This is a genomic window from Comamonas thiooxydans (assembly GCF_000964545.1).
In the GTDB taxonomy this organism is placed as follows: Bacteria; Pseudomonadota; Gammaproteobacteria; order Burkholderiales; family Burkholderiaceae_C; genus Comamonas; species Comamonas thiooxydans.
The window spans coordinates 1-88,462 of record NZ_BBVD01000016.1; the positions used below are offsets into that span (position 1 = coordinate 1).

Here is an 88,462-nt window from a genome sequence, read left to right on the forward strand (position 1 = left end):
GTCTGTGGCGCTCTGGCAGATTTGATGTGCTCCTGACTTTCTAGCAAGATACCCTTGCCATGCAAGTGCTATGGCGATACGCTATCGTTCACCCTTACAGATATTGACAAAAGTTTTCCATGCGGGAACTTTTGCTGCCAATCGGTACACCATCTTGTCACCATTGGGCCTGCTTCCCGGTGACTGTCTCATCCCTTCATTGTTGTTCGTTTAACCACAGCTCCTTCGATCCATGCGCCCGGCGTCTTCCTTTCTGCTGTCGCTGCTGATGTTCGCCTCCATCATAGGGGTGCAACTCATCGCCATGTGGCCGGCAGGTTCGCAAGATGTGGTGGCCATGGCTTATGTACTCGACGCAGAGCCGCACGAATACGGTGTCGATGTGCTGCAGGAGTTCGAGGACGATGTGGAAGAAGATACGGTGGAGTTCTCCATTCACCGTCCACATCGCACTGCCGAACTCAATCCGGCGCAAGATGATCGCAATGAATTGTTTGGCCCTCCTGAAGCGGTAGCTGTAGGTGTGGCCGATGTCCGGGTGCCTCCTCAGGGGCATGTGGTGCACCCGACTCATCCCTGGCCGGAAAGCATGTTGCGTCCGCCAAGTCTCGGCCTGCCGCAGGCAGGCTAGCTCCAGCTCAGCTGACGTCATCACGTCAGAACGTTTGCGCTGGGCTTTTTAGACCCCCGATACCTGCCGCCCGCTATTCCAGCGCCTGTTGGCCTGGAATGTGCTTGTCTGCAGAGCATGGCTCTGAGACAGGTCTGGGGCGGCTTCACCTGCTCAGGTGTAACTGATCCTGCATCGCATGCGGCGGCCGCCGCATGTGCATGACGGGTTTCCGACCCTTTCCTCACTTTATCTGCCCTCAAGAAGGCAGCTGTGTTCTATGTTCAATAGATCGATAGTGCCGGCTTCTTTACCGGCCAAGGCCAGTAAGAATTCTTCTGGCCATACACCATTGCGAAGCCCCAAACGCGTGGCCGTGTTCGGCCTGTGTCTCGCCGCAGCTCTGGCTGCGCATGCTCAGACCAATGCTCATGGCACACCACAAATCAGCAGCACCATTTCAGATCAGGTGCAGCCCAAGCTGACTTTGACGCAGCTGGTGCAGACCGTGCTGGACAACAATCCCGAACTGCGCTCAGTGCAGCAGTCGAGCTTCACGGCTCAGGCCGCCGTGGTCAGCGCTGGCGCGCTGCCCAACCCCAAGCTGGAGTGGAGTCGCGGCGACAACAAGGCGCGTCTGGCATCGGCCACGCCCGGCAATGTGCAGACCATGGGGATCTCGGTTCCCATAGAAATGCCTTCCGTGCGCGCTGCTCGTATCGAGGCGGCGCAAGCCGGGCAGCGAGCATCCGTGCACCAGATTGCTGCATCGCGCAATGCACTCGTGGCCCAGGTCAAGCTCAAGGCCTACGAGGTGGTCCTGCGACAGGCGCAGGCACAGGCCGCCTACGATGCCGTCAAGCTGCTGGAACAGGCCCATGAGCGTGTACGCGTACGTGTTTCCAGCGGTGAGGCGGCGCGTTACGAAATCATCAAGGCCGATGCCGAACTGATCAACGCTCGTCAGCAGGAGCAGTCTGCCCGTTTGCTGGCCGAGCAATCCCAGCTCACGCTCAATCGTCTGGCTGCAGGCCAGTTGCCCAATCGCTTTGATCTGGCCCTGTCTTTGCAGGATCCGGTGGAGAAGGCGCAATTGCAGAACATCAACTGGCAGTCCCATCCGGAGCTGCTGCAGCTGCAGTCCGAGGTGGACAAGGCCGAAGCGCAGAAGAACGGTGCCAAAGCCAGCCGTTGGCCGGGTCTTGAGCTGCGTTACGCGCAGACGCGCGAGCCTGACATCCGCAATAACACCATCGGCGTGAGCATGCAGATTCCGCTGTTCGACCAGCGTCGCGGCCCGATTGATGAGGCTGCTTCGGAGGCCGAGCGTGCTCGCCTGCGCATGGAAGGTCGCAAGGCCGAGCTGGAGCAGCAAATGTTGCAGGCCTGGAAGGTCATGGAGATGGCGCAGGTACGCACCAAGGCCCTGAGCGAGGGCGCGGTGCGCGAGGCCGAATCGGCCCTGCGCGTAGCCGAGGCTGCTTACCGCTTCGGCGAGCGCGGCATTCTGGATGTGCTGGACGCCCAGCGCGTGCTGCGCACGGTGCGCGCCGATTTGCTTGAAGCCCGTTATCAGCTGCAATCCGCCCGGATTGAACTGGATTTTCTGGCTGGTCGCTATGCCCAGCCTTCCTCGCTTTGAGCTTTCAAAGTCAAGACCACGTTTTCGTATTTTTTGAATTCGCTTTATGTCTTCTCATCATCACTCCAGGACTGCGCGTCCCGCCTCTCTGGTTCTGGCACTGGCGTTGGCCGGGCTGACAACATTGACCCTGACTGGCTGCGGCAAGGAGGAGCCGGCTGCTGCGGTTGCTGCCGCAGATACCAAGGCCGAGCTTGACCCCATGGAAGTGGTTGTCTCAGCCGAAATGGCAACCAACTTCAAGACCGCTGCGGTAACGCAGGCCGAGGTTGCATCGGTGCAGGAGGTTGCCGGTCGCATTGAAGCCAACGAACGCAAGGTCACCCGCATCGGTGCGGCCGTGACAGGGCGTGTGACCGAGGTGCTGGCCGAAACCGGTGATCGCGTCAAAGCTGGTCAGACCCTGGCGCGCGTCGCCAGCCCAGAGCTGACCACGGCTCAATTGGCCTATATGCGTGCCAGCGCCACGGCAACTCTGGCGGAGCGCTCCGTAGAGCGGGCGCGTCAGCTGATTGCTGCCGATGTGATCGGCTCTGCAGAACTGCTGCGTCGCGAATCGGAAGTGCAGATTGCGCGCGCAGAGTTGAGGGCGGCAGGCGATCAGCTCAAGCTGATGGGCTTGTCCGCCGATGCGCTGAGCAGTTTGCGCGCCAAGGGCAATGTGGCCCCGAATGCCGCCATCACGGCTTCTGCTGCAGGTATTGTGATCGAGCGCCAGGTCAGCCAGGGTCAGGTGGCGCAGCCGGGGGACCCTCTGTTCACTGTGGCAGATCTCTCCAATGTCTGGGTGGTGGGCGCCCTGCCCGAGCAAATTGCGCGCAGCGTGCAGACTGGCCAGAACGTGCAGATCGATGTGCCGGCGCTGGGGCTGACCGTCGAGGAGACACCCATCTCGGGCAAGATCATCTACGTGGGTGACACCGTGTCCCCCGAAACCCGCACCGTGACCATTCGCACTCAGGTGGACAACAAAGATCTGGCGCTCAAGCCCCAGATGCTGGCCACCATGAAGATCCAGGGGGCCATGGAGAAGACTCTGGCAATCCCGGCGCTGGCAGTGGTTCGCGAGAACGACAGGGATCATGTCTACGTCAAGAAAGCCGAAAACCACTATCGCCTGACTCCGGTGGAGTTGGGGGCGGCCAGCGGTGGTCTGCGACCTGTGCTCAAGGGGTTGAGCGAAGGCTCCCAGATCGTGGTTGAAGGTGCATTCCACCTGAACAACGAGCGCAAGCGCGCAGAACTGGAGTAAGCCCATGATTGCCTCCATGATTCGTGCCGCGCTATCGCAGCGGCTGGTGGTGGTCGTGCTGGCGCTGGTGATGTGTGGCTTTGGCCTGCGTGCCGCCATGAATCTGTCGGTGGATGCTTTCCCCGATGTGACCAATGTGCAGGTTCAGGTTGCCACCGAAGCCCCTGGTCGTTCGCCCGAGGAGATCGAGCGTTTTGTGACCGTGCCTCTCGAAATCGCCATGACGGGATTGCCCGGGTTGGCAGAGATGCGCTCGCTCAACAAGAGCGGTCTGTCCATCATCACGCTGGTGTTTACCGATGCGACCGATGTGTACTTTGCCCGGCAGTTGGTGACGGAGCGTCTGATCGAAGTCACGCCACGCATGCCTGAAGGCATTGTGCCGGTACTGGGGCCGGTATCCACTGGCCTGGGTGAGGTCTACCAGTACACGCTGGACCACCCCGATGATGGCAAGCGTGAGCTGACCCAGGCCGAGTTGACGGAGCGTCGCACCATTCAGGACTGGGTGGCGCGTCCGTTGCTGCGATCCATTCCTGGTGTGGCTGAAATCAACTCTCAGGGCGGATATGTCAAGCAGTACCAGGTGCTGGTCGATCCTGCCCGCCTGCGTCACTACAACCTGAGCGTGCGTCAGGTGGTGCAAGCCGTGGCGGACAACAATGCCAATGCCAGTGGCGGCATCCTGCCGCAGGTGACCGAGCAGTATCTGATTCGAGGCGTGGGCATGATCCGCACGCTGGACGATATCGGCAACATCGTGCTCAAGGAGCAGGGGGGAGTGCCGGTCTATGTGCGTGATGTGGCCAAGGTGCAGATTGACGCCGAGGTGCGACAGGGCGCCATCATCAAGGGCGGCTATACCGAGGGCGTTTCGGGCATCGTGCTGATGATGCGCGGCGGCAATGCCAAGGAAGTCGTGACCCGCGTGAAGGAGCGGGTGGAGGAGATCAACTCCAAGGGCATGCTGCCTGGCGGCCTGCAGATCGTTCCTTACTACGACCGTACCGATCTGGTGGATTCCGCTCTCTGGACCGTGGGCAAGGTGCTGATTGAAGGCATCTTCCTGGTGGTTGTGGTGCTGTTCATCTTCCTGGGCGATGTGCGTTCCAGCCTGATTGTGGTGGCGACGCTGATCATCACGCCGCTGACCACCTTCATCATGATGAACAAGTACGGCATTTCGGCTAACCTGATGTCCTTGGGTGGCTTGGCGATTGCCATTGGTCTGATGGTGGATGCCACCGTGGTGGTGGTTGAAAACGTCTTCCACAAACTGGGGCAGGCGGGCAATTCGCGCGGCGAGCGCATTCGCACCGTGCTGTCGGCCACTGTGGAAGTCGCTACACCCACCATCTTCGGTATTGCCATCATCATCTTGGTGTTCCTGCCGCTGATGACGCTGCAAGGTATTGAAGGCAAGATGTTCGGCCCGCTGGCGCTGACCATCGCCATGGCTCTGGCGATCTCGCTGGCCGTGTCGCTGTTCCTGTCGCCCGTGCTGTGCTCCTACTTCCTCAAGGGCGGCGCCGATCACGATACCAAGCTGATTGGCTTCCTCAAGCGCCACTATCTGCGTTTGCTTGACGGCGCGACTGCACGCAACCGCCTGACGCTGGCCGTGGCCGTGGCTTTGCTGATCGGATCGCTGGGCCTGTTCCCGTTCCTGGGCAAGTCTTTCATGCCGACCATGAAGGAAGGCGCGCTGACACCGCAGATCAACCGCGTGCCCAGCATTTCCCTGGATGAATCCATCCGCATGGAAATGGCTGCCATGAAGGAGGTGGCGCAGGTGCCCGGCGTGAAGTCCGTGGTGTCCAAGCTGGGACGTGGCGAATCGCCGGCCGATCCTGCTGGCCCCAATGAATCTGACCCCATCGTGCTGCTGGACCCCGAGTCCGAGCGTACCCAGGATGAGATCGATGAAGAGATTCGTCAGCGCCTGTCCAAGATTCCCGGCGTGCAGATTGTGCTGTCCCAGCCCATTTCCGAGCGTGTGGATGAAATGGTGACCGGCGTGCGCTCGCAACTGGCCGTGAAGGTGTTCGGTGATGAACTGGACGATCTCAAGGAAGTATCCGAGCAGGTGGCGCGCATTCTGAAGAGCGTCTCCGGCAGTACGGATATCCGTATCGAGCGACTCTCGGGTCAGCAGGCTCTGACGGTGGATATCGACCGCAAGGCGATTGCTCGTCACGGTCTGAACGTTGCCGATGTGCAAAGCCTGCTGGAGTCAGCCATTGGCGGCAAGGACGTGACGACCTTGTACGAGGGTGAGCGTCGTTACTCGGTCGTGGTGCGTTTCCCCGAGTCCTATCGTGGATCGCCCGAAGCCATTGGCGCAACTCTGTTGACCACGGCGGCTGGCGCGCAAGTGCCGCTGAGCAGTCTGGCCAGGATCGAACTGGTCGATGGCCCTGCGCAGATCAGCCGCGAAGGTGGCAAGCGCCGCGTGGTGGTGGGCGCGAACGTGGAAGGGCGTGACCTGGCTGGCTTTGTTGCCGAGGTCGAGCAGCGCCTGGACAAGGAAGTCAAGCTGCCCGACGGCTATTACTTCAAGTTCGGCGGTCAGTTCGAAAACATGGAGCGCGCCATGGGCACGCTGCAGGTGATCGTGCCGCTGACCATCGTGGCCATCTTCTTCCTGCTGTTCCTGCTGTTCAACTCCATCAAGCTGGCAAGCCTGATCATTCTGGTGCTGCCCTTTGCTTCGATTGGTGGCCTGATTGGTTTGTTTGTCACTGGCGAATATGTGAGCGTGCCGGCATCGGTGGGCTTTATTGCCCTGTGGGGTATTGCTGTGCTGAACGGCGTGGTGCTTGTATCCAGCATTCGCCAACTGCGCCAGGACGGCATGAACGTGGCCGAAGCCGTGCGCGAAGGCTGTACTCAGCGATTCCGTCCTGTGATGATGACCGCAACCGTGGCTTTGCTGGGCCTGGTGCCATTCCTGTTTGCGACGGGTCCTGGCTCCGAAGTTCAGCGTCCCTTGGCTATCGTGGTGATCGGTGGTTTGATTACCTCGACTTTGTTGACGCTGGTGGTGCTGCCCACGCTGTACCGCTGGTTTGACGAGAAGCCGACCGAGGCTTGATTTGAGAAAGGAGTGATCCGATGACGATGAAAGAAATCCGCGCCATCGTGCGTCCCAGCCGGTTGGAGCGCCTGCGTACCGAGTTGCGTGCGATTCCGAACTTTCCTGGCGTGACAATCTTCAAGGCCGAGGGCTTTACGGCCCCCGCTGCCGTGGACAAGCGCACAGTCAAGGATGAGCTGACCGATTTTTCGGACAAGCTCATGGTTTGCGTGATCGTGGATGAGTCCATGGTTGCAGTGATTCGCGAAGCCATCGTCGCTGCCTGCCGCACCGGGCAGATCGGCGACGGTCTGGTCTGGACTGTGGATATCGGCGAAATGCATCGCATCCGCGATGGCGGTGCCGTGAGCTGATCAGGCTTGGCACTGAAAGAAAAAGGGATGCGCTCTGCATCCCTTTTTCATGCTTTCGACAAAATGTTGGAAGTTTGGAAAAACTGGCGAAAACCCTGTGCTACAATTTTTGCATTGCAGCAGAGAAACACTGTTTCATTGCTTCAGGGGGTATAGCTCAGCTGGGAGAGCGCTTGCATGGCATGCAAGAGGTCATCGGTTCGATCCCGTTTACCTCCACCAAAATTAATGACGGCGAGTCGCAAGACTCGAATCGTTCTAGGAATTGACCCTATCGTCTAGAGGCCTAGGACATCACCCTTTCACGGTGAGTACCGGGGTTCGAATCCCCGTAGGGTCGCCAAGTTTGAAGCGCTTGTAGCTATATAATATGTAGCAAAGCTTCCTGCCAGGAGTGGTAGTTCAGTTGGTTAGAATACCGGCCTGTCACGCCGGGGGTCGCGGGTTCGAGTCCCGTCCACTCCGCCAGATTCAAAAAGCCGCAATCAAGCAATTGATTGCGGCTTTTTTCTTTGCCCAGGATCCCGAGAAAAGGCCTTGCGGCAAGGCCTTTGATTTACCCATTATTTCGGGGCCATGCGAATGGCGCCGTCCAGGCGGATGACTTCACCATTGAGCATGTCGTTTTCCAGGATCTGCTTGACCAGCTTGGCGTAGTCCTCGGGTTTGCCCAGGCGACTGGGGAAGGGCACGCTGGCGGCCAGTGCATCCTGAACTTCCTGCGGCATGGTGAACAGCATGGGGGTGCCGAAGATGCCGGGAGCAATCGTCATATTGCGAATACCGCTGCGAGCCAGGTCGCGAGCAATGGGTAGCGTCATGCCGACCACGCCGCCCTTGGATGCTGAGTAGGCGGCCTGACCGATCTGGCCGTCATAGGCTGCGACGCTGGCGGTAGAAATCAGCACACCGCGCTCGCCGGTAGGCTCTGGCTCGTTCTTGCTCATGGCATCCGCTGCCAGGCGAATCATGTTGAAGGTGCCGACCAGGTTGACCATGATGGTCTTGGTATAGACGGCCAGGCTGTGCGGGCCGCTTTTGCCTACGGTTTTCTCGGCCGGTGCAATACCGGCGCAGTTGATCAGGCCGGCGAGTTTGCCCAGGCTGATGGCTTTGGCAACAACGGCCTGACCATCGGCCTCATTGCTGACATCGCAGCGCAGATAGACGCCGCCGATCTCACTGGCTACGGCCTCGCCGCGCTCTGCATTCATGTCGGCAATCACGACCTTGCCGCCGTTGGCGGCCAGCATGCGCGCCGTACCTTCGCCCAAGCCTGAAGCGCCACCGGTCACGATGAATACGCGATCCTGAATCTGCATGAACTGTCTCCTTGTTCGATGTCTGTTGACGTTGACGTAAACGTCAATTATGCACAGAGTGAAAGAACTGGCGACCTGAGGAAAGCGCGCATAAAAAAAAGCCCAATCGGGAAGACTGGGCTTTGAAGGGATCCATGAAACGGGGGTTTCAGGAGGATCCAAGGAGACAACTTGCGCAAGGTCAGCATCTGATTCAATGTATGCTGACCTGACATGCTGGTGATTATAGGGTAAACCCTAGTTTTTGCCAAGCATGTCAATAACCATGTTCTTAACGCTTGGCAGCGGTCGTGGCCTTGACAGCTTCAGTTGCTGTCTTGGTGGCTGCGTTGAAATTGGCTTCGGCCATGTCGGAGGCTTGCTTCACCGCCTTTTGCACGGATTCGAAGGCGTTGTTGGCGGCGGAGACTGCGCTCTTGACCATGGCAACAGCGGATTCGGAACCGGCAGGAGCATTCTTGGTCGTGTTGTCCAGCAGGGCATTGAAGTTCTTGCGAGCTTCGGTGGACTGGGCTTCCAGCGTCTTGTTGAATTCGCCGGCAGTGTTGCTGGCGATGTCGTACAGGTGGCGGCTGTAGGAAGCGGTTTTCTCGGCCAGCGGCTGGAACAGGCCTGCTTGCAGAGTCAGCAGTTCCTGAGCGTCCTTGACGCTGAGCACGGCCTGGGTGTGCTGGGCAGCTTCGGCCAGTGCGGCGCGCGAGGCGGTGACGTTCAGTTCCACCAGCTTTTCCACGCCTTCGAAAGCTTTGCTGGTCAGGCCGAACAGTGTCTCGAAGTGGGCTTTTTGTGCGCTCAGGATTTGGTCAGGGGTCAGGCTCATGGCAATTCTCCAAAATTACGGATCTAACAAAGGGATCGGACCGGAGGAAACGTCTGCCCTGACATGACCGCTATCTTTGCCAGCCGTATGTTGCAGTGCAGCATGGGTGCATTGTGAAAGAGAATTTGTGGCAATGCAAGCTTTAATTTGTTGCGCTGCAGCAAAAAATTAATGACTCTTTGTTTTTGATAAGTATCTGATTTTTAAAAGACTTTGTTATGTCTGATAACTGACAAAAATTGAAGTGGCGTGTTTTCTTTGTGCGGTGCGTCATGCGTTGATGAGTGACAACCTGCAAGCCCTGTCGCGGTGGTGCTGGCGGCGCCGGGGCGGCTCTGCAAAATGACTGCATGACTGCATCGTTATCTCATGGCAAACCTTTGCGCGCCCAGCCGCAGGCGCGCGACTCCTATCCCGTGTTTCGTGAAATCAGCACCCGCTGGTCGGACAACGATGTTTACGGTCATGTGAACAACGTTATCTACTACAGCTGGTTTGATACCGCGGTCAATGCGTATCTGATAGAGCAGGGCGCGTTGGATATTCATGATGGGCAGACGATTGGCCTGGTGATAGAGACCCAGTGCAATTACTTTGCCTCGTTGGCTTTCCCGCAAGCCGTGGAAGCGGGTATTCGCGTGGCCCATCTGGGGAGCTCCAGCGTGCGCTATGAAGTGGGTCTGTTTGCCAGGGGGGCGAGCCAGTCGGCTGCTGCCGGGCATTTTGTGCATGTCTATGTCGACAGACAGACGCGCCGGCCCGTGCCTTTGCCCGAGCCCTTGCGGGCGGCACTACAGTCACTGCTGCGTGCAGAGCCCGCTGGTGAATAGCAAAAACGATAGCTTCTTGCGTATGTATATCAAAGGTTTGATTCTGATCCGATTGATATATCTGGCGGCAAATCCGAAGCCCGCATCTGCAAGAAGCGCTTAGGGGCCGTGAGTACGGTGCAGGGTGTGGAATCGCCTACACTCATCAGTCTCTGTTGAGGCTGGCGCAGCCTGTGTTTTGAGCCAGCCTTGTTCCATGACTGAACGGACCGTCAGGCCCACCGTCGTCCATGATCATCACCAGTCTGCTAGACACCGACCTGTACAAATTCACGATGATGCAGGTTGTGCTGCATCAGTTTCCGGGCGCGCAGGTGGAGTACCGCTTCAAATGCCGCAATCCTGGCGTGCAACTGGCTCCGTACGTCAATGAAATCCGCGAAGAAATCCGCTCTCTGTGCAAGCTGCGCTTTCAAGATGCCGAGCTGGCCTATCTGAGTTCGCTGCGTTTCATCAAGAGCGATTTTGTCGATTTCCTGAGCCTGTTCCAGCTCAACGACAAATACATCACGGTCACGCCCCTGGCCAGCGGCGAGATCGACATCACCATCCAGGGCCCTTGGTTGCACACCATCTTGTTCGAGATCCCGGTGCTGGCCATCGTCAACGAGGTGTATTTCCGCAATACCCAGCCCGTCCCCAACTTTCTGGAAGGACGCAAGCGCCTGGACGAGAAGATCGAACTGCTGCAGGCGCCTGGCCTTGAGTCGCTCAAGATTGCCGATTACGGCACCCGCAGGCGCTTTTCCAGGGCCTGGCATGAAGAGGTGCTGCGGGTGCTTTGCGCCAGGCTGGGTCATTCGGGGGCGGCGCGCGTCAACGGCCAGCGCAAGGGGCAACTGGCGGGCACCAGCAATGTGCTGTATGCGATGAAGCTGGGCCTGATCCCGCTGGGCACCTTGGCCCATGAATATCTGCAGGCCTGCCAGTCGCTGGGCCCGCGCCTGCGCGACAGCCAGATCTTCGGCTTCGAGTCCTGGGCGCGCGAGTACCGGGGCGATCTGGGGATTGCGCTGTCCGACGTCTATGGCATGTCGGCCTTTCTGCGTGATTTCGATCTGTACTTCTGCAAGCTTTTTGACGGTGCGCGTCATGACAGCGGCGACCCGTTTGACTGGGGCGAGCGCCTGATAGCGCATTACAAGGCCAACAAGATCGATCCGTTGAGCAAGGTGCTGATCTTCAGCGACGGGTTGACCATCCCCAAAACCATCGGGCTGTTCGAGCGCTTCAACGGTCGCTGCCAGCTGGCGTTCGGCATCGGCACCAATCTGACCAACGATTTGGGAAATCCCCCCGAGCATGTGCCATTGCAGATCGTGATCAAGATGACGCGCTGCAACGGCCAGCCCGTGGCAAAGCTATCGGACACACCGGGCAAGAGCATGTGTGACGATGAAAAATACCTGGCCTATCTGCGCCAGGTGTTCAGCATTGCGCCGCCGGAGCCGGTTTCGCCGGCATAGAAATCAAAGAATCATTGGCGGGAGTTATGCCTGTTGCAGGGCAAAGAGCAGAGAGGATGGGCGTTTGAACAGCAAATCTTTTATGAAAGCCGCAGCGGCCGCGCTGCTGACGCTGGCAGCGGCCACCGCGCAGGCCGCAGACATTGACGGCGCAGCCATGTCCGTGGCCTGGGGCCTGCCGTTTGTGGGCATGCTGCTGTCCATTGCGCTGCTGCCGCTGCTGCTTCCGCAATTCTGGCATCACCATTTCGGCAAGGTCACTGCCGGCTGGGCGCTGGCCTTCCTGCTGCCTTTTGCGCTGGTCTATGGTCTGGGCGCGGCGGGCGTGAATCTGGTGCATGCCTTGCTGGCCGAGTATCTGCCATTCGTGATCCTGCTGACCGCCTTGTACACGGTGGCCGGAGGCATCTATGTGCGCGGCAATCTGCGTGGTTCGCCGGGGTTGAATACCGCCATCCTGGCCATTGGAGCGGTGCTGGCCAGCTTCATGGGCACGACCGGGGCTTCGATGCTGCTGATACGTCCCTTGCTGCGCGCCAACGACAACCGCCGTCATCAGGCTCATGTGGTGGTGTTTTTCATCTTCATCGTCTCCAATGCCGGGGGGGCGTTGACGCCGCTCGGAGATCCGCCGCTGTTCCTGGGCTTTCTGAAGGGGGTGGACTTCTTCTGGACGGTGAGCCATATCTGGGGCCCGATGCTGTTCCTCACGCTGGCGCTGCTGGCCATCTTCTATGTGATAGATCACAAGCTGATGGGGCAAAAGGGCGAGACCGATCTGCCCGATCCCACGCCCAGCATGGATGTGACCGGGGCTCAAAGCCGCCTGGGCTTTGAAGGCCGTGTGAACTTTGTGCTGCTGATGGTGGTGGTGGCTCTAGTGCTGGTCAGCGGCATCTGGCGCACTCCTGCGGGTATCGAGATCGCCGGAACCCATGTGGGCCTGCCCGGTCTGGTGCGCGATCTGGGTTTGCTTGCCGTGGTTCTGCTTTCGCTCAAGCTCACACCCGCTCGTGTGCATCAGGCCAATGAGTTCGGCTGGGGTCCCATGCAGGAAGTGGCCAAGCTGTTTGCAGGTATTTTCCTGACCATCATTCCCGTCATCGCCATGCTTAAAGCCGGTGTCGATGGCCCGTTCGGAGCCGTGGTGCGCGCAGTCACCAATGCCGATGGCACGCCCAACCCGGCCATGTATTTCTGGGCCACGGGTCTGCTGTCCTCCTTCCTCGACAACGCTCCGACTTATCTGGTGTTCTTCAATACCGCCGGTGGCGACCCCGCGCACCTCATGACCGAGATGGCGCTGACGCTGACAGCCATTTCTGCCGGTGCCGTGTTCATGGGAGCGAACACATACATTGGCAATGCGCCCAATCTCATGGTCAAGGCGATTGCCGAAGATCGCGGCGTGAAGATGCCGGGCTTTTTCGGCTACATGCTCTGGTCGGTCTGCGTGCTGGTACCTCTGCTGGTTTTGATTACCTGGATTTGGTTTAGGTGATGGCTCTCCCCTTGAGGGGGGTGACATCATTGCTGCAGTACGGTCCTTGCTTGATAGCTCGGGCTGTGCCGGGCGAGCTGATATGTTCTAAAAAGATGAATGAGGAGACAACGCGATGAGTCAAAAGCCCCGTATCTTGATTGCCCGCGCCATTTCACCCGAGGTGGTGCAGAGGTTGCAGCAGCATTTTGAAGTGCAGTCCAATCAGGACGATGTGGTCTGGTCTCCGGCAGAGCTGGCACAGCAGTTGCAGGGCAAGGATGGCGTGCTGACCACGGGTTCGCAGCGCATCGATGCCGAGTTGCTGGCCGCCTGCCCGCAGCTCAAGATCGTGGCCAACATGGCTGTGGGCTACAACAATTTCGATGTGCCCGCGATGACGGCCGCAGGCGTGCAGGGCACGAATGCCCCCGATGTACTGACCGAGACCACGGCTGATTTCGGCTTTGCCCTGCTGATGGCCACGGCGCGCCGCATTGCCGAGAGCGAGCACTATCTGCGTGCCGGGCTCTGGAAGGACTGGCATTACGACCTGTTTGCGGGTGCCGAGGTGCATGGCAGCACGCTGGGCATCCTGGGCATGGGCCGCATCGGTCAGGCCATTGCACGCCGTGCGGCTTACGGCTTTGGCATGGAGGTGATCTATCACAACCGCTCGCGTCTGGATGCTGCGCTGGAAGCCGAGTGCAAGGCCAGCTATGTCGGCAAGCAGGAGCTGCTCGAACGTGCAGACCATCTGATGCTGGTGCTGCCATTCACCCCCGAAAACCGCCACACCATAGGCGCGGAAGAAATTGCGCAGATGAAGCCCACAGCCACGCTGATCAATATTGCGCGTGGCGGCATCGTCGACGATGCGGCTCTGGCCCAGGCACTCAAGGATAAGCGCATTGCCGCAGCGGGGCTGGACGTGTTCGAGGGTGAGCCTGTCGTGCATCCGGATCTGCTGGCCGTGCCCAATGTGGTGCTGACACCTCATATCGCCAGCGCCACCAAGGGTACGCGTACGGCCATGGCGGGGCTGGCGGCTGACAACCTGATCTCGTTCTTTGCTGGCAAGGGGCCGCTGACGCCCGTCAATCAGTTGGCCTGATGCCGAGATTAGGCCGTATCACGTCATATCAGTTTGAGGGCGAATACGTGCTCTGAGTGCGTTGTCGGCTTTGATAATTTCTGCCCGCTTGGCGTCTGTGCGCACAGCGGGCTTTTTTATATCAAGCGAGACAGCAATGCCTTTTATCCGCACCAGCGTCCACAAGGACACCACGCCTGCCCAGCGCCAGGCCATCGTCAACGGTATTCATCAGGCCCTGATCGACGGCATCGGCATGCCCGCCGATGAGCTGTTCAACATGGTTGAGGAATATGACGAGCAGAAGTTCTTCTTCAGCCGCACTTTCAACGGCTACAAGCGCTCGGACCGCGTGGTCGTGGTCGAGATCACCATGCGCCGTGGGCGCAGCGATGCCATGAAGCGCGCGCTGTATGCCAACATCGCCGCCAATCTGGAAAAAGATGCGGACGTCGCACCCAGCGATGTGTTCATCTTCACGCACGAAAACGACTATTCCGACTGGTCCGTGGGCGGCGGCAAGTTCGCCATGGCCATTGCCCAGCAAGTGGGCCCCGACGCCTGATTCTTGCGTCAACCGACTGCAGCCTTGCTGTCACCAAGGCTGCAGTCGGAAGCAGCACTTCTGATCGCATTGAATTTTTCTTGGCTCTGAGGACTGATAATTTGCCTGCGCGCTAGTGCTTGCAAACTTCAGTCTGCAATGCCTAGGGCGGAAATTCAATGAATAGGTCTGTAGCGCTTTTCTGATAAGCGCTTGCAGCTATGAAAAAAAGAGTGCGAAAGGCGTGGCAAGACAGTGACTACGTGGTGGCTTGGGTTGGCGGCGCTGGCCGTATTGATGGTGGGCCTGCTTCTGGTGCTGCTGTGGTGGCTGCAGGGGCTGCGCCGTCAGACGGAACTTGCTCTCGGCCCTGATGCGATGAGGCTGCAAGCCCAGCTGCTGCAGGGATTGCAGGCGCTGGATGTCAGGCTGCAGCAGTTGGAGCGCAGCAGCCAGAGTACCCAGATGACGGTGGCCAAGAGCGATGGAGCCCTGGACCGTGTCACCCAGCATGTGCAGACCCAGTTGGCCCAGGCCCAGCAAGATGCACTGGCCGCACGGCGCGAGCAGGCGGCGGCGCTGGCATCCTTTCGTGAAGACGTTGCCCAGCTAGCGCAGCGGCTGACGGGTGACAGCCAGCAAGCCCGCGCGGCACTGGCCCAAAGCAGTGCCGAGCAGGCAGTCCATGTCCAGCAGCGCTTCGAGGCCCTGGCCGAGACGACGCGCGGCACGCTGGACTCGCTCAAGGGCGATATCCAGCAGCAGCTCACGCATATGAGTACCAATATGGGGGCTGCGCTCAAGGATCAGCTGGGAAGCAATGGCGAGCAACTGCGCCATCAGTTTGCCGTGTTGCAGGATGCGGTGAGCCAGCAACTGGCTGCGCTGGCGCAGGGCCAGCAGACCACGGCCGAGCAACTGCGCACAACGCTCAACGAGCGACTGGCCACGATTCAGAGCGAAAACTCCCTCAAGCTCGACGAGATGCGCCGCACTGTCGATGAAAAACTGCATGCCACGCTGGAGCAGCGTCTGGGCGAGTCCTTCAAGCTGGTCAGCGATCGGCTGGAGCAGGTGCACAAGGGGCTGGGCGAGATGCAGACCCTGGCGGGCAGCGTAGGCGATCTGAAGCGCGTGATGACCAATGTGAAGTCGCGCGGCACCTGGGGCGAGCTGCAGCTGGGCAGCATTATCGACAATGTGCTCACACCCGAGCAGTACGCGAGAAACGTCAAGACCGTGCCTGGCAGTGATGAGCTGGTTGAGTTCGCCATCCGGCTGCCGGGCCGCAACGACGAGCAGCCCGTCTGGCTGCCCATCGATGCCAAATATCCAGTCGAGCATTATCAGCGCCTGCAGGATGCCCAGGACAGCGCAGATCGCGTGGCCATTGCCGCTGCAGGCAATGCCTTCGAGACATCGATTCGCGGCGAAGCCAAAAAGATTGCCAGCAAGTACATCGCACCGCCGCACACCACGGACTTTGCCGTCATGTATCTGCCCACCGAAGGCCTGTTTGCAGAGGTGCTGCGCCGCCCGGGACTGGTCGAGGCGCTGCAGAATGAGCATCGCATCGTGATTACCGGTCCCGCGAATCTGGCCGCTATGCTCAGCAGCCTGCAGATGGGCTTCAAGACGCTGGCGATCGAGAAACGCTCCTCCGAAGTCTGGGGTGTGCTCGGTCAGGTCAAGACCGAGTTCGGCAAGTTCGGCGAGGTGGTGGAGGCTACGCGCAAGTCCATCGATGCCGCCGCGCGCAAGTTTGATCAGGTGGGCGTGCGCACGCGCGCCATTCAGCGCCATTTGCGCAATGTGCAGGAGCTGCCGAGTGGAGACGGTCAGGGCCAGCCCTTGTTTCCGGCCGCGTCGGCTGAGGGTGATCAGCTTGCCGCCGAGGACCAGGAATGAACGCGGCCCTGCTGCGCCTGATTCTTGCGCAAGTCTGTATCCACGGCACCATGACGGGCATGCGCATGGCCACGCCGCTTTTGGCGCTCAAGGAGGGCTATAGCGCAGCCGCGGTCGGCATGCTGCTGGCGCTGTTCGCACTGACCCAGGTGTTTCTGTCCCTGCCTGCGGGGCGCTATGCGGACCGTCACGGGCTCAAGCGCCCGCTCATCATCAGTGTGGTGGCCGCCTGTTCCGGAGCGGGAGTGGCGGTGCTGTTCCCGATTTATCCGGTGCTGTGCCTGAGCGCTTTGCTGACGGGCGGCGCAGCCGGCATGGCACTGATCGCCCTGCAGCGCCATGTGGGGCGTATGGCGCACAACAAGGACGAGCTGCGCAAGGTCTTCAGCTGGCTGGCGATCGGGCCGGCGATCTCCAATTTTTTGGGGCCCTTCGCGGCCGGTCTGCTGATCGACTACGCCGGCGGCGAAGCGGCCAGCACCACAGGTTTCAGGGCGGCCTTCCTGCTGCTGACCCTGATGCCTCTGGCGGCCTGGTTCTGGGCAAGAACGGTGCAGGAGCTGCCCGCGTTGCAGACCGAGAGTGCGAACCAGAAGGCAACGGCCTGGGATCTGGTACAGAACCGGGGCTTCAGGCGCCTGTTGCTGCTGAACTGGGCGCTTTCCTCTTGCTGGGACGTGCACACTTTTGTCGTGCCAATTCTGGGCCATGAGCGCGGACTGCCTGCCTCGGTGATAGGCAGCATCCTGGGTGCTTTTGCGATTGCTGCGGCCGTGATCCGCATGCTGATGCCCATCATCACGCGCCGCCTGGCCGAATCGCAGGTGGTGCTGGGGGCCATGGTTGCGGCCTGCGCCTTGTTCATCGCCTATCCCTTCATGCCAGGAGCCTGGACCATGGGTGCCTGTTCAGTCTTGCTGGGCGTAGTGCTGGGATCGGTGCAGCCCATGGTGATGAGCATGATCCATCAGATCACGCCACCCGAGCGCCATGGCGAGGCGCTGGGATTGCGCATGATGGCCATCAACGGCTCCAGCGTGCTGATGCCGGTGCTGTTCGGCTCGCTGGGCACGGTGGTCGGTGTCTCGGCCCTGTTCTGGGCCGTGGGGGTTCTGGTCGGCGTGTCCTCGCGCCTGCCCTGGTTGATCGGCAAGCAGGATATGCCGGCCGATGAGTGGGGTGACCATTAAACGGGCCGCCTGCATGCATTGAAAAAGAGCGCCCAGGGGCGCTCTTTTGTCTTCTGGAAGTGCTTTACAGCTCTTCGACCCTGCGTGCGGGGTAACTGTCCCAGCTCTGACAGCCGGGGCAATGCCAGAAATGGGTGCGGGCTTCAAAGCCGCAGGCTGCGCAGCGGTAGCGGGTCAGGGGCTTGGTGGCGTGGTTCAGCGCCTTCTGCACGGTGGCATGGTACTGCTCTTCGGTCAGTGTCTCGCCTTCCAGCCATTGGGCGGCAGCCACGAGGGAAGATTCATGCTCCAGGTGTTGCACCAGGCGCTGGCGGCCGGGGGCTGCAGCGTCACCGCTTTTCTGATCGACTGCGACCAGTGCCTGCAGCAGATCCAGCGAGGGTGCCTGTTCATAGTGCTTGAGCAGCAGAGCGCGAGCCTCGGCGAGCGCGCCCGTTGCCTCGGCCACTTCCACAAGCAGGTTGGCCGCCAAGGGCAGGGCTGCTGGGCTGTTCTGCGCCAGCGCCTGAAGACTTGACAAAGCCTGTGCGGAACGGCCCTGTCGATGCTGGAGCTGGGCCAGCTCCAGTCGGGGACGCGGAGCTTGCGGCGCAGTCTCCAAGGCCTGTTGCAGCTGCGCAAACGCCTTGTCGAGCTGGCCATGGGCCACCTGGGATTGTGCGTCTTCGCAAAGATAGTGGGCCAACCGGGTGCTGAAGTCCCCCTGGCCGGCGGCCTGCATCTTGCGCACGATGGCCGCTGCCTGGGCCCAGTCGCGCGAGCGCTCGTAGATGGCCAGCAGCGCCAGGCGTGCTTCGCCTTCGTACTGCGTGCCTTCCAGCCGGTTCAGAGCCTCCTCGGCGCGGTCCAGCAGGCCGGCCTTGAGAAAGTCCTGTGCCAGTGCATGCTGGGCACGGTCCCGGTCGGGGCGGGTGAGGTCGGCGCGGCTGAGCAGATGCTCGTGGACGCGCACTGCACGGTTGTATTCGCCGCGGCGGCGAAACAGGTTGCCCAGTGCAAAGTGCAGTTCGGTGGTATCGGGGTCGTTCTGTACGGCCTCGATAAAGGCATCGATGGCCTTGTCCTGCTGCTCGTTGAGCAGAAAGTTCAGACCTTTGAAGTACGCCTTGGGAGCCTGGCGGTTGTCGGCTCGCACCTGGCGCAAATCCCAGCGGGAGGCCAGCCAGCCCAGCACAAAGGCTGCAGGCAGGCCCAGCAAGATCCAAGTCAGATTAAATTCCATGCACGTCGCCCGGCGCAATGATCGAAGAAGAGTTCTGTTCCTTCACCGCAGGTGCTGCACTGGTGGCGTTGGCTGCGGCGTTCGGTGCCTGTTGAGTGGCCTGTGCCTCGCGCGCTGCGCTGCGATGCTTGAGCCAGCGTGGCACCATGCCCAGCACTCCGACAAAAAGGCCCAGCGCGAAAGCAGCCAGAACCACCAGCACCAGAGGTGCCGTCCAGGCCGTGCCAAAGAAGAAATGCACGGTGGCGTCTTGCTGGTTGTTGAGTGCGAATGCGAACAGAGTGAAAAAAATGGCTGCCTTGAGCAGCCACAACAGGTATTTCATGCTTCCCTTTATGCGCCTTGTGTGACGGGAAGATTTTAGGCCAGCCTATGCGCGGACTGGCAAACGGACGGCGTGGTCAGCCCTGATGTGGCTGACGGTGTCCGCGGACTTCAGGCGATCTGCGGCTGCTGGGCAGCGGAGTCTTCGGCCTTGAGATTGTCCACGGCTTCGCGCAGGGCCTTGCCGGGCTTGAAATGAGGCACGCGCTTGGAAGGAACCTGAACGGACTCGCCGGAGCGGGGGTTACGGCCTATGCGGGGCTGGCGGTGATTGATGGCAAAGCTGCCAAAGCCGCGAATTTCAATACGGTGACCGCGCACCAGGGCATCGCTGACGGCATCCAGAATGGTTTTGACGGCCTGCTCGGCATCACGTTGGTTGAGTTGGCCAAATTGGGCGGCAAGTTCTTCGACGAGATCGGATCGGGTCATCGGGTGGCGGAGGCTCTAGGTTGAAAACAACAACGGGCGCACAGGGCGCCCGTTGTCTTTGACGCTTGGCGGTCAGCCAGGCGAGCTGGCTGACCGGCTGATGCAAGATTTACTTGTCAGCGTCCAGCTTGGCGCGCAGCAGAGCGCCCAGGCTGGTGGTACCAGCGTTTTCCTTGGAGGACTGAGCCGACAGGGAAGCCATGGCGACTTGCTGTTCAGCGTGATCCTTTTGCTTGATGGACAGCTGGATGTTGCGGCTCTTGCGATCCACGTTCACCACCACGGCAGTCACTTCGTCGCCTTCCTTCAGGACGGAGCGAGCATCTTCCACGCGGTCTTGCGAGATTTCGGAAGCGCGCAGGTAGCCGATGATGTCTTCGCCCAGGTCGATTTCAGCGCCCTTGGCGTCCACAGTCTTGACCTTGCCGGTCACAACCTGGCCCTTGTCGTTCACGGTCACGAAGGTCGTGAAGGGATCGCTGTCCAGCTGCTTGATGCCCAGGGAGATGCGCTCGCGCTCAACGTCCACGGCCAGCACGATGGCTTCGACTTCTTGACCCTTCTTGTAGTTACGAACGGCGGCTTCGCCGGCTTCGTTCCACGACAGGTCAGACAGGTGCACCAGGCCGTCGATACCGGCAGCCAGACCCACGAACACGCCGAAGTCGGTGATGGACTTGATGGGGCCCTTCACGCGGTCGCCGCGCTTGGTGTTCTGGGCGAATTCTTGCCAGGGGTTAGCCTTGCACTGCTTCATGCCCAGGGAGATGCGACGCTTGTCTTCGTCGATTTCCAGAACCATGACTTCCACTTCGTCGCCCAGGGACACGAGCTTGGTGGGAGCAATGTTCTTGTTGGTCCAGTCCATTTCGGAAACGTGCACCAGGCCTTCGATGCCGGGTTCCAGTTCCACGAATGCGCCGTAGTCAGCAATGTTGGTGACCTTGCCGAACAGACGGGTGGCGGAGGGGTAGCGGCGAGCCACGCCCATCCAGGGATCGTCGCCCATTTGCTTCAGACCCAGGGACACGCGGTTCTTTTCGGTGTCGAACTTCAGGATCTTGGCAGTGATTTCCTGGCCGGCAGTCACCACTTCGGAGGGGTGACGCACACGGCGCCATGCCATGTCGGTGATGTGCAGCAGGCCGTCGATACCGCCCAGGTCCACGAACGCACCGTATTCGGTGATGTTCTTGACCACGCCCTGAACGATAGCGCCTTCCTTCAGGGTTTCCATCAGCTTGGCGCGCTCTTCGCCCATGGAGGCTTCCACCACAGCGCGGCGCGACAGCACCACGTTGTTGCGCTTGCGATCCAGCTTGATGACCTTGAATTCCAGGGTCTTGTTTTCGTAGGGAGTCAGGTCCTTGATGGGACGTGTGTCGATCAGCGAACCGGGCAGGAAAGCGCGGATGCCGTTGACCAGAACGGTCAGGCCGCCCTTGACCTTGCCGGAAGTGGTGCCGGTCACGAATTCGCCGGATTCCAGAGCCTTTTCCAGCGACAGCCAGGAAGCCAGACGCTTGGCGGTGTCACGGGACAGGATGGTGTCGCCGTAGCCGTTTTCGATGGAGCCGATGGCCACGGACACGAAGTCACCCACTTGGACTTCGACTTCGCCCTGGTCGTTCTTGAACTCGTCGAGGGGCACGTAGGCTTCCGACTTCAGGCCGGCGTTCACCACCACGAAGTTGTGCTCAACGCGCACGACTTCAGCGGTGATAACTTCGCCAGGACGCATTTCGGTGCGTGTCAACGACTCTTCAAAAAGGGCGGCAAAAGATTCAGACATGTAGTTCCTTGCCCGCAACCAGGTTTCCGTCGGCACCATTGCCAAGCGTTTTTAAGACTGATTGCGGAGGTTGTGGGTTTGAGGCCCACGGGGGTTAAAGGTTAACAACCTTGCTGCCGGTCCGCGGTCTGCGAGAACCTGGCATCAAGGGCCAACAAGCCAGATGCAGGGCTGGCCTTGAAACTTCAAGCTTGAAATTTCAAGGACGACCGAACGGCTGGCGTTCCTGCCACCACGACAGCACCTGGGCAACCACTTCTTCAACGGTCATCTCGGAGCTGTCGAGCTGCAAAGAATCCTCGGCGGGCTTGAGCGGAGCGGTGCTGCGATTCATATCGCGGGCGTCGCGCGCCTCAAGGTCTGCCAAAAGGGTGGACATATTAGCTGAAATTCCTTTGGAAATCAACTGTTTATATCGGCGCTCGGCGCGGCACTGGGCAGACGCCCACAAATAGACCTTCAGCGGGGCGTGGGGGAAGATGACCGTGCCCATGTCGCGGCCATCGGCAACCAGCCCAGGCAGGGCCTGGAAGGACAGCTGCAGATCCACCAGCGCGGTGCGCACGGCAGGCAGGGCCGATACGCGCGAGGCATTCATGCCGGCTTCTTCGCTGCGAATGGCCAGGCTGATGTCCTCGTCGCCGAGCCAGACACGCTGCTGTGCATCGAAGCGCACGGGCATGTCCAGTGCCATCTCGGCAATGGTTTCCTCGTTCGACTCGTCAAGCGTCATGCCGGCACGCGATGCGGCCAGGCCGGTGATGCGGTACAGAGCGCCGGAGTCCAGCAACTGGTAGCCCAGTGCCCTGGCGACTTCTGCGGCAATCGTGCCCTTGCCGGAGGCCGTGGGCCCGTCGATGCAGATCACGGGAATATGCTCGCGCTCGGCTTCGCTGACGGAGAACAGCGCCTCGAAATAGTCGGGGAAGGTCTTGGCCACGCATTTTGGGTCTTCTATGCGCACCGGCAGCTTGGCCGGGTTGAAGGCCGCCAGGGAGAAGCACATGGCGACGCGGTGGTCGTCATAGGTGTGGATGCTGGCCGCTTTCCAGGCGGTCTTGCCGGCCGGGGGGGTGATGCGGATGTAGTCCGCACCTTCTTCCACCGAGGCGCCGAGCTTGCGCAGCTCGATCGCCATGGCGGCAATGCGGTCGGTTTCCTTGACGCGCCAGCTGGCGATGTTGCGCAGCGTGGTCACGCCGTCGGCATACAGCGCCATGGTGCCCAGCGTCATGGCCGCGTCGGGAATATGGTTGCAATCGAGGTCGATGGCTTTCAGAGGCCAGCTGCCACGGCTGACCTGCAGCCAGTTGGGGCCGCTTTCGATCTGTGCGCCCATGGCCTGGGCGGCCTCGATGAAGCGGATGTCGCCCTGGATCGAGTCCTGGCCCACACCCAGAATGCGTATGCTCTTGTGCTGTGGCGCGTTGTCGGCATCGGCGTCATCGGTGGTGCCGGTGGCAATCGCGCCCAGCGCGATGAAATAGCTGGCCGACGAGGCATCGGCCTCCACATGGATGGCGCCCGGCGACTGGTAGCGGCTGCCTGCGGGGATCACAAAGCGCTGCCAGCTGTCGTTTTTCACGGCAATGCCGAAGCGTGCCAGCAGCTCCAGCGTGATGTGGATATAGGGCCTGGAGATCAGCTCGCCCACCACTTCGATGGTGATGTCGCGCTGTGCCCCGGGGACATTGGCCAGCAGGGGCAGGGCCATCAGCAGCGAGGTCAGGAACTGGCTGGAGACATCGCCGCGCACCTTGATGGATTCGCTGCCCAGCTGGCTGAAATCGGGCTGGCCGATCTTCAGGGGCGGAAAGCCTTCATCCTTCAGATAGTCGATCTTGCAGCCCAGCTGGCGCAGCGCATCGACCAGGTCGCCGATGGGGCGTTCGTACATGCGGGGAACGCCCGTCATCTCGAAGTTGCCGCCCAGCACCGACAGCGCCGCAGTCAGCGGGCGCATGGCCGTGCCGGCATTGCCCAGGAACAGCGTCGCCGCGGTGCCGGCAGGCAACTGACCGCCGATGCCGGTGACGTCAATCGCCTGGCCGGGTGTGACGGCATCCGGGGTGATGCTGCAGCCCAGCTGCTTGAGTCCGGCCAGCATTACGCGGGTGTCATCCGAATCCAGCAGGTCGTGAATGGTGGTGGTGCCCTGGCTCAGCGCCGCCAGCAGCAGCACGCGATTGGAGATGCTCTTGGAGCCGGGCAGGCTGACGCTGCCGTTGGCGGAATCCAGTGCGGGCAGGTCCAGAAATTCAGTGGTGAACATAAAACTCTCGTAACCCCCTGTGCAGCCTGGCTGCTTCGACACCGGGCTGCGCGGCGGGCGTTGCCCGGTGTCTGTGGCGGTTGGGTGAATAGATCGACGCTGCTAGTTTAAGAGCCTCGCTTGCCGCCCATGGTCCATTCGGCGCGTGCGGCACTGGCCAGGGTCAGGCGGTCCTGCAGTCCCTGGCCGTCGTTGGCCTGCATCAGCCCTTCGAGCTGCTCCAGCGCCTGGCGGAACTGACGCGACTGGGCCAGCACCTGATCGCGGTTGGCCAGCAGCACGTCGCGCCAGAGCTTGGGGTCGCCTGCGCCTATGCGCGTGAAATCGCGAAAGCCGGGCCCGGCCAGCGCCAGCATATCGTCGGCGCCGGGTTGGCTCAGCACGCTTTGCATCATGGCAAATGCCAGCAGATGGGGCAGGTGGCTGACGGTGGCGAGTGCGCTGTCATGGGCCTCGGGCGACATGGCCGTGACCTTGCATCCCAGGGCCTGCCACAGCGCCTGGGCCTTGGCCAGATGCGCGGTCAGCGTGCGCTCCGTCGGTGTCAGCACGACCTGGGCGCCCTGGTAGAGCTTGACATCGGCGTGCTCCACGCCGGCCACTTCCTTGCCGGTGATGGGGTGGGCGGGCACAAAGCTGCCGATCTGGTCGCGCAGTGCCGAACGTGCGGCCTGCACCACATCGACCTTGGTGGAGCCCACGTCCATGATCATCATCTGGGGCGTGACCAGATGCTTGATGGACTTGAGCGTGGCCTCGGTGGCCGCCACGGGCACGGCCAGCAGCACCAGATCGGCGCCGGCCGCCGCCAGCAGGGCGGAAGGTGCCTCCACGTCGATCACGCCCATCTGGCGCGCACGTTCGGTGGTCGAAGGCGATTTGCTGTAGCCCACCACGCGCTTGACCAGGCCGGCCTTCTTGAGTGCCAGGGCGAAGGAGCCGCCCATCAATCCGCAGCCGATCAAGCCGAGCTGCTCGAACGGCTGCAATTCCTGAGTCGCCATCACTTGCTCACCGGGTAGGTGCCCAGCACCTTGTAGAACGCGCACAGGCCTTGCAGCTCCTGCAGGGCGGCGGCCACATTGGCCTGGGCTGGGTGGCCTTCGATGTCGATGTAGAAGTAATACTCCCATTGGCCGGTGCGGGCCGGGCGCGACTCGAAGCGCGTCATCGAGACGCCGTGCTTTTTCAGCGGCACCAGCAGGTCATGCACGGCACCGGCGGTGTTGGGCACCGAGACCACCAGGCTGGTGCAGTCGCTGCCGCTGGGCGCGGCCGTGGCCAGCGTGTGCGGCAGGCAGATGACGGCAAAACGCGTGCGGTTGTAGGCATCGTCCTGGATCGCGTGGCTGACGATGTGCAGGCCGAACTGCTGGGCGGCGCGCTCACCGGCAATGCCGGCCCAGTTGGGGTGAAGGGCCGCCAGGCGCGCGCCTTCGGCATTGCTCTCCACGGGGCGACGTTCGGCATGCGGCAGGTGCTTGGACAACCAGCCCTGGCACTGGGCCAGAGCCTGGGGGTGCGCTGCCACGACCTCGATGCCGTCCAGCGTGTTGCTGGTGCGCATCAGATTGTGGCGGATCAGCATGCTGACCTCGCCCACCACATGGCAGGGCGTGTGCAGGAACATGTCCAGCGAGCGCGTGACCACGCCTTCGTTGGAATTCTCCACGCCCACCACGCCGTACTGGGCGCTGCCGGCGGCTGTGGCATGAAAGACTTCCTCGAAGCTGTTGCAGTACATCAGGTCGGCCGCGCCGCCGAAGTACTGGATCGCCGCTTCTTCGCAGAAAGTGCCGGCCGGGCCGAGCACGGCCACGCGCTGGGGGGATTCCAGCGCCAGGCAGGCCGACATGATTTCGCGCCAGATGGCGGCCACATGCGCGCCCTTGAGCGGGCCGGGGTTGTTGGACTTGATCTTCTCGATCACCTGGGCCACGCGGTCCGGGCGGAAGAAGGCCGAGCCTTCCTTCTTCTTGAGCTCGCCCACCTGCTCGGCCACATGGGCGCGCTGGTTGACCAGCTCCAGCAACTGGCGGTCCAGGGAATCGATCTGGTTGCGCAGCGACAACAGCTCGGGGCTGGCTTGGGGTTCTTGGCTCATGAATCTCTCAAATTTCGTAGCTGCTGGCGCTTGCTGCACAATGAATTCAAACCAATACCTTGGTGAAGTACTTGCAGATCAAGCGGTGGCAGCTCATCTTTTTACAAGGCTAAGGGTGGGGCTCAGGCCTGACGTTGCTCGAAGTCACGCATGTAGTCGACCAGCGCCTGCACGCCTGCTATGGGCATGGCGTTGTAGATGCTGGCGCGCATGCCGCCCACGGACTTGTGGCCCTTGAGCTGCAGCAGGCCGGCTTGCTTGGCACCGGCCAGGAAGGCGTCGTTGCGCGACTCATCATGAAGGAAGAACGGAATGTTCATGCGCGAGCGGCAGTTCGCGGCCACCTTGTTCACGTAGAACGAGGATTGGTCCACATAGTCATAGAACAGCTTGGCCTTGGCGATGTTGCGCGCTTCCATGGCGGCCACGCCGCTGAGGCCGCCTTCGGTCTGGCGCTTGAGCCACTGGAAGGTCAGGCCGGCCATGTAGATGCCCCAGGTGGGAGGCGTGTTGTACATGCTGCCGTTGTCGGCCACGGTTTTGTAATCAAACGCCGAGGGGCAGACGGGCAGGGCATGGCCCAGCAGGTCTTCGCGCACGATGACGATGGTCAGGCCCGCGGGGCCGATGTTCTTTTGCGCGCCACCAAAGGCCAGGCCCACGCGGCTCCAGTCGATGGAGCGCGAGGCTACATGCGAGGAAAAGTCGATGACCAGCGGTGCATCCGAGCCCAGGGCCTGGAGGTCGGGCAGCTCGTGGAATTCCACGCCGTGAATGGTCTCGTTGCTGCAGATATGCACATAGCTGGCGCCACGGCTCAGATTCCAGCTGCTGGCGGCGGGAATCGTGGTGTAGTCGCTGTCCTTGGCGCTGGCGGCCACATTGGCATCGCTGGCGTACTTGGCGGCCTCCTTGGCCGACTTCTGGCTCCAGCTGCCGGTCACCACAAAGTCCACCACGCCGGCGCGCGACAGATTCATGGGCACGATGGCGTTTTCGGCAATGCCGCCGCCCTGCATGAACAGGATCTTGAAGTGGGCGGGCACGGCCAGCAGCTCGCGCAGATCGGCTTCGGCGGCTTCGTAAATGCTGATGAATTCCTTGCCGCGGTGGCTCATTTCCATCACCCCCATGCCGGAGCCGTGCCAGTCCAGCATTTCGGCGGCTGCGGTTTGCAGCACTTCTTCAGGGATGGCGGCGGGGCCTGCGGAGAAGTTAAAAGGGCGGTTCATCAGATTTACGCTCAAAACATGTGAAAGCGCTTGTCTGGCTTGCGCTTTCAGCTATCAAAACATTGGGCCACGGGCATGGGGCCATGCCCGTGGCGTCCGGTCCGTATCGGGGCAGCCGGGGCTGGCCGATCAGGAGGCGTCGCCGGACTCGGCTGCGCCTTCGGCGCTGGCACTGCCGGATTCATCGGCTTCGCCGTCCTCGCCGGCATTGTCGTTCGCATCATTTTCGACGATGCGCTGCAGGCCGATGAGCTTGGCACCTTCGTCCAGATTGATCAGCGTCACGCCTTGCGTGGCGCGGCCCAGTTCGCGGATTTCCGCCACCCGGGTGCGCACCAGCACGCCGGTGTCGGTGATCAGCATGATCTCGTCCTCGGGCGCCACCAGGGTGGCAGCCACGACCTTGCCGTTGCGCTCGGACTGCTGGATTGCAATCATGCCCTTGGTGCCGCGGCCGTGGCGCGTGTATTCGCTGATGGCCGTGCGCTTGCCGTAGCCGTTTTCGGTGGCGGTCAGCACGCTTTGCGAACCCGCCACCACGTTGCCCGTGCCGTCGTCGGCCTCGGCGACCAGCATGGCGATCACGTTCTGATGCTCCTCGATGTTCATGCCGCGCACGCCGCGCGCATTGCGGCCCATGGGGCGCACATCGTTCTCGTCAAAGCGTACCGCCTTGCCGCCGTCGCTGAACAGCATCACATCATGCTTGCCGTCGGTCAGCGCAGCGCCGATCAGGTAGTCGCCCTCGTCCAGGCCGACAGCAATGATGCCGGCCTTGCGCGGGTTGCTGAACTCGGTCAGCGCCGTCTTCTTGACGGTGCCCATGCTGGTGGCCATGAAGACGAAGTGATCTTCGGGGAAGCTGCGGTTTTCGCCGGTCAGCGGCAGCACCACGTTGATCTTCTCGCCTTCCTGCAGCGGGAACATGTTGACGATAGGGCGACCACGCGAGCCGCGCGAACCCGAGGGCACTTCCCAGACCTTGAGCCAGTACATGCGGCCACGGTTGGAGAAGCACAGCAGATAGTCGTGCGTGTTGGCAATGAAGAGCTGGTCGATCCAGTCGTCTTCCTTGGTAGCCGTGGCCTGCTTGCCGCGGCCGCCGCGCTTTTGCGAGCGGTACTCGGACAGGGGCTGGCTCTTGATGTAGCCGGTGTGCGAGAGCGTCACCACCATGTCGGTGGGCGTGATCAGGTCTTCGGTGGACAGGTCTTGCGCGCTGTATTCCACGGTGGAGCGACGCTCGCCCTTCTTGGACTGACCGAATTCGGCCTTCACAGCGTTGAGTTCTTCACCAATGATGATGGAGACGCGCTCGGGCTTGGCCAGGATGTCCAGCAGGTCTTCGATGACCGACATGACGTCCTTGTACTCGGCCACGATCTTGTCTTGCTCAAGGCCCGTCAGGCGTTGCAGACGCATCTGCAGAATTTCCTGGGCCTGGGTCTCGGAGAGGCGGTACAGGCCGTTTTGCTGCATGCCGAATTCGACTTCCAGGCCCTCGGGGCGATAGTCGTCGGCATTGACCACGCCGCCGTCGGTGCGCGTGCGGGTGAGCATCTCGCGCACCAGCTTGCTGTCCCAGGATTTTTCCATCAGCGCGGCCTTGGCCACGGGAGGTGTGGGAGCGTTGCGGATGATGGCGATGAAGTCGTCGATATTGGCCAGTGCGACGGCCAGACCTTCCAGCACATGGCCGCGGTCGCGCGCCTTGCGCAGCTCGAACACGGTGCGGCGGGTCACCACTTCGCGGCGGTGCTCCAGGAAGACCTGGATCAGATCCTTCAGGTTGCAGAGCTTGGGCTGGCCGTTGACCAGGGCCACCATGTTCATGCCGAAGGTGTCTTGCAGCTGGGTCAGCTTGTAGAGGTTGTTGAGCACCACCTCGGGCACTTCGCCGCGCTTCAATTCGATCACCAGGCGCATGCCGGACTTGTCCGACTCGTCCTGGATATGGCTGATGCCCTCGATCTTCTTTTCGTGCACCAGCTCGGCCATGCGCTCCTGCAGCGTCTTCTTGTTGACCTGGTAGGGCAGCTCGTCAACGATGATGGACTGACGCTGACCCTTGTCGATGTCCTCGAAGTGGCACTTGGCACGCATCACCACGCGGCCACGGCCGGTGCGATAGCCTTCCTTGACGCCGTTGATGCCGTAGATGATGCCGGCCGTGGGGAAGTCCGGTGCGGGAATGATCTCCATCAGCTCGTCGATGGAAGCTTCGGGGTTCTGCAGCAAATGCAGGCAGCCGTCCACTACCTCATTGAGGTTGTGCGGCGGGATATTCGTGGCCATACCCACGGCAATACCCGAGGAGCCATTGACCAGCAGGTTAGGCAGGCGGCTTGGCAGCACCAGCGGCTCCTGCTCGGAGCCGTCGTAGTTAGGGCCGAAGTCCACCGTCTCCTTGTCGATGTCGCCCAGCATTTCATGAGCGATCTTGGAGAGGCGGATTTCCGTGTAACGCATGGCAGCGGCGCTGTCGCCGTCCACCGAGCCGAAGTTGCCCTGGCCATCGACCAGCATGTGGCGCAGCGAGAAATCCTGTGCCATGCGCACGATGGTGTCGTAGACCGCGCTGTCGCCGTGAGGGTGGTACTTACCGATGACGTCACCGACGATACGCGCCGACTTCTTGTAGGGGCGGTTCCAGTCGTTATTGAGTTCGTGCATGGCGTACAGAACGCGGCGGTGCACGGGCTTTAGGCCATCACGCGCATCAGGAAGCGCCCGGCCCACGATCACGCTCATGGCGTAATCGAGATAACTGCGACGCATCTCCTCTTCAAGGCTGATGGGCAGAGTTTCTTTAGCAAACTGGGTCATGTCTAGTGATACTTTGACGGCTGGAAAACAGCCATTTTAGGTCGAATGGCGTGTGGCAGCAGAGCAACATAACTGAGGAATTACATAGCTGTACTACTTGTTGGTGCCTAGTTGACAACACTCTTGCATGTTACGTATGGCACAATCATTTCAACGTTTTTGGTGATGGTCACTGATGACGTCCACAGATTCGCAGCCCTGCTGCGGCTTTTTCCCCAAGAGGAGAACCATGAAGAAACTGAACAAAGTGGCGATGTTGTTTGCCTCTGCTGCCCTCGTGACAGCCGCTGGCGCACAAGTGAAGGCTGCTGACGGTGGCAAGACTATCGACAACTGGCAAAACGGCACCAGCGAACTGGTGTGGAAGAACGGCACGAACGAACTGTGCTGGCGCGATGCCAACTGGACTCCTGCTACTGCCGCTGTTGATTGCGACGGTGCTCTGAAGGCCCAGGTTGCTGCTCCCGCTCCCGCCGTTGTGCCTCCCGCTCCTGTGGCTCCCCAGCCTGCAGTGGCATCTAAGGTTACCTACTCTGCTGACGCTTTCTTCGACTTCGACAAGTCCGTGCTGAAGCCCGCAGGCAAGGCTAAGCTGGATGACCTGACCGGCAAGATCAAGGACATCAACCTGGAAGTCATCATCGCCGTGGGTCACACTGACTCCGTGGGCTCCGATGCTTACAACCAGAAGCTGTCGGTGCGTCGCGCTGAAGCTGTGAAGGCTTATCTGGTGTCCAAGGGCATCGAAAAGAGCCGCGTGTACACCGAAGGCAAGGGCGAAAAGCAACCCGTGGCAGACAACAAGACTGCTGCTGGCCGCGCTCAGAACCGTCGCGTGGAAATCGAAGTTGTGGGCACCAAGGCTGCTCAGTAATCTTTCGATTGCTACACAAAAAGCCCCGGCAACGGGGCTTTTTTTATGCCTGATTCATTGCTGTAATCGCGGACAATTGCCTCATGAGCAACACTATCAATGCCGACCCGGCAGAACTGGAAAAATTCTCCAGCCTGGCCCATCGCTGGTGGGATCCCGAGAGTGAATTCAAGCCACTGCATCAGATCAACCCCCTGAGACTGGACTGGATCAACGCCCAGGCCCCATTGGCGAACCAGAGGGTGCTGGATGTGGGCTGTGGCGGTGGCATTCTTGCAGACTCCATGGCGCGCAAAGGAGCCAAGGTGGTGGGTATCGATCTCGCAACCAAGGCTTTGCGCGTTGCGCAGCTGCATGCTCTGGAGGCGGGAACGCCCAATATTCAATACCATGAGGTCAGCGTCGAGCAACTGGCGCAGGAGCAGCCGGCAAGCTTTGATGTGGTGACCTGCATGGAAATGCTGGAGCATGTGCCCGATCCTGCGTCCATCGTGCGGGCATGTGCCCAGCTGGTCAAGCCTGGTGGCTGGGTGTTTTTTTCCACCATCAATCGCAATGCTAAGGCTTTTGCGTTGGCGATCGTGGCTGCCGAATACATGCTCAAGATGATTCCCAAAGGGACTCATGAGTACGCCAAGTTGCTGCGCCCAAGCGAGTTGGCACGCTTTGCGCGCGAAGCCGGCCTGGATGTGCAAGGCAGCAAGGGCATGGAGCACAACCCGATCTCGGGCCGCTATTGGCTCAGCAATGACACCTCGGTCAATTACATGCTGGCAACACGCCGCCCTCAGGAGTGACAGCCATGTGGAAGCACGTTAGAGCCGTTCTTTTCGATCTGGATGGCACTTTGATAGACAGCGCTCCTGATCTGGGAGCTGCAGCAGACAAGATGCGTGTGGATCGCGGCATGCCGTCGTTGCCACTCCATGCCTACCGCCATATGGCTGGGGCTGGAGCGCGTGGAATGCTGGGTATTGCGTTCGGCATGACGCCTGACTCTGCAGGCTTTGCGGAAATGCGCGAGGAGTTCTTTCGCAATTACGAGCAATGCATGACCGAGCGCACCTATGCTTTTGATGGCGTGCCTGAGTTGATCCGGGCGTTGGAAGCCGGCCCGCTTCTATGGGGTGTGGTGACCAACAAGTCCATGCGCTTCACCGAGCCGCTGACACGTCAGATGCCCTTGTTTGCTCAGGCTGCGGCCGTGGTGAGCGGGGACACTACGCCGCATTCCAAGCCTCACCCCGAGCCTCTGTTTGAAGCCGCACGACGCATGCAGATTGCTCCCGAGCATTGCATCTATGTCGGAGATGACGAGCGCGATATCCAGGCGGGTGCAGCAGCGGGTATGAAAACCGTAGCTGCACGCTATGGCTACCTGGGTGCGACAGCAGATACGGTTCATTGGGGTGCCGATGCACATATCAATTCACCGCTTGAGCTGTTGAAGTTGCTGGGATGAGGCTAGAATAGGCACTAAGGGGCTGTCCTGGTTTCGACGTGGGTTCGGGACCGGTGCGGTGCATGTCGAGCTTGAGTGACGCTCGTAAATCTCCATTCAAAAAACTAACTGCAAACGACGAACGTTTCGCACTCGCCGCTTAATCCGGTGAGCCTTGCAACAGCACGCTAGTGGGCTGGGCAAGGGGGTAGCAATACCTCCCGGCTGCAAGGGAATTTACATTAGCTGGCTGGATACCGGGCTTCTTGGTATTTGGCGAGATTTTAGGAAGCTGGCTACCCAAGCAGCGTGTGCCTGCGGGGTTTGGGTGGCGAGATTTAAAACAGAGCACTAAACATGTAGATCTGTCCGGCGAAGGCTTACGGACGCGGGTTCAATTCCCGCCAGCTCCACCATCCACCCATCTAAAAGGGTTCAATGAAGTTCATTGAACCCTTTTTTCTTTTGGTAAATCAATGACTTATCGTCTTTTTATGTCTTAAGTGATTTCACTGCTGCCAAAGCATGCATGGGGAACAGTTGGGGGAACAAGTGGGGGTAATGGTAAATTTACCCACTATTGTTCCCCCTTTCCCCTCTGGGGGAGGCCTTTGTGAGAGGATTTGTTCCCCCTATGTTGACTGATGCACAGTGCCGAAACGCAGTCTGTTCCCCCGGTGCCAAGCGAGAGCGTTTTTCTGACGCAGGTGGCCTTTACCTTGAGGTCAGCCCTGCAGGCTCTCGACGCTGGTTCTGGAAGTATCGAAAAGATGGTAAAGAGGGGCGCCTGGCGCTAGGCCGCTATCCGGAAGTTAGTTTGACTGCTGCTCGGAAAGCTAGGGATGCTGCTCGGTTGCAGAAGTCAGAAGGCATTGACCCCGCTAAGGCACGCAAGCTGGAAAAATTGGTCAACCCAACTGGGGTAGCTGACACATTCAAAGCGGTGGCGCTGGAGTGGTACGAAAAGCAGGTGCCACGCTGGAGCCCTGGTCATGCTGAGAGAATGCATCGTCAACTGGAGCGCGACTTGTTCCCGTGGATTGGTGACCGGGAAATGGCGCAGATCCAGCCCATGGAGTTACTGGCTGTGCTGCAGAAAGTGGAAGCGCGCGGGGCTGTGGAGACCGCTGACCGTGCACTGATGTTGGCGCGACAGGTCTGGCGCTACTGGCTACCAACAGCCAGCAATACTCAACGTGACATCACCGAAGGCCTGAAAGCTCGATTGACTCCATATCGAGGCACGAACTTTCCTGCGATTGTGGAGCCCCAGCGCTTTGGGGAGCTTCTGCGAGCCATGTACGCCTATAAAGGTGGACCCTTTGTACGCACAGCTCTTTTGTTAGCTCCCTTGCTGTATCAACGCCCAGGCAATCTTCGGATGATGGAGTGGGCAGAGTTGGATCTGGATGCAGCGCTTTGGAAGATTCCTAGCGCCAAGATGAAGCGTAGCGTGCAGGAAAAAGAAAATGGAGAACCGCATGTGGTGCCACTGCCAAAGCAAGCTGTGGCGATGCTGCGTGAATTGCTGCCGCTTAGTGGCCGTGGACGATATGTATTCCCTGGTCAACGTGACCACGACCGCCCGATGTCCGATAACTCTGTGCGTACAGCTCTGTACAGCCTGGGAGTTGGCGAAGAGCAAAGCTGGCATGGTTTTCGAGCGAGTGCCAGAACCATGTTGGTCGATCAGCTTGACCTTGATCCGTTGGCGATAGAGGCCAATCTGGCGCATGCCGTTAAGGATGCCAACGGACGTAGCTACAACCGGACAAAGTACTTGGCAAAGCGTTTCGATCAGGTTCAGCAGTGGGCTGATTACTTGGATCGCTTGCGCGAGGGTGCTGCCGCGATCGAGTTTCCACAAAAAAACAAGGTCATATGACAATAAGCCAGCGCTTAGGGCGCTGGCTTATGTGTTGCGGGTAGCTGCGTTAACTTGCGCTGAGCGCCCGCCAACCGTTCTCAGTTTTGGAGTTGATCCGATTCCGTGGACACATCATTCTTTGTGTTCAAGGAGTCGCAAATGTCCAAAGTACGACCGCCATACCCGGCGGAATTCCGCCAGCAGATGGTCGAGCTCGTTCGAGCGGGACGTTCACCCGCGCAACTCTCGCGAGAGTTCGGTGTCACCGCCCAGTCCATCACCAACTGGGTTGGCCAAGCCGCCATCGACGACGGCAAGCCTTTGCCGGGCAAGGAAGGTCTAACCACAGCCGAGCGAGAAGAGCTGGTGCGCTTACGCCGACAGCTTCGCCAAGTTCAAATGGAGCGTGACATCTTGGCAAAGGCTACGGCCTAGTTTGCCGGTCGCAGCGATGCGACAGCCGCGAGGTCTTCGGACTCGTGATGGCGAATCAGGCCGACCTTCCGGTGCGCACCATGTGCCGCGTCCTCGGTGTCTCTGCAAGCGGGTTCTATGCCTGGCGAGAGCGCACTCCGTCCCAGCGCAGCATCGCCAACGCGGTCATGACCGAGCGTATCCGCCAGATTCACCGGGATTCCTACGAGTCCTACGGCATGCCTCGGGTGCGGGCCGAGCTCATTGAGCAAGGCGTGAGCATCAGCCGACAGCGTGTGGCGCGCCTCATGCGGCAAGCCGGTATCCATGGCATCAGCAAGCGCCGTGGCTTCACGGTGACCACTCGCCACGATAAGCATCAGCGCCCGGCAAGTGACCTAGTCAACTGGCGTTTCCACGCTACCGGTCCCAACCATCTGTGGGTGGCTGACATGACCTATGTGCCGACCTGGATGGGCTTCCTTTATCTAGCCGTGGTCATCGATGTCTGGAGTCGGCGTGTGGTGGGCTGGTCCATGGGTGAACGCATGACCTCAGACCTCGTGCTCGCGGCGCTGAACATGGCACTGGAGCAGCGAAAACCCAAGGGCGTCATCCACCACAGCGACCAGGGCAGCCAGTACACCAGCCTGGCCTTTGGCGAGCGCTGCCGGCAGATGCAGGTGCGCCCGTCGATGGGGACGGTGGGTGATGCCTACGACAACGCCATGGCCGAAAGCTTCTTTGCCAGGTTGGAAGGCGAACTCATTGAGCGCAACTCTTTCCAGAGCAAGGCCCAGGCCAGCATGGCGGTCTTCACCTGGATTGAGGGCTGGTACAACCCACGGCTTCGTCACAGTGGCCTGGGCTACCTCTCACCCCTGAACTTTGAAAGTAGCAATGAAGCCATGTTCGATGTCGTCGAAGGTGGCAACGTGCATGTCGAGACAACACCCGAAACGGTTTGACAATCAAACCAGCTACCGTCCACGAAAGTGGGTCAACTCCAGTTTTGCGCATCGTCACCGAGCCCTTCATCAGGATCTTGCTTGCTTCAAACCAGCGGCTGGGATCATTGCTCTGATTTGCAGCTTGCGCTTGGTCTTGCAATATGCCTTCTGTGAATTTGTACGAAGTACTAGGGCAGCCTTGGCGATAGAACTTGTAGACTGCTGCACAAGAAAGCAGCAGGCTAGGGTTAATGCGTGGGTCAGATTGAGATGGAAAAACCGGGGGGCTAGTGGGTCACTTCTGGGTGGAAATCAACAGGCATGGTCCAAAGGTGGGAAAGTTTGCTGACCAGCCTGATGGTGAGAGCTGGCTATCGTTGAACACGCATCTGCGATGCGTTGGCCGGTGGTGCTTGAGTTGATCCCCTGGTCGCAACTGACTTTGAGTTCAAGTTGTCAATGCAATACATGGGCTGAGCATCTCGGCGGGCGCTTGGAGGCGCACGAAAGCGTCGATGCTCGGGAATTTTGGTGGTCGTCGGGCGTGTCGCCGCGATGGCGGATATCGACTGTGGTGCGGTAGTTATAGTGGGTTGCATATACCACTAGGCTCAGTCATGAACTTCCTTTCATATGCTTTTCATGTGCAATGTCGTATGGGAAGCGAGAACTCTTAGTTTGTGGTTTTCTGGCTGCAAGTCGATGCCACATAGAACTGCCCGTCTAAGCCCGGATGCAGTTGCGCCTTGGATGACCTACTGCCTGTTAGGATGTGTGCACTTTACGTATTAGAAGGTCGCAACTCAGATGGCAAAAAGGCAGAAGGCGAGTTCTACAAACACCAATGAAACCCGAGAGAACCTTCTTCGGCTTGCAGCTCGTACGTTTAGCATGCAAGGTTATTCTGCTACCACTATGCGCATCATCGCGGAGCAAGCGGGGATAGAGGCTGCCAGTATCTACTACCACTTTCCCTCGAAGGAGGACTTGGTGGAAGAAGTGATGGAGCAGGGGGCAGGTCGGATTGTTCAGGAACTGATAGCGCATGTGGAGGCTATGGGGCCTGATGCAACCGCCGAGCAGCGTTTCCGTGCAGCAGTTTTCGGCCAAATGTCTGGCTTGGTCAAGCACGGTGATTTTGCGTTGGCACACGGCAGACTACTGGGGCAACTTCCTGAAGCAGTTCGCGAGCGGCAGGTGAAGCGGCGCGAACGTCACCAAAAGCTATGGAATGACCTGTTGGAAGAGCTACGCACCGAGGGGCGGTTGCGCGACGACGTTGACATTCATTTGGCGCGCATCTCCATACTTGGCAGCATTAACTCCGTTCAGTCATGGTTCGATCCCCGGAAGGGCAGGCTGGAAAAAGTAGCAGAGCAGCTCTGCGATATTTTTTTTGCAGGAGTGAGTCCGCCGGGCGCTTGATCCTATCTTTGTACTAAGTGCCTCTTCTGATGGCGCATTTGCTTCACGATGTAAGCAGATGCGCCATTAGTTTTTTCAGGCCTGTTGAGTGTAAACCCTTATGGTGCCGACAATTGTTGTCCGTCAGACTAACTATCAGTTGTTAGGTAAATGCCTGACTCTTGATTGACCCAACTCCACAGACCGAGATGCTCATGACGACGCAGTTGAAACCCATCCGCTCCTTTCTTTTCGTCCCCGGCAACAAGGAATCCATGCTCGACAAGGCGGCCAACGCCAAGGCCGATGCGCTGATCCTCGACCTGGAAGACAGCGTGCCGCCGGCGGAGAAGGTCGCCGCGCGTGCCCTGGTGGCCCGCAAGATTCCCGAGCTGATCGCCCAGGGCCAGCGCATCTGGGTGCGCGTCAACCGCACGGCGCACATCTACGATCTGGACGACATCCTCGCCGTGGTGCAGCCCGGCGTGGAGGGCATCTACATCTCCAAGCCCTGGGGCCCCGAGGACGTGCACATGGCTTCGTGCATGATTGCCGAGGCCGAGACGCGCGCCAACCTGCCGCTGGGCTCCATCGGCCTGATCCCGCTGCTGGAGACTGCCCGCTCCATGCAGCTGTGCTACGAGATCGCGCAGATCCCGCGCGTCACCGGCATCGTCGGCGCCACGGCTAAGAACGCCGACGTGGGCCGTGCGCTGAAGTACGTGTGGACGGCCGAGGGCCGCGAATCCGAGTACATGAAGTCTCGCGTGGTCATGGCCGCGCGCGCCGCCGGCAAGCAGCCCATTGGCGGCATCTGGCAGCAGATCAAGGACTTGGAAGGCCTGGCTAAGGCCTCGGCCTTCGACCGCCAGCTGGGCTTCTCCGGCGAGCTGGCCCTGCACCCCATGCAGGTGGAAACCATCAATCGCACCTACACGCCGACGGCCGAGGAGGTCGCGTTCTACCAGGGAATGATCGATGCACTCGAGGCCGCCCAGGCCCAGGGCCGTGCCTCGGTGATGTACGACGGCGAGCACATCGACATCGCCCACGTCAAGACCGCGCACGACGTGATCGCGCTCGCCAATTCGCTCAATAGCTGACCCCCATAACCCCCCCCAGTACCCCTCAGGAGATATCCAAATGGCAGGCCTTTACTTCGAAGAATTCAAGCCCGGCATGGTGATCGAGCACGCCATCCGCCGTACCGTGACCGAAACCGACAACATCCTGTTCTCGGCCATGACCTACAACTGTGCGCCGCTGCACATCGACGCCGAGTACAGTAAGAACACCATGTACGGCCAGCGTCTGGTCAACAGCATGTTCCTGCTGGCGCTGGTGGCGGGCATCACGGTGTACGAGACCACGCTGGGCACCACCCTGGGAAATCTGGGGTTCGGCGAGATCGCCTTCCCCAAGCCCACCTTCCACGGCGACACCATCCGCGTGGAAACCGAGATCCTGGAAACCCGCCAGTCCAAGAGCCGTCCTGAAACCGGCATCGTCACCTTCAAGCATGTGGCCAAGAACCAGCGCGACGAGATCGTCTGCACGGCCGTGCGCACCGGCCTGATGATGCTCAAGCCCGCCGACAAGGCATAAGGAGCGCGCAATGGACTACCAGCTCAGCGAAGACCAGCAGGCCATCGTCGATGCCGCAGAGAAGATCTGCGCCGACTTTCCGCTCGAATACTGGCGCAACAAGGACAAGAACCACGAGTTCCCGCACGAATTCTTCGAGGCCGTGGCCAGCGGTGGCTGGCTGGGTATCTGCATGCCCGAGGACGTGGGTGGCGCCAACCTGGGCGTGACCGAGGCGGCCCTATTCATGCGCACCGTGGCCGAGTGCGGTGGCCAGGCGGCGGCGTCGACCATTCACATGAACATCTTCGGCCTGCAGCCGGTGGTCCACTTCGGCACCGACGAGCAGAAGAAGCGCTGGCTGCCGCCCTTTGCCCGCGGTGAGAACAAGGCCTGTTTCGCGGTGACCGAGCCCGACACGGGCCTGGACACCACTAAGCTCAAGGTCACGGCCAAGAAGCAGGCCGACGGCAGTTACCTCCTGTCGGGCAAGAAGGTCTTCATCTCCACCGCGCAGGTGGCCGACCACATGCTGATCCTGGCGCGCACCACGCCGATCGAAGAGGTCAAGAAGCACAGCGAAGGCTTGAGCCTGTTCTACACCAAGCTCGACCGCAAGTACGTCGACATCCGCGAGATCGACAAGCTGGGCCGTGCGGCGGTGGACACCAACGAGATGTTCATCGACAACCTGCCGGTGCCGGCCGACGCGCTGATCGGAGAGGAGGGCAAGGGCCTGTCGTACATCTTCCACGGCATGAACGCCGAGCGTGTGCTGGTGGCGGTGGAGCAGGTGGGCATCGGCCGCGCCGTGCTTAAGCTCGCCACCCAGTATGCCAAGGAGCGCATCGTGTTCGGCCGCCCGATCGGCAAGAACCAGGGCGTGCAGCACCCGCTGGCGCGTTCCTGGGCCGAGCTGGAAGCGGCCAACCACATGATCTTTGCGGCGGCCAGCCTGTACGACAAAGGGCTGCCGTGCGGGTCGGAGGCCAATGCGGCCAAGCTGCTGGCGTCAGAAGCGTGCATGAACGCCTGCCAGACCTCCATCCTCACGCACGGCGGCTTCGGCTACGCGAAGGAATACCACGTGGAGCGCTTCATGCGCGAAGCCTGGATCGGCTACATCGCGCCGGTCACGCCGCAGCTCATCCTGTCGAACATCGCCGAGCGCAAGCTGGGGTTGCCCAAGTCGTATTGATTGGTTTCAAAAATAGAGCAGCCAGCGCTTGCTCATCAATGGTTCTGTATGGCTTTCAGCAGAAAACTGATGTGAAGAAAGCGCTGGCAGCTCATGAATAAGTAGTTAAGAGCAGGAGACAAGCATGTCCGCGACCAAGCCCCTGGAAGGCATCCGCGTTCTCGACCTGACCGTTGCGCTGGCGGGGCCGTATGGCTCGCTGCTGCTGGGCGGCCTGGGCGCCGAGGTGATCCGCATCGAATCGCCCGGCGGCGGCGACATTGCGCGCAACAACCCGCCCTATGTCAACCATGAAGGCATCCACTTCGGTGTACGCCAGTCTGATGATGTGTCGCTGTCCATCCTCAACCGCGCACGCAACAAGAAAAGCATCACGCTGGATCTGAAGTCCGAGCAAGGCAGGGCGCTGTTCATGCGCCTGGCGCAGGAATGCGATGTCGTGATCGAAAATGCCAGCGAGGGCGCGACAAAGCGCCTGGGCGTGGACTACGAAAGCGTGCGGCAGGCCAACCCAAAGATTGTCTACGCCTCGGTCAAGGCTTTCGGAGAGCCCAGCCCGTACCCCAACCTCAAGGGTATGGACATCATCGTGCAGGCTCTGTCGGGCATCATGGACGTGACCGGCTTCGCCGACGGCCCGCCTACACGCCTGGGCCTGCCGCTGGCCGACCTGATCGCGCCCATGTTCGCCGTCAACGGCATTCTTGCGGCGCTCATCCACCGGGGCCGCACCGGCGTGGGCCAGCATGTGCAGGTCTCCATGCTCGACTGCCTGGCCTCGCTGGTGGCCGAGGAGCATTTCGACGTCTATCTGAAGGAGGGCTATCCCAAGCGTTCGGGCAACTTTCTGGAGCGGCTCACCCCCTTTGGTGTGTACGAGACGCAGGACAGTTACGTGGCATTGGTTGCCTTTCAGCCCGAGTGGTTCAGGAATCTTGCCGAGGCCATGGGACGTCCCGAGCTGGCGCAGGACCCGCGCTTTGCCGTGCTGGGGCCGCGTACCAAGAACTCCGCTGAGATCAATGCCATCATCCGCGAATGGATGCACGCGCGCACCAGCGCTGAGATCATTCGTGAACTGCAGGAAAAACGCGGCGTGCCCTGCGCCGAAGTGCGCAGTCCCCAACAGATGCTCGCCGATCCTTATCTGCAGGCGCGCGGTGCGGTGGTGCCACTGGTCCATCCGGGGCTGGAAGCCAGCGGTACGGTAGCCATGGGCATGGGGGTGCCGATACAGTTTTCCGAAACGCCCGCCAGCTTCGATCAGCCAGCGCAGGCACTGGGCGAAGCGAACGAGGCGATCTACTGTGACCTTCTCAAGCTGTCGGGCGCCGAACTCCAGCAATTGCGCGCGCAGAAGGTGATCTGACCATGTCTGTCGTGTCAACCCCTGCAACTGCACGTTCAGGCCCCCTCGCGGGCATCAAGGTGGTGGAGATCGCGGGCATAGGCCCCGGGCCGCTGGCCGCCATGTTCCTGGCCGACCTGGGGGCCACGGTGATCCGCGTGGACCGCAAGGAACCCTCGGGCCTGGGCGCGCCGCGTCCGGTGCAGTTCGACCTGGGCCTGCGCAACCGCAAGTCCATCCGCGTGGACTTGAAGGACCCCGCCGCCGTGGAGATGGTGATGGAGCTGATCGGCCAGGCCGACGCGCTGATCGAGGGCTTTCGCCCCGGCGTGATGGAGCGCCTGGGCCTCGGGCCGGAGGTCTGCCTGGCGCGCAATCCGCGCCTGGTCTATGGCCGTGTGACCGGCTGGGGGCAGGACGGGCCGCTGGCGCAGGTGGCGGGGCACGACCTCAACTACATCTCCATCACCGGCGCGCTGCACGTCATGGGCCGGGCGGGGCAGGCGCCTACGCCGCCGCTCAACGTGCTGGGCGACTATGCAGGCGGCTCGCTGTACCTGGCGTTCGGCCTGCTCGCGGGCATCCTGGAATCTTGCACTTCGGGCAAGGGCCAGGTGGTGGATGCCGCCATGGTGGACGGCGTGGCCTCCATCATGACCGTGACCCTGGGGTTGCATGCGGCAGGCATACTCAATAAGGAGCGCGGCACCAATCTGCTCGATACGGGCGCTCACTTCTACGAAGTCTATGAATGCGCGGACGGAAGATACGTCTCGGTGGCCCCGATTGAAGGCAAGTTCTACAAGCTGCTGCTCGAAAAGCTGGAGCTGCAGGATCATCCGCTGCTGCAGAGGCAGATGGACCGCACCGTCTGGCCTTCGGCCAAAGCCGTGCTGGCGGCCAAGCTCAAGGAACGCACGCGCGAAGAGTGGACCACCTTGCTGAGCCACCTGGACGTGTGCTTCGCTCCCGTGCTTGATTTCGAGGAGGCACCTCAGCACCCCCACGTCAAGGCACGGGGCACGTTGATCGATCTGGAAGGAGTTACGCACCCCGCGCCGGGGCCGCGCTTTTCCCGTACGCCTGCCGATCGCCCCGAGCCGCCCGCGCAACTCACCACAGACAACGCTGTCGCCGCGCTCGGGGGGTGGCTGGATGATGCGCGTATAGAGGCGCTACGAGCCCAAGGCACCTTCATCTAAGGAGACAACCATGATGTACAGACGTACCTTCGCCATCGTTTTTGCGATATGGGCAATCGAGGCATTCGCGCCTGCATTTGCGGCGGACTTTCCCAACGGCAAGCCTATCCGCATCGTGGTCTCAACGGGCGTGGGCTCGGGGTCGGACCTCACCGCGCGGCAGATTGCCGTGGGCCTGGGCAAGGATTTGAATACAGCGGTCATTATCGAGAACAAGACGGGCGCCGGCGGCGTGATCGGTACCGACTACGTAGCCAAGGCCGCCCCCGATGGCTACACGCTGCTAGGCACTTACGCGCAGCACTACACCAACCAGCTGGTGCAGAAAACGCCCTACGATGCGGTGAAAGACTTCGAGCCTATCGCTCGCATCGCCAACTCGGCGCTGGTGATCTCTGTGGCGTCAAATGCGCCGTATAAAACGCTCAAGGACGTGATCGAGGCCGCCAAGAAGCAGCCCGGCATCATTACCTACGGCTCGTCGGGCAACGGCACAACCTCGCATATGGCGGCCGCGCTGTTCGAGCATATGGCGGGCGTCAAGCTCAACCACGTGCCCTACAAGGCACCGGGCCAAGTGGCAATGGACGCGGCCGCGGGACAACTCGACTTGAGCTTCAACGGCATGTCCTCGGTGCTGCCGCTCATCAAAAGCGGGCGCCTGCGAGCGCTGGCCGTCACCACGGCGCAGCGCTCGCAAAGCCTGCCCGACGTGCCCTCCGTGGCGGAATTGGGTTACCCAGGTTACGAGGCCGCATCGCCCATCTGGATTTTCGCGCCGCGCGGCACTCCCCAGGCGATCGTGAACAAGCTGTCGGAATCCGTGGTGCGTCAGGCGAAATCGCAGGGCTTCAAGGATCTGTGCATGAACCAAGGCCTGGAAGTGGACATCCAGACCGCTGCCGTCGCCAAGGCCGCCGGCCCCGGTGAGCTGGAGAAATGGCGCAAGCTGATGAGCGTGGCCGGCGCGAAAGCAGAGTGAACACCCCCTGAGCCGCCTAGCGCCTTCCCCTCGCTCTCGCAACGCAGCGCGTTGCAGGCGCTGGAGACGCCGCCAGTGCGGCGGCCCTCGCCTGGGTAGCGGGCGGCGCAATGCATCGATGAAAGGCAGATGTGATGATCGATATTCACGGCGCACAGGCCGCGCTCGACCAAGTGGTGGCCGATTGGAACCACGCGGGCAGCACCTGGAACGCGGCGGCCCTGGCCGCCACCTATACCGGGGATGGCCTGCTGTTCGGCGGCCGCCCCGGCCACTTCGTGGGGCGCGCGGCCATCGAGGGCTACTTCGCCTCGTACGACGGCGTGATTCTCGCGGGCGCCATGCGCATGTCCGGCACCGAACTGCGCGTGCTCGCTGAGGGCTGCGTGCTGGCCCAGGGCACCGTGGATTTCGCCTTCACGCTCGCGGGCGCCGAACAGACGCGCTCCACCCTGCGCGCCACGCTGGTGCTGCGGCGCGAGGCCGGGCGCTGGCTGATCGCCGACCACCATTTCTCCCCCACACCCGCCGCGCCTCCGCTGGGAAAGGACTGAACCGTGACCGCACAGAACCCCGATGCCGAGGCGTTGCGCCGTCTGCTCTCCGGGCGCGCCACCTGCCGTGCCTACCAGCCCCGGCAGGTACCCGAGGACGTGATCCGCAGCATCGTCGACGTGGCGCGCGGCACCGCCTCGTGGTGCAACACCCAGCCCTGGGGCCTGACCATCACCTCGGGCGAGAGCACCGAGAAATTCCGCACGGCGCTCATGGAGCAGGTGCGCCAGCATCCCGGTCTGGAATCCGACTTTCCCTTCCCCGACGAATACAAGGGCGTTTATCTGGACCGCCGCCGCAAGGCCGGCTTCCAGCTCTACGAGGTGCTGGGTATAGCCCGCGGCGACAAGGAGCGGCGCGAGGCCCAGTCGTTCGAGAACTTTCGCCTGTTCGGCGCGCCGCACGTGGCCATTGTCACCGTACCGCAAGAGCTGGGTACCTATGGCGCCGTGGATGCGGGCGGCTTCGTCTGCTCCTTTCTGCTCTCGGCCCAGGCCCATGGCGTGGCCACCACGCCGCAGGCCGCTCTGGCCATGCAATCCAGGTTCATCCGCCGCTACTTCGGCATGCTCGAAGACCGTCGCGTGATTTGCGGCATCTCCTTCGGCTACGCCGACACGGCGCATCCGGTCAACGGCTACCGCACCGAGCGCGCCGGGGTCGATGACATCCTGAAGCTGGTTTGACATGACGCGCCCCGCCACACCCGCGCAGCAACTGCTGGGCGACATAGCCCCCGGCCTGGCCGACCTGACCGACGATGTCCTCTTCGGCCAGATCTGGGAGCGCCCCGGCCTGTCCAAGCGCGACCGCAGCCTCATCACCTGCGCCGCCCTGGTCGCCACCGGCAAGACCGAGCAGATGGGTGGCCACTTCCCGCGCGCCCTCGCCAACGGCGTGACGCGCGAGGAACTCACCGAACTCATCACCCACCTGGCCTTCTACGGCGGCTGGCCCAACGCCGTCTCGGCGGCGGTGCGCGCCCGCGAAGTGCTGGGCGCCAACGGCAGGCAGGATACGCGCCATGACGATCCTCGTTGACGGCCCCGCGCCCCACGTGCGCCGCCTCACGCTCGACCGCCCCGAGCGCATGAACGCGCTCGACGGCCCCACGCTGCAGGCGCTGAACGATGCGGTGCGCGATGCCGTGGCGGCGGGCGGCGAGGTCAAGGTGCTCGTCATCCGCGGAACGGGCCGCGCCTTCTGCGCGGGCAATGACCTGAAATGGCTGGCCAGCGGCGTATTGGCCGACCGCGCTGCCCATCAGCGCCACCAGGACCTGATGCAGGACACCTATGAACGCATCGAAGCCGCGCCGCAGATCGTCATCGCCAGCGTCAACGGCTTCGCCGTGGCGGGCGGCTTCGAGCTGGCGCTGGCCTGCGACCTGATCGTGGCCGACGAGGCCGCGCAGCTCGGCGACGAGCACATCCGCCGCAACCTGCTGCCCAGCGGCGGCAGCTCCCAGCGGCTGCCACGCAAGCTGGGCCTGCAGCGTGCCATGTACTACCTGGTCACCGGCCGCCGCATGACGGGCCGCGAGGCGGCGGCACTGGGCCTGGCCGCGCAGGCAGTGCCCGCTGACCAGTTGGACGCCGCCACGCTGCAACTGGCCCGGGACATCGCCCAGGCCGACGCGCTGGCCCTGGCCTCCATGAAGGAGATGGCGCGCAAATCGCTGGAGCTGCCGCTGGCGGATGGCCTGCGCCACGAGCGCTGGATGCAGCACCGCTACCGCACGCAATCGCCCGCGCTGGAGGCGGGGGTGCAGGGGTTTGCCCACAAGGCCTGAGCCGTTGGATTGCTATTGAAAAAAGAGCTTATCGCGCTTGATGGATAAGCGCGGGCGGCTCTTTTTTCTTGAAATAGTGTGCCCGCATCCGGCTGCAATCTTCTTTTTCCGGTGTACGGAACGTTGGCCATGGCCGCGTTGACCCGCCACCCGCCGGACCCGTCCAATGCATGCAACTACGCGGGCGGCTCGCCACCGCACCGGCATATCCATTCACGTTGTAAAGGAAACACCATGCGAGCCACGTTCCATCTGCCGGCAGTGTTGAAGATCGCCGCTGCCGCCTCGGTCCTGACTGCCGCGAACCTGGGCGCGGCGCAGACCATCAAGCTGGGACTGTCCGTGCCGCTGTCGGGCGCGGGCGCCAACTGGGGCAAGGGCTCCGAGTGGATGTGCGCCCAGGCCGCTAAGGAGGTGAACGCGGCCGGCGGCGTCAAGGTCAACGGCAAGGCCTACCAGTTCGAATGCGTGACCTACGACAACAAGTACAACGCCGCCGAGGGCGCCAAGGTGGCGCAGGCGCTGGTGGCGCGCGATGGCGTGAAGTTCGTGGCCGGCAGCATCGGCGTGGCGCCGGCGCGCGCGCTGCAGTCGCTCACGGAGCGCCGGGGCGTGCTGATGTTCACGGCGGCCTGGGGCAACAGCATGAAGGGGCCGAAGTTCCCGCTGACCTTCTCGCAGATGAACTCGCCCAACGAGATCGCCGAGCCGCTCATCACCCATGTGAAAAAGCTGCACCCCAACGTGAAGACGGTCGCCATCCTCAACCCCAACGACGCGACGGGGCAGGAGACCGAAAAGGTCGCCAAGGCCGCGTGGGAGAAGAATGGCGCCAAGGTGCTGGTGAGCGACTGGTACGAGCGCGGCACCAGCGAATTCCAGCCCATCGCCGCCAAGCTGAACGCGGCCAGGCCGGACCTGATCGACCTGGCCTCCACCCCGCCCGCCGATGCGGGCCTGATCTTCAAGGAGCTGAAGTCGCTGGGCTGGAACGGCGTGAAGGTGGTGGAAGTGGGCACGGGCGCGGACGGGCTGCTCGCCACCGGCAAGGACGCGGTGGAGGGTGCCTACCTGGGCGCCGCCGTGGCGCTGGACAGCATGACCGCGCACCAGAAGGAACTGAACGAGGGTGTTAAGAAAGCCACGGGCGAGAGCACCAACGCCATCCAGATCGGCTTCTACGACGCCGTGTGGGCCATCAAGGCCGCGATGGAGAAGGCGCAGAGCATCGAGCCCGCCGACGTGGCCAAGGCCATGCCCGCGGTCACGTTCAAGTCCTTCTACGGCGAGACGGGCTTTGGCGGCAAGGATGTGTATGGCAGCGACCAGCAGATGCGCCTGCCGGTGATCATTACCAAGCTGGTGGGCACCAACCTCCAGGAAGTGGGCCGCGTTCAGAAGTAGGGCGCCCACCGTGCAAGACGTTTTCCAACTGCTGTTCACGGCGCTGCAGATCAGCTCCGTGTACATCCTCTTTTCGCTGGGGCTGACCATCATCTTCGGCGTGCTGAAGGTGGTGAACTTCGCCCACGGGCAGTTCTTCACCTTCGGTGCGCTGGTGCTGTCGCTGGCGTTGAACGCGCTGGCGCCCCGCCTGGGCCACGGCTGGGCGGCGTATGCGCTGGCTGGCGCGGCGGGGCTGGCAGCGTGCCTGGCGGCGGGGCTGCTGGTCTACCAGTTCGGCTTCAAGCGGCTGGAGCGCGACATGATCGGCTCGTTCATCCTCTCGGCCGGGCTGGTGCTGCTGTTCGAGGGGATCATGCTCGAAGTGTTCGGCGGCGCGGTGCGGCCCGTGCCCGCGCTGCTGGAAGGCAATGTGGAGCTGCTCGGGCTGAACGTCTCCAGCCAGCGGCTGGTGCTGCTGGGCTTTGCCGTGGCGCTGACAGCGGCCATCATCGTGCTGCTGAACCGCACGCGCTTTGGCAAGGCGCTGCGCGCCGTCTCCATCGACCACGAGGCCGCCATGCTGCAGGGCATCGCCTACCGGCAGATCGCGCTGTACGGCTTCCTGATGGCCACCGGCGTGGCCGCCGTCGCGGGCATGCTGATCGCGCCCGTGGCGGCCGTCACGCCCACGCTGGGCGACTCGTACCTCGTCAAGGGCTTCATCGCCGTGGTGGTGGGCGGCATGGGCAGCATTGGCGGCGCCATCGTGGGCAGCGTGCTGATCGCGCTGCTGGAGTCGTTCGTCGGCTTCTACTTCGACCCGTCGATGGCCAACCTGGCGATCTTCGTGATCGTGATGGTGGTGCTGCTGGTCAAGCCGAAAGGGTTCTTTGGCAATGATTAAAAAGAATCTCGACCTGCCGGGCATCGTGGCCATCGGCGCCATCCTGCTGGGCTGCATCGCCTTCGGCGGCGGCTACACCGGCAACCTCGTGGTGTGGATGGCGATTGCGGCGGTGATGGCGTCCAGCCTGCGCTTTGTGCTATTGATCGGGGAGCTGAACTTCGCTTCCGCCGCGTTCTTCGGCATTGGCGCGTACTGCACGGGCGCCATCGTCAACATGGTGGAGCTGCCCTTTTTCGCCACGCTGGCGTTGAGCACCGTGCTGGCGCTGGCGGTCAGCATCGTGTTCGGCGGCATCACGCTGAAGGTGAAGGGGCCGTACTTCCTGCTGATCGGCTTCGCCTTCACCGAGGCCATGCGCATCTTCTACACACGCACCGAGCTGCTCGGCGGCAACTCGGGCTTGGTGGGCATCTTCCCTCCCGGGTGGCTCGATGCCTACTACCACTACTTCGTCACCGTGCTGTGCTTCGCGCTCATCCAGGGGCTGCTGGCCATCGAGCGCTCGCACCTGGGCAAGATCTTCATCGCCATCCGCGACAACGAGAACGTGGTGCGCAGCGTGGGCAACCGCGTTTTTCTCACCAAGGTGGTGTGCTTCGCCATCGCCTCGGGCGTGGCGGGGCTGGCGGGATCGCTGCATGCCTTTGCCAACAACGTCATCAGCCCGCTGGATTTCGGCTTCATGCTCTCGACCTTCGCGCTGGCCTATCTCAAGGTGGGCGGAGAGGACAGCCCGCTCGGCCCCGTCGTCGGCGCGGTGCTGCTGGTGGGCATCGCCAGCTGGGCGCAGAGCCTGGGTGGCAGCGAGCACATCCTGTACGGCGCGGCCATCGTGCTGTCGGTGCTGTTCATGCCCAAGGGCTTGATGGGGCTGCTCCAGCACGGGGGAGGGCGGTGAGCATGGCAGAGAAAAACACCCTTCTGTCGGGCCGCAACCTGTCCAAGCAGTTCAAGGGGCTGCTGGCGGTGTCGGGCGTGGACATCGACATCCACCAGGGCGAGATCGTGGGCCTGATCGGCCCCAACGGCGCGGGAAAGAGCACCACTTTCAACCTGCTCAGCGGCTTTCTGCCGCCGACCACGGGCCAGCTCACCATCGGCGGCGCCGACATGACCGGCGCCATGCCGGAGCGCATCAGCGCCCAGGGGCTGGTGCGCACTTTCCAGCACAGCAGCTACCTGCCCACCATGACGGTGGAGGACAACGTGCTCATCGGCGCCCTGGGCGGCACGCGCAGCGGCCGCGTGGCGCGCGCCGGGCAGGCCGAGGTGATCCGGCAGGCCATCGACCTGTTCGGCTTGGCCGAACAGCGCAACAGCATCGCCAAGAACTTGCCGCACGGGCTGCAGCGCCTCTTGAGCATGGCGATCGCCTTCGCCGCGCGGCCCTCGCTGATCTGCTACGACGAGCCGCTCACCGGCCTGAACCAGACCGAGGTGGCCGAGACGCTCAAGGTCTACCGCCGGCTCAAGAGCGAGTTCGGCATGTCCATCCTGCTGGTCGAGCACAACATGCGCGCGGTGATGAGCATCTGCGACCGCATCTACGTGCTGCACCATGGCGAGATCATCTTCACCGGCACGCCCGACGAGGTGAAGTCCAGCGAGGCAGTGCTCAAGGCCTACCTGGGGGAGGCGCATGACATCTGACAAGAATTTGGCGGTGCGCGACCTCACCGTGCACTACGGCGCCGTGCCCGCTGTCACCGGCGTGAGCCTGGAGGTGACGGCCGGCAGCATCGCCGCGCTGATCGGCGCCAACGGCGCGGGCAAGTCCACGCTGATCAAGGCCATCACCGGGCTGGTGAAGGTGCGGTCGGGCGAGGTCAGCTATGGCGGCCAGCCCCTCACCAACCGCGCGCCCAATGTCATCCTCGACCACGGCATCGCCCTGGTCCCCGAAGGCCGGCGCCTGTTCGGCAGCATGACGGTGCAGGAAAACCTGGAGATGGGTGCCTACCGCATCCAGGATGCGGCCAAGCGCGCCGAGCTGTTCGATACCTGCCTGCGCTACTTTCCCGACCTCAAGCCCAAGCTGCCCAGCGCCGCCAATTCGCTTTCCGGCGGACAGCAGCAGATGGTGGCCGTGGCGCGCGCGCTGATGAGCGCGCCCAGCGTGCTGCTGCTGGACGAGCCGACCATCGGACTCGCGCCTGCGTTCGTCAACGTCATCAGCGCCGTGGTGCGCGACATCAACAAACAGGGCGTGACCGTGCTGTTGGTGGAGCAGAACGCCGAGGTGGCTTTGCGCCTGAGCGATTACGCCTACGTGCTGGAGGCGGGCGCGGTGGTCAAGCATGGGCCGTCGCGGGAGTTCCTGAACGACCCGGACATCAAAAAGGCGTATCTGGGGCTGTGATCGCGCTGATCAAGCCACCGAGCGCCTGGAGGTAATGCCTCCATCCACCGTGACGATGGTGCCGCTGGTATAGGCTGAGCGCGGCGATGCCAGGAACACGAACAGGTCGGCCACCTCCGCGACCGTGGCGGCGCGCCCGAGCGGGTAGCCCGCCATCAGTTCACCGGAACGCCGCTCGTCGCCCAGCAGGCGGGCCGCGTGGTTGCGCAGCACCTTGGCGATGCGCTCGGTGGCCACCGGGCCGGGGTTGACGCCCACCACCCGGATGCCGTCCTCCAGGCTGCGCCCGCCCAGGGCGCAGGTGAAGGCCATGAGGGCGGCGTTGCCGGTGCTGCCCGCGATGTAGTTGAAGTCGGGGTTCTGGCCGCCATTGCCGATGTTGTTCAGGATCACGCCGCGGCGTCCCTCTTTGGCTCGTGCCTTCATGCCTGGGTACACGGCGCGCGTGAGGTCGATGTAGCCAAAGACCTTCAGCTCCCAGCCCTGGCGCCACTGCTCGGGGCCCACGTCCCACAGGTTGCCGCCCGGAATGGCGCCCGCGTTGTTCACCAGCACGTCGACGTCACCCGCGAAGCTGGCGATCTGCGCGATCGCGCCGGGCTGCGCCATGTCCAGCGCCAGCACGTCCACCCGCACGCCATGCGTTGTGCGCAGGGCAGCAGCCAGTGCTTCGAGCTTGTCGGCCGAGCGTGCCACCAGCGCCAGTTCACAGCCTTCGGCGGCGAAGGCCTTGGCCAGTCCTTCGCCGATGCCTTGGGACGCGCCGGTGATCAGCACGCGGTGGCCTGTCAGTTGCATGTCCATGTCTGTCTCCTGTTCTTGTGCGTGCGTCAGCGCAGCTTCTTCTGCACCGCGACGACCACCGCCGCCAGCATCGAGATCCCGCAGATCCACTGGTACAGCTGCTGGCCCGCCAGGAAGGTGGCCTGGGCTTCCATCGCGGCTCCGCCCGCCTCGCCCAGCTCGGCCGCCAGCGTGCCGAACTCGGCGGTGCGCGCATTCTGCAGCGACACCGCGGCTACGGCGGAGGCCAGCGAGACCATCATCTGCCGCATCACGTTCTTGGCCTGGTAGCCTTTGGCGAAGTGGGTGTCACCCAGCGCCTTCCAAGTGAGCGACGCGACCGGCAGCACCATCAGCACGCCGAACAGCCCCCGCACGGCCAGCGGCGGCAGCAGTGCCGCAAGCGGGGCATCCGCCCCCAGCCGCGACATCCACCAGGCGGAGGCGGCCATGCACAGGCAGCCCGTCATCATCATGGCGCGCTTGTTCGCGATCCGGGCGCTGTAGCGCAGGTACAGCAGCACTGCCGCGAGCGTGACCACGCCCGAGAAGCTGTTGAGCCATCCGGTAGTGAGCATCGGCAGGCGCATTCCTTGCTCGGCGAACTGGGGGAACAGGTAGTTACTGAAGTTGACGATGAAGTAGTACAGCGCGTACAAGCCCAGGCCTGCGAGGTAGCCTGGATGCGCGAGGTCGCGAAGATGCAGCAGCGGCTCGTCATGGCGCCACTGGTGTATCCCGAATAGGCCTAGCAGCGTGATGCCTACTAGCACTGTGAGCGCAAACTTCTCCGGGTGCGCAAGCAGCTGGAAGTCTGCCTCGCTGAGGCTCCACTGCAGAAGGCCAGCGGCCAGCAGGAACAGCAGTACCGGTGCGAGCGACCAGCGCACCGGCTCCAGGCTCTTGCCCAGGTGACGGGGCATCAGCCTGCGCACGCCAACGGCGAGCAGAACCACTGCCGGAAGCTGGATCCAGAACACCCAGCGCCAGCCTGCGGCATGCACCAGGTTGGCCGCTAGTGCCGGTGCCAGTGCGCCCGCGGCGAACACGGCCACCATGAAGGCGCGCGCCGCCAGTGGCCGTCGCTCGACCGAAAACAGTACGGGGATCAGCACCCGGGTGCTCAGAAAGAAGGCGCCGCCGCCCATGCCCTGCAGCATGCGTGCCGCGACCAGCGACGGCAGATTGTTGGCAATCGCGCAACCAATGTCGCCCAGGCCGAACAGCAGCAGCGCCAGCAGCAGGTAGCGGCGGTAGCCGAAATGGCGCGTCATCCACTGCTGCAGCACCACCATGAGCATATTGCCTACCGCATAGGCCATCTGCAACAGGGCGAAGTCCTGTGGCGCGGCATGGAGAGCGGCGAGGATGGGCGCCGCCGCGAACACGAACATCCCGTTTTCGAGGAACTCGATGCCGACCAGGCCGCCGATCAGCGCAATGGTCAGGTGCTGCCTGTGCCGGTGCAGCAGGCGTTGGTGGGAAGAGGTGTACATGGATGTCTTGTGGGCGGTCGGGAAGCATTGGCGCACGGAGGCGATGATCTGCGCAAGCACCGGCCGTTGCTTGTTCCGTGCGATGGAAATCGCCGGGTGGCGCGGATGGTTGCATGTGTGCCTGCGCGTGGCGCTGGGTGTGTCGATGGCAGGCGGGCAGCGTTTCTGCCAAGGTACGGAACAAAGGGCGTGGCGGCGTTGACCCGCGTGAGGCGTGGCCCGTCCAATGCGTGCAACGCGCAGACTGGCTCGGCGAAAAAGCCCGCATGCGCAACCCTTTCCTCAGGAGACACACGCGATGATCCAACGCCGCCGATTCACCCTGGCCGCCGCCTGCGCGGGCCTGCCCTTCATGGCTCGCGCTGCCGCCTATCCCAGCCAGCCCGTGCGGGCCATCGTCAGCAATGCGCCGGGCACGGGTACGGATATCACGGCCCGCTTTCTGGCCAACCAGATGGGCAAGAAATGGGGCCAGGCAGTGGTTGTTGACAACAAGGCGGGCGCGGGTGGTGTGCTGGGCACCGATTTGGTCGCCAAGGCGCCTGCCGACGGCTACACGGTGCTGTTCTCCACGGGGGCGCACTTCAGCCTGCCGGCGCTCTACAGCAAGCTCAATTTCGACGCCAGGGCCGATTTCATTCCCGTGGCCGCGTTTGCTCAGGCGCCCATCGTGGTCTTTGTGCCGGCAGATTCACCATTCAAGACCGTCCAGGACTTGATCGCCGCAGCAAAAAAAGCGCCGGACAGCCTCAGCTACTCCTCGCCGGGGCCGGGTACCTCGTCGCATCTGGCGGCGGTAATGATGACCAGCCAGGCCGGCATCCGCATGCTGCACGTGCCGTACAAGTCGGCCTCGCAGGCAGCGCTGGAAGTGGCCTCGGGCCAGGCCCAGGTGGGCTTCAATGGCACAGGGCCGACCCTGCCGCTGCTGCAGGCGGGCAAGATCCGCATCCTGGCCGTGAGCAGCCTCAAGCGCTCAGCCGCTTTGCCCCAGGTGCCAACGCTTGACGAATCGGGCTTGAAAGGCTACGACTTCGTCACTCCTATTCTTGCGCTGGTGCGCGCCGGTACACCCGCACCCATTGTGGCGGCCCTGGGTGAGGCATTGACGGTGGCGGCAGGCCTGCCCGAGTTCAAGGAGCTATGCCTGGCCCAGGGGCTGGACGTGTCCATCCAAGGGCCGGCCGATCTCAAGCTGGCAGCACCCAAGGAGTTTAACAAGGCCAAACATCTGATCGAGCTGGCTGGCGTCAAGGCGCAATGAATGGAGCAGTAATGGAACAAAGTGCCTGGGTTGGCCGTTTGCGAAACCTGCTGCGCGCTGGCGATACCCTGTGGTGGGGCCAGGCCACGGCCGAGCCGCTGACGCTCACGCGCGCCATCGTGGCGCACCGCCATGCGCTCGCGCAGGGCGGGCGGCTACGGGCATTCGTAGGCATCGGTGCGTCTGATACGTTGCAGGCCGAGCAGGCCGACGTGATCGACTTCTTCGGCTACGCCGCCAGCGGCCCGCACCGCGCGCTGGCCCAGGCGGGTGTGCTCGATATCTTGCCCAGCCACTACTCGCACATTCCGGGCCAGATCCGCGACGGCGTGCTGCCCGCTGAGGTGGTGCTGCTGCAGGTCTCGCCGCCCGATGAACAGGGCCGCTATAGCCTGGGCCTGGTGCACGAATACCTCACCGCCGCGCTGGAAAAGGCGCGCGTGGTGATCGGCGAGGTCAATCCCGCCGTGCCCTGGACGCACGGCAGCGTGCACTTGCAGGCCAGCGATTTCGCGCTGCTGGTCGATGCCGAGCACGCGCCCATCGACGCCGAAAGCGCCGCTCCGGGCCCCATCGAGCAGGCCATCGCCAGCCACATCGCCGCCCATGTGCAAGACGGCGCCACGCTGCAGGTCGGCATCGGCAAGATCCCCGAGGCCGTGCTGACGGCCTTGCGCAACCGGCGCGACCTGGGCCTGCACAGCGGCGCGGTCGGCGACGGCATCGCCTTGCTGGCCGAGGAGGGCGCGCTGACCAACGCCCGCAAGGGCCGCGACGCGGGCGTGGGCATCGCCGGCATCCTCATGGGCAGTGAGCGCCTGCGCCGCTGGGCACACCGCAACCCGGCACTGGCCCTGCGCGGCACCGATTACACGCACCACCCCGAGGTGCTCGCCAGCCTGAACCAGCTCACGGCCATCAACTCCGCCATCGAGGTGGACCTGACCGGCCAGGTCAACGCCGAGGTTGCGGGCGGCGTCTACGTGGGCGCCGTGGGCGGCGCGGTCGATTTCCTGCGCGGCGCCGCGCGCAGCCGGGGCGGCCTGCCCATCGTCGCGCTGCCCGCCACGGCCAAGGGCGCCACGCGCATCGTGGCGCAGCTGAGCGGTCCCGTGAGCACGCCGCGCTGCGACGCGGGCCTGATCGTTACCGAACACGGCGTGGCCGACCTGCGCGGCCAGACGCTGGCGCGCCGCGTGCGGCGCATGCTGGACATCGCCGCGCCCGAACACCGCGCCGGCCTGGAGCGCCAGGCCCATGACCTGCTGCGCCGTTGCGGCGCGGCCTTTGGATAGCAAAAACGATAGCTGCCTGCGCTGGATACATGAGCGCTGGAGGCATTTTTTACCTCAAACCCAGGAGATATCTTCCATGCCCCATGCCACCCGCCGTTGCCTGCTTGCCGCCGCCCTGCTGGCGGCGCTGGGCGCTCCCGGCCTTGCGCAGGCGCAAGGCGATGCCACGCCCATCCGCCTCGTCGTTGGCTACGCGGCGGGCGGACCGGTGGACCAGACGGCGCGACTGCTGGTCCCGCACCTGGCCAAGGAACTTGGCACGGCCGTCGTGGTGGACAACAAGGGCGGCGCGGGCGGCACGCTGGCCGGCGGCGAAGTGGCGCGCGCCAAGCCCGACGGCGCCACGCTGTGGCTGGCGGCCAGCCCCACCATCACCATCAGCCCCAACGTGATGCGCAAGATGGGCTTCGACCCGGCCAAGGACCTGATGCCCGTCGCGCCCGTGCTGAGCTACTACAACGTGCTCATCGCCCACCCGGCCCAGCCCTACAAGACCGCGCAGGAACTGGTGGCCTACGCCAAGGTGCATCCGGGCGCCTTGAACTATGGATCCTCCGGCGTGGGTTCGTCCAACCACCTGGGCGTGCTGCTGTTCTCCCACCGCGCCGGCATCGCGCTGAACCACATCCCCTACAAGGGCAACGCGCCCGCCGTGGCCGACCTGCTGGGCGGGCAGATCAGCATGATGATGGACATCGTGAGCACCGCCGCGCCCCACATCCAGTCCGGCAAGCTGCGCGCCATCGCCCTCATGGCGCCGCAGCGCAACCCCGCGCTGCCGGGCGTTCCCACCTTCGCCGAGGCGGGCCTGAAGGGGCTGGACATCGGCGGCTGGTATGGCGTGTACGCTCCCAAGGGCCTGCCCGCCGCGCAGGCCGCCAGGCTCAACAAGGCCTTCAACGCCGTGCTGGCGCGGCCCGAGGTGCAGGCCCGCCTGAAGGAACTGGGCTACGAATCGTGGACCGGCGCGCCCGCCGCGCTGGCTGAGCGCGCCGCCCAGGAGCGCGCCACCTGGGCCACCGTCACCAACGGCATCGAGGTGGACTGAAACCATGCCCGAACGCATCCACGAACTGCTGGACCGCTGGCTGGCCGAGGCTCCCCGGCGCCCCTTCATCCACCTTCCCGATCGCACGCTGAGCTACGCCGACCTGGGTGCGCTGGCCGATGCGCTGGAGCATGAACTGCGCGCCGATGGCGTGCGCCCCGGCGACCGCGTGCTGGTGGTGGCCGAGAACTGTCCCGAGCATGCGGCGCTGCTCATCGCCTGCAGCCGGGTGGGCGCGTGGTCCTGCGGCGTGAACGCGCGCATGGCGCCGGGCGAGGTGGCCGCCTTCGCCGCCAAGGCCGATGCGCGGGTGCTGTACTTCACGGCAGGCGTTTCATCCGCCGCCGCCGGGCACGCCGCCCGGCACGGGGCCACGCCCTCGTGCGTGGAGGGCATGCTGCGCAGCGCCGTGCGCGCCGATGCCGTGGCGGAACCGGAGCCGCTGGCCAGCGAGGTTGCCGCCATCATCTTCACCTCGGGAACCACCGGCGCGCCCAAGGGCGTGATGATGACCCACCGCGGCGTGCTGCACTTCGCGCGCGTCTCGGCCGAGTCGCGTGCGCTGGGGCAGTGCGACAAGGTCTATGCCTATGCGCCCATGACGCACATCTTCGGTCTGGGCACGGTGCTGCTGGCTTCGCTGCACGCGGGCGCGGCGCTGGAGATGCGCCCGCAATTCGAGCCCGCCGAGCTGTTCGATGCGCTGGCGCACTGCGGCGTATCGCAGGTGCAGGGGCCGCCCGCGCTGTTCGCGCGCCTGCTGCAATATTGCGCGGAGCAGAGCATCGCCCACCCCGTTGCGCCGCAACTGCGCTACCTCTACGCGGGCGCGGGTCCGCTGGACTTGGCGCTGAAAGCACGGGTCGAGGCCACTTTCGGCCAGACGCTGCACCACGGCTACGGCCTCTCGGAATACGCGGGCTCGCTGCACGCCACCCGCCTCTCGGAGCGGCGCGCGGACACCAGTTCCGGCTATGCTTTTCTCGGCGCCGAACTGCGCATCGTCGATCCCGCCACGGGAGAGGACCGGCCCACGGGCGAGTGCGGCGAGATCTGGCTGCGCGGCGTGGGCCTGATGCCAGGCTACTTCCGCGACCCGCAGGCCACGGCCGAGGTGATGCGGCCCGGCGGCTGGTACGCCAGCGGCGACCTGGGCGAGCTGCACGCCGACGGCGCGCTGTTCGTGGTGGGGCGCATCAAGGAAATGATCATCCGCTCGGGCTTCAACGTGTACCCCGGCGAGGTGGAGCAGGCGCTCAATGCATTTCCGGGCGTCGCGGCCTCGGCAGTGGTCGGCCAGAAGGAGGCGGACGGCAACGAGGCGGTGATCGCCTTCGTGGTGCCCGACCCCGCTCAGCCGCTCGACGAGGCCGAGCTGAAGGCCCATTTGCGCGAGCAGCTCGCCCCCTACAAGCGACCAACGCGCATCGTCGCCATCGATGCGCTGCCTTTCAGCGCCAATGGCAAGCTGATGCGGCGGCAGTTGCTCGAGCGCTTGTAGCTGCCTGTCCGGGGCAGGTTCAAGCCGCCGAAGGTCTGGCGGCAGGCGCCCCTGCGGCGGCTGCCAGCAGGAACTCGGGCACCGGAGCCGAGCGGCGGGTGTTCATGTCCACGGACAGCAGGCACGCCTCGACCATGGCGATCGGGTTGCCCTGCGGGGTGCCGAGGTAGTGCGCGCTGGCGAAGGACTTGCCCTGCGCCTGCAGCAGCCATGAATGCGAGTGGATGCCCATGCCTGCCGGGGCCTGGCCCAGCAGCGTGGTGCGCACCTCCACCGCCATCCGGCCCAAGCCGGTTTCGGTGGTGAACCGGGGCGAATAGCCCAGGAAGGCGTGGTAGTCGTAGATGGCGTAGCTGGCATAGCGCAGCAGTTCGTCGAACATCAGCGCGCCGGTGTGGTCGTAGGCCTCGGGCCGCAGGATGCCCAGGTGGGCGCTGCGGGCTTCCACAGGAGCGTCCTGGGCCACCGATGCCTCATGCGTCAGTCCGCGCGGCAGTGCCAGGGCCACGGCCATTTCGGGTACCTGGGGCAGGTGCCGGCTGGCGCGGCCGGGCAGATCCAGTGCCGTGGCTGACAGCCTGCCGTCGCTCTCCAGCAGGTGCACGATGGCGCCGTCCCAGCGACCGCCCTGGATGGCGACCGAGCGCACGAGTACCGCGGCGCCACAGAGCAGTTCACGGTGGAAACGTGCATGCCGCGACCGGATGACGGAGCCGCCAGGATTGCTGTCGCCACCGAGCATGGCAATGGTTTCGGCGGCGTTCTGGAACGCGCGCATGTAGAACCGGGTGTTCCAGTGCCCGTTGTGGTCGCACTCCCAGGCGTCCACGCGCGTGATGTGGCTGGTGTAGCCGATGTCGTTGGGAGTCATGGTGCATCCTGCATTATTGAACCGATGTCTTTTTTAGCAGCGCGCGCAGGCGCTCGTCGTCCTGGCCGATGCAGGGCGCCGAATCGAGCGGTGGCGGGCGCTGGCGGTCGAACGACAGCGGCACGCCCACCAGGGCGATCTCGTCATCGCTGGCCTTGCCCAGGATGCCCAGCGCCTGGGTCTGCGCGTGCGCCACCAGCTCGGCCGTGGTCTGAACGGAGGCGCAGGGCAGGCCATAGCCGTCCAGGTGCTTTTGCCAGTAGGCGCGCGTGTGCTGCTTCATGCGCGCGCCGATTAGGCCGTCGATCTCCTTGCGGTGGGCTAGGCGCGCGTTGTTGGTGGCGAACCGGGGATCGGTGGCCCATTCGGGGTGGCCCAGCGCCTCGGCCAGCCGCGCGAAGAGCCGGTCGTTGGCGGCGCTGAGGATGGCATGGCCGTCGGCCGCCTCGTAGGCGCGGTGCGGCACGATGAAGGCCACGCCCGAGCCATGGCGCCCGCCCGGCTCGCCGTCGGCCGCATAGTTGGCGATGCCGACCGTCATCCAGGCGATGGCGGTCTCCAGCAGCGAGCTGTTGACGGTGGCGCCTACCTCTTTGACGGGACTGCGCTCGCGACGCAGCAGCGCCGAGACGATGCCGATCACGGCCCACATGCCGGTGCCGAAGTCGACGATGGACACGCCCGCGCGCACCGGCGCCTGGCCGTCCTCGCCGGTCAGCGTCATGATGCCCGCGAAGGCCTGCATCAGCGGGTCGTAGCCGGGCAGCTGGTTCAGCGGGCCGACGTGGCCGTAGGCGCCGACTTCGCAGACCACCAGCTCGGGCTTGCGCGCGCGCAGGCTGTCGGGGTCGAGCTGGTACTGGCCGGCGCTGCCGGGGCGCAGGTTGTGCAGGAAGACATCGGCATGGCCGGCGATGAGGTCGTGCAGCGTGGCCAGCTGCACCGGGTCCTTGATGTCCAGGCAGATCGAGCGCTTGCCGCGGTTGAGCGCGTGGAAGGCGGCGCCGCTGCCCCTCCACTGGCTGGGCCCCCAGCCGCGCGAGGAGTCGCCCGAGGGGCGCTCCACCTTCCAGACCTCGGCGCCCAGGCCGGCGAGCACATGGCCGGCGAAGGGGGCGGAGGCGCTGTCGCCGAGCTCGACCACGGTGATGCCTGCCAAAGGCAGGTCGGATCGCTGGTCGTCTTGCATGTCTGTCTCCTTGATTTTTAATCCAAATGCCATCGAGCACTTATGCAGCAAGCGCGAATAGCTATTATTTTTGCATCTTCTGCGCCTGGATGGCTCCCCCCGCCTGCACTAGGTGTCGCGCCTGTTCCTGCGCCATGCCGTATTCGGTCAGCAGCTGCACGGTGTGCTCGCCCAGGCGCGGCGCGGGGTAGCGTTGCTCGGGCGCGCTTTCGCTCCAGCGCTGTGGTATGCCCAGCATGCGCAGCAGGCCCTCGCTGGGGTGCTGCTGCATCTGGAAGAAATCAACCGCCTGCATGTGCGGGTCTTGCAGCAGTGTGCCGGGGGTGTTCATCTCGATGACCGGGATGTCGGCCTCGGTCAGCAGGCGCAGCCATTCGGCGGTGCTGCGGGTCTTGAACGTGTCGGCCAGGAACTGGTACAGGTAGGCGATGTTCTCGGTGCGCCCGTAGATGGTGCCGTAGCGCGGGTCTTCGGCCATGTCGGGGCGGCCGACGGCCAGGAAGAAGCGCTGCCAGTGGCGGTCGTTGTAGATGTTGACGCCGATGTAGCCGTCCAGTGTTTCGTAGGGCCGGCGCTCGGCGCTCATCATGCGCGCATAGCCCCAGTCGCCGATCGGCGGCTCGAAGCTGTGGCCGTACAGATGGTCGCCCAGCACGAAGTGGGCGAAGGTCTCGAACATGGGCACCTCCACCGACTGGCCGTGGCCGGTCTTCTCGCGGTAGTACAGCGCCATGGCCACGGCATTGCAGCTGGCCATGCCCACCAGGCGGTCGGCGATGGCCGTGGCCACGTAGGTCGGCGGCCCCACCTTACGGGCCTGCAGCACTGGCATGCCCACGGCGGCCTGGATCAGGTCGTCATACGCGGGCCGGTCGGCATACGGGCCGTTCTGGCCGAAGCCGAAGGCGCCGCAGTAGATGATGCGCGGATTGATCTTCTGGACGTCTTCATAGGCCAGGCCCAGCTTGGCCATGGCCTTGGGTCGCAGGCTGTGCAGCACCACGTCGGCCGATTCGATCATGCGCCGCAGCGCCTGCGCGGCCTCGGGGTGCTTGAGGTCGAGCACCGCGCTGCGCTTGTTGCGGTTCAGGTGCAGGAAGATGGCGCTCATGCCCGGGTTGCGGCAGGGGCCGACGCCGCGTGTCGGGTCGCCCGCGGGCGCCTCGATCTTGCAGATGTCGGCCCCCATGTCGGCCAGCAGCAGAGAGGCATACGGACCCATGAAATTCGAGGTCAGGTCCAGCACCCGCACCCCGGTGAGTGGTCCAGCCATGGCGATGCCTCCCTTATTCCGGTTGGATGTTCAGGGACTTGAACAGGCGTTGCCAGACCGCGACCTCCTCGCGGATGTCCTTGGCAAAGGCCCCGGGGGACGAGGCTGCCACGGAGGCGGTGAGCTTGTCCTCCATCTGCTTGCGGAATTCCGCGTCCTCGAAGACGGCCGCCACGTCGCGGTTGATGCGCTCGACCACCGGCGCGGGGGTGCCCTTGGGTACGAAAAAGCCTGTCCACAACTGGGGCAGGTAGCCGCTGTAGCCCACGGCCTCCTGCAAGGTGGGCACCTCGGGCAGGTCGGGGTAGCGCTGCGTGCTTATGGCCGCCAGCGGCACCATGCCGCCATTGGCGAAGTAGGGCCGGATTGAGGCCGGGTTGTTGACGATGAACTGCGCATCGCCGCGCATCACGGCCATGTTGGCCTCGTTGACGTTGTTGAAGTTCACTCCCGTGTACCGGGCCCCCAGCTGCTGGTTCAGGATGGCGTAGGTCAGATTGAACACCGACGTGGGGCCTAGGCCCGCGAAGAAGAGCCCCTGCTCGCCCTTCTTGCTCAGTGCCACCAGGTCCTTGAGCGTCCTGGCCTGCTTCGCGGTCTCGCCGTTGACGGCGATGACGAACTGGTAGTTCAGCACCTTGCGTACCGGCACCAGGTCGGTCAGCGGGTCGAAGCGCACGCCCTTTTGCGTGTACTTGGGAAGGAAGGAGCTTTGCGTGCCCAGCAGCAGCGTGTGGCCATCAGTGGCGCGCACCACATGCTCGGTGCCCACCACGCCGCCCGCACCGGGCTTGTTCTCGATGACCACCGGCTGCTTCCAGCGCTGCTCCAGCCGGGGCGCCATCAGGCGCGCCAGCGTGTCGCCGGACGAGCCCGGGCCGATGGCCAGCACGATGCGCACCGGCTTGGTCGGCCAGTCCTGCGCGGCGGCAGGCAGCGCAGCGGTGGCTGTCCATGCGGCCAGCGCGGCCAGGCCCAGGCGCATGCACAGCCGCCGCTGCCGATGGAGGGGGGGGTTCTTCATGTCTTGTCTCCTGTGTTGTCGGATGCTTACCCGGCCGCATCGAATACGGGCAATACCTGTTCGCCGCGCTGCAGGTAGCGCACCTGCACGCTCTGGCCGATGCGCATGTCCCCGGGCCGGCCATTGATCTGGCTGAACAGGTAGTAGCCCTCGGCCATCTCGATGAAGCCCACGGTGTAGGGCGCGATGGAGGCCCATGCCTTGGTGGGGCCGCGCATCACGGTGCTGAAGGAATAGACCGTGCCGCGCCCGGCGGATTCGCGCCACTCCAGCTGCGCCTTGTCCGCTCCGCAGTGCGGGCAGTACGAGTGCGCGGGCCACACGGCCAGCTGGCAGCCGTTGCAGTGCTGGTAGGTCAGGCGCTCTTTCTTCAGGGCCGCCCAATAGGGCTCGGCGTCGAGCTGCGCATAGGGCTGGGGCCAGCCGTCGACGTAGTGGATTTCGCTCATCGCAGGGCTCCTTCAGGCTGGGTTGGCAAGAATGGTCACGGCGCCCGCGGCGAGCATGCCGCCCGCCCCCTGCACCAATACCGTCTTGGGCCGCTTGCGCGGTACGCCACCCAGGGCCTGGCCGCGTAGCTGGCGTATGGCTTCCACGTAGCTGTCCATGTTGCAGGAGATGCCTGGCTGGCCGAACGACAGCCAGCCGCCGTTGGTATCGGTGGGCAGGTCGCCGTCGATGCCGGTGCGGCCCTCGCGGTAGACATCGATGCCGCGCCCCTTGGGGGCAAAGCCGAGGTCTTCCATCACGATGGGGCCCATGTGGGCAAAGTTGACGGAGATCTGCAGCATGTCGATGTCCGCCGGTGTCAGGTCCGATGCCGCATAGGCCTGGCGCGCCGCCTCGGCCGTGGCCGTGGTGGTGAGGTTGGGGAACTGGCCCAGGCTGGCGTAGCGGCAGGAGCGCATGTTCATGCGGTCGGTCAGATATTCGTGCGTGGAGGCCGAGCCATAGCCCATCACATGGATGGCGCCCGGCACGCCGCGCGCCTTCTCCACCGAGGTGACGACCAGCGCGCCGCCCGTGCCGCCGCCCCAGGTGGAGCACATCCAGCGCCGCAGTGGCGTGGCGACGTAGGGCGATGCCAGCACCGTCTCGCGGTCCACCTCGCCAAAGCGCGCCTTGGCCGCGTGCGGATGGCGCACGCCCCAGCGCTGGTTGGCGATGGCCACTTCGGCCAGGTCCGCCTCGGTGATGCCGAACTCGTGGAAGTAGCGCTGCGCCGCGATGCCGTAGAGCGCCGGGATGATGGGCCCATAGGGAATCTCGAACTGCGGATCGGCATCGGCCTCGGCGCCCATGGCCACGGCATCGACGAACAGTTCCGTGGCATCGCTTTGCAGGCACAGCACATAGTCGGCGCGGCCAGCGGCGATCATCTGCGTGGCCATGGCGACCGAGGCCGTCAGACCCGAGCCGTGCATGGTCAGCTCGGTGTCGAGCGTCACCGGCATGTGCATGTGCGAGATGAAGATGTTGCTCCACTGCGAACGCTTGTCGGCCCAGGGCGATCGGCCGGTGAACACGGCGTCGATCTGCTCCTTGCGGATGCCCGCGTCGCGCAGCGCGTGGTTGGTGGCCTCCACGGCCAGTTGCATGGGGTCCTTGCGGTCGGCGCGCGACGCATAGGCATCGCCCATGCCGACGATGGCCGCCACGGGTTGGCGTGACATGGCTGCTTCCTTTTTGCTTTGAAAAAAATAGCTGCCAGCGCTTGATGGGAAAGCGATGGAAGCCGATTCTGTTTGTATTCCTTACGCCGCCTTGGGCGCGGGCAGCGTCGAGGCGATCAGCGCATCCAGGTCTTCGCGCTTGCGCAGCATCAGCAGGCTCCACTCGCCTTGCTGCACGATGTCGCCGTCCTGGTTCAGCACCTGGATCAGGAACTTGATCACGCCGTACTTCTCGTCCTTGACCTTCTTGCCGATCACAGTGGCGCGGGCGAACACGGTGTCGTCGATCAGCACGGGCTTGAGGAAGCGCATGTTGTCGATGCCGTAGTTGGCCTGGATGCCCAGGCCGAACTGGATCAGCCCGGTGGCGATGGAGTAGGTGAGGGCGCCTTGCACCAGGCGCTTGCCGAAGCGCGTCTTGGAGGCGTAGAGCGTGTTGGAGTGGATGGCGATCCAGTTGCCGGTGAGCGCGCAGTAGTTCACCACGTCGGTCTCGGTGATGGTGCGCCCGCCGGAGTTGAAGACCTGGCCGTCTTGCAGCTCGTCGAAGGTCTGGCTGATCTGGTTGTTGATGAGGCTCATGCGTATCTCCTGTTGTATTCGTGGATGCGGTAGGGGCGCGCTCCCGGAGCGGACGTTCCGGAAGCGGGGTGCGGATGCGCCGGTTTACAGGCGCAGCGACTTGGCGATGATGGTCCGCTGGATCTGCGAGGTGCCGCCGCCGATGGTGCACTGGATGGATTCGCGCAGGTAGCGCTCCATGTCGGCCTCGGGCAGGTTGGCGAAGCCACCGAGGATCTGCATGCCGTCGAGCGCGCACTGCTTCAGGGTTTCGGAGGCGAACAGCTTGGCCATCGACGTTTCGGTCGGCGCGGGCTTGCCCTCGGCCTTCATGACGCCGGCGCGATAGACCAGCAGGCGGGCCGCATCGACGCGGGTCTGGTCTTCTGCCAGCATGTGCTTGAGCACCTGGAAGTTGAAGATCGGCTGGCCGAACTGCGTGCGCTGGTGCGCATAGCGGTTGGCGTTGTTCACGGCTTCCTGCGCGTTGCCCGTGTAGGCGGCGGCGACGGCGCAGCGCTCGAGCTCGAGGTGGTTGAGGATGATCTCGTGGCCTTGGCCTTCCTCGCCGAGGATCATGTCGCCGGGCACGATGACGTTGTCGAGGAAGATTTCGGTCGTGCCGGTCGCGTGGCGCGACAGCGTGGGCAGCTTGTTAATGACCAGGCCCGGCGTGGTGTTCGGGATCAGCAGCATGGATAGGCCGCCATGCTTGTTGTTCATGTCGGTGCGCACCAGCATCGCGATGACGGTGTCCTTGGCCTGGGCGCCCGAGCAGAACATCTTCGCGCCGTTGACGACCCAATCGCCGTTCGCGTTCTTCTTGGCATGGGTCTTGGTGGCGAACACGTCCGAGCCTGCATCGGGCTCCGTCATCGACACCGAGAAACGGATTTTTCCTTCGATGAAGGGCTTGACGTACATCTCCTTTTGCTTGGCCGAGCCGTACTTGGCGATGTTCATCGCGGTGAAGGTGGGCACCAGGATGGCAGCGGCGAAGTCGAAGCCATACTTGCCCAGGCCCTCGGCCATCAGCACGTAGTCGAAGATGTTGCCGCCCACGCCGCCTTCTTCTTCGGAGAACAGCAGGCCCAGCCAGCCCTGCTGGGCGATCTTTTCATAGGCTTCGTAGGGGTAGTCGCGGTTCTGGTCGCACTTGCGGATGTATTCGCAGGTGATCTCGTTGTCCATGAACTTGTTCACGGTGTCGAGCCACAACTGCTGCGATTCGTCGAGGAAATTGGCCATCTCGTTGCTCCTTCGGGCGGGTGTTTGACAGCCCGAAGGTTAGGCAGGAGGGGCGTGCAAACCAAGTTGCAAATTTCGAAATGCCATTTCGACGGCGGCGAAGTAGGTGCGAGGTTGAGGCCGGCGCGGCTCAGGACAGCGCCGCGGACGCAGCCAGCTCGCGGAATTGCGCGATGCCTTCGCGGTGCACGCGCTCGGCCTCGGCCAGGCCGATGGGGGTGGCAGGCTTCTGGCTGAGCGCGCGCAGCGCGGTCTGGACCGCCGGGTCCTGGAGCGATTCGCCCAGGGCGCGGTTGAGCACTTCGAGGATGGCCTGCGGCGTGCCCCTCTTGACGTAGAAACCGCCGGCGATCGAGATGGCCATGTCCTTCACGCGCGGGGTCTCCGCGATCGCGGGATAGGCCGGCCGCTCGGGAATGCGCTCCTGGCTCAGCACGGCCAGGATCTTGATCATGCCCTTCTTCTGGAACTCCTCGTGCTGCGCGAGGTAGGGAATGATGTAGAAATCCACCTCCCCGGCCAGCAGCGCCTGGTCGGCGGGGCCTCCGCCTTTGTACGGAACGTGCAGCATCTCGATGCCGGTCATCCGGGAGAGCCGGCTGGCGAGGAGGTGGTAGATGGACCCCGGTCCGGTGCTGGCGTAGGTCAGCGGCTTGCCTTGCCGGGCCATTTTGTCGGCGTAGGCAAGGAATTCTTCCACCGAGCGGACCGGCAGCCCCTTGCGCGTGATCAGCACAAGCTCGGGCCGGCTGATCAACTGGACCAGCTGGAAGTCGTCGCCGCGGAATTTCACGGACGCAATGCTGCTGGCTGCCAGTTCCAGCTCGGCCAGCGAACCCCGGTACAGATGGTAGCCATCGGCGCGTTCGTTCATGATCTTCTGCGCGGCAATGGTGCCGCTGGCCCCCGCGATGTTCTGCACCACCACTGGCTGCCCCAGCTTGGCCGACAGTGTCGGGCTGACGGCGCGGGCCGTGCTGTCGCCGCTGCCGCCCGGGGGATAGGGGATGACCAGGGTCACCGGCCGGCTTGGATAGGTGTCGGCCCGCGTGGGGCCGGGCAGCCAGGCCGGCAGGGCGCCGGCGCTCAGCAGTTGAAGGAATTGGCGCTTCGTGGGATGCATGGTGTTTGTCTCCTTGGGGCAGGCTCTTATCGGTTGGCCGCCTTGCGCAGCGGCGGCGGCAGTACGTCGGCGGGAATCGGGCACTGGTAGGCCACGCCGCGGCGGCGCTCGATCCAGTGCCGGCGCGCCGCCTCGATGTGCGCTGGCTCCTGGAACAGGTCGATGGCCGTGGCGGCCAGGGTCTTGGCGGCCAGCAGCATGCCCTTGTGCGCGATGCCGGTCTTGCCCTGCGTGACCCATTGCCACGAATGCGGGCTGGTGCCGAAGGCGAAGCAGGCCGTCATGCACTGCGCCGTGGGCGTCACCCAGCTCACATCGCCCACGTCGGTAGAGCCGTGCATGGGCGTGACGATGCGCTGGTCGTACTCGTCCACCGTGTCGAACAGCGGCTTGGGGTCGCGCCAGGCGGCCGTCAGCCAGCGGCCCAGGGCCTCGTGCTCCTCGGGCTTGGTGGTCTTCACCAGTTCACTGGCGTAGGCTTGGTCCCGGGAGTCGTAGCGCGGCGCCCCGAGGCGCTTGAGGTTCTCGTACATGAGCTGGTTGAGCGGGTCGTTGAGCACCATGTTCGAGCAGCCCGAATGGAAGCGCACCTGCACCTGGCAGCCGCTCATCAGCGCCGCGCCATTGGCGATGTCCAGCACCCGCTGGTACAGCGCATCGACCTCGTGGTTGTGCGGCGCGCGGATCATGTACAGCGCCTCGGCGCTGGCCTGCACCACGTTGGGGGCCAGGCCGCCCGCATCGGTGATGGCGTAGTGCACCCGTGCATCCGTGGGCATGTGCTCGCGCAGGAAGTTGACGCCGATGTTCATCAGCTCCAGCGCATCCAGCGCGCTGCGGCCCAGGTGCGGCGACGAGCCGGCGTGCGCCGCCACGCCGGTGAAGCGGAAATACGCCTGCTTCACCGCCAGGAAGCTCATGTTCTTGACCGTGGTGATGGGTCCCGGGTGCCAGGTGAGGGCGGCGCTCAGGTCGTCGAACAGGCCGTCGCGCGCCATGAAGGTCTTGCCGTAGCCGCCTTCCTCGGCCGGGCAGCCGTAGAAGCGCACCGTGCCGGGCGTGCCGGTGCGCTCCAGGAACTCCTTGACGCCCACGGCCGCCAGGTGCGCGGCCGTGCCCAGCAGGTGATGGCCGCAGCCATGGCCGTTGCCGGACATGATTTCGCTCGATGGGCGGCATTCCAGCGCCTGGCTTTCCTGGCTGAGCTGCGCCAGCGCATCGAACTCGCCCAGGATGCCGATGACCGGGCCGCCGCTGCCGGCCTCGGCCAAGAAGGCCGTCGGAATGCCGGCGACGCCTTCGGTGATCCGGAACCCCGCCTGGCGCAGGTATTGGATGTGGGCGGCGGCGGAGTTTTGTTCCTGGTAGCCCAGTTCGGCAAAGCTCCAGATCCTGTCGGAAAGCGCGGTGTAGGCGGGGGCTTGCGCGTCGATGAAGTCTTCGGTGGCAGCGTGCATGGGGGCTCTCGTTGTGGGTGACGCACAGGAGTCTGGATAAAGTCGACTGTTGCATCAATGACAGAAGTGGTGGATATTTGTTGCGTAATCAGGCAACACATGAATCCCATGCCCAATGCTTTGGATGGCCGGCTCGATGCACGCTTGGCGCATTACTTCCTGCAAGTGCTCGACAGCGGATCGGTACGCGGCGGCGCCGAGGTGCTGGGTGTGGATCCATCCGTGGTGAGCCGCGCCGTCAGCACGCTGGAGCAGGAATGCGGCGCCTGCCTGCTGGAGCGCAAGGGGCGTGGCGTGCAGCCGACCGATGCCGGTGCGCTGGTGGCGGACTACCTGCGGCGCCAGCTGAGCCAGAAGCGCCAATTGCTGGAGCAGCTCGACAGCATCCAGAAGGTGCAGCGCGGCCATGTGGATCTGATGGCGGGCGAAGGTTTCGTGGACTGGCTGATGCAGCGCGTGCTGCATGGCTTCATGGCGCGGCATCCGGGGATCACCGTGGATCTGTCCATCGGCCGCACGGACGAGATCGCCCGCCGGGTCGTGGAAGACCGCGCCCATATCGGCATCGCATTCCAGCCGCCCAAGGACGGGCGGCTTCGCTCACACCATTCGCATTCCTATCCCATCCAGGCCCATGTGCTGGATTCGCATCCGCTGGCGCAGCGCACGCCGCCGCTGGACCTGGCCGACCTGCTGCCCTATCCGGGCGTGGCCATGCACCATGGCTTCGGCCTGCAGCAGCATATCGAGGCGGCCCAGACCGTGGAGGGGGTGCGGCTGAACACGGTATTCACCACCAGCTCCTTCAATGCCATGAGCCATTTCGTTCTACTGGGCCTGGGCTACGTGCTGTCGTCGCGCCTGCTGGCGGTGCCGCAGGCGGCACAGGCCCGGTTGGTCAGGCTGCCGATGAAGAATCCCATCCTGTCGCAGGGGCGGGTCCACGTGATCTCGCGCCATGGCCGGGTCCTGCCGCCCGCGGCAGGCATTTTGCTGCGGGACATCGTTGGCGGCATCGACTCGTATGCATCGGCCGGCACCGGCGCGCCTTGATCAGGGGGCAGCGCCTGTCGCCGCATCGGCCGGCCGGCTCATCAACTGCGCGAGCAGCGCCTGGGCGGCAGGCCCCAGGCTGCGTTCGCGCGGCGTGGCGATCTGCACGATGCGCCGCGCCCAGGTGTCCGAAAGCGGTATGGCCAGCACGCCGTCCAGCCGCGTCTGCATCACCGAGCATTCGGGCTGCACCGTCACCCCCAGGCGCGCCTGCGCCAGGCTCATGGCCACGCCGGTGCTGCGCACGCAGTACTTGGGCTTGTAGGCGACGCCGAGCTTGCGCGCCGCGTTGGAGAACGCCTGCTGCATGACCGAGACGACGATGAGGTCGTGCGCCACCAGGTCCTTGAACGACACGCTGGCGCGCCCGGCCAGCGGATGTGCCTCGGGCACGACGGCCACCATGCGGTCGGTACGGTAAGGCGCGACCTGCACGCCTTCCAGCTGCAGCCCCGGGGCGAGGGCGAACACGCCGATGTCCGCATCGCCCTGCTGCACGGCCTGCACGATCTCGGTGTTCTCCAGTTCGCGCACCACCAGGTCCACCATGGGATAGTCACGCGCGAAGTCGCCCAGTTCGCGCGAGAGGAAGGGCACGAAGATGGAGCGCGCCGAGGCCACGAAAACCTCGCCGCGCACGCCTTCGCTGAAGGCCGTGACCTCGTCGCGCATCGCGTCGAGTTCGGTAAAGAGCTTGCGGATGTAGCGCACCACCACCTGGCCTGCGGCAGTGGGCGCCACGCCCTTGGGCGTGCGTTCGAGCAACTGGATGCCCGCGATCTCCTCGAAGTCCTGGATGCGCTTGGTGGCGGTGGAGGCCGCAATGTTCTCTCGGATCGCCGCGCGCCCGATCTGCTGCTCTTCCACGGCCGAGAGGAACAGCCGTAGCGTGAAAAGGTCGGTCTGGCGGATGAAATGAAGGCGGTTGAAGGTCATTATGTGCCAAGCATACCGGCCGGGCGTGCAGTCGGTCGATCCAGGACTGCCTCCCTCGAAAAAGACTGCATGGGCCTGGGGCTTCGAGCTTCTCGAATCGCCGCTTCGAAATTCCCCACTTGGACACGCTGCGCGCTTCACTGAAGATTTGACGGTAATACGGACATGAGAGGAGACACGCACCGTGAAGAAATTAGCAAGCATCGTGGGCGCGGCGCTGTCTGCTGCTTGTGGACTGTGGCCCCTGGCCGGCGCCGCCCAGGCTTTCAAGGCTCCCATCAAAGTCGTTGTGCCCTATGCGGCGGGCGGCGGCACCGACGTGCTCGCGCGCCTGCTGGGGCAGGGCCTGTCCAGGGAGCTGGGGCAGAGCGTCGTCGTCGAGAACAAGCCGGGCGCCAGCGGCCAGATCGGCACCCAGTCCGTGGCAGCGGCGGCGCCCAATGGGGCCACGCTGCTGTTCACCGTCGATCACTCGCTGATCACCGTGCCGCTGACCATGCCCAGCGCCAAGTACGACGCCGAGGCGGGCTTTACCGCGCTGGGCCAGGCCGCGCGCTCGGTATGGACGCTGAGCATTCCCGCAAGCACCCCCTACAGGGATTTCGCCGGCTTCGCCGCCGCCGTGAAGGCCGAGGCGCCGCTGCGCTCCTTCGGCGTACCGTTCACGGGCGGCGCCCCGACGCTGATCGGCCAGGCCCTGGGCCGCCATTGGGGCGTGGCCATGGAGGCCGTCGCGTTCAGCGGTTCAGGCCCGGTGATCCAGAACGTCATGGCCGCGCAGGTGCCGGCCGGCATCACGGGCATGCCCGAGGCCATGGCAGTGCACCGCTCGGGCAAGGCGCGGGTGGTGGCTGTCTCGGGCGCCGAGCGCACGCCGCTGCTGCCCGATGTGCCGACCTTCAAGGAACTGGGCATCGCCGGGCTGGAATTCCACACCTTCCTAGGCTTCTTCGCACCCAAGGGCCTGCCCAAGGACACGGCGCAGGAATTCAACGCGGCACTGCGCAAGGTGCTGGCTGACCCGGTCGTGCTCGACAAGCTGGGCGGCATGTCGCTGCAGCCCGCGCCGACCACGCTGGCCGAGGCCCGTGACGAGGTCGCAGCGATGGAGCGTTTCTGGGAAAAGGCGCTGGGCGCCCCCCAGCGCTGAGAATTTTCCAGGAGCCAGCCATGACCTCGCGCCGATCCTTCCTCGCCAGCCTGCCCGCCGCCGGCGCCTTGCTGGCCTCGCGTGCATTCGCCCAGACGCCGTGGCCTGACCGCCCGATCCGATTCATCGTCCCGGTCGCGGCGGGCGCGGGCACGGATCTGGTGGCGCGCCATGTGTCCGTGGCGCTGACCAAGCTGTGGAATGCTCCCTGCATCGTCGACAACAAGCCCGGCGCGGGCGGCGCGGTGGGCACGGACTACGTGGCCAAGGCCGCGCCGGATGGCGCCACGCTGCTGTTCACTTTCTCGGCCCACTACACCACGCCGCTGGTCGATAAGACGCCCTACGACCCGGTGGCCGACTTCGAGCCCGTCGCCCGCCTCGCCAGTTCGCCGCTGTTCATGGTGGCGGCGCAGGACTCGCCCTTCAGGAGCGTGGCCGAAGTGGTCGCCGCGTCCCGGCGCGCGCCGGGCTCCGTTACCTACGCCTCGGCAGGGCAGGGCACGCCCTCGCACATGGGCGGCGCGCTGCTGGAATCCATCGCCGGCATCCGTATGGTGCACACCCCGTACCGCAACGGCTCGCAGGCCATGATCGAAACCGGCAACGGCCAGGTCAACGTGGCCTTCTCGGGCGCGGCGGCGCTGCCGCTGGTCAAGAGCGGCCGGCTGCGCCTGCTGGCCATCACATCGGCCAAACGCTCGGCGCACCTGCCCGACGTGGCCACGGTGAACGAATCGGCCGCCATCCAGGGCTACGACCTCGTCTCCCCCATATGGGCCCTGGCGCCGCGCGGCACGCCCGAGGCCATCCGGGGCAAGCTGTCCGACGCTTTTGGCGCCATCGCCGCCACGCCCGGGTTCAAGGACTTCTGCGCCGCCCAGTACCTGGAGCAGGACTTCCAGAATACGGAGCAGGCTAAGGCCGCGGTAGCTGGCGAAGCCGTCCATTGGCGCCGCCTGGTGCAGCTCACCCAGGGGTAATTTGTCAAAAATAGTAGCTGCTTGTGCTTGCTGTATAAGCGCTGGAGGCCAATTTGGTTTGAAAAATAAGGAGCCCCACCATGACGCAAGCATCCGACGCGAACACCGCCAGTGAAGTGACGCGCGAGGAATTGCACCTTCGGCGCATCGACTTCCGTGGCTTTCGCCGCAGCGATGGCCTGCTGGAGGTCGAGGCCCGGCTCACCGATCGCAAGACGCACGATTTTCAGCCGTTCAGCGGCGGGCGCCACGTGGCGGCAGGCGACACCATCCACGACCACGGCCTGCGCGTGGCGTTCGGCGAGGACATGGTGATCCGCGAAGTCGCTACCGCCATCCGCGCCTATCCCTACCGCGAGTGCCCCGGCGGCGGCGGCACCTTGCAGGCGATGGTGGGCGTGCGCATCGGCCCCGGCTGGAGCGGCGAAGTGCGCAAGCGCCTGCCCGCGGGCGACACCTGCACGCACCTCAAGGAAATGCTGATCCCCCTGGCGAGCGCCGCCTTCCAGACCGTGTACTCGGTGCGCATGGGCCACAGCGACGACAGCGACGCGAGCGGCCGCCCGCGCAAGATCGACAGCTGCTACGCCTATGGCGCCGGGCGCGAGCTGGTGGCGCTGCTATGGCCCGCGTACCACCGACCGGATGGCACAAAGAACGAACAAGGAAACAACACATGACCGACAAGAAGCAAGGCCCCCTGGCGGGCATCCGCATCGTGGAGCTGGGCGGCATCGGCCCCGGCCCCTTCTGCTGCATGCTGCTGGCCGACCTGGGCGCGGACGTGATCCGCATCGACCGCCCGCCGGGGCACGACGGCGGCGCGCCCATCGATGCGCGCTTCGACCTGCTCAACCGCAGCCGCCGCAGCGCGATGATGGACCTGAAGAAACCCGAGGCCACCGCCGCCGTGCTGCGCCTGGTGGCGCAGGCCGATGCCTTCATCGAGGGCTTCCGCCCCGGCGTGGCCGAGCGTCTGGGCCTGGGGCCGGACGCCTGCCTGGCCGCCAACCCCCGCCTGGTCTACGGCCGCATGACAGGCTGGGGCCAGACCGGGCCACTGGCCCAGGCGCCGGGGCACGACATCAACTACATCTCGCTCACCGGCGTGCTGAACGCCGTGGGCCGTGCGGGCGAGGCGCCAGCCATCCCGCTGAACCTGGTGGGCGATTTCGGTGGCGGCTCGATGTACCTTGCGCTGGGCGTGGTCAGTGCCATCCTGGAGGCGCGTGGCAGCGGGCGCGGACAGGTGGTGGATGCGGCCATGGTCGATGGCTCGGCCTCGCTGATGACGCTGCTCTACGGCTTTCGCGCCGCAGGCTACTGGAGTGACGAGCGCGGCACCAACCGCCTGGACTCGGGCGCGCCTTGGTACAACGTGTACGAAACCCGCGATGGCAAGTACGTGAGCATGGCCGCCAACGAGGGGCGCTTCTACCGCGCCGCCCTCGCCGTGCTGGGGCTGCAGGACGAGCCGCTGACCGGACAGCACGACCGGGACGGCTGGCCCGCCATGCAGGCGCGCTTTGCTGCTGTCTTCCGTACCCGCACGCAGGCCGAATGGGTGGCGCTGGCGGCGGGCACCGAGTCCTGCATCACGCCCGTGCTCTCGATGGCCGAGGCGCCCGCGCACCCGCATCTGAAAGAGCGCGGCACCTTCGTCGAACTCGATGGCGTGCCGCAGCCCGCGCCCGCGCCGCGCTTCAGCCGCACGCCCGGCGCGATCCAGAGCCCGCCTGCGCGGCCAGGGCAGCACACGCGCGAGGTGCTGCGCGATTGGGGCTTGTCGGCCACCGACGTGGATGCACTGCACGCCGCAGGCGCGGCACTGTCGCCCGGGGAGGCCCGGTGACCGCGCCGGAAAAGCTCGCCCGGGCATGCGTGGACGACCCGGCCAGCGTCGAACTGACGGCTTCGATAGCCGGCCACGTGGCCCGCGTGGCGAACGCGCCGCTCGCCGAGGCCGACACCGAGGCCGCGCGCCAACTGTTGCTGGACAACTTCATCGTCTCCCTGTGGGGTGCCACGCGGCCATGGACGCGCGAGATCGCGCAGTGGACGCGGCGCTTCGCCGGCACGGGGGCAAGCCCCGTGCTGGGCACCGGCTGGTCCGCCGACCCCTCGGTCGCGGCACTGGTGCACGGCACTGCCGCGCACAGCTGCGAGCTGGACGACACGCATGACGAAACCCTGAGCCACCCCGGCGCCGCCATCATCCCCGCCGCGCTGGCCGTGGCCGCGGCCACCGATGCACCGCAGGCCGACCTGCTGCGCGCGCTGGCGGCGGGTTATGAAACCATGGCGCTGCTGGGCGCCTCGGCCGGCGGGATGGAGACGGTGCACCGGGGTTTTCACCCCACGTCGGTGTTCGGCTCCTTCGGCGCGGCCACGGCCTGCACCTGTCTGCATGCCTATGCGGGCGCGGAGGCCGTCACGCAGGACGGCCTCATTGCCGCCTGGGGCCATGCGCTGTCGCAAGCCTGCGGCGCCATGCAGTTCTCCGCCGAGGCCGGCGGCGGCGAGGTCAAGCGTGTGCACGCGGGCTTCGGTGCGCGCAACGGCGTGCTGGCAGCCGAGTTCGCGCGCATGCCCGCCGTCACGGCGCCGCGCCGAGTGGCCGAGGGACTGTACGGCCTGGCGGCGTTGTTCGGTGGCCCGCTGCGCCATGTGGAGCCGGCGGGCAGTCTGCAGATCCGCAACATCAGCTTCAAGCCTTATGCGTGCTGCCGGCTGTTCCACTCCACCATCGACGCGCTGCGCGAAGTCACCCGCGATTTCAGCACGCCCCTGGATGCCATCGGCGAAATCACGATCAGCGGCCCGCAGCTCATTGCCGACCAGCACATGCTGCAGCGCCCTGGCGGCAGCATGGCCGCGCAGTACAGCGCCCCCTTCATCGTGGGTGCCACGCTGGCCTACGGCCCTCAGCGCTACGACGCCTACGGCGACGAGCACATGGGGGACGCAGCCATCCTCGCCATCGCGGACAAGGTGCGCTTCGAACTCAGCGAGGAGCTGGCGCGCACCTACTACCCCCAGCATTTCGCCACCGGCGTGCGCATGCGCTTCACGGACGGCAGCGAGCGCTACGCCATGGTGGTGGACAGTCTGGGCACGCCGCGCAAGTCGCTGACCCGGCAGCAGATCCTGGCCAAGGGCGACGGCCTGGCCGGGGGCGAGGGCGGGCGCATCGGCGCGCGGCTGCAGGCCTGCATCTGGGATGGCGGGCAGGGCGGCAGGGCACTGGCGCACAGTCTGGCGCAGGCTCTGGATTTCTGAACATGATGCTTCAGAAACGATAGCTGCCATGGAATGTTCGGCAAGCGCTGAAGCCAAAAAAGCACCCTTGCCGCCTCTTGCCGGCCATTCACAGATAATCCTCGAAATCGCGTAGTAGCGCCTCGAGCCGTGCGGCCGTTTCTTTGAGAGCGGGAGCTATCCGCTCGCGCTCGGATTGCAGATTCAACTTCACGTCGGCCTTGCCGCAGCTGAGGCCCATCAGCGTACGCTCGCGGCCTAGCCATACTGGCATTGCCACGCCATAGGTATTGCGCTGGAATCCGCCGAGCACCGCACAAGTGCCGTGGGCTTCCAATTCGTTGAAGGAGGTGTTCAGCGATTGCTCCAGTGCATTGGCTTGCGCACCCGCACGCCGCAGGTACTCTTCGACGAGGGGGCGCCGTTCTTCGGGAGGCAGCCCCCACAGGTAAGCTCTGCCAATGGAGGTCGTTTGCATTGGCAACACCGAGCCCACGCCCAGGCGCAGCGTGGCGACCTTGCGGCTCACGCGGTAGCCCACGTAGAGCAGGTCAAGGCCGTCGCGGATGCCCAGCGCCACGGAGACATCGAGCCGGTCCGCCAGTTCCTGCATCAGGGGTTGTGCCGCCTGCAGCAGGTCGTTGGAGGACAGGTAGGCATGGCCAATGCCCAACGCGCCAGCGGACAGCTCAAACTCGCGCTTGCCCGGCACCAGGCGCAAAAAGCCGACTTGCAGCAGTGTGGAGGTCAACCGGGAGACCGTGGCCTTGGGAAGTCCTGTGCGTCGCACTAGCTCCGCATTGGTCAGCGGGGTACGGTTGGAGCGGAAGGCGCGCAGCACTTCCAGCCCGCGCTCCACAGTCATGAGCGCGGAGTTGTCGGTCGATGTGCTTTTGGCGCAGCTCACATCAGTTTCTCCCGAACTGGATTTCCTGAGCCAAGCGGACCAGGGCAGGGCCGAGTTCGCGTGTGCTTCTGGTACGGCTCACACGCGTGGAAGGAGCCATGCAGCTCACTGCCAGAGGCGCCGCGCCGGTCAATTGGATGGGAGCGGCGACCATGGTCATGGGCTGCCCGGATTCGCCCGGCGCCACGCAAAAACCGTCTTGACGCACCCGTCCGATGGCTTCTCGCGAGCGCAGGCGCCTTTGCTCCTCGCACTTGGCGCTGGAGGGTCGTTGGCCTGCGCTTTGCAGCAGATAGTTCTGCTCGGCTTCAGGAAGGCTCGCCAGCAGAGCCCAGCCAGCGGCAGTCGATGCCAATTCCATCCTGGTGCCGATGCCCGGTTGTAGCTCGGTGGGCATGGCGTTAGTGCGACAGCTGTCGATGACCACGAGGTCCAGGCGGTCGCGCCCACTCAGGTGAACGTGCACCTCGTGGCGCTCGGCGAATGCGCTCATGCGCTGATGTACCGTCCGGTGGATTTCGGAATCTGCTGCAGCTCGGTAGCCCAGGGCGAGCGCGGAAGGGCTGAGGCAGAACCGCCTTCCGTCTGAGGCGCAGCGCAGATAACCCAGGGTCAGCAGCGTTCGGACCATGCGTGTCACGGTGGAGGCCGGCAGGCCTGTGCGGCTTGCAAGATCGCCATGCAGCAACCAGCGGTCGCTGGGGGTGAATGCCGAAAGAACGGAAAGAGCCCGGGCGAAGGGAGTAACGATCGGGTTGTGCTTGGCCTGCGCGGTGGGCGGATTGGTAATGCAGGTAGGAATGTCGCGGGTCATGGGGCACTCTCAACAACCAAATAACTAACTAACAGTCATTAGAATTTGCGGATCGGTTCCCGTCATCAGGGTTGTCCCTTTATTGCGTGAGTTTGCCTGACGACTATGGGTAAACGCTGGCCTGGTACCTACCGCTCCATGCACACCAGGGAGAGTGCATTTGGAAACATTTTGTGCAGTGACCGCTGAGGTTATTCCCCAGCGCAGGCTGTGCCGCTTCTGCATGGCGGCGAGCGGCACACGCCTTGGCCGATGTGGCTTGCTACGCCCAGGCCCATGACGCTCGAGGCCATGGAGATTCTGGCCGGATGCCGGATGCCGGATGCCGGATGGCGGCCACAGCGGCGGCGCCGTGGTCGCGGACCTGGCGAGCGTGTTGCATGCAATAAAAGCCCAGTTGTCCGTTCCAATTGGTGCCTCATTGGGGCGGCAATCCGCCTTTGCTCCAGGGATGGCGCTGGAGCATGGTTTACCCGGGAATCACAGCTCCTTGAGCATGTTTTTTGCAATCAGCGTCTGCTGGATCTGCGTGGTGCCCTCGTAGATACGGAACAGGCGCACGTCGCGGTAGAAGCGCTCGATGGCATATTCGCTCATGTAGCCCGCGCCGCCGAAGATCTGTACCGCGCGGTCGGCCACGCGGCCGCACATCTCGGTGGCGAACATCTTGGCGCAGGAGGCTTCGGTGGCGTTGGGCAGCTTGTCGTCGCGGCGGCGGGCGGCGTCTAGCACCATGCAGCGGGCGGCGTAGATCTCGGCTTTGCTGTCGGCCAGCATGCCCTGAACCAGTTGGAAGTTGCCGATAGCCTGGCCGAACTGCTTGCGCTCGGCGGCGTAGCGCAGCGCCATGTCCAGCATGCGCTCGGCCACGGCCACGGCCACGGCGGCGATGTGGATGCGGCCTTTTTCCAGCACCTTCATCGCGGTCTTGAAGCCCTGGCCTTCCTTGCCGCCGATCAGGTTGGCGGCGGGCACGCGCACGTTCTCGAAGATCACGTCGCAGGTGTGTGCGCCCTTCTGGCCCATTTTCTTGTCACGCTTGCCGAAGCTGATGCCGGGCGTGCCCGCCTCGACGATGAAGGCCGACACGCCGCCCGCGCCCTTCACGGCGGGGTCGGTACGTGCCATCAGCGTGAACATGCCGGCCTGGGGGGCGTTGGTAATGAAGCGCTTGGTGCCGTTGACCACATAGACGTCGCCATCCTTGATGGCCGTGGTGCGCAGCGAGCCTGCGTCCGAGCCTGCCTCGGGCTCGGTCAGCGCGAAGGAGGCCATCATCTCCCCCGTGGCCAGGCGCGGCAGGTACTTTTGCTGTTGCTCGGGCGTGCCGTCGAACAAAATTCCCTGCGAGCCGATGCCCACCGTGGTGCCGATGAGCGAGCGGAACACGGGCGAGGCGCGGCACAGCTCGAACACGGCCAGCACTTCCTCTTCCATCGTCAATTCCAGTCCACCAAAGCGCTCGGGGATGGTCAGGCCGAACAGGCCCAGGTCGCGCATGTCCTGCACGATGTCGGCAGGGATCTCGTCGGTTTCGGCCACCAGCTCCTCGTTGGGGATGAGGCGCTCGGTCACAAAGCGGTTGATGGAGTCGAGCAGGACGTTGAGCGTTTCTTGGTCGCGGATCATGGCGATGAATTCAGTGTGGTGATGTGGATGACGCCATCGTTGGTCCGGATGGATGCCGGCGCAATGGGTTTGGAGGCGATGTTCCGAAAGATGGAAGAGACTCTCGCTATGACGCACCGGCAAAGCACCCAATGGCTTTGCCAAGGTACGGAACGCTTGCCGCATGTTTGTTGACCGGATGTTGGCGCCTCTTCATCCTAAGGCCCGTTGTTTACCTGTAGCCAAACACCATGCCCATTGATCCCCGTAGCCTGCTGGCGCGCGCATTTCCTCCCATCGAGCATGCCTACACGCGGCGTGACACCCAGATATACGCTTTAGGTCTGGGCCTGGGGTCAGACCCATTGGATGTAGGGCAACTGCGGTACCTCTACGAAGGGCAGGACGGCAACGCTTTGCAGGCAATGCCGACCATGGCGAACGTTCTGGCCTATCCGGGTTTCTGGGCGCGAGAGCCTGACACTGGCATCACTTGGCAAAAGCTGCTGCATGCCGAGCAGGAAATCCGGATTCACTCCCCGCTGCCAGCCAGCGGCTGCGTACGTGGCCAGACGCGCATCACCGGCCTATGGGACAAGGGTGAAGGCAAGGGCGCTTTCTTGCAGCAGACACGAGATATCACCGACGTGGCGACGGGGCAAGTGCTTGCTACCGTCAAGCAGCTGAGCCTGTTGCGCGGTGACGGCGGCTTCGGCGCAGGTGGCAGCGACGGTGTACCGCCCGCGCCCCACGCCATGCCAGAGGGCGCTCCCGACCATGTCTGCGATCTGGCGACACCTGCGCAACTCGCGCTGATCTACCGCCTGAGCGGCGACCTGAATCCGCTGCATGCCGACCCGGCCGTGGCTGCCGCCGCGGGCTTCTCACGCCCCATTCTGCATGGAATGGCGCTGATGGGCGTGGCTGCGCACGCTGTACTTCGTACGTTGCTGGGCTACGACAGCAGCCGCTTTGCAGGGATGCGCGTGCGCTTCACTGCACCCGCCTGGCCGGGGGACACGCTGCGTACCGAGATGTGGGTACGCGGCGATACGGTATCTCTGCGAACCACTGCGGTAGAGCGCGACGTGGTGGTCTTGAACAACGCACGGGTGGACCTGTGCTGACCGCAGCGGAAAGGAGCCGGGCGTGATGGAACGACAAGACGGACAAGGCCTGGGAGCCGCGCCATGCCAACGGCGTGCCGGGGCCGGATGTGTCGACGTACCCAGGAGCGCGCAAAGCGTTGCCGGGCGGCAGCCAGTGGCGCAGAGGTATGTCTGGGTAGATAGCTCGGACAGCGGCGGTACCGCCCTGGACGCAGATACGCGGCGGCGGATCAACGAAACCGTCGAGCAGTTCTGTACTGCGTGGATTTGAACTGGGTGCGGCCAGACAGCGCCGCAGCCCCCTTTTTCTCAGGAGAAACCAATGGATTTAGGTCTGACAGGAAAAGTTGCCATCGTCACCGGCTCGGCCCGGGGACTTGGAGCCGCCACGGCACGGCGCCTAGCGCAAGAAGGCGCGAAGGTCGTCATTACGGACATCAACGCCGAACTGGCACAGGCCACGGCCAAGGCGCTGCAGGATGAGGGCTTTGCCGCGCACTGCGTGGTGGGCGACATCACCAAGGGCGCCGACGTGCAGCGCCTGGTCGACGAAACCGTGGCCCACTTCGGCGGCGTGCACATCCTGGTGAACAACGCCGGATCGCCGCGCGACAAGTACCTGGTGAAGATGAGCGAGGATGACTGGGACTTCGTCATGGCCGTCATGCTCAAGGGCGCCTTCCTGGCGGCCAAGGCGGTGATGCCGCACTTCATCAACCAGGGCTGGGGCCGCGTCATCAACATCAGCTCCCGCGCGCACCTGGGCAACCCCACGCAGGCCAATTACTCCGCGGCCAAGGCCGGGCTGATCGGCATGGCGAAAGCCTTGTCGAAGGAAGAGGGGCGCTACGGCGTCACCTGCAACTGTGTGGCCCCCGGCTTCATGGAAACGGAAATGGTGCAGGCCCTGCCCACCTACGAAACCATCAAGGAAGCCGCCGTGGCCGCCCAGCCCATCAAGCGCGTAGGCAAGCCCGAGGACATCGCCGACGCCGTGGCCTTCCTGGCCAGCGAGCGCGCGGGCTTCATCAGCGGCGAAGTGCTGCACGTGACCGGCGGGCGCTACGGCTGATAAATCAAAAATAATAGCTTCCAGTGCTTGATGGACGGTTGCTGGAGGCTGATTTCATTCAAAACCCTATTGAAACAAGGCATCGAACATGAAACGAGCAGCCATCGTCTCTCCTCTGCGCACACCTGTGGGCGCCTACGGAGGAGCATTGAGAGGCATTCCCGTCGAGGAGCTGGGCGCCACCGTGGCGCGGGCCATCGTGCAGCGCACGGGGCTGGATCCAGCGCGCATCGACGACGTGGTGTTCGCACAAAGCTACGCCAGCGGCGAGACGCCCTGCACAGGACGCTGGGTGGCGCTGCAGGCGGGTTTCCCCATCGAGGTGGCGGGCATGCAGCTGGATCGCCGCTGCGGTGGCGGTGTGCAGGCCCTGGCTACGGCGGCCATGATGGTGCAGACGGGCGCCGCCGACGTGGTGATGGCCGGTGGCGTGGAGAGCATGAGCAACGTCGAGTACTACACCACCGACATGCGCTGGGGCAAGCGCGCGGGCAACGTCAAGTTCTACGACCGCCTGGACCGGGGCCGGGAGCGCTCGCAGCCCGAGGAGCGCTTTGGCCGCATCAGCGGCATGATCGAAACGGCGGAGACGCTGGCACGTGAATACGGGATCAGCCGCGAGGCCGCCGACCGCTTCGCCGCGCGCAGTCACCAGCGTGCGGCTGCCGCGCAGGCCGCTGGCTTGTTCGATGCAGAGATCGTTCCCATCTCTGTACCGCAACGCAAGGGCGACCCGCTTCTCGTGAGCAAGGACGAGGGTGTGCGCGGCGATACCACTGCCGAGAGCCTGTCCAAGATGCGCACCATCATGAAAGAGGGCGTGGTGACGGCGGGCAACGCCTGCCAGCAGAACGATGCCGCAGCAGCCTGCCTGATCGTGGCGGAGGACAAGCTCGAAGAACTGGGCCTGGAACCCATCGGCTGGCTGACCGGCTGGGCGGCGGCAGGGTGCGATCCCGCGCGCATGGGCATCGGCCCCGTGCCCGCGGTGCAGAAAGTACTGGCGCGCACAGGCCTGACATTCGACCAGATGGACCTGATCGAGCTCAACGAGGCATTTGCCTGCCAGGCCCTGGCCTGCGTGAAGGGTTGGGGCAGCACGATGGATGCGCTCGAGGACAAGCTCAACGTCAACGGTTCTGGTATTTCGCTGGGCCACCCCGTGGGTGCCACGGGCGTTCGCATCATGACCACCCTGTTGAACGAAATGCAGCGCCGCAAGGCCCGCTACGGGCTGGAGACCATGTGCATCGGCGGCGGGCAGGGCATCGCCATGATCGTCGAGCGCGCTTGAGGAGAGCCACCATGACCACTACCGATATGTGGCAGCCGGGCCAGCGCGAGCTGCAGAAATCCGGCATCGTGCAACTGATGCGTGCACTGGGCGTGTCCTCGTATGAGGAACTGATGCGCGTCTCCACGGCAGAGCCCGAGCGCTACTGGAGCACCGTGATGCGCGAATGCGCCATCCAGTGGGACGTGCAGCCCACAGGCTACATCGACCTGGCGCGCGGCCCGCAGTTTCCGAGCTGGTTCCCCGGCGGCAAGCTCAACTGGGTCAACACCATCTACGCCTGGGCGAAGAACCCGGCCACGGCGCAGCAGAAGGCCGTCGTGGCCGAACGCGAAGACGGCAGTGTGAGTTCGCTCACCTATGTGGAGCTGGAGCAGCGCGTGTGCGACTTCGCCGCCGGGCTGGCGAAGCAGGGTGTGCAGCAGGGTGACCGCGTCGGCCTGCTGATGGAAAACGGCATCGAGGCCACCATCTCGCTGATGGCCCTGGTGCACCTGGGGGCACTGGTGGTGCCGCTGTTCAGCGGCTTCGGCGTCGATGCCATCGTGGCGCGCCTCTCGGCAGCCGAGGCGCGGCTGGTGATTGCCTCCACGGGCTTCTCGCGCCGCACCAAGCGCGTGGACGTGCAGGGCGCGCTGCGCGATGCGTGGCGCCAGTTGCCGCTGCTGGAAAACGTGATCTGGAAGCGCGCCGAAGGCGAAGCCGCCCAGGACGCACGCGACCTGGACTGGCAGGCCATCGCCACCGCCGCGCCAGGCCAGGGCCAGCCGCCCGTGTCCGTCACGCCCGACACGCCCTTCATGGTGATCTACACCTCGGGCACCACCGGCAAGCCCAAGGGCGTGGTGCACACGCACGGCAGCTTCCCCATCAAGATCGCGCACGACTCGCTCATCCACTTCGACGTGCATCCCGGCGACGTGTACTGCTGGCCGGCAGACATGGGCTGGATCGCCGGCACCCTGGTGCTGGGCTGCGCGCTGCTGCGCGGCGCCACGCTGGTGTGCTACGACGGCGCGCCCGATTACCCCGACTGGTCGCGCATGTCGCGCATCGTCGAGCGGCACAAGGTCACGCAGTTTGGCTCCGCGCCCACGCTGATCCGCGGCATGATCTCCAACGAGGCGCTGGCGCTGCAGGGCGACTGCTCCAGCGTGCGCCTGCTCATCACGGCGGGCGAGGGCATCGCGCCCGAGCATTTCAACTGGTTCCAGAACCGTTTCGGCGACGGCACGGCGCCCGTCATCAACTACACGGGCGGCACCGAGGCCTCGGGCGCGCTGCTGGCCAGCGTGCCGATCCGGCCCATCCCGCCCAGCGGCTTCAACACCATCTCGCCCGGCGTGGCGGCCGACGTGGTCAATCCCGACGGCCAGAGCGTGACCGGCGAGGTGGGCGAGCTGGCGATGCGCGCGCCCTTCGTGGGCATGACGCAATCGTTCTGGCGCGACGACGAGCGCTACCTGGAAACCTACTGGCAGACCATCCCCGGCCTGTGGGTGCATGGCGACCTGGCCCTGCGCACGCCCGAGGGCAACTTCTTCATGATGGGCCGCTCGGACGACACCCTGAAGGTGGCTGGCAAGCGCCTCGGACCCGCCGAGGTGGAAGAGGTCGTACTGGAGTTACCCGGCGTGGCCGAGGCCGCCGCCATCGGCGTGGCCGACGCGGACAAGGGCCAGAAGCTCGTCGTCTTCGTGGTGCCCAAGCCGGGCACGGATCCGGTTCGGGACGACCTGCCCAAGCTCGTCACCGGCCACGTGGAAAAGCGCCTGGGCAAGCCCTTCAAGCCCGGCAAGGTGCACGTGGTGGGGCAACTGCCCAAGACGCGCAGCTCCAAGATCATGCGCCGCGTGATCCGCAGCGTGTACTGCGGCCAGCCTGCAGGCGACCTTTCGTCGCTGGACAATCCGGCAGCGCTCGAGGAAGTGCGTGCAGCAGCAGCCTGACGCCCATGTCCGCACGTGCCGCACTCAGCCCTCATGCCTTGGCCGCGCAGCCCATGCTGGCCAGTATGTCTGCCTGGCTGCAGCCTGAGCCGGGTGTCACCGTGGTCACGCCATTGGTTCGTGCGCTTGTGCTTGTCTCGGCTTTCGCACCAAACGAGCGATGGCTGGGTAACGGCCAGTTGGCGCTGCGCACCGGACTCCCACCCTCCACTGTCACGCGCATCGCCCAGTCGCTGGTGCGGCTGGGTTATCTTTTGTACGACAGCAAGGAGCGCAAATACCGCTTGTCGCCCGCTGTCCTTGGCTTGGGCTATGCGGCCATTGCGCATTCGGCAGTTCAGGGCCTGGCGGGCGAACGCATGGCCGCTTACGCGCGCGAACACAGCGCGCATGTATGCCTTGTGGTACGTGACCGGCTCGACTTGGTGGTGCTGGAGTGCCGGAGCAGTCTGGACTCTTCCATCACATTGCCACTGCACGTGGGTATGCGCGTGGGGATGGTGCTGTCGCCCATGGGCTGGGCGCTACTGGCGGCATTGCCGGAACTGGAGCGAAGCTATTTGCTGGAGAACGTGGAGCGCCGCATCTCCAGGGACTGGCCGCGGCTGCGCCGTCGCGTTTGGGAGGGCGTGGCGCAGGCTGGAGAAAAAGGCTATTGCACGGCGATCGGCGAGTGGGAGCCCGAACTGGGTGTATTGGCTGCACCCGTTCTGTTGGAGGGGACGTCGCCCTTCGTGCTCGCTTGTATCGGGGCGAGTCGGGGCATGACCCGAGCGCGCATAGAGCGTGAGATGGGGCCCGGCCTTGTGGCTATGGGGCGGTCCTTGCAAGCCGAATTCACAACCATCAGCCAGTGAAATTATTGCGGAAGAAAAGATGAAAGTTCTCGAAGGTATCAAGGTTCTCGATTTCGGCCGCTTCATCGCTGGGCCCTACTGTGCAGCGCTGCTGGCCGACTATGGGGCCGAAGTCATCCGCATCGATCGCGTGGAGGGCGGGGAAGACCGTTACATCGTGCCCGTCACCGAGGGTGGCGAGGGGGCGATGTTCCTGCAGCTCAACCGCAACAAGCGCTCGCTCACACTCGACCTCGCCAGCCCCGAGGGTCGCGAGATCGTACGCAAGCTGGTGGCGGATGCCGATGTGGTGGTGGCCAACATGCCGCCGCGCACGCTCAAGAGCCTGGGGCTGGACTATGAGAGCTTGTGCGCCATCAAGCCCGACATCATTCTTGTCGCGCCCAATGGCTTCGGCACTGCCGACGCCGTGCGCGACCGCGTGGGCTTCGATGGCGTGGGCCAGGCCCTGAGCGGCGCCGTGCACATTGCCGGCACGCCCGAGCAGCCGCAAAAAGCCATGGTGCCCGTGGTGGACTTCGCCACATCCTTTGCCTGCGCGCTGGGCGCCGTGCTCGCGCTGTACGAACGCAACCGCAGCGGCAAAGGGCAGGAGGTGAATGCCTCGTTGCTATGCACGGGCCTGAACATGGCCAGCGGCGCGCTGATCGAGGAGGCGCTACTGGGCCTGGACCGTCCCGCCACGCGCAACCGTGCGGGCAGCTATGCGCCATCCGACATCTTCAAAGCCCGGGACGGCTGGTTCATCATCCAGGTGATCGGCCGCTCCATGTTCAAGGCCTGGGCGCATCTGGTGGGCCACCCTGAATTTGTGGACGACCCGCGCTTTGCCGACGACCAGTTGCGCGGCGAGCATGGCGAGTTCCTTAGCGGCGTGATGAGCGCGTGGAGCCGAGACAAGACCCTGGCCGAGGCATTGGCGCTGCTGGAGAAGGCGCGAATCCCGGCAGGCCCGATCAACTCCCCGCGCCAGGCGCTGCAAGACCCCGTCATCCAGGCTGCCGAGGTCATCCAGTGGATGGACTATCCCGGTGCACCGAAGCAGGTGCCCATCTTTGCCACGCCCGTGTCATTGTCGCGCACCCCACCAGAGATCCGCCAGCGGGCCCCCCTCAATGGGGAGCACACCGATGAAATCCTGGCCGGCATCGGCCTGGATGCGCAGGCCGTCGCCGATCTGCGCCAGCGCAGGATCGTCTAGCCCAGCCAGCGCGCATCCGGCCAATGCCCTTCCTCGAACGTGGCCTGGACGCAATCCAGCAGCGTGGCAACCACGCAGCGCACGGGTGCCGTGGCCTGCCGGCTGCTCGGCGCGGCAAGCACGATGGTGCGCTGCAGTCCCTTGGAAGCCAGCGGGGCCGCGCACAGCAGCCCTCGCTCCAGCTCCTGCGTCACGCACACGGCGGGCAGAATGGACCAGCCGTGGCCCTGCGCCACCAGTTCCTTCTGCACGCTCAGTGCATTGGTCTCGGCAAAGACCTGTAGGACGACGCCCGCCTCGGCGGCGGCATGCTCGATCACCGCGCGCAGGCCCTGCGGAGCCGCGGGCAGCACGAAGGGCTCGCGCGCCACGTGCTCCAGCGTCAGCGGTTTCCTGCGCGACAGCTTGGCGGATGGCGCTGCCACCACCCACAGGCTTTCCTCGATAAGCGCTTTTACATGCAATGTGGGGGTTTCCTTTTGCCCATAGAGCAGGGCCGCATCTACGTCGCCGGCCTCCAACCAGTCCTGCAGGTGGCCCGCATAGCCTATGGTCAGCCGCAGGCGGATATGGGGATAGCGCCTTGCCACCTCCGCGGCCAGCCGCGTTGCCAGCAGATCCGACGTGCTGGCCAGCAGCCCGATGCTGACGATGCCAGCCACAGGGCCCTCGGTGGGCTGGATTTCGGCCTTGGCGCGCGCCACCTCGTTGAGGATGCGGCGCGCGTACTCCAGCATGGTCTTGCCGGGCGGAGTCAGCTGCATGCCATGGCGGCTGCGGTCGAAGAGCTCGGTTCCGAGGTCTTCTTCCAGCAGACGCAGCTGGCGCGAGACGGCGGGCTGCACAAGATTGAGCAGGCTGGACGCGCGCGTGACGTTGCCGGTCTCCGCCACGGTGACAAAAGCGCGCAGTTGTTTGAGGTCCATGAGGCGTCCGATACCGAAAACTGATTATTCAATCAAAAAATTCTATTTTTTTTAGAAACAATCAAATATTACTATTGATTCACACACCCCATCATCCACTGGAGACATTTACCCATGAGTGCACTTTCTGCTCCCGACCAATACCAGGAAATCCGCGATGCCGTGCGTGCGCTGTGCAACCAGTTTCCCGCCGAATACCACCGGCAGGTGGATGAGAAGCGCGGCTATCCCGAGGAGTTCGTGAACGCGTTGACGAAGGCCGGCTGGCTCGCAGCGCTCATCCCGCAGGACTTCGGCGGCCCCGGCCTGTCCATGGCCGAGGCCTCCGTCATCATGGAAGAGATCAACCGCAGCGGCGGCAATTCCGGAGCCTGCCACGGCCAGATGTACGTGATGAACACCATCGTCTTCAGCGGCACCGAGGCGCAGAAGCAGAAATACCTGCCTCGCATCGCCTCGGGCGAGCTGCGCGTGCAGTCCATGGGCGTGACAGAACCCACCACCGGCAGCGACACCACCAAGCTCAAGACCACGGCCGTGAAGAAGGATGGCCGGTGGGTCATCAACGGCCAGAAGGTGTGGATCAGCCGCGTGCAGCACAGCGACCTGCTGATCCTGCTGGCGCGTACCACGCCGCTGGACCAGGTGCAGAAAAAGAGCGACGGCCTGTCGTGCTTCATCGTCGAGCTGGACAAGGCCATCGGCAACGGCCTGACCGTGCGCCCCATTCTGAACATGGTCAACCACGAGACCAACGAACTGTTCTTCGACAACCTGGAACTGCCCGAGGATGCGCTGCTGGGTACCGAGGGCAAGGGCCTGAAGGTGATCTTCGATGGCCTGAATGCCGAGCGCACGCTGATCGCCGCCGAATGCATCGGCGACGGTTATTGGTTCCTTGAAAAAGCGCGCGACTATGCCAACGAACGCAAAGTGTTCGGACGCCCCATTGGCCAAAACCAGGGCGTGCAGTTTCCGCTGGCCGAGTCCTTCATTGAGCTGGAAGCAGCCAATCTGATGCGCTGGAAGGCATGCCAGAAGATCGACGCGCGCGAAAACGCCGGCACCGAGGCCAATATGGCCAAGTACCTTGCAGCGAAGGCGAGCTGGGAGGCAGCCAACGCCTGCCTGCAGACGCACGGCGGCTTCGGCTTCGCCTGCGAATACGACATCGAGCGCAAGTTTCGCGAAACGCGCCTGTATCAGGTCGCGCCCATCTCCACCAACATGATCCTGAATCACATCGCACAGCACACGTTGGGCCTGCCCCGCTCGTTCTGATTTTTGAGGTATTGCAATTATGAAAATTCTCGTCCCCGTCAAGCGCGTGGTGGACTACAACGTGAAAGTCCGCGTCAAATCGGACGGCACAGGTGTGGACATCGCCAACGTCAAGATGAGCATGAACCCCTTTGACGAAATCGCCGTCGAAGAAGCCGTGCGCCTGAAGGAAAAAGGTGTTGTC

General features: G+C 63.9%; 78 protein-coding genes, 3 tRNA genes, 1 other RNA gene and 1 pseudogene. 55 read left to right on the top strand and 28 right to left on the bottom strand.

Annotated features, from left to right (window positions below):
- The first annotated feature begins 268 nt into the window (after nt 1-268).
- From Cth01_RS20805 to Cth01_RS20840, 8 genes are all read left to right on the top strand, one after another.
- Nucleotides 269-631: a hypothetical protein gene (locus Cth01_RS20805; RefSeq protein ID WP_233425244.1), complete on the top strand. Its 363-nt coding sequence runs from the start codon at nt 269-271 to the stop codon at nt 629-631.
- Between the two features lie 349 nt (nt 632-980).
- Entirely contained in the window at nt 981-2,252 is a 1,272-nt protein-coding gene (locus tag Cth01_RS20810) for a TolC family protein (RefSeq protein WP_045840268.1), read from the top strand.
- A 46-nt stretch (nt 2,253-2,298) separates the two neighbouring features.
- Nucleotides 2,299-3,504, top strand: a complete 1,206-nt coding sequence (locus Cth01_RS20815; RefSeq protein WP_045840269.1) for an efflux RND transporter periplasmic adaptor subunit — start codon at nt 2,299-2,301, stop codon at nt 3,502-3,504.
- A gap of 4 nt (nt 3,505-3,508) precedes the next feature.
- Nucleotides 3,509-6,598 (top strand): efflux RND transporter permease subunit, encoded by a 3,090-nt coding sequence (locus Cth01_RS20820; protein WP_045840270.1) that lies wholly within the window; start codon nt 3,509-3,511, stop codon nt 6,596-6,598.
- Nucleotides 6,599-6,618: 20 nt separating this feature from the next.
- Nucleotides 6,619-6,954, top strand: a complete 336-nt coding sequence (locus Cth01_RS20825) for a P-II family nitrogen regulator (RefSeq protein ID WP_012837587.1) — start codon at nt 6,619-6,621, stop codon at nt 6,952-6,954.
- Between the two features lie 146 nt (nt 6,955-7,100).
- Nucleotides 7,101-7,176, top strand: a tRNA-Ala gene (locus tag Cth01_RS20830).
- A gap of 45 nt (nt 7,177-7,221) precedes the next feature.
- Nucleotides 7,222-7,297 (top strand) — tRNA-Glu (locus Cth01_RS20835).
- Nucleotides 7,298-7,345: 48 nt separating this feature from the next.
- Nucleotides 7,346-7,422 (top strand) — tRNA-Asp (locus Cth01_RS20840).
- A gap of 95 nt (nt 7,423-7,517) precedes the next feature.
- Here the strand turns inward: Cth01_RS20840 and Cth01_RS20845 are convergent.
- Both Cth01_RS20845 and Cth01_RS20850 read right to left on the bottom strand, forming a co-directional pair.
- Nucleotides 7,518-8,276, bottom strand: a complete 759-nt coding sequence (locus Cth01_RS20845) for a 3-hydroxyacyl-CoA dehydrogenase (protein ID WP_012837588.1) — start codon at nt 8,274-8,276, stop codon at nt 7,518-7,520.
- A gap of 271 nt (nt 8,277-8,547) precedes the next feature.
- Nucleotides 8,548-9,096 (bottom strand): phasin family protein, encoded by a 549-nt coding sequence (locus Cth01_RS20850; protein ID WP_003067688.1) that lies wholly within the window; start codon nt 9,094-9,096, stop codon nt 8,548-8,550.
- Between the two features lie 350 nt (nt 9,097-9,446).
- Between Cth01_RS20850 and Cth01_RS20855 the strand changes: the two genes are divergently transcribed.
- The 7 genes from Cth01_RS20855 (at nt 9,447) to Cth01_RS20885 (ending at nt 17,607) form a co-directional block, all read left to right on the top strand.
- A complete protein-coding gene (locus Cth01_RS20855; RefSeq protein WP_012837589.1) occupies nt 9,447-9,926 on the top strand; it encodes an acyl-CoA thioesterase in 480 nt (159 codons plus the stop codon).
- Nucleotides 9,927-10,156: 230 nt separating this feature from the next.
- On the top strand, nt 10,157-11,392 hold the full coding sequence (gene pncB, locus Cth01_RS20860) for a nicotinate phosphoribosyltransferase (RefSeq protein ID WP_012837590.1): 1,236 nt from the start codon (nt 10,157-10,159) through the stop codon (nt 11,390-11,392).
- 82 nt (nt 11,393-11,474) lie between these two features.
- Entirely contained in the window at nt 11,475-12,893 is a 1,419-nt protein-coding gene (locus Cth01_RS20865; RefSeq protein WP_012837591.1) for a sodium:proton antiporter, read from the top strand.
- Nucleotides 12,894-13,008: 115 nt separating this feature from the next.
- Nucleotides 13,009-13,986 (top strand): 2-hydroxyacid dehydrogenase, encoded by a 978-nt coding sequence (locus tag Cth01_RS20870; RefSeq protein WP_045840271.1) that lies wholly within the window; start codon nt 13,009-13,011, stop codon nt 13,984-13,986.
- 136 nt (nt 13,987-14,122) lie between these two features.
- Nucleotides 14,123-14,530, top strand: a complete 408-nt coding sequence (locus Cth01_RS20875; protein WP_012837593.1) for a tautomerase family protein — start codon at nt 14,123-14,125, stop codon at nt 14,528-14,530.
- Between the two features lie 276 nt (nt 14,531-14,806).
- Nucleotides 14,807-16,417 carry a DNA recombination protein RmuC gene (locus tag Cth01_RS20880; protein ID WP_045840272.1) on the top strand — a complete coding sequence of 537 codons (1,611 nt, stop codon included), beginning with the start codon at nt 14,807-14,809 and terminating at the stop codon, nt 16,415-16,417.
- On the top strand, nt 16,414-17,607 hold the full coding sequence (locus Cth01_RS20885; RefSeq protein WP_034358972.1) for an MFS transporter: 1,194 nt from the start codon (nt 16,414-16,416) through the stop codon (nt 17,605-17,607). The genes Cth01_RS20880 and Cth01_RS20885 overlap by 4 nt, the downstream gene beginning before the upstream one ends.
- A gap of 64 nt (nt 17,608-17,671) precedes the next feature.
- Here the strand turns inward: Cth01_RS20885 and lapB are convergent, their stop codons facing one another.
- From lapB to gyrA, 9 genes are all read right to left on the bottom strand, one after another.
- Nucleotides 17,672-18,829: a lipopolysaccharide assembly protein LapB gene (lapB, locus tag Cth01_RS20890; protein ID WP_045840273.1), complete on the bottom strand. Its 1,158-nt coding sequence runs from the start codon at nt 18,827-18,829 to the stop codon at nt 17,672-17,674.
- A complete protein-coding gene (locus Cth01_RS20895) occupies nt 18,819-19,154 on the bottom strand; it encodes a LapA family protein (protein WP_034378993.1) in 336 nt (111 codons plus the stop codon). Before Cth01_RS20895 ends, lapB begins: the two co-directional genes overlap by 11 nt.
- 110 nt (nt 19,155-19,264) lie before the next feature.
- Nucleotides 19,265-19,585, bottom strand: coding sequence for an integration host factor subunit beta (locus Cth01_RS20900; protein WP_003067668.1), 321 nt, complete (start codon nt 19,583-19,585; stop codon nt 19,265-19,267).
- A 109-nt stretch (nt 19,586-19,694) separates the two neighbouring features.
- On the bottom strand, nt 19,695-21,377 hold the full coding sequence (rpsA, locus tag Cth01_RS20905; protein ID WP_003057144.1) for a 30S ribosomal protein S1: 1,683 nt from the start codon (nt 21,375-21,377) through the stop codon (nt 19,695-19,697).
- A gap of 199 nt (nt 21,378-21,576) precedes the next feature.
- A complete protein-coding gene (locus tag Cth01_RS20910; RefSeq protein ID WP_045840274.1) occupies nt 21,577-23,649 on the bottom strand; it encodes a bifunctional 3-phosphoshikimate 1-carboxyvinyltransferase/cytidylate kinase in 2,073 nt (690 codons plus the stop codon).
- A gap of 107 nt (nt 23,650-23,756) precedes the next feature.
- Entirely contained in the window at nt 23,757-24,653 is an 897-nt protein-coding gene (locus Cth01_RS20915) for a prephenate dehydrogenase (RefSeq protein WP_045840275.1), read from the bottom strand.
- The gene (gene pheA, locus Cth01_RS20920) at nt 24,653-25,753 is read right to left on the bottom strand and encodes a prephenate dehydratase (protein ID WP_003067663.1); all 1,101 of its coding nucleotides are present in this window, start codon (nt 25,751-25,753) and stop codon (nt 24,653-24,655) included. Before pheA ends, Cth01_RS20915 begins: the two co-directional genes overlap by 1 nt.
- A 122-nt stretch (nt 25,754-25,875) precedes the next feature.
- A complete protein-coding gene (serC, locus tag Cth01_RS20925) occupies nt 25,876-26,985 on the bottom strand; it encodes a 3-phosphoserine/phosphohydroxythreonine transaminase (RefSeq protein ID WP_003067662.1) in 1,110 nt (369 codons plus the stop codon).
- 129 nt (nt 26,986-27,114) lie between these two features.
- Entirely contained in the window at nt 27,115-29,811 is a 2,697-nt protein-coding gene (gene gyrA / locus Cth01_RS20930) for a DNA gyrase subunit A (protein ID WP_034358983.1), read from the bottom strand.
- Between the two features lie 229 nt (nt 29,812-30,040).
- On the opposite strand from gyrA, the gene ompA reads away from it, so the two are divergent.
- From ompA to Cth01_RS21040, 22 genes are all read left to right on the top strand, one after another.
- Complete coding sequence (gene ompA / locus Cth01_RS20935; RefSeq protein ID WP_003067660.1) at nt 30,041-30,685, top strand: outer membrane protein OmpA; 645 nt, start codon at nt 30,041-30,043, stop codon at nt 30,683-30,685.
- Nucleotides 30,686-30,768: 83 nt separating this feature from the next.
- Nucleotides 30,769-31,482, top strand: coding sequence for a bifunctional 2-polyprenyl-6-hydroxyphenol methylase/3-demethylubiquinol 3-O-methyltransferase UbiG (gene ubiG, locus Cth01_RS20940; protein WP_003067659.1), 714 nt, complete (start codon nt 30,769-30,771; stop codon nt 31,480-31,482).
- A gap of 5 nt (nt 31,483-31,487) precedes the next feature.
- Nucleotides 31,488-32,147, top strand: a complete 660-nt coding sequence (locus Cth01_RS20945) for an HAD-IA family hydrolase (RefSeq protein WP_034379006.1) — start codon at nt 31,488-31,490, stop codon at nt 32,145-32,147.
- An 18-nt stretch (nt 32,148-32,165) separates the two neighbouring features.
- Nucleotides 32,166-32,542: a transfer-messenger RNA gene (ssrA, locus tag Cth01_RS20950) on the top strand.
- Nucleotides 32,543-32,760: 218 nt separating this feature from the next.
- Nucleotides 32,761-34,011, top strand: a complete 1,251-nt coding sequence (locus tag Cth01_RS20955; protein ID WP_045840276.1) for a tyrosine-type recombinase/integrase — start codon at nt 32,761-32,763, stop codon at nt 34,009-34,011.
- A gap of 141 nt (nt 34,012-34,152) precedes the next feature.
- A protein-coding gene (locus tag Cth01_RS20960; RefSeq protein ID WP_428839339.1) for an IS3 family transposase occupies nt 34,153-35,375 on the top strand; the annotation gives its coding sequence in 2 pieces (ribosomal slippage) (nt 34,153-34,420 and nt 34,420-35,375; 1,224 coding nt in all).
- A 789-nt stretch (nt 35,376-36,164) separates the two neighbouring features.
- Nucleotides 36,165-36,782 (top strand): TetR/AcrR family transcriptional regulator, encoded by a 618-nt coding sequence (locus tag Cth01_RS20965; protein ID WP_045840279.1) that lies wholly within the window; start codon nt 36,165-36,167, stop codon nt 36,780-36,782.
- Nucleotides 36,783-36,976: 194 nt separating this feature from the next.
- Nucleotides 36,977-37,864, top strand: coding sequence for an HpcH/HpaI aldolase/citrate lyase family protein (locus Cth01_RS20970; protein ID WP_045840321.1), 888 nt, complete (start codon nt 36,977-36,979; stop codon nt 37,862-37,864).
- A gap of 40 nt (nt 37,865-37,904) precedes the next feature.
- A complete protein-coding gene (locus Cth01_RS20975) occupies nt 37,905-38,366 on the top strand; it encodes a MaoC family dehydratase (protein ID WP_045840280.1) in 462 nt (153 codons plus the stop codon).
- Between the two features lie 10 nt (nt 38,367-38,376).
- The gene (locus Cth01_RS20980; protein ID WP_045840281.1) at nt 38,377-39,543 is read left to right on the top strand and encodes an acyl-CoA dehydrogenase family protein; all 1,167 of its coding nucleotides are present in this window, start codon (nt 38,377-38,379) and stop codon (nt 39,541-39,543) included.
- 124 nt (nt 39,544-39,667) lie between these two features.
- A complete protein-coding gene (locus Cth01_RS20985) occupies nt 39,668-40,912 on the top strand; it encodes a CaiB/BaiF CoA transferase family protein (protein ID WP_045840282.1) in 1,245 nt (414 codons plus the stop codon).
- A 2-nt stretch (nt 40,913-40,914) separates the two neighbouring features.
- Complete coding sequence (locus Cth01_RS20990; RefSeq protein ID WP_045840283.1) at nt 40,915-42,093, top strand: CaiB/BaiF CoA transferase family protein; 1,179 nt, start codon at nt 40,915-40,917, stop codon at nt 42,091-42,093.
- 10 nt (nt 42,094-42,103) lie between these two features.
- Nucleotides 42,104-43,075, top strand: a complete 972-nt coding sequence (locus tag Cth01_RS20995) for a tripartite tricarboxylate transporter substrate binding protein (protein WP_045840284.1) — start codon at nt 42,104-42,106, stop codon at nt 43,073-43,075.
- Nucleotides 43,076-43,209: 134 nt separating this feature from the next.
- Nucleotides 43,210-43,629: a YybH family protein gene (locus Cth01_RS21000; protein ID WP_139032127.1), complete on the top strand. Its 420-nt coding sequence runs from the start codon at nt 43,210-43,212 to the stop codon at nt 43,627-43,629.
- A 3-nt stretch (nt 43,630-43,632) separates the two neighbouring features.
- On the top strand, nt 43,633-44,316 hold the full coding sequence (locus Cth01_RS21005; protein ID WP_045840286.1) for a nitroreductase: 684 nt from the start codon (nt 43,633-43,635) through the stop codon (nt 44,314-44,316).
- Between the two features lies 1 nt (nt 44,317).
- Nucleotides 44,318-44,671 carry a carboxymuconolactone decarboxylase family protein gene (locus Cth01_RS21010; protein WP_045840287.1) on the top strand — a complete coding sequence of 118 codons (354 nt, stop codon included), beginning with the start codon at nt 44,318-44,320 and terminating at the stop codon, nt 44,669-44,671.
- The gene (locus tag Cth01_RS21015) at nt 44,655-45,422 is read left to right on the top strand and encodes an enoyl-CoA hydratase/isomerase family protein (RefSeq protein WP_045840288.1); all 768 of its coding nucleotides are present in this window, start codon (nt 44,655-44,657) and stop codon (nt 45,420-45,422) included. The genes Cth01_RS21010 and Cth01_RS21015 overlap by 17 nt, the downstream gene beginning before the upstream one ends.
- 234 nt (nt 45,423-45,656) lie before the next feature.
- Entirely contained in the window at nt 45,657-46,826 is a 1,170-nt protein-coding gene (locus Cth01_RS21020; protein WP_045840289.1) for an ABC transporter substrate-binding protein, read from the top strand.
- Nucleotides 46,827-46,836: 10 nt separating this feature from the next.
- Nucleotides 46,837-47,712 carry a branched-chain amino acid ABC transporter permease gene (locus Cth01_RS21025; RefSeq protein ID WP_045840290.1) on the top strand — a complete coding sequence of 292 codons (876 nt, stop codon included), beginning with the start codon at nt 46,837-46,839 and terminating at the stop codon, nt 47,710-47,712.
- Entirely contained in the window at nt 47,708-48,613 is a 906-nt protein-coding gene (locus tag Cth01_RS21030; RefSeq protein WP_045840322.1) for an ABC transporter permease subunit, read from the top strand. Before Cth01_RS21025 ends, Cth01_RS21030 begins: the two co-directional genes overlap by 5 nt.
- Before the next feature lie 2 nt (nt 48,614-48,615).
- Nucleotides 48,616-49,365, top strand: coding sequence for an ABC transporter ATP-binding protein (locus tag Cth01_RS21035; protein ID WP_045840291.1), 750 nt, complete (start codon nt 48,616-48,618; stop codon nt 49,363-49,365).
- On the top strand, nt 49,355-50,074 hold the full coding sequence (locus Cth01_RS21040; protein WP_045840292.1) for an ABC transporter ATP-binding protein: 720 nt from the start codon (nt 49,355-49,357) through the stop codon (nt 50,072-50,074). The genes Cth01_RS21035 and Cth01_RS21040 overlap by 11 nt, the downstream gene beginning before the upstream one ends.
- A 9-nt stretch (nt 50,075-50,083) precedes the next feature.
- On the opposite strand, the gene Cth01_RS21045 is transcribed toward Cth01_RS21040, so the two are convergent.
- Together Cth01_RS21045 and Cth01_RS21050 are read right to left on the bottom strand one after the other, a co-directional pair.
- Complete coding sequence (locus Cth01_RS21045; protein WP_045840323.1) at nt 50,084-50,878, bottom strand: SDR family oxidoreductase; 795 nt, start codon at nt 50,876-50,878, stop codon at nt 50,084-50,086.
- Nucleotides 50,879-50,904: 26 nt separating this feature from the next.
- A complete protein-coding gene (locus Cth01_RS21050; protein ID WP_045840324.1) occupies nt 50,905-52,353 on the bottom strand; it encodes an MFS transporter in 1,449 nt (482 codons plus the stop codon).
- Between the two features lie 298 nt (nt 52,354-52,651).
- On the opposite strand from Cth01_RS21050, the gene Cth01_RS21055 reads away from it, so the two are divergent.
- From Cth01_RS21055 to Cth01_RS21070, 4 genes are all read left to right on the top strand, one after another.
- Nucleotides 52,652-53,617, top strand: coding sequence for a Bug family tripartite tricarboxylate transporter substrate binding protein (locus tag Cth01_RS21055; protein ID WP_045840293.1), 966 nt, complete (start codon nt 52,652-52,654; stop codon nt 53,615-53,617).
- A gap of 11 nt (nt 53,618-53,628) precedes the next feature.
- Nucleotides 53,629-54,912 carry an acetyl-CoA hydrolase/transferase family protein gene (locus Cth01_RS21060; protein ID WP_045840294.1) on the top strand — a complete coding sequence of 428 codons (1,284 nt, stop codon included), beginning with the start codon at nt 53,629-53,631 and terminating at the stop codon, nt 54,910-54,912.
- Nucleotides 54,913-54,988: 76 nt separating this feature from the next.
- Nucleotides 54,989-55,960, top strand: a complete 972-nt coding sequence (locus Cth01_RS21065) for a Bug family tripartite tricarboxylate transporter substrate binding protein (protein ID WP_045840295.1) — start codon at nt 54,989-54,991, stop codon at nt 55,958-55,960.
- Nucleotides 55,961-55,964: 4 nt separating this feature from the next.
- A complete protein-coding gene (locus Cth01_RS21070; protein WP_045840296.1) occupies nt 55,965-57,461 on the top strand; it encodes a class I adenylate-forming enzyme family protein in 1,497 nt (498 codons plus the stop codon).
- Between the two features lie 19 nt (nt 57,462-57,480).
- On the opposite strand, the gene Cth01_RS21075 is transcribed toward Cth01_RS21070, so the two are convergent.
- From Cth01_RS21075 to Cth01_RS21120, 10 genes are all read right to left on the bottom strand, one after another.
- On the bottom strand, nt 57,481-58,332 hold the full coding sequence (locus Cth01_RS21075) for a thioesterase family protein (protein ID WP_052703408.1): 852 nt from the start codon (nt 58,330-58,332) through the stop codon (nt 57,481-57,483).
- A gap of 13 nt (nt 58,333-58,345) precedes the next feature.
- Complete coding sequence (locus Cth01_RS21080; protein WP_045840297.1) at nt 58,346-59,521, bottom strand: CaiB/BaiF CoA transferase family protein; 1,176 nt, start codon at nt 59,519-59,521, stop codon at nt 58,346-58,348.
- Nucleotides 59,522-59,585: 64 nt separating this feature from the next.
- Nucleotides 59,586-60,794: a CaiB/BaiF CoA transferase family protein gene (locus Cth01_RS21085; RefSeq protein ID WP_045840298.1), complete on the bottom strand. Its 1,209-nt coding sequence runs from the start codon at nt 60,792-60,794 to the stop codon at nt 59,586-59,588.
- Between the two features lie 13 nt (nt 60,795-60,807).
- Nucleotides 60,808-61,818, bottom strand: coding sequence for a Bug family tripartite tricarboxylate transporter substrate binding protein (locus Cth01_RS21090; RefSeq protein ID WP_045840299.1), 1,011 nt, complete (start codon nt 61,816-61,818; stop codon nt 60,808-60,810).
- 26 nt (nt 61,819-61,844) lie between these two features.
- Nucleotides 61,845-62,267, bottom strand: a complete 423-nt coding sequence (locus tag Cth01_RS21095; protein WP_045840300.1) for a Zn-ribbon domain-containing OB-fold protein — start codon at nt 62,265-62,267, stop codon at nt 61,845-61,847.
- Nucleotides 62,268-62,279: 12 nt separating this feature from the next.
- Nucleotides 62,280-63,491, bottom strand: a complete 1,212-nt coding sequence (locus tag Cth01_RS21100; protein ID WP_045840301.1) for a thiolase family protein — start codon at nt 63,489-63,491, stop codon at nt 62,280-62,282.
- 81 nt (nt 63,492-63,572) lie between these two features.
- Nucleotides 63,573-64,073 (bottom strand): MaoC family dehydratase, encoded by a 501-nt coding sequence (locus Cth01_RS21105; protein WP_045840302.1) that lies wholly within the window; start codon nt 64,071-64,073, stop codon nt 63,573-63,575.
- 84 nt (nt 64,074-64,157) lie between these two features.
- Complete coding sequence (locus Cth01_RS21110) at nt 64,158-65,300, bottom strand: acyl-CoA dehydrogenase family protein (protein WP_045840303.1); 1,143 nt, start codon at nt 65,298-65,300, stop codon at nt 64,158-64,160.
- Between the two features lie 130 nt (nt 65,301-65,430).
- Entirely contained in the window at nt 65,431-66,423 is a 993-nt protein-coding gene (locus Cth01_RS21115) for a Bug family tripartite tricarboxylate transporter substrate binding protein (protein ID WP_045840304.1), read from the bottom strand.
- 26 nt (nt 66,424-66,449) lie between these two features.
- Nucleotides 66,450-67,880 carry a M20 family metallopeptidase gene (locus Cth01_RS21120; protein ID WP_045840305.1) on the bottom strand — a complete coding sequence of 477 codons (1,431 nt, stop codon included), beginning with the start codon at nt 67,878-67,880 and terminating at the stop codon, nt 66,450-66,452.
- Nucleotides 67,881-67,988: 108 nt separating this feature from the next.
- Between Cth01_RS21120 and Cth01_RS21125 the strand changes: the two genes are divergently transcribed.
- Complete coding sequence (locus Cth01_RS21125) at nt 67,989-68,933, top strand: LysR family transcriptional regulator (RefSeq protein WP_346190154.1); 945 nt, start codon at nt 67,989-67,991, stop codon at nt 68,931-68,933.
- Here Cth01_RS21125 and Cth01_RS21130 read toward each other — a convergent pair whose 3' ends face one another.
- Nucleotides 68,934-69,869 (bottom strand): LysR family transcriptional regulator, encoded by a 936-nt coding sequence (locus Cth01_RS21130; protein ID WP_045840306.1) that lies wholly within the window; start codon nt 69,867-69,869, stop codon nt 68,934-68,936. It lies immediately after the preceding gene.
- A gap of 184 nt (nt 69,870-70,053) precedes the next feature.
- On the opposite strand from Cth01_RS21130, the gene Cth01_RS21135 reads away from it, so the two are divergent.
- From Cth01_RS21135 to Cth01_RS21155, 5 genes are all read left to right on the top strand, one after another.
- A complete protein-coding gene (locus tag Cth01_RS21135; RefSeq protein ID WP_233425247.1) occupies nt 70,054-71,019 on the top strand; it encodes a Bug family tripartite tricarboxylate transporter substrate binding protein in 966 nt (321 codons plus the stop codon).
- Nucleotides 71,020-71,180: 161 nt separating this feature from the next.
- Complete coding sequence (locus tag Cth01_RS21140) at nt 71,181-72,002, top strand: tripartite tricarboxylate transporter substrate binding protein (protein ID WP_169749773.1); 822 nt, start codon at nt 71,181-71,183, stop codon at nt 72,000-72,002.
- Nucleotides 72,003-72,082: 80 nt separating this feature from the next.
- Complete coding sequence (locus Cth01_RS21145) at nt 72,083-72,682, top strand: DUF2889 domain-containing protein (RefSeq protein ID WP_045840308.1); 600 nt, start codon at nt 72,083-72,085, stop codon at nt 72,680-72,682.
- Nucleotides 72,679-73,854, top strand: coding sequence for a CaiB/BaiF CoA transferase family protein (locus tag Cth01_RS21150; RefSeq protein ID WP_045840309.1), 1,176 nt, complete (start codon nt 72,679-72,681; stop codon nt 73,852-73,854). Before Cth01_RS21145 ends, Cth01_RS21150 begins: the two co-directional genes overlap by 4 nt.
- Nucleotides 73,851-75,281 (top strand): MmgE/PrpD family protein, encoded by a 1,431-nt coding sequence (locus Cth01_RS21155; protein ID WP_045840310.1) that lies wholly within the window; start codon nt 73,851-73,853, stop codon nt 75,279-75,281. Before Cth01_RS21150 ends, Cth01_RS21155 begins: the two co-directional genes overlap by 4 nt.
- An 88-nt stretch (nt 75,282-75,369) precedes the next feature.
- On the opposite strand, the gene Cth01_RS21160 is transcribed toward Cth01_RS21155, so the two are convergent.
- The 3 genes from Cth01_RS21160 to Cth01_RS21170 all read right to left on the bottom strand — a co-directional run bounded on the left by Cth01_RS21160 (nt 75,370) and on the right by Cth01_RS21170 (nt 78,610).
- A complete protein-coding gene (locus Cth01_RS21160) occupies nt 75,370-76,125 on the bottom strand; it encodes an IclR family transcriptional regulator (protein ID WP_045840328.1) in 756 nt (251 codons plus the stop codon).
- A gap of 43 nt (nt 76,126-76,168) precedes the next feature.
- The gene (locus Cth01_RS21165) at nt 76,169-76,981 is read right to left on the bottom strand and encodes an IclR family transcriptional regulator (RefSeq protein ID WP_045840311.1); all 813 of its coding nucleotides are present in this window, start codon (nt 76,979-76,981) and stop codon (nt 76,169-76,171) included.
- A gap of 480 nt (nt 76,982-77,461) precedes the next feature.
- On the bottom strand, nt 77,462-78,610 hold the full coding sequence (locus Cth01_RS21170) for an acyl-CoA dehydrogenase family protein (RefSeq protein WP_045840312.1): 1,149 nt from the start codon (nt 78,608-78,610) through the stop codon (nt 77,462-77,464).
- A gap of 230 nt (nt 78,611-78,840) precedes the next feature.
- Between Cth01_RS21170 and Cth01_RS21175 the strand changes: the two genes are divergently transcribed.
- The 6 genes from Cth01_RS21175 (at nt 78,841) to Cth01_RS21200 (ending at nt 86,071) form a co-directional block, all read left to right on the top strand.
- A complete protein-coding gene (locus Cth01_RS21175) occupies nt 78,841-79,716 on the top strand; it encodes a MaoC family dehydratase (protein ID WP_045840313.1) in 876 nt (291 codons plus the stop codon).
- A gap of 304 nt (nt 79,717-80,020) precedes the next feature.
- The gene (locus Cth01_RS21180) at nt 80,021-80,770 is read left to right on the top strand and encodes an SDR family NAD(P)-dependent oxidoreductase (protein WP_045840314.1); all 750 of its coding nucleotides are present in this window, start codon (nt 80,021-80,023) and stop codon (nt 80,768-80,770) included.
- An 88-nt stretch (nt 80,771-80,858) separates the two neighbouring features.
- Nucleotides 80,859-82,064, top strand: coding sequence for an acetyl-CoA C-acetyltransferase (locus tag Cth01_RS21185; RefSeq protein ID WP_045840315.1), 1,206 nt, complete (start codon nt 80,859-80,861; stop codon nt 82,062-82,064).
- Nucleotides 82,065-82,075: 11 nt separating this feature from the next.
- Entirely contained in the window at nt 82,076-84,013 is a 1,938-nt protein-coding gene (locus tag Cth01_RS21190) for an AMP-binding protein (protein WP_045840316.1), read from the top strand.
- A 5-nt stretch (nt 84,014-84,018) separates the two neighbouring features.
- Nucleotides 84,019-84,870, top strand: a complete 852-nt coding sequence (locus tag Cth01_RS21195) for an IclR family transcriptional regulator (protein WP_052703410.1) — start codon at nt 84,019-84,021, stop codon at nt 84,868-84,870.
- Nucleotides 84,871-84,889: 19 nt separating this feature from the next.
- On the top strand, nt 84,890-86,071 hold the full coding sequence (locus Cth01_RS21200; protein ID WP_045840318.1) for a CaiB/BaiF CoA transferase family protein: 1,182 nt from the start codon (nt 84,890-84,892) through the stop codon (nt 86,069-86,071).
- Here Cth01_RS21200 and Cth01_RS21205 read toward each other — a convergent pair.
- Nucleotides 86,068-86,997 (bottom strand): LysR family transcriptional regulator, encoded by a 930-nt coding sequence (locus Cth01_RS21205; RefSeq protein WP_045840319.1) that lies wholly within the window; start codon nt 86,995-86,997, stop codon nt 86,068-86,070. The genes Cth01_RS21200 and Cth01_RS21205 overlap by 4 nt on opposite strands.
- 114 nt (nt 86,998-87,111) lie before the next feature.
- Between Cth01_RS21205 and Cth01_RS21210 the strand changes: the two genes are divergently transcribed.
- Both Cth01_RS21210 and Cth01_RS21215 read left to right on the top strand, forming a co-directional pair.
- Nucleotides 87,112-88,278 (top strand): acyl-CoA dehydrogenase family protein, encoded by a 1,167-nt coding sequence (locus tag Cth01_RS21210; RefSeq protein ID WP_045840320.1) that lies wholly within the window; start codon nt 87,112-87,114, stop codon nt 88,276-88,278.
- A 19-nt stretch (nt 88,279-88,297) separates the two neighbouring features.
- Nucleotides 88,298-88,462: pseudogene (locus Cth01_RS21215) on the top strand (electron transfer flavoprotein subunit beta/FixA family protein); the annotation flags it as partial.

Coding starts and splice junctions, on each gene's coding strand:
- Cth01_RS20805 (WP_233425244.1), top strand. CDS start 269: ATGTTCGCCTCCATCATAGGGGTGCAACTCATCGCCATGTGGCCGGCA.
- Cth01_RS20815 (WP_045840269.1), top strand. CDS start 2,299: ATGTCTTCTCATCATCACTCCAGGACTGCGCGTCCCGCCTCTCTGGTT.
- Cth01_RS20820 (WP_045840270.1), top strand. CDS start 3,509: ATGATTGCCTCCATGATTCGTGCCGCGCTATCGCAGCGGCTGGTGGTG.
- Cth01_RS20825 (WP_012837587.1), top strand. CDS start 6,619: ATGACGATGAAAGAAATCCGCGCCATCGTGCGTCCCAGCCGGTTGGAG.
- Cth01_RS20845 (WP_012837588.1), bottom strand. CDS start 8,276: ATGCAGATTCAGGATCGCGTATTCATCGTGACCGGTGGCGCTTCAGGC.
- Cth01_RS20850 (WP_003067688.1), bottom strand. CDS start 9,096: ATGAGCCTGACCCCTGACCAAATCCTGAGCGCACAAAAAGCCCACTTC.
- Cth01_RS20855 (WP_012837589.1), top strand. CDS start 9,447: ATGACTGCATCGTTATCTCATGGCAAACCTTTGCGCGCCCAGCCGCAG.
- pncB (WP_012837590.1), top strand. CDS start 10,157: ATGATCATCACCAGTCTGCTAGACACCGACCTGTACAAATTCACGATG.
- Cth01_RS20865 (WP_012837591.1), top strand. CDS start 11,475: ATGAAAGCCGCAGCGGCCGCGCTGCTGACGCTGGCAGCGGCCACCGCG.
- Cth01_RS20870 (WP_045840271.1), top strand. CDS start 13,009: ATGAGTCAAAAGCCCCGTATCTTGATTGCCCGCGCCATTTCACCCGAG.
- Cth01_RS20875 (WP_012837593.1), top strand. CDS start 14,123: ATGCCTTTTATCCGCACCAGCGTCCACAAGGACACCACGCCTGCCCAG.
- Cth01_RS20880 (WP_045840272.1), top strand. CDS start 14,807: ATGGTGGGCCTGCTTCTGGTGCTGCTGTGGTGGCTGCAGGGGCTGCGC.
- Cth01_RS20885 (WP_034358972.1), top strand. CDS start 16,414: ATGAACGCGGCCCTGCTGCGCCTGATTCTTGCGCAAGTCTGTATCCAC.
- lapB (WP_045840273.1), bottom strand. CDS start 18,829: ATGGAATTTAATCTGACTTGGATCTTGCTGGGCCTGCCTGCAGCCTTT.
- Cth01_RS20895 (WP_034378993.1), bottom strand. CDS start 19,154: ATGAAATACCTGTTGTGGCTGCTCAAGGCAGCCATTTTTTTCACTCTG.
- Cth01_RS20900 (WP_003067668.1), bottom strand. CDS start 19,585: ATGACCCGATCCGATCTCGTCGAAGAACTTGCCGCCCAATTTGGCCAA.
- rpsA (WP_003057144.1), bottom strand. CDS start 21,377: ATGTCTGAATCTTTTGCCGCCCTTTTTGAAGAGTCGTTGACACGCACC.
- Cth01_RS20910 (WP_045840274.1), bottom strand. CDS start 23,649: ATGTTCACCACTGAATTTCTGGACCTGCCCGCACTGGATTCCGCCAAC.
- Cth01_RS20915 (WP_045840275.1), bottom strand. CDS start 24,653: ATGGCGACTCAGGAATTGCAGCCGTTCGAGCAGCTCGGCTTGATCGGC.
- pheA (WP_003067663.1), bottom strand. CDS start 25,753: ATGAGCCAAGAACCCCAAGCCAGCCCCGAGCTGTTGTCGCTGCGCAAC.
- serC (WP_003067662.1), bottom strand. CDS start 26,985: ATGAACCGCCCTTTTAACTTCTCCGCAGGCCCCGCCGCCATCCCTGAA.
- gyrA (WP_034358983.1), bottom strand. CDS start 29,811: ATGACCCAGTTTGCTAAAGAAACTCTGCCCATCAGCCTTGAAGAGGAG.
- ompA (WP_003067660.1), top strand. CDS start 30,041: ATGAAGAAACTGAACAAAGTGGCGATGTTGTTTGCCTCTGCTGCCCTC.
- ubiG (WP_003067659.1), top strand. CDS start 30,769: ATGAGCAACACTATCAATGCCGACCCGGCAGAACTGGAAAAATTCTCC.
- Cth01_RS20945 (WP_034379006.1), top strand. CDS start 31,488: ATGTGGAAGCACGTTAGAGCCGTTCTTTTCGATCTGGATGGCACTTTG.
- Cth01_RS20955 (WP_045840276.1), top strand. CDS start 32,761: ATGTTGACTGATGCACAGTGCCGAAACGCAGTCTGTTCCCCCGGTGCC.
- Cth01_RS20965 (WP_045840279.1), top strand. CDS start 36,165: ATGGCAAAAAGGCAGAAGGCGAGTTCTACAAACACCAATGAAACCCGA.
- Cth01_RS20970 (WP_045840321.1), top strand. CDS start 36,977: ATGACGACGCAGTTGAAACCCATCCGCTCCTTTCTTTTCGTCCCCGGC.
- Cth01_RS20975 (WP_045840280.1), top strand. CDS start 37,905: ATGGCAGGCCTTTACTTCGAAGAATTCAAGCCCGGCATGGTGATCGAG.
- Cth01_RS20980 (WP_045840281.1), top strand. CDS start 38,377: ATGGACTACCAGCTCAGCGAAGACCAGCAGGCCATCGTCGATGCCGCA.
- Cth01_RS20985 (WP_045840282.1), top strand. CDS start 39,668: ATGTCCGCGACCAAGCCCCTGGAAGGCATCCGCGTTCTCGACCTGACC.
- Cth01_RS20990 (WP_045840283.1), top strand. CDS start 40,915: ATGTCTGTCGTGTCAACCCCTGCAACTGCACGTTCAGGCCCCCTCGCG.
- Cth01_RS20995 (WP_045840284.1), top strand. CDS start 42,104: ATGATGTACAGACGTACCTTCGCCATCGTTTTTGCGATATGGGCAATC.
- Cth01_RS21000 (WP_139032127.1), top strand. CDS start 43,210: ATGATCGATATTCACGGCGCACAGGCCGCGCTCGACCAAGTGGTGGCC.
- Cth01_RS21010 (WP_045840287.1), top strand. CDS start 44,318: ATGACGCGCCCCGCCACACCCGCGCAGCAACTGCTGGGCGACATAGCC.
- Cth01_RS21015 (WP_045840288.1), top strand. CDS start 44,655: ATGACGATCCTCGTTGACGGCCCCGCGCCCCACGTGCGCCGCCTCACG.
- Cth01_RS21020 (WP_045840289.1), top strand. CDS start 45,657: ATGCGAGCCACGTTCCATCTGCCGGCAGTGTTGAAGATCGCCGCTGCC.
- Cth01_RS21035 (WP_045840291.1), top strand. CDS start 48,616: ATGGCAGAGAAAAACACCCTTCTGTCGGGCCGCAACCTGTCCAAGCAG.
- Cth01_RS21040 (WP_045840292.1), top strand. CDS start 49,355: ATGACATCTGACAAGAATTTGGCGGTGCGCGACCTCACCGTGCACTAC.
- Cth01_RS21045 (WP_045840323.1), bottom strand. CDS start 50,878: ATGGACATGCAACTGACAGGCCACCGCGTGCTGATCACCGGCGCGTCC.
- Cth01_RS21050 (WP_045840324.1), bottom strand. CDS start 52,353: ATGTACACCTCTTCCCACCAACGCCTGCTGCACCGGCACAGGCAGCAC.
- Cth01_RS21055 (WP_045840293.1), top strand. CDS start 52,652: ATGATCCAACGCCGCCGATTCACCCTGGCCGCCGCCTGCGCGGGCCTG.
- Cth01_RS21060 (WP_045840294.1), top strand. CDS start 53,629: ATGGAACAAAGTGCCTGGGTTGGCCGTTTGCGAAACCTGCTGCGCGCT.
- Cth01_RS21065 (WP_045840295.1), top strand. CDS start 54,989: ATGCCCCATGCCACCCGCCGTTGCCTGCTTGCCGCCGCCCTGCTGGCG.
- Cth01_RS21070 (WP_045840296.1), top strand. CDS start 55,965: ATGCCCGAACGCATCCACGAACTGCTGGACCGCTGGCTGGCCGAGGCT.
- Cth01_RS21075 (WP_052703408.1), bottom strand. CDS start 58,332: ATGACTCCCAACGACATCGGCTACACCAGCCACATCACGCGCGTGGAC.
- Cth01_RS21080 (WP_045840297.1), bottom strand. CDS start 59,521: ATGCAAGACGACCAGCGATCCGACCTGCCTTTGGCAGGCATCACCGTG.
- Cth01_RS21085 (WP_045840298.1), bottom strand. CDS start 60,794: ATGGCTGGACCACTCACCGGGGTGCGGGTGCTGGACCTGACCTCGAAT.
- Cth01_RS21090 (WP_045840299.1), bottom strand. CDS start 61,818: ATGAAGAACCCCCCCCTCCATCGGCAGCGGCGGCTGTGCATGCGCCTG.
- Cth01_RS21095 (WP_045840300.1), bottom strand. CDS start 62,267: ATGAGCGAAATCCACTACGTCGACGGCTGGCCCCAGCCCTATGCGCAG.
- Cth01_RS21100 (WP_045840301.1), bottom strand. CDS start 63,491: ATGTCACGCCAACCCGTGGCGGCCATCGTCGGCATGGGCGATGCCTAT.
- Cth01_RS21105 (WP_045840302.1), bottom strand. CDS start 64,073: ATGAGCCTCATCAACAACCAGATCAGCCAGACCTTCGACGAGCTGCAA.
- Cth01_RS21110 (WP_045840303.1), bottom strand. CDS start 65,300: ATGGCCAATTTCCTCGACGAATCGCAGCAGTTGTGGCTCGACACCGTG.
- Cth01_RS21115 (WP_045840304.1), bottom strand. CDS start 66,423: ATGCATCCCACGAAGCGCCAATTCCTTCAACTGCTGAGCGCCGGCGCC.
- Cth01_RS21120 (WP_045840305.1), bottom strand. CDS start 67,880: ATGCACGCTGCCACCGAAGACTTCATCGACGCGCAAGCCCCCGCCTAC.
- Cth01_RS21125 (WP_346190154.1), top strand. CDS start 67,989: ATGCCCAATGCTTTGGATGGCCGGCTCGATGCACGCTTGGCGCATTAC.
- Cth01_RS21130 (WP_045840306.1), bottom strand. CDS start 69,869: ATGACCTTCAACCGCCTTCATTTCATCCGCCAGACCGACCTTTTCACG.
- Cth01_RS21145 (WP_045840308.1), top strand. CDS start 72,083: ATGACGCAAGCATCCGACGCGAACACCGCCAGTGAAGTGACGCGCGAG.
- Cth01_RS21150 (WP_045840309.1), top strand. CDS start 72,679: ATGACCGACAAGAAGCAAGGCCCCCTGGCGGGCATCCGCATCGTGGAG.
- Cth01_RS21160 (WP_045840328.1), bottom strand. CDS start 76,125: ATGACTGTGGAGCGCGGGCTGGAAGTGCTGCGCGCCTTCCGCTCCAAC.
- Cth01_RS21165 (WP_045840311.1), bottom strand. CDS start 76,981: ATGACCCGCGACATTCCTACCTGCATTACCAATCCGCCCACCGCGCAG.
- Cth01_RS21170 (WP_045840312.1), bottom strand. CDS start 78,610: ATGATCCGCGACCAAGAAACGCTCAACGTCCTGCTCGACTCCATCAAC.
- Cth01_RS21175 (WP_045840313.1), top strand. CDS start 78,841: ATGCCCATTGATCCCCGTAGCCTGCTGGCGCGCGCATTTCCTCCCATC.
- Cth01_RS21180 (WP_045840314.1), top strand. CDS start 80,021: ATGGATTTAGGTCTGACAGGAAAAGTTGCCATCGTCACCGGCTCGGCC.
- Cth01_RS21185 (WP_045840315.1), top strand. CDS start 80,859: ATGAAACGAGCAGCCATCGTCTCTCCTCTGCGCACACCTGTGGGCGCC.
- Cth01_RS21190 (WP_045840316.1), top strand. CDS start 82,076: ATGACCACTACCGATATGTGGCAGCCGGGCCAGCGCGAGCTGCAGAAA.
- Cth01_RS21195 (WP_052703410.1), top strand. CDS start 84,019: ATGTCCGCACGTGCCGCACTCAGCCCTCATGCCTTGGCCGCGCAGCCC.
- Cth01_RS21200 (WP_045840318.1), top strand. CDS start 84,890: ATGAAAGTTCTCGAAGGTATCAAGGTTCTCGATTTCGGCCGCTTCATC.
- Cth01_RS21205 (WP_045840319.1), bottom strand. CDS start 86,997: ATGGACCTCAAACAACTGCGCGCTTTTGTCACCGTGGCGGAGACCGGC.
- Cth01_RS21210 (WP_045840320.1), top strand. CDS start 87,112: ATGAGTGCACTTTCTGCTCCCGACCAATACCAGGAAATCCGCGATGCC.